The 115343-nt window shown below is 73.1% G+C and carries 95 protein-coding genes, 2 tRNA genes and 1 pseudogene (1 of these 98 cut by a window edge); 35 read left to right on the top strand and 63 right to left on the bottom strand.

Annotated elements, in window-relative coordinates; translation table 11 throughout:
• Positions 1–15 precede the first annotated feature (15 nt).
• Together AB0N63_RS02505 and AB0N63_RS02510 are read left to right on the top strand one after the other, a co-directional pair.
• Entirely contained in the window at positions 16–501 is a 486-nt protein-coding gene (locus AB0N63_RS02505) for a hypothetical protein (protein ID WP_365523786.1), read from the top strand.
• 92 nt (positions 502–593) lie between these two features.
• Entirely contained in the window at positions 594–1136 is a 543-nt protein-coding gene (locus AB0N63_RS02510) for a DUF4232 domain-containing protein (RefSeq protein WP_365523041.1), read from the top strand.
• 395 nt (positions 1137–1531) lie between these two features.
• On the opposite strand, the gene AB0N63_RS02515 is transcribed toward AB0N63_RS02510, so the two are convergent.
• Positions 1532–2644, bottom strand: coding sequence for a DUF2786 domain-containing protein (locus AB0N63_RS02515; RefSeq protein WP_365523044.1), 1113 nt, complete (start codon positions 2642–2644; stop codon positions 1532–1534).
• Positions 2645–2843: 199 nt separating this feature from the next.
• Between AB0N63_RS02515 and AB0N63_RS02520 the strand changes: the two genes are divergently transcribed.
• The 3 genes from AB0N63_RS02520 to AB0N63_RS02530 all read left to right on the top strand — a co-directional run bounded on the left by AB0N63_RS02520 (position 2844) and on the right by AB0N63_RS02530 (position 6699).
• Positions 2844–3695: a Clp protease N-terminal domain-containing protein gene (locus AB0N63_RS02520; protein WP_365523047.1), complete on the top strand. Its 852-nt coding sequence runs from the start codon at positions 2844–2846 to the stop codon at positions 3693–3695.
• Between the two features lie 72 nt (positions 3696–3767).
• Positions 3768–5486: a bifunctional 3'-5' exonuclease/DNA polymerase gene (locus AB0N63_RS02525; RefSeq protein WP_365523050.1), complete on the top strand. Its 1719-nt coding sequence runs from the start codon at positions 3768–3770 to the stop codon at positions 5484–5486.
• Between the two features lie 253 nt (positions 5487–5739).
• On the top strand, positions 5740–6699 hold the full coding sequence (locus AB0N63_RS02530) for a D-2-hydroxyacid dehydrogenase family protein (RefSeq protein ID WP_365523053.1): 960 nt from the start codon (positions 5740–5742) through the stop codon (positions 6697–6699).
• A gap of 85 nt (positions 6700–6784) precedes the next feature.
• On the opposite strand, the gene AB0N63_RS02535 is transcribed toward AB0N63_RS02530, so the two are convergent.
• The 11 genes from AB0N63_RS02535 to bldG all read right to left on the bottom strand — a co-directional run bounded on the left by AB0N63_RS02535 (position 6785) and on the right by bldG (position 23739).
• Positions 6785–6861, bottom strand: a tRNA-Thr gene (locus tag AB0N63_RS02535).
• A gap of 106 nt (positions 6862–6967) precedes the next feature.
• Positions 6968–8581 carry an alpha/beta hydrolase gene (locus AB0N63_RS02540; protein ID WP_365523055.1) on the bottom strand — a complete coding sequence of 538 codons (1614 nt, stop codon included), beginning with the start codon at positions 8579–8581 and terminating at the stop codon, positions 6968–6970.
• 138 nt (positions 8582–8719) lie between these two features.
• Positions 8720–9925 (bottom strand): DNA polymerase III subunit delta', encoded by a 1206-nt coding sequence (locus AB0N63_RS02545; protein ID WP_365523057.1) that lies wholly within the window; start codon positions 9923–9925, stop codon positions 8720–8722.
• Between the two features lie 164 nt (positions 9926–10089).
• The gene (tmk, locus tag AB0N63_RS02550; protein WP_365523060.1) at positions 10090–13437 is read right to left on the bottom strand and encodes a dTMP kinase; all 3348 of its coding nucleotides are present in this window, start codon (positions 13435–13437) and stop codon (positions 10090–10092) included.
• A 172-nt stretch (positions 13438–13609) separates the two neighbouring features.
• Complete coding sequence (gene topA / locus AB0N63_RS02555) at positions 13610–16447, bottom strand: type I DNA topoisomerase (RefSeq protein ID WP_365523062.1); 2838 nt, start codon at positions 16445–16447, stop codon at positions 13610–13612.
• Positions 16448–16705: 258 nt separating this feature from the next.
• The gene (locus tag AB0N63_RS02560) at positions 16706–16903 is read right to left on the bottom strand and encodes a hypothetical protein (protein WP_365523065.1); all 198 of its coding nucleotides are present in this window, start codon (positions 16901–16903) and stop codon (positions 16706–16708) included.
• 296 nt (positions 16904–17199) lie between these two features.
• Complete coding sequence (locus AB0N63_RS02565) at positions 17200–18720, bottom strand: class I SAM-dependent methyltransferase (RefSeq protein ID WP_365523067.1); 1521 nt, start codon at positions 18718–18720, stop codon at positions 17200–17202.
• Between the two features lie 147 nt (positions 18721–18867).
• Positions 18868–19491, bottom strand: coding sequence for a small secreted protein (locus tag AB0N63_RS02570; protein WP_365523070.1), 624 nt, complete (start codon positions 19489–19491; stop codon positions 18868–18870).
• Positions 19492–19692: 201 nt separating this feature from the next.
• Positions 19693–22104: a sodium-translocating pyrophosphatase gene (locus tag AB0N63_RS02575; protein WP_365523073.1), complete on the bottom strand. Its 2412-nt coding sequence runs from the start codon at positions 22102–22104 to the stop codon at positions 19693–19695.
• 756 nt (positions 22105–22860) lie between these two features.
• The gene (locus AB0N63_RS02580; protein WP_365523075.1) at positions 22861–23292 is read right to left on the bottom strand and encodes an ATP-binding protein; all 432 of its coding nucleotides are present in this window, start codon (positions 23290–23292) and stop codon (positions 22861–22863) included.
• Positions 23293–23397: 105 nt separating this feature from the next.
• Positions 23398–23739, bottom strand: a complete 342-nt coding sequence (gene bldG, locus AB0N63_RS02585) for an anti-sigma factor antagonist BldG (RefSeq protein WP_009189842.1) — start codon at positions 23737–23739, stop codon at positions 23398–23400.
• Between the two features lie 82 nt (positions 23740–23821).
• Between bldG and AB0N63_RS02590 the strand changes: the two genes are divergently transcribed.
• Complete coding sequence (locus tag AB0N63_RS02590) at positions 23822–26314, top strand: DEAD/DEAH box helicase (protein WP_365523077.1); 2493 nt, start codon at positions 23822–23824, stop codon at positions 26312–26314.
• On the opposite strand, the gene AB0N63_RS02595 is transcribed toward AB0N63_RS02590, so the two are convergent.
• From AB0N63_RS02595 to ssd, 7 genes are all read right to left on the bottom strand, one after another.
• Positions 26311–26676, bottom strand: a complete 366-nt coding sequence (locus AB0N63_RS02595) for an Rv3654c family TadE-like protein (RefSeq protein WP_365523079.1) — start codon at positions 26674–26676, stop codon at positions 26311–26313. The two genes, AB0N63_RS02590 and AB0N63_RS02595, sit on opposite strands and share 4 nt — an antisense overlap.
• Positions 26673–27065 carry a TadE family type IV pilus minor pilin gene (locus AB0N63_RS02600; protein WP_365523082.1) on the bottom strand — a complete coding sequence of 131 codons (393 nt, stop codon included), beginning with the start codon at positions 27063–27065 and terminating at the stop codon, positions 26673–26675. The genes AB0N63_RS02595 and AB0N63_RS02600 overlap by 4 nt, the downstream gene beginning before the upstream one ends.
• Positions 27052–27252, bottom strand: a complete 201-nt coding sequence (locus AB0N63_RS02605) for a DUF4244 domain-containing protein (protein WP_365523085.1) — start codon at positions 27250–27252, stop codon at positions 27052–27054. Before AB0N63_RS02605 ends, AB0N63_RS02600 begins: the two co-directional genes overlap by 14 nt.
• A 176-nt stretch (positions 27253–27428) precedes the next feature.
• The gene (locus AB0N63_RS02610; protein WP_365523088.1) at positions 27429–28223 is read right to left on the bottom strand and encodes a type II secretion system F family protein; all 795 of its coding nucleotides are present in this window, start codon (positions 28221–28223) and stop codon (positions 27429–27431) included.
• Complete coding sequence (locus AB0N63_RS02615; RefSeq protein WP_365523789.1) at positions 28220–29071, bottom strand: type II secretion system F family protein; 852 nt, start codon at positions 29069–29071, stop codon at positions 28220–28222. Before AB0N63_RS02615 ends, AB0N63_RS02610 begins: the two co-directional genes overlap by 4 nt.
• Before the next feature lie 31 nt (positions 29072–29102).
• The gene (locus tag AB0N63_RS02620) at positions 29103–30305 is read right to left on the bottom strand and encodes a TadA family conjugal transfer-associated ATPase (protein WP_365523791.1); all 1203 of its coding nucleotides are present in this window, start codon (positions 30303–30305) and stop codon (positions 29103–29105) included.
• Between the two features lie 65 nt (positions 30306–30370).
• Positions 30371–31474: a septum site-determining protein Ssd gene (gene ssd, locus AB0N63_RS02625; protein ID WP_365523091.1), complete on the bottom strand. Its 1104-nt coding sequence runs from the start codon at positions 31472–31474 to the stop codon at positions 30371–30373.
• Positions 31475–32056: 582 nt separating this feature from the next.
• On the opposite strand from ssd, the gene AB0N63_RS02630 reads away from it, so the two are divergent.
• Positions 32057–32890 (top strand): HAD-IB family hydrolase, encoded by an 834-nt coding sequence (locus tag AB0N63_RS02630; RefSeq protein ID WP_365523094.1) that lies wholly within the window; start codon positions 32057–32059, stop codon positions 32888–32890.
• 451 nt (positions 32891–33341) lie between these two features.
• Here the strand turns inward: AB0N63_RS02630 and AB0N63_RS02635 are convergent, their stop codons facing one another.
• The gene (locus AB0N63_RS02635) at positions 33342–34166 is read right to left on the bottom strand and encodes an oxidoreductase (protein ID WP_365523097.1); all 825 of its coding nucleotides are present in this window, start codon (positions 34164–34166) and stop codon (positions 33342–33344) included.
• A 99-nt stretch (positions 34167–34265) separates the two neighbouring features.
• Between AB0N63_RS02635 and AB0N63_RS02640 the strand changes: the two genes are divergently transcribed.
• The gene (locus AB0N63_RS02640; protein ID WP_365523099.1) at positions 34266–35246 is read left to right on the top strand and encodes an ATP-binding protein; all 981 of its coding nucleotides are present in this window, start codon (positions 34266–34268) and stop codon (positions 35244–35246) included.
• 6 nt (positions 35247–35252) lie between these two features.
• Here AB0N63_RS02640 and AB0N63_RS02645 read toward each other — a convergent pair whose 3' ends face one another.
• On the bottom strand, positions 35253–36515 hold the full coding sequence (locus tag AB0N63_RS02645; protein WP_365523101.1) for a hypothetical protein: 1263 nt from the start codon (positions 36513–36515) through the stop codon (positions 35253–35255).
• A 268-nt stretch (positions 36516–36783) separates the two neighbouring features.
• Here AB0N63_RS02645 and AB0N63_RS02650 point away from each other — a divergent pair, with 268 nt between their 5' ends.
• From AB0N63_RS02650 to AB0N63_RS02675, 6 genes are all read left to right on the top strand, one after another.
• Positions 36784–39363, top strand: a complete 2580-nt coding sequence (locus AB0N63_RS02650; protein ID WP_365523104.1) for a SulP family inorganic anion transporter — start codon at positions 36784–36786, stop codon at positions 39361–39363.
• A 340-nt stretch (positions 39364–39703) separates the two neighbouring features.
• Entirely contained in the window at positions 39704–41659 is a 1956-nt protein-coding gene (gene acs / locus AB0N63_RS02655; protein ID WP_365523107.1) for an acetate--CoA ligase, read from the top strand.
• Between the two features lie 242 nt (positions 41660–41901).
• A complete protein-coding gene (gene nhaA / locus AB0N63_RS02660; RefSeq protein WP_365523110.1) occupies positions 41902–43353 on the top strand; it encodes a Na+/H+ antiporter NhaA in 1452 nt (483 codons plus the stop codon).
• Between the two features lie 132 nt (positions 43354–43485).
• On the top strand, positions 43486–43980 hold the full coding sequence (locus AB0N63_RS02665; protein ID WP_365523112.1) for a phage holin family protein: 495 nt from the start codon (positions 43486–43488) through the stop codon (positions 43978–43980).
• Positions 43977–44927 carry an alpha/beta hydrolase gene (locus AB0N63_RS02670; protein WP_365523115.1) on the top strand — a complete coding sequence of 317 codons (951 nt, stop codon included), beginning with the start codon at positions 43977–43979 and terminating at the stop codon, positions 44925–44927. Before AB0N63_RS02665 ends, AB0N63_RS02670 begins: the two co-directional genes overlap by 4 nt.
• A gap of 216 nt (positions 44928–45143) precedes the next feature.
• Positions 45144–45323 carry a hypothetical protein gene (locus tag AB0N63_RS02675; RefSeq protein ID WP_365523117.1) on the top strand — a complete coding sequence of 60 codons (180 nt, stop codon included), beginning with the start codon at positions 45144–45146 and terminating at the stop codon, positions 45321–45323.
• Between the two features lie 79 nt (positions 45324–45402).
• Here the strand turns inward: AB0N63_RS02675 and AB0N63_RS02680 are convergent, their stop codons facing one another.
• The 3 genes from AB0N63_RS02680 to nth all read right to left on the bottom strand — a co-directional run bounded on the left by AB0N63_RS02680 (position 45403) and on the right by nth (position 48694).
• Positions 45403–46602, bottom strand: a complete 1200-nt coding sequence (locus AB0N63_RS02680) for a MarP family serine protease (RefSeq protein ID WP_365523120.1) — start codon at positions 46600–46602, stop codon at positions 45403–45405.
• Between the two features lie 108 nt (positions 46603–46710).
• Complete coding sequence (locus AB0N63_RS02685) at positions 46711–47547, bottom strand: CoA pyrophosphatase (protein ID WP_365523123.1); 837 nt, start codon at positions 47545–47547, stop codon at positions 46711–46713.
• 139 nt (positions 47548–47686) lie between these two features.
• Positions 47687–48694, bottom strand: a complete 1008-nt coding sequence (gene nth / locus AB0N63_RS02690; RefSeq protein ID WP_365523125.1) for an endonuclease III — start codon at positions 48692–48694, stop codon at positions 47687–47689.
• Between the two features lie 251 nt (positions 48695–48945).
• Here nth and AB0N63_RS02695 point away from each other — a divergent pair, with 251 nt between their 5' ends.
• Positions 48946–49620, top strand: a complete 675-nt coding sequence (locus AB0N63_RS02695; RefSeq protein WP_009189818.1) for a Crp/Fnr family transcriptional regulator — start codon at positions 48946–48948, stop codon at positions 49618–49620.
• 167 nt (positions 49621–49787) lie between these two features.
• Positions 49788–50543: a nucleotidyltransferase gene (locus AB0N63_RS02700; protein WP_365523128.1), complete on the top strand. Its 756-nt coding sequence runs from the start codon at positions 49788–49790 to the stop codon at positions 50541–50543.
• Between the two features lie 55 nt (positions 50544–50598).
• Here the strand turns inward: AB0N63_RS02700 and AB0N63_RS02705 are convergent, their stop codons facing one another.
• The 4 genes from AB0N63_RS02705 to AB0N63_RS02720 form a co-directional block, all read right to left on the bottom strand.
• The gene (locus AB0N63_RS02705) at positions 50599–51429 is read right to left on the bottom strand and encodes an MBL fold metallo-hydrolase (protein ID WP_365523130.1); all 831 of its coding nucleotides are present in this window, start codon (positions 51427–51429) and stop codon (positions 50599–50601) included.
• On the bottom strand, positions 51426–52304 hold the full coding sequence (locus tag AB0N63_RS02710; RefSeq protein WP_365523132.1) for an NUDIX hydrolase: 879 nt from the start codon (positions 52302–52304) through the stop codon (positions 51426–51428). The genes AB0N63_RS02705 and AB0N63_RS02710 overlap by 4 nt, the downstream gene beginning before the upstream one ends.
• A gap of 217 nt (positions 52305–52521) precedes the next feature.
• A complete protein-coding gene (locus AB0N63_RS02715; protein WP_365523134.1) occupies positions 52522–52986 on the bottom strand; it encodes a RidA family protein in 465 nt (154 codons plus the stop codon).
• The gene (locus tag AB0N63_RS02720; protein WP_009189813.1) at positions 52983–53141 is read right to left on the bottom strand and encodes a DUF4177 domain-containing protein; all 159 of its coding nucleotides are present in this window, start codon (positions 53139–53141) and stop codon (positions 52983–52985) included. The genes AB0N63_RS02715 and AB0N63_RS02720 overlap by 4 nt, the downstream gene beginning before the upstream one ends.
• 139 nt (positions 53142–53280) lie before the next feature.
• On the opposite strand from AB0N63_RS02720, the gene AB0N63_RS02725 reads away from it, so the two are divergent.
• Both AB0N63_RS02725 and AB0N63_RS02730 read left to right on the top strand, forming a co-directional pair.
• Positions 53281–54258 (top strand): ArsA-related P-loop ATPase, encoded by a 978-nt coding sequence (locus AB0N63_RS02725; RefSeq protein ID WP_365523137.1) that lies wholly within the window; start codon positions 53281–53283, stop codon positions 54256–54258.
• Complete coding sequence (locus AB0N63_RS02730; protein WP_365523139.1) at positions 54255–55661, top strand: ArsA family ATPase; 1407 nt, start codon at positions 54255–54257, stop codon at positions 55659–55661. Before AB0N63_RS02725 ends, AB0N63_RS02730 begins: the two co-directional genes overlap by 4 nt.
• Positions 55662–56118: 457 nt before the next feature.
• Here the strand turns inward: AB0N63_RS02730 and wblA are convergent, their stop codons facing one another.
• Positions 56119–56457, bottom strand: a complete 339-nt coding sequence (gene wblA, locus AB0N63_RS02735) for a transcriptional regulator WblA (RefSeq protein WP_019982590.1) — start codon at positions 56455–56457, stop codon at positions 56119–56121.
• A 474-nt stretch (positions 56458–56931) separates the two neighbouring features.
• Between wblA and AB0N63_RS02740 the strand changes: the two genes are divergently transcribed.
• The gene (locus AB0N63_RS02740; protein ID WP_365523142.1) at positions 56932–59217 is read left to right on the top strand and encodes a transglycosylase domain-containing protein; all 2286 of its coding nucleotides are present in this window, start codon (positions 56932–56934) and stop codon (positions 59215–59217) included.
• Between the two features lie 394 nt (positions 59218–59611).
• Here the strand turns inward: AB0N63_RS02740 and AB0N63_RS02745 are convergent, their stop codons facing one another.
• Positions 59612–60076, bottom strand: coding sequence for a GatB/YqeY domain-containing protein (locus AB0N63_RS02745; protein WP_365523145.1), 465 nt, complete (start codon positions 60074–60076; stop codon positions 59612–59614).
• Positions 60077–60211: 135 nt separating this feature from the next.
• On the opposite strand from AB0N63_RS02745, the gene AB0N63_RS02750 reads away from it, so the two are divergent.
• From AB0N63_RS02750 to AB0N63_RS02765, 4 genes are all read left to right on the top strand, one after another.
• Positions 60212–61138, top strand: a complete 927-nt coding sequence (locus AB0N63_RS02750) for a metallophosphoesterase (RefSeq protein WP_365523148.1) — start codon at positions 60212–60214, stop codon at positions 61136–61138.
• 357 nt (positions 61139–61495) lie between these two features.
• Positions 61496–62278 (top strand): Pr6Pr family membrane protein, encoded by a 783-nt coding sequence (locus AB0N63_RS02755; RefSeq protein ID WP_365523150.1) that lies wholly within the window; start codon positions 61496–61498, stop codon positions 62276–62278.
• 33 nt (positions 62279–62311) lie between these two features.
• Positions 62312–62385: transfer RNA gene (locus AB0N63_RS02760), tRNA-Pro, on the top strand.
• Positions 62386–62534: 149 nt separating this feature from the next.
• Positions 62535–62666 carry a hypothetical protein gene (locus AB0N63_RS02765; protein WP_365523152.1) on the top strand — a complete coding sequence of 44 codons (132 nt, stop codon included), beginning with the start codon at positions 62535–62537 and terminating at the stop codon, positions 62664–62666.
• Positions 62667–63028: 362 nt separating this feature from the next.
• Here the strand turns inward: AB0N63_RS02765 and AB0N63_RS02770 are convergent, their stop codons facing one another.
• The 4 genes from AB0N63_RS02770 to AB0N63_RS02785 form a co-directional block, all read right to left on the bottom strand.
• Positions 63029–63526 carry a hypothetical protein gene (locus tag AB0N63_RS02770; protein ID WP_365523794.1) on the bottom strand — a complete coding sequence of 166 codons (498 nt, stop codon included), beginning with the start codon at positions 63524–63526 and terminating at the stop codon, positions 63029–63031.
• Between the two features lie 116 nt (positions 63527–63642).
• Positions 63643–65481, bottom strand: a complete 1839-nt coding sequence (locus AB0N63_RS02775; protein WP_365523155.1) for an alpha/beta hydrolase — start codon at positions 65479–65481, stop codon at positions 63643–63645.
• A gap of 9 nt (positions 65482–65490) precedes the next feature.
• Positions 65491–65955, bottom strand: a complete 465-nt coding sequence (locus AB0N63_RS02780; RefSeq protein WP_365523157.1) for a hypothetical protein — start codon at positions 65953–65955, stop codon at positions 65491–65493.
• Positions 65956–66992: 1037 nt separating this feature from the next.
• Positions 66993–67595 carry a hypothetical protein gene (locus tag AB0N63_RS02785; RefSeq protein ID WP_365523160.1) on the bottom strand — a complete coding sequence of 201 codons (603 nt, stop codon included), beginning with the start codon at positions 67593–67595 and terminating at the stop codon, positions 66993–66995.
• A gap of 357 nt (positions 67596–67952) precedes the next feature.
• Here AB0N63_RS02785 and AB0N63_RS02790 point away from each other — a divergent pair, with 357 nt between their 5' ends.
• Together AB0N63_RS02790 and AB0N63_RS02795 are read left to right on the top strand one after the other, a co-directional pair.
• A complete protein-coding gene (locus AB0N63_RS02790) occupies positions 67953–68336 on the top strand; it encodes a hypothetical protein (RefSeq protein ID WP_365523163.1) in 384 nt (127 codons plus the stop codon).
• A 377-nt stretch (positions 68337–68713) separates the two neighbouring features.
• Positions 68714–68917 carry a cold-shock protein gene (locus tag AB0N63_RS02795; protein ID WP_164583839.1) on the top strand — a complete coding sequence of 68 codons (204 nt, stop codon included), beginning with the start codon at positions 68714–68716 and terminating at the stop codon, positions 68915–68917.
• A gap of 165 nt (positions 68918–69082) precedes the next feature.
• Here AB0N63_RS02795 and AB0N63_RS02800 read toward each other — a convergent pair whose 3' ends face one another.
• Positions 69083–69904 (bottom strand): TIGR03943 family protein, encoded by an 822-nt coding sequence (locus AB0N63_RS02800; RefSeq protein WP_365523166.1) that lies wholly within the window; start codon positions 69902–69904, stop codon positions 69083–69085.
• Complete coding sequence (locus AB0N63_RS02805) at positions 69901–70893, bottom strand: permease (RefSeq protein WP_365523169.1); 993 nt, start codon at positions 70891–70893, stop codon at positions 69901–69903. The genes AB0N63_RS02800 and AB0N63_RS02805 overlap by 4 nt, the downstream gene beginning before the upstream one ends.
• Before the next feature lie 194 nt (positions 70894–71087).
• Between AB0N63_RS02805 and AB0N63_RS02810 the strand changes: the two genes are divergently transcribed.
• The gene (locus AB0N63_RS02810; RefSeq protein ID WP_365523171.1) at positions 71088–73139 is read left to right on the top strand and encodes an NAD-binding protein; all 2052 of its coding nucleotides are present in this window, start codon (positions 71088–71090) and stop codon (positions 73137–73139) included.
• Between the two features lie 299 nt (positions 73140–73438).
• Here the strand turns inward: AB0N63_RS02810 and AB0N63_RS02815 are convergent, their stop codons facing one another.
• Positions 73439–75295, bottom strand: a complete 1857-nt coding sequence (locus tag AB0N63_RS02815) for a prolyl oligopeptidase family serine peptidase (protein WP_365523172.1) — start codon at positions 75293–75295, stop codon at positions 73439–73441.
• A 169-nt stretch (positions 75296–75464) separates the two neighbouring features.
• Between AB0N63_RS02815 and AB0N63_RS02820 the strand changes: the two genes are divergently transcribed.
• Positions 75465–76250 (top strand): SURF1 family protein, encoded by a 786-nt coding sequence (locus tag AB0N63_RS02820; protein ID WP_365523175.1) that lies wholly within the window; start codon positions 75465–75467, stop codon positions 76248–76250.
• 157 nt (positions 76251–76407) lie between these two features.
• Here the strand turns inward: AB0N63_RS02820 and AB0N63_RS02825 are convergent, their stop codons facing one another.
• The 7 genes from AB0N63_RS02825 to AB0N63_RS02855 all read right to left on the bottom strand — a co-directional run bounded on the left by AB0N63_RS02825 (position 76408) and on the right by AB0N63_RS02855 (position 83189).
• Entirely contained in the window at positions 76408–77631 is a 1224-nt protein-coding gene (locus AB0N63_RS02825) for a hypothetical protein (protein ID WP_365523178.1), read from the bottom strand.
• Positions 77628–78227, bottom strand: coding sequence for a SigE family RNA polymerase sigma factor (locus tag AB0N63_RS02830; protein ID WP_365523797.1), 600 nt, complete (start codon positions 78225–78227; stop codon positions 77628–77630). Before AB0N63_RS02830 ends, AB0N63_RS02825 begins: the two co-directional genes overlap by 4 nt.
• 653 nt (positions 78228–78880) lie before the next feature.
• On the bottom strand, positions 78881–79933 hold the full coding sequence (locus tag AB0N63_RS02835) for an aspartate-semialdehyde dehydrogenase (protein ID WP_365523180.1): 1053 nt from the start codon (positions 79931–79933) through the stop codon (positions 78881–78883).
• Positions 79934–79958: 25 nt separating this feature from the next.
• Complete coding sequence (locus AB0N63_RS02840) at positions 79959–81236, bottom strand: aspartate kinase (protein ID WP_009189795.1); 1278 nt, start codon at positions 81234–81236, stop codon at positions 79959–79961.
• A gap of 241 nt (positions 81237–81477) precedes the next feature.
• Positions 81478–82143, bottom strand: coding sequence for a DUF5063 domain-containing protein (locus tag AB0N63_RS02845; RefSeq protein WP_365523183.1), 666 nt, complete (start codon positions 82141–82143; stop codon positions 81478–81480).
• Positions 82136–82735, bottom strand: a complete 600-nt coding sequence (recR, locus tag AB0N63_RS02850; protein WP_365523186.1) for a recombination mediator RecR — start codon at positions 82733–82735, stop codon at positions 82136–82138. Before recR ends, AB0N63_RS02845 begins: the two co-directional genes overlap by 8 nt.
• A gap of 109 nt (positions 82736–82844) precedes the next feature.
• Positions 82845–83189: a YbaB/EbfC family nucleoid-associated protein gene (locus tag AB0N63_RS02855; RefSeq protein ID WP_365523189.1), complete on the bottom strand. Its 345-nt coding sequence runs from the start codon at positions 83187–83189 to the stop codon at positions 82845–82847.
• Between the two features lie 276 nt (positions 83190–83465).
• On the opposite strand from AB0N63_RS02855, the gene AB0N63_RS02860 reads away from it, so the two are divergent.
• Positions 83466–84212, top strand: a complete 747-nt coding sequence (locus AB0N63_RS02860; protein WP_365523192.1) for an SLATT domain-containing protein — start codon at positions 83466–83468, stop codon at positions 84210–84212.
• 108 nt (positions 84213–84320) lie between these two features.
• Here the strand turns inward: AB0N63_RS02860 and AB0N63_RS02865 are convergent, their stop codons facing one another.
• Positions 84321–86426: a serine/threonine-protein kinase gene (locus AB0N63_RS02865; RefSeq protein WP_365523195.1), complete on the bottom strand. Its 2106-nt coding sequence runs from the start codon at positions 86424–86426 to the stop codon at positions 84321–84323.
• Positions 86427–86680: 254 nt separating this feature from the next.
• On the opposite strand from AB0N63_RS02865, the gene AB0N63_RS02870 reads away from it, so the two are divergent.
• The 4 genes from AB0N63_RS02870 to AB0N63_RS02885 all read left to right on the top strand — a co-directional run bounded on the left by AB0N63_RS02870 (position 86681) and on the right by AB0N63_RS02885 (position 92238).
• Positions 86681–88054 carry an aspartate aminotransferase family protein gene (locus AB0N63_RS02870; RefSeq protein ID WP_365523198.1) on the top strand — a complete coding sequence of 458 codons (1374 nt, stop codon included), beginning with the start codon at positions 86681–86683 and terminating at the stop codon, positions 88052–88054.
• A gap of 99 nt (positions 88055–88153) precedes the next feature.
• Positions 88154–89011 carry a GntR family transcriptional regulator gene (locus AB0N63_RS02875; protein ID WP_365523201.1) on the top strand — a complete coding sequence of 286 codons (858 nt, stop codon included), beginning with the start codon at positions 88154–88156 and terminating at the stop codon, positions 89009–89011.
• Entirely contained in the window at positions 89008–91473 is a 2466-nt protein-coding gene (locus tag AB0N63_RS02880) for a dolichyl-phosphate beta-glucosyltransferase (protein WP_365523203.1), read from the top strand. Before AB0N63_RS02875 ends, AB0N63_RS02880 begins: the two co-directional genes overlap by 4 nt.
• Positions 91474–91587: 114 nt before the next feature.
• Complete coding sequence (locus tag AB0N63_RS02885; protein ID WP_019983360.1) at positions 91588–92238, top strand: hypothetical protein; 651 nt, start codon at positions 91588–91590, stop codon at positions 92236–92238.
• A gap of 146 nt (positions 92239–92384) precedes the next feature.
• Here AB0N63_RS02885 and AB0N63_RS02890 read toward each other — a convergent pair whose 3' ends face one another.
• Complete coding sequence (locus AB0N63_RS02890; protein WP_365523206.1) at positions 92385–93668, bottom strand: adenylosuccinate synthase; 1284 nt, start codon at positions 93666–93668, stop codon at positions 92385–92387.
• Between the two features lie 195 nt (positions 93669–93863).
• Here AB0N63_RS02890 and AB0N63_RS02895 point away from each other — a divergent pair, with 195 nt between their 5' ends.
• Entirely contained in the window at positions 93864–94775 is a 912-nt protein-coding gene (locus tag AB0N63_RS02895; protein ID WP_365523209.1) for a diacylglycerol kinase family protein, read from the top strand.
• Between the two features lie 164 nt (positions 94776–94939).
• Here the strand turns inward: AB0N63_RS02895 and AB0N63_RS02900 are convergent.
• The 7 genes and pseudogenes from AB0N63_RS02900 to AB0N63_RS02930 form a co-directional block, all read right to left on the bottom strand.
• Positions 94940–95131, bottom strand: a pseudogene (locus AB0N63_RS02900) (hypothetical protein); the annotation flags it as partial.
• An 87-nt stretch (positions 95132–95218) separates the two neighbouring features.
• On the bottom strand, positions 95219–96439 hold the full coding sequence (locus AB0N63_RS02905) for a cytochrome P450 (protein WP_365523212.1): 1221 nt from the start codon (positions 96437–96439) through the stop codon (positions 95219–95221).
• Between the two features lie 90 nt (positions 96440–96529).
• Positions 96530–97204 carry a response regulator transcription factor gene (locus AB0N63_RS02910; protein ID WP_365523215.1) on the bottom strand — a complete coding sequence of 225 codons (675 nt, stop codon included), beginning with the start codon at positions 97202–97204 and terminating at the stop codon, positions 96530–96532.
• A complete protein-coding gene (locus AB0N63_RS02915) occupies positions 97201–98604 on the bottom strand; it encodes a histidine kinase (protein ID WP_365523218.1) in 1404 nt (467 codons plus the stop codon). Before AB0N63_RS02915 ends, AB0N63_RS02910 begins: the two co-directional genes overlap by 4 nt.
• 419 nt (positions 98605–99023) lie before the next feature.
• Entirely contained in the window at positions 99024–99956 is a 933-nt protein-coding gene (locus AB0N63_RS02920) for an alpha/beta hydrolase (RefSeq protein ID WP_365523221.1), read from the bottom strand.
• A 257-nt stretch (positions 99957–100213) separates the two neighbouring features.
• Positions 100214–101485: a kynureninase gene (gene kynU / locus AB0N63_RS02925; protein ID WP_365523224.1), complete on the bottom strand. Its 1272-nt coding sequence runs from the start codon at positions 101483–101485 to the stop codon at positions 100214–100216.
• A complete protein-coding gene (locus AB0N63_RS02930) occupies positions 101478–102338 on the bottom strand; it encodes a tryptophan 2,3-dioxygenase family protein (protein WP_365523227.1) in 861 nt (286 codons plus the stop codon). Before AB0N63_RS02930 ends, kynU begins: the two co-directional genes overlap by 8 nt.
• Positions 102339–102503: 165 nt before the next feature.
• Between AB0N63_RS02930 and AB0N63_RS02935 the strand changes: the two genes are divergently transcribed.
• On the top strand, positions 102504–102923 hold the full coding sequence (locus tag AB0N63_RS02935; protein ID WP_365523230.1) for a DUF3151 domain-containing protein: 420 nt from the start codon (positions 102504–102506) through the stop codon (positions 102921–102923).
• Between the two features lie 225 nt (positions 102924–103148).
• Here AB0N63_RS02935 and AB0N63_RS02940 read toward each other — a convergent pair whose 3' ends face one another.
• The 10 genes from AB0N63_RS02940 to AB0N63_RS02985 all read right to left on the bottom strand — a co-directional run bounded on the left by AB0N63_RS02940 (position 103149) and on the right by AB0N63_RS02985 (position 114222).
• Entirely contained in the window at positions 103149–104636 is a 1488-nt protein-coding gene (locus AB0N63_RS02940) for an MFS transporter (protein ID WP_365523233.1), read from the bottom strand.
• A 165-nt stretch (positions 104637–104801) separates the two neighbouring features.
• Positions 104802–105833, bottom strand: a complete 1032-nt coding sequence (gene fbaA, locus AB0N63_RS02945; RefSeq protein WP_365523236.1) for a class II fructose-bisphosphate aldolase — start codon at positions 105831–105833, stop codon at positions 104802–104804.
• Positions 105834–106142: 309 nt separating this feature from the next.
• On the bottom strand, positions 106143–106691 hold the full coding sequence (gene pyrE, locus AB0N63_RS02950; RefSeq protein WP_009189763.1) for an orotate phosphoribosyltransferase: 549 nt from the start codon (positions 106689–106691) through the stop codon (positions 106143–106145).
• A gap of 10 nt (positions 106692–106701) precedes the next feature.
• Positions 106702–107490, bottom strand: coding sequence for an aldose 1-epimerase (locus AB0N63_RS02955; protein WP_365523239.1), 789 nt, complete (start codon positions 107488–107490; stop codon positions 106702–106704).
• Between the two features lie 93 nt (positions 107491–107583).
• Positions 107584–108708 carry an SRPBCC domain-containing protein gene (locus AB0N63_RS02960; RefSeq protein ID WP_365523242.1) on the bottom strand — a complete coding sequence of 375 codons (1125 nt, stop codon included), beginning with the start codon at positions 108706–108708 and terminating at the stop codon, positions 107584–107586.
• 182 nt (positions 108709–108890) lie between these two features.
• Positions 108891–109568: a response regulator transcription factor gene (locus AB0N63_RS02965; protein ID WP_365523244.1), complete on the bottom strand. Its 678-nt coding sequence runs from the start codon at positions 109566–109568 to the stop codon at positions 108891–108893.
• Positions 109565–110749 (bottom strand): sensor histidine kinase, encoded by a 1185-nt coding sequence (locus tag AB0N63_RS02970; protein ID WP_365523247.1) that lies wholly within the window; start codon positions 110747–110749, stop codon positions 109565–109567. The genes AB0N63_RS02965 and AB0N63_RS02970 overlap by 4 nt, the downstream gene beginning before the upstream one ends.
• A gap of 352 nt (positions 110750–111101) precedes the next feature.
• The gene (locus AB0N63_RS02975) at positions 111102–112751 is read right to left on the bottom strand and encodes a polyamine aminopropyltransferase (protein WP_365523250.1); all 1650 of its coding nucleotides are present in this window, start codon (positions 112749–112751) and stop codon (positions 111102–111104) included.
• A gap of 88 nt (positions 112752–112839) precedes the next feature.
• Complete coding sequence (locus tag AB0N63_RS02980; protein WP_365523253.1) at positions 112840–113367, bottom strand: DUF2617 family protein; 528 nt, start codon at positions 113365–113367, stop codon at positions 112840–112842.
• A 519-nt stretch (positions 113368–113886) separates the two neighbouring features.
• Positions 113887–114222, bottom strand: a complete 336-nt coding sequence (locus AB0N63_RS02985) for a hypothetical protein (protein WP_365523256.1) — start codon at positions 114220–114222, stop codon at positions 113887–113889.
• A gap of 142 nt (positions 114223–114364) precedes the next feature.
• On the opposite strand from AB0N63_RS02985, the gene AB0N63_RS02990 reads away from it, so the two are divergent.
• On the top strand, positions 114365–115343 hold the 5' portion of the coding sequence (locus AB0N63_RS02990) for a pyridoxal phosphate-dependent aminotransferase (RefSeq protein ID WP_365523259.1). It continues 212 nt past the right edge of the window; only the first 979 of its 1191 coding nucleotides appear in the window; it begins with the start codon at positions 114365–114367; the stop codon falls past the right edge of the window.

Below are 115343 nucleotides of genomic sequence, written 5' to 3' on the forward strand. Positions count from 1 at the left end.
GCGGGCCTGGTCGGGGTGCTCGCGCTGACCGCGTGCGGCAGCGGCGGAGGGTCGGACTCCCCCGCCGGCGCGCACTCCGGGTCCGGGGCGGGGCCCGGCTCCGGTTCCGGCGGGGGCGCCGGCTCCAGCGCGTCCGGCGCGACCGGGTCCGCGTCCGCGAGCGAGGGCGCCGGTTCCGGCGAGAACGCGAAGGGCGCGGCGCTGAGCGGCAGTTGGCTGGCCACCGCCGGGGGCAAGGAGGTGGTCCTGATCGTCGACGGCGGCAAGGCGGCGCTCTTCTCGACCGACCGGACCACCTGCGCGGGAAGCGCGGCCGAGGAGAGCGGTAGGCATGTGCTGCGCCTCTCCGCGTGCAAGGCGCGTACGACGGGCACGGTGGACTCCGTCAACAAGACCACCCTCCGCGTTACCTGGGAGGGTGGACTCGGCACGGAGACCTACACACGGGCGGAGGGCGGGGCGGTACCCTCGGGGCTCCCCACGGCGAGTCTCGGCTCCTGAGCGTCCCGGAGCCCGATGGCGGGGCGGGCAACCGCGCCGCACCCTCGTACGTGATGATCCTTGAGCATCGTCACGACCCAAGGAACCACCTCATGCGCGCCATTCCGATCACCGTCACCGCCCTCGCCGCGGCCCTCCTCCTGACCGCCTGCGACAGCGGCGGCAGCGACGGCAAGGCCACCGGCACCGACACCGGGAGCAAGAACACCGACAGCACGGCCTGCCGGATCGGCAAGGTCGGCCTCCAGGTCGGCCCCGCCAACGCCGCGCCGGCCGCCGGGGACACCGGCAACGTCCCGGTGACGCTGACCAACCAGGGCGCCCAGTGCACCCTGGACGGCTTCCCCGGCCTCACCCTGGCCGCCGGGAGCAGCACGGCGACCGTGCCGGCCGACGAGGCAGGGCAGGCGCAGAAGCTGACGCTCGCCAAGGGCGACACCGCGTCGTTCACCCTCACGTACGTCCGCGGCAAGGCAGGCGACGCGAAGAGCCTGGCGGCGACCTCGCTGAAGATCGCGCTGCCGGGCGCGTCGGACGCCCAGACCTTCGCGTGGTCCTACGGCCCGGTCCAGGGCAAGAGCGACGCGACCCACCCGGACGCCTCGGTGACGGCGTTCCAGCAGGCCGGGGACTGAGGGACGCGGAGCCTTACGGCGGCGTCGCAGCCCGCGGCCACGGGGGCGCGGCACCGGCCGGTACACGGCGCCACCCAACGCAGCGTCACCCGGCCACGGCGAAGCCCCGCGCCTACGGGACCGGCACCGGACGGACCCCCCGGCGCGGCCGAGCCGGTGCCCCGCAGCGTCGGCCGAGGCGCGCGACGGACTCTCCTCCGTGCGACGAAGCCGGCGCGCGCGGTGGCCCCTCGGCGCTGCGGAGCCGGGGTGACGGACCCCCGCCCCCGGCACCGCGCAGGCCGCCACACGCCGCACCCTCGCACCGGAGTCGTGCGGCATCCCCACGCCGGGGCTGTACGGAACCCCGTTGGCCGGGCCGCGCGGATCCCCGGCGGCCGGGTCTGCGGCGAAGTTCAGCCCAGCCGCGGCCGGTGTCGCATCTGCGCACGGTCCGCCGCCTCCGCACCCTCCGTCCAGCCCGCCGCGTCGCTCACCCCGCGCAGGCGGGTGGTGGTCGTGTCCGGGAACATCCGGTCCAGCCGGTCGGTGACCGCGACGTCCCGGCTCGCCAGGACGGGGAGCAGATCCTCGGTGACCTGATGCTCGGCGACGGCCGCGAGGCGCGTGCCGATGCGATGGGCGTAGGCGGCGAGGAAGGACTGCCGGAAGGTCTTGGTCCGCTTGCGTCCGCCCGCGCGCTGCGCGGCCTCGGCGCGGGTCATCGCGGTGGTGGCCTGGACAAGGAGTGAGGTGTACAGCAGTTCGACCACCTCCAGATCGGCCTCGAAGCCGACGACGGTGGAGAAGCCGAGGGGCTCGTTCCACACGGCCCGGCAGTGGTTGGCGGTGGCGACGGCGTCCATCAGCACAGCCTTGGCCTGCTCGTACGGCGGTTCGACACCGAACCGGCAGGCGCCGGGCGCGTCGTGCGCCGGTGCCCGCGCGGCGAGCAGCGCCTCGTCGATGCTGTGCCGGGCCATCAGCTCCTGCGCCTTGGCACTCAGCGCCTCCGCCTCCTCCGGGAACCCGGTCGCCTCGGCCTTGGCGAGCAGCGCCCGTATCCGCCCGAGCAGCCGCGAGTCGCCCTTGGCGGCAGAGGCGCCGGGCGCCGCGAAGTCGTCCAGCGTTTCGAGGGTGGGCAGCCGCAGCAGCAGGCGGTACAGCTCCAGCACGGCGGTGGCGTGCGAGAAGCGGTCGGCGGCGGGCGCCTCCCCGGTGGTCAGCTCGGCGAGCTGCGCGGCCCAGCGCCGGCCGCGCGGCCGGTCGTGCGGCGCCTGCGCGCGGACGAGGGCGGCCACGATCCGGACGTGGACCTCGTCGAGTTCCCGCCGGACGAACCGTACGAGATCGCCGGGCTGCCACCCCCGCTGCCAGGCCGCCGCGACGAACTCCTCGCCGCGGCGCGCGAGTTCGGCGTCCGCCGCGGGATCGGCGGCGAGCATCGAGGCACCCGCGTCGAGGGCGTCGTCGGTGGCGGCGTAGAGGGCGGCCGCGAAGGCCCGGTCGACAGTGCTGGACGTGGTCACGGTCCGATCGTGCCATGTCGTCCGGAATCACCGTCCACACCCTGTGGATAACTGTCGCGCAAGCGGGATACGCGCCGGGCGGACGCAGCGAGGCGGGCCGACACTCGACACCCCAGAGGGGGGCGGGCGGTCCGGCTGCCGCGGAACTCACTGTCAACCGTCGGTTGACACGCCTCCACTGTCAACCTACGGTTGCGCCATGACGAACCCGAACCCCGCCATCAGGTCGTCCGTCCGCCTCGACGACCTCATCTCGGCGATCAAGAAGGTCCACCAGGAACCGCTCGAGCAGCTGCAGGACGCCGTCCTCGCCGGGGAGTACCTCGGCGAGGTCGCGGACCACCTCATCGGGCACTTCGTGGACCAGGCACGACGCTCCGGCGCCTCCTGGACCGACATCGGCAGGAGCATGGGCGTCACCCGGCAGGCCGCGCAGAAGCGGTTCGTGCCCAAGGAGTCCACCGATCTCGACCCCAGCCAGGGCTTCAGCCGCTACACGCCCCGCGCGCGCAAGGCGCTGATGGCAGCCCACGACGCCGCCAAGGCCGCCCGCAACGCCGAAGGACTGCCCGCGCACCTGGTCCTCGGGCTGCTCACCGAGCCGGAGGCGCTGGCCGCGAAGGCCGTGCAGCACCAGGGCGTGCCTCTGGAGACGATCCGCGAGGCCGCGACCGCCGCGCTCCCGCCGGCCGTCGCCGACGCCCCCGAGCTGGTCCCGTACGGCCCCGCCGCCAAGAAGGCCCTGGAACTCACCTTCCGCGAGGCCCTGCGCCTCGGCCACAACTACATCGGCACCGAGCACATGTTGCTGGCCCTGCTGGAGCTGGAGAACGGCGAGGGCATCCTGAGCGGCCTCGGGATCGGCAAGGACCGCACCGAGGAGTTCGTGGTGACGACACTGGCCCAGTTCCTCGACACCACGCGGCAGGAGGACGCCCCCGCCGGGCAGGAAGACACACAGCCCGGACAGCCCCGCCCCGGACAGGCCGGGGACGAAACGGCGGAGAACGATGCCGCGGGGGACGGCGCGGCGGAGGACGGCGCCTCCTGACCCGGGTGGCTGCCGGGCGGACGAACCCGCAGCTCACCCACGCTGTCAGACCCCTCTGCGACACTCGACCGCATGACCGACCGGTGGGCGCTCGCGCCGACCGAGGGGGGCGGCGCGGAGGTCGCCCCCCTCGGTCCGGACGGGCTGCCCGCCGGGCCGGTGCGCCGCGAACCGGACCTGGCCGAGGCAGTCCGTAGCCGGCCCCAGGTCACGCGCTGGGTGTGGCGGTCCACCGCCGAGGTCTACCCCCGGCTCCTCACGGCCGGGGTGCGCGTGGAGCGGTGCTACGACATCGAGGACGCCGAGACCCTGCTGCTCGGCCACGAGGGACACCACGGCGAGCCCCGTTCGGCCGCCGCCGCGCTGGCCAGGCTGCGCGGCGGACCCGTACCGCCGGACCCGCCGCAGCGGCCCGCCGAGCCGGGCGCGCAGTCCCCCCTGTTCGAACCGGAGGGCGTCCATCTGCCCCTGGAGGACCTGATCGCGGTCCACGCCGAGCAGCAGCGGCGGCACGACCGGACCGCGCACCCCGACCGTATGCGGCTGCTGACTGCGGCCGAGTCGGCGGGCATGCTGGTGGCGGCCGAGTTGAACCGCGCGGGCCTGCCCTGGCGTGCGGACGTGCACCGCCAGGTGCTGCACGATCTGCTCGGCGAGCGCTACGCGGGCGGCGGCGAGCCCCGGCGCCTGGCCGAGCTGGCCGACGAGGTGTCCGCGGCCTTCGGCCACCGGGTGCGGCCCGATCTGCCCGCCGAGGTCGTCAGGGCGTTCGCCCGCGCCGGAATCCGGGTCCGCTCCACCCGCCGCTGGGAGCTCCGGTCCGTCGACCACCCGGCCGTCGCACCCCTGCTCGAATACAAGCGGCTGTACCGGATCTGGGTGGCGCACGGCTGGTCGTGGCTCCAGGACTGGGTGCGGGAGGGGCGGTTCCGGCCGGAGTTCCTGGCGGGCGGCACCGTCACCGGCCGCTGGGTGACCAACGGCGGCGGCGCGCTGCAGATCCCCAAGGTCATCCGCCGGGCCGTGGTCGCCGATCCCGGCTGGTGCCTGGTGGTCGCCGACGCCGACCAGATGGAACCGCGCGTGCTGGCGGCGATCTCCCGTGACCCCGGGCTGATGGAGGTGGCCGGCCGCACGTCCGACCTGTACCAGTCGGTCTCCGACCGCGCCTTCGCCGGGGACCGCGCCCAGGCCAAACTCGCCGTGCTCGGCGCGGTGTACGGCCAGACCTCGGGCGACGGCCTGAAGAACCTCGCCGCGCTCAGACGCCGCTTCCCGCGCGCGGTGGCCTACGTCGACGAGGCCGCCCGGGCCGGCGAGGAGGGCCGGCTCGTCCGGACCTGGCTCGGCCGGACCTGCCCGCCGGCCGCCGCGAACTCCGAGGACGCCACCCAGGAGGCGGGCCTCCCCCAGGACGACCCGGCCGAGCGGCCCGGCGGCGGGAGCGGCGACCGTGGGAACGGCGACCGGGGCTGGCTGCCGGGGTACGCCTCCTCCGACGCCCGCGCCCGCGGCCGTTTCGCCCGCAACTTCGTCGTCCAGGGCAGCGCCGCCGACTGGGCCCTGCTGCTGCTCGCCGCGCTGCGCCGCACCTGCCGGGACATGGCGGCCGAACTGGTCTTCTTCCAGCACGACGAGGTGATCGTGCACTGCCCGAAGGGGGAGGCCGACACGGTCGTGGAGGCGATCCGCGAGGCCGCGGAACTGGCCGGCCGCCTGACGTTCGGCGACACCCCGGTACGGTTCCCGTTCACGACGGCGGTGGTGGAGTGCTACGCGGACGCCGCCTGACGCCGAATCACCCGCGAACGGCCGCCTCCCCCCGCGTCGCCGCCGTATCCCCCGGGCGGCGAAGGAACACACCAGACGACGCGGTCACAGGAAGGCGCCCTCCGGCGAAGGAACCCCTGGAAGACCGCCCGACCTGAGCCGGGGAGAAGATCGAGCGGACAGGAGAGCCACAGCACCGACGACACCGACCGATCCCCCGGCCCCGCGCGATCCGGCCGGACCCGGGGGATCGCGACCGAGGGGGAGCCCCGACATGCGACTGCGCTGTGCGGTACTGGACGACTTCCAGAACGCCGCGACCACCTTCGCCGACTGGTCACCGCTGAGCGACCGGGTCGAAGTGGTCACGTACGCCGAGCACTTCACGACCGAGGACGCGCTGGCGGCGGCCGTCGCGGACGCCGACATCGTCGTCACCCTGCGCGAACGGGTGCCGTTCCCGGCCTCGCTCCTGGCCCGCCTCCCGCGGCTGAAGCTGCTGATCGCCTCCGGCATGCGCAACTCGGTGATCGACTACGCCGCCGCGCGGGCGAACGGCGTGACCGTGTGCGGCACGGAGAGCGCGGGCACCCCGCCGGTGGAACTGACCTGGGCCCTGCTGCTCGGCCTGGCCCGCGGGATCGTCCAGGAGAACAACGCGCTGCGCGCCGGCGGCCCCTGGCAGTCGACCGTGGGCGCCGATCTGCACGGCCGCCGCCTGGGTGTACTGGGACTCGGCAGGATCGGCAGCCGGGTGGCCCAGGTGGGCCTGGCCTTCGGCATGGAGGTCACGGCCTGGAGCCAGAACCTCACGGAGGAACGGGCGGACGAGGTCGGAGTCACCCTGGCCCGCTCGAAGGAGGACCTCCTCTCGACCTCGGACTTCGTCTCGATCCACCTGGCCCTCAGCGACCGCACCCGCGGCCTGGTCGGTGCCGCCGAACTGGCCCTCCTCCAGCCCACGGCCTACCTGATCAACACCTCCCGCGCCGCGATCGTGGACCAGGACGCCCTGCTCACCGCCCTGCACGAGGGCCGCATCGCCGGCGCGGGCATCGACGTCTTCGACACGGAACCCCTCCCCACCGACCACCCGATGCGCACGGCCCCCCGCCTCCTGGCCACCCCGCACCTCGGCTACGTCTCCCGAGCCAACTACGAGCGCTACTACGGCCAGGCGGTAGAAGCCATCACGTCCTACCTCTCCGGCACCCCGATCCGCGTCCTGCCCTGACCCCGCCAACCGGGCCCCTTCCGGGGCCCACGGGCTCACAGAACGACGAAAACCAGCCAGGAACGTTCCTGGCTGGTCTTCGCAGTGGAGCCGCTTTCGGGATTCGAACCCGAGACCTACGCATTACGAGTGCGTTGCTCTGGCCATCTGAGCTAAAGCGGCGCGCTGCCTGCACCATGGTGCGATCGGCAACGTCGGTAAGTCTACACAGTTTCCGGGAGTGCTTCGTACCCGCCCCCGAGGGGTGGCTCCGGGGCGGGTGACGGGGCTACGAGCAGCGCTTTCCGGTCGGCGGCGGGGTGCCGTTCAGGAGGTAGGCGTCGATGGTGGAGTCGATGCAGCGGCTGCCGCGGCCGTAGGCGGTGTGGCCGTCGCCGTCGTAGGTGAGCAGGCGGCCGGAGGAGAGCTGGTGGGCCAGGGCCTGCGCCCAGCGGTACGGGGTCGCCGGGTCGCGGGTGGTGCCGACGACCAGGACGGGGGCCGCGCCCTTGGCCTCGATACGGTGCGGCTCGCCGGTGGCCCGGACCGGCCAGTACCCGCAGTTCAGGGCCGACCAGGCCAGGCCCTCGCCGAAGACCGGGGACGCCTTGCGGAAGGCCGGCAGGGCCTTCTTCACCTCTCCGGGCGAGGAGAAGGCCGCGGGCAGGTCGAGGCAGTTCACGGCCGCGTTCGCGTACATCAGATTGCTGTAGCGGCCCTTGGAGTCGCGTTCGTAGTAGCTGTCGGACAGGGCCAGCAGGCCCGCCCCGTCGTTCTTCTTCATCGCCGCGTTCAGCGCGTCGCGCAGCTGCGGCCAGGCCGACTGGTCGTACATCGCCGCGATGACGCCCGTGGTGCCCAGCGCCTCGCCGAGGCGGCGGCCGCTCGGATCCCCGGTCTGGACGGGGTGGGCGTCGAGCTTGTGGAAGAAGGCCGCCAGGTTCTCCCCGGCGCGCTGCGGTGTGGTGTTCCGGTCGCCGATCGGGCAGTCGCTCTGCCGTACGCAGTCCTTCGTGAACGACTGGAACGCCGCCTCGAAGCCGGACGCCTGGTCGATGTTGATCCGTCGCGCGGACAGGGTCGGGTCCATCGCGCCGTCCAGGACGAGGCGGCCCACCCGGTCCGGGTAGAGCCCGGCGTACGTCGCGCCGAGCAACGTGCCGTACGACGCGCCGACGTAGTTCAGTCTGCGGTCGCCGAGGACGGCGCGCAGGACGTCCATGTCCCGCGCCGCCTCCACCGTGGACACGTGCCGCAGCAGCGCCGGCTCGTGGGCGCCGCAGCCCTCCGCGAACTTCCGGTACGCGCCGATGAGCGCGTCGGTCTCCTTGTGGTCGTCGGGCGTCACGTCCGTCTGCGTGTACGCGTCCATGGCCCGGTCGTCCAGGCATTCGACGGGCTCGCTGCGGGCGACCCCGCGCGGGTCCATCGCCACCATGTCGTAGCGGGCGCGGATCTCGGCCGGGTAGCCCAGGGCCGCGTACTGCTGGAGGTAGCCGATGGCCGAGCCGCCCGGTCCGCCCGGGTTCACCAGCAGCGAGCCCAGCCGCTTGCCCGGGCCGGCGGCCTTCTTGCGGGCCACCGCCAGGCGGACGTCGCCGGCGGCCGGCTTGGCGTAGTCGAGCGGGGCCTTCATCGTGGCGCACTGGAAGCCGGGAACCCCGCAGTCCCGCCAGGACAGCTTCTGGTCGTAGTACGGCACCAGGGCGGCCGGCGTCGACCGCGGCAGCGCGGCCAGCACCGCCTCCGCCGCGGGGGTGGTCCGGTGCTGGGTGCTTCCGGAGGAGCAGGCCGAGACCAGCAGGACCGCCGCCGCCAGGAAGGAACCGCCCGTGCGGGCGATCCGGAGGCGTCGGCTGCTGCGCGGAGGGCTGTCCGGACGTGGGGCGCGCCTGAAGTACATCCACAGATCGTAACTCTCTGCGATCAGTTCGCCGCGCTCCGCGCTCAGAGGGGCTCGTACGAGTGACGTCGTCAAAGAGGCATGACGCACGTCGCCGGGGTCGCCCCCGGAGCCGAAGGCCCGCCGTCGGCCCGCCCTTCAGCCCGCTCTCAGCGCCATCGTCATCGCCTCCACCGCCAGCAGCGGCGCCACATTGCGGTCCAGCGCGTCGCGGCAGGCGGCGATCGCCTCTATCCGGCGCAGGGTGGACTCCGGGGAGCTGCCCCGGGCGACGCGCTCCAGACTGTCCTCGACGTCCGCGTTGGCGATCGCCAGACGGGACCCGAGCTGGAGGGCGAGCACATCGCGGTAGAAGGCGGTGAGATCGGTCAGGGCGAGGTCGAGGCTGTCGCGCTGCGTGCGCGTGCGCCGGCGCTTCTGCTTGTCCTCCAGGTCCTTCATCACGCCCGCCGTGCCGCGCGGCAGCCGGCCGCCCTGCGCCGCGCCCAGCGCCGCCTTCAGCTCCTCGGTCTCCTTGGCGTCGGTCTCCTCGGCGAGCGCCTTCGCGTCGTCCGCCGCCGCGTCCACCAACTGCTGAGCGGCCTTGAGGCAGCCGCCGATGTCGTCGAGGCGCAGCGGGAGCTTCAGGACCGCCGCCCGGCGCTCGCGTGCGGCCGGGTCGGTGGCCAGGCGGCGGGCCCGGTCGACATGGCCCTGGGTGGCGCGGGCGGCGGCCACCGCGACCTCGGGCTCGACGCCCTCCCGGCGGACGAGCATGTCGGCCACGGCGTCCACGGACGGGGTGCTCAGGTTCAGGTGGCGGCAGCGCGAGCGGATCGTGGGCAGGACGTCCTCGATGGAGGGCGCGCACAGCAGCCAGACGGTGCGCGGGGCCGGCTCCTCGACCGCCTTGAGGACGGCGTTGGCGGACTTCTCGTTCAGCCGCTCGGCGTCCTCCACGAGGATCACCTGCCAGCGGCCGTTCGCCGGGGAGGTGAACGACTTGCGGACGGTGTCCCGCATGTCCTCGGCGAGGATCTGCGCACCCACGGCTGCGACCGTGCTGACGTCGGCGTGGGTGCCGATCAAAGCCGTGTGACAGCCGTCGCAGAACCCGCAGCCGGGGGCGCCGCCGAGGGCGCGGTCGGGGCTCACGCACTGCAGCGCGGCGGCGAAGGCCCGCGCCGTCTGCGTCACGCCGGCGCCGGGCGGGCCGGTGAACAGCCACGCGTGCGTCATCTTGGACGCCTCCGGCGGCGGGGCTGCGGAGGCGGCCGCCGTGACCAGGGCGTCGGCGTCCCGGGCAGCGGCGCTCAGCTGCTCGCTGACCTTCTCCTGCCCGACGAGGTCGTCCCACACGCTCATGGGTCACGCCGCCCTTCCGTCATGTTCCGTGGTGCGGCATCCATTGTGCGGGCGACCACTGACAACCGCAGACGCCTGAGGTCGTCAGGGTTCCTGGAGCTCCCGGGCCCGGAGCCCCGGACCCCACCCCCCGGAGGTCCAGAACCCCGGCGTCCCCGGTCGCCTCAGCGCCGCCGTCCACCCCTCCTGCGGCCGTCCCCGTCGTCCGTACCGCTCTCGGCGCCCCAGCCGTCGTCGTGCTCCTGGTCGTCCCCGCGCGGTCCCAGCAGCTCGTCCGCGAGCGTCGGGAGGTCGTCCAGCGGGGTCTCCTCGGCCCAGTCCGGACGGGGCCGGCGCCGTGCCGGGCCGCCCGGGCCGTCCGCGCCGACCTGGGGCAGCTCACGGGTGCGGTCGTCCGAGCCGTCGGGCCGGACCGCCGAAGGACGCTCGTCCCGGAAGTAGCCCGGCGGCACCCGGTCGGCGGGGTCGTCGCCGCGCCCCGGCACCGGTCCCTCGTCCCGCACCGGAGGCAGCACCGCCGTCTCGTCGGCCGCCCCGGTGACCGGAGGCAGCTCGTCCCGCACCGGAGGCAGTACGGCCGTCTCGTCCGCCGCTCCCGTGACCGGGGGCAGCACTGTCGTCTCGTCCGCCGCGCCCGGCACGACCGGCGGCTGCGGCAGCTCGGTCGTGCTCTCGGACTCCGACTCGGGCGCCGCCGCTGCCTCGGACGCGCCGGAGCCTTGCGCGGAGCCCTCCTCGGACCCGCCCTCGCCCCGGGTGTCGCGCACCGGCGGCGGGACCGCCGTCTCCTCGGCCGGGCCGCCCACGGCGTTCGTCGGCGTCACGACCGGCGTCGGCACCGTCACCGCGTCCGGCGGCGTGACGGCGGCGGGCGGAACCGGCCTGGCGGGACCCGCCTGCGCGGCGGCCGCGGCCTCCTCGGCGGCACGGCGGGCCTCCTCGGCGCGCAGCAGCGCCTCCTCGGCCTTGCGCTGCTTCTCCAGCCGCCGCGCCTCGGCCTCGGCGTGCAGGCGGGCCTCCTCCTCGGCCTGCCGGAGCCGCCGCTCCTCCTCCGCCTTGCGCCGGGCCTCGGCCTCCGCGCGGGCCTGCTCCTCGGCGAGCAGCCGGGCCCGCTCCTCCTCGGCGCGCCGGCGCGCGTCCTCGGCCCGCTGCCGGGCCTCCTCCGCCTGCCGTTCGGCCTCGCGGCGCTGCGCCTCCTCCAGCTCGCGCCGCTTGCGCTCCTCCTCCTCGGCGCGCAGCCGGGCGAGCTGCTCCTGGCGCTCCCGCTCCAGGCGCTCCTCCTCGGCCTTGCGCCGGGCCTCCTCCTCGGCCTTCCTGCGGGCCTCCTCCTCGGCCTTCCTCCGCGCCTCCTCCTGAGCCTCGATCTCGGCCTCGGACAGGGGCAGCACCTGGTCGAGCCGGTGCCGGACGACCGTGGTCACGGCCTCGGGCTCCTGGCCGGCGTCGACCACGAGGTAGCGGCCGGGGTCGGCGGCGGCCAGCGCGAGGAAACCGGCGCGCACGCGCGCGTGGAACTCGGCCGGCTCCGACTCCAGCCGGTCCGGCGCTTCGGTGAAGCGTTCGCGGGCGGTCTCCGGGGAGACGTCCAGCAGGACCGTCAGATGCGGCACCAGGCCGTTCGTCGCCCAGCGCGAGATCCGCGCGATCTCGGTCGGGGACAGGTCGCGGCCCGCGCCCTGGTAGGCGACGGAGGAGTCGATGTAGCGGTCGGTGATCACGACCGCGCCGCGCTCCAGGGCCGGCCGTACGACCGTGTCGACGTGCTCGGCGCGGTCGGCGGCGTACAGCAGCGCCTCGGCGCGGTGGGACAGGCCCTGCGCGGACACGTCCAGCAGGATGGACCGCAGCCGCTTGCCCACCGGGGTGGCGCCCGGCTCGCGGGTGAGGACGACCTCGTGGCCCTTGGCGCGGATCCAGTCCGCGAGCGCCTCGGCCTGGGTGGACTTGCCCGCGCCGTCGCCGCCCTCCAGGGCGATGAAGAAGCCCGAGGACGCGGGGACGGTCTCCGGGTCGTCGCCGCGCAGGGCGTCGACCAGGTCCTGCCGCAGCGGTACGCCGGAGCGGTCGTCGACCTTGGCGAGGACCAGCGCTGCCACCGGCAGCAGCAGCGCGCCGACCAGCATCAGGGTGAAGGCGGCGCCGCCGTGCGCGAACACGAACCGGCCGCTCTCCAGCCGGTGCGGGCCGATCCCGGCGGCGATCACGGGGGCGAGCACGGCGCCGAGGGCGACGAGGACCCGGACCACCGCGTGCAGGTGTTCGGTCATCCGGGGCCGGCGGTAGTCCTCGGCCTCCAGGTCGAGCAGGGTGTGCCCGGTGTTGGCGGCGACGCCCGCGCTCACGCCCGCCAGGGCGAGCAGCAGGAGCACGGTGGTGACGTCCGGGACGAGCCCGGCGGCGAGCAGGGCGACGCCGGTCAGCGCGACGGCCAGCGCCAGCAGCCGGCGCCGCGACAGTGTGACGAGCGCCTTGGGCGCCGTACGGATGCCGGCCACGACGCCGCCCGTCACGGCGAGCACCGCCAGTCCGTAGAGCACCGGGCCGCCGCCCAGGTCGGCGGTGTGCAGCGCGCACACGGAGACCGCGGCGGCGATCGCCCCGGCGACGGCCGCGGAGGCGAGCACGAGCAGCGGTACGGCTCCGGTGCGGCCCTTGTCGACGCCGGCGCCGGTCTTCGGGCGGCGCAGCCCCTCCAGCGGCGACCGCGCGCGGGGGGTCCGCGCCGCGGGCAGCTCCAGGTAGGTCAGCACGGCGAGGGAGGCGGCGAACAGTCCGGCCGCGACGTACGAGGCGAGGGCCGCCTGGTGCTGGTCGAACCAGGCGATGCCGGTGCCCAGCAGGTTGTTGAACAGGGAGGCGACGAGCAGGACGGCCGCGGCCAGCGGGATCGCCAGGAAGGTGGTGCGCAGCGACAGGCGGCGCAGCGCGTCGAGGTGGTCCGGCAGCGGGCGGACGGTGGCGCCCTCGGGCGGCGGGGCGGGCAGCAGCGCGGGGGCCGCGCTCTCCCGGCACACCGTCCACAGCCGCTCGGCGAGCCCGGTGGCGAAGACCGTGACCAGCAGGAGGATGAGCGCGTTGCCCGGGGTCCAGTCGATCCACAGGGGGGCGGCGATCAGCAGCAGGGCGCGCACGCCGTCCGCGCCGACCATGGTCCAGCGACGGTCGAGCGGTCCCTCGGGCGCGGTGAGGGCGGTGAGCGGGCCGAGGAGGACCGCTCCGAAGAGCACCGTCGCGACTGTGCGCGCACCGAAGACAGCTGCCACCGCGAACGCCGCGCCCCGGTAGCCGCCGCCGAAGGAGTCCTCGGCGACCGCCGTCTGGAGGGTGAGGAGGACCAGCACCAGGAGCGCGAGGGTGTCCCCGACTCCGCCCACCAGCTGTGCGCTCCAGAGCCGCTTCAGCTGCGGCCGGCGCAACAGCGCGCGGACGGCGCGTTCGCGGGAGTCCGCCACCAGCGCGTCGTCCGGGGCGGAGGTGGTGGTGTGGGCCGTTGGCTGCTCGGCTCGCGTCATGCGTTCAGCCTATCGGGACGCACCCACGACTCGTGGTGACCGTCCGAACGTGTGCACGCCCCGACACCAAAGTGATGCCGGGGCGCTCGTTCCGCGAACGGGTCGTGAAGAAACGGACCGGGCCGTCGCACTCGGCGTGTCCCCACGCGGCGGGTGCGCGGCCCGTCCCGGATCAGTCCTCCGCGGTCTTCGAGGACGTCGCCTTCTTGGCGGCGGTCGACTTCGCGGCCGTCTTCTTCGCGGTCGTCGTCTTCTTGGCGGCGGTCTTCTTGGCCGCCGTCTTCTTCGCGGCGGTGGCCGTGGTCTTCTTCGCCGCCGTCTTCTTGGCGGGCGCCTTCTTGGCGGTCTTCTTGGCCGGCCCCTTGGCGCGCTTCTCCGCCAGCAGCTCGAACCCGCGTTCGGGCGTGATCGTCTCGACGCTGTCGCCGGAGCGCAGGGTGGCGTTGGTCTCGCCGTCGGTGACGTACGGGCCGAAGCGGCCGTCCTTGACCACGACCGGCTTCCCGCTGACCGGGTCCTCGCCCAGCTCCTTCAGCGGCGGCTTGGCCGCGGCCCGGCCCCGCTGCTTGGGCTGCGCGTAGATCGCCAGCGCCTCTTCCAGCGTGATCGTGAAGAGCTGGTCCTCGGACTGGAGCGACCGGGAGTCCGTGCCCTTCTTGAGGTACGGGCCGTAGCGGCCGTTCTGCGCGGTGATCTCCTGGCCCTCGGCGTCGGTGCCGACCACGCGCGGCAGCGACATCAGCCTCAGCGCGTCGTCCAGGGTGACGGTGTCCAGGGACATCGTCTTGAACAGGGACGCCGTGCGCGGCTTGACCGCGTTCTTGCCCGTCTTCGGGGTGCCCTCGGGGAGCACCTCCGTGACGTACGGCCCGTAGCGGCCGGCCTTGGCGACGATCGTGTGCCCGGTGGCCGGGTCGGTGCCCAGTTCGAAGTCGCCGCTCGGCTTGGCGAGCAGTTCCTCGGCCAGCTCCACGCTCAGCTCGTCGGGCGCCAGGTCGTCCGGGATGTCGGCTCGCTGGTGCTCCTCGGTGTCCTTCTCGCCGCGCTCGATGTACGGCCCGTAGCGGCCGACGCGCAGCACGATGCCGTTGCCGACCGGGAACGAGGACACCTCGCGGGCGTCGATCGCGCCGAGGTCGGTGACCAGTTCCTTGAGGCCGCCGAGGTGGTCCCCGTCGCCGTTGCCGGCGTCGGCCGCGCCGCCCTCACCGGTGCCTTCGCCGAAGTAGAAGCGCTTCAGCCACGGCACGGCGCGGGCCTCGCCGCGCGCGATGCGGTCGAGGTCGTCCTCCATCCGGGCGGTGAAGTCGTAGTCGACGAGCCGGCCGAAGTGCTTCTCCAAGAGGTTCACCACGGCGAAGGACAGGAAGGACGGCACCAGGGCCGTGCCCTTCTTGAACACGTAGCCGCGGTCGAGGATCGTGCCGATGATCGACGCGTACGTCGACGGGCGGCCGATCTCCCGCTCCTCCAGCTCCTTGACCAGGCTGGCCTCGGTGTACCGGGCCGGGGGCTTGGTGGCGTGCCCGTCGACCGTGATCTCCTCGGCGCCGAGCGCGTCGCCCTCGGCGACCTGCGGCAGTCGGCGCTCGCGGTCGTCCAGCTCGGCGTTCGGGTCGTCGGCGCCCTCGACGTACGCCTTCAGGAAGCCGTGGAAGGTGATCGTCTTGCCGGACGCGCTGAACTCGACGTCCCGGCCGTCGGCGGCCCGGCCGCCGATCTTCACCGTGACGGAGTTGCCGGTCGCGTCCTTCATCTGGGAGGCGACGGTCCGCTTCCAGATCAGCTCGTACAGCTTGAACTGGTCGCCGGTCAGACCGGTCTCGGCGGGCGTGCGGAAGCGGTCGCCGGAAGGACGGATCGCCTCGTGCGCCTCCTGCGCGTTCTTCACCTTCCCGGCGTACGTCCGCGGCTGCGGCGGCAGGTAGTCGGCGCCGTACAGCTGCGTGACCTGGGCGCGGGCGGCGGAGATCGCCGTGTCGCTCAGGGTGGTGGAGTCCGTACGCATGTACGTGATGTAGCCGTTCTCGTACAGCTTCTGCGCGATCTGCATGGTGGCCTTCGCGCCGAAGCCGAGCTTGCGGCTGGCCTCCTGCTGCAGCGTCGTCGTACGGAACGGGGCGTACGGGGAGCGGCGGTACGGCTTGGACTCGACGGACCGGACGGAGAAGGCGGTGTTCTCCAGCGCGGCGGCGAGCGCACGGGCGTTCGCCTCGTCGAGGTGGAGGGTGTTCGCGGTCTTCAGCTGCCCCAGGGAGTCGAAGTCGCGGCCCTGCGCCACGCGCCTGCCGTCGACCGACTGGAGCCGGGCGACCAGCGACGACGGGTCCGACGGATCGCCGGCGCGGCCGGTCGAGAAGGTGCCCGTCAGGTCCCAGTACTCGGCGGAGCGGAAGGCGATGCGCTCGCGCTCCCGTTCGACCACGAGCCGGGTCGCGACGGACTGCACCCGGCCCGCCGACAGCCGTGGCATGACCTTCTTCCACAGGACCGGCGAGACCTCGTAGCCGTAGAGACGGTCGAGGATGCGGCGGGTCTCCTGGGCGTCGACCAGCTTCTGGTTGAGCTGGCGCGGGTTGGCCACGGCCGCCCGGATCGCGTCCTTGGTGATCTCGTGGAACACCATGCGCTTGACCGGGATCTTCGGCTTCAGCACTTCCTGGAGGTGCCAGGCGATGGCCTCGCCCTCGCGGTCCTCATCGGTGGCGAGGAAGAGCTCGTCGGAATCCTTCAGAAGGTCCTTGAGCTTCTTGACCTGGGCCTTCTTGTCGGCGTTGACCACGTAGATCGGCTGGAAGTCGTGTTCGACGTCCACACCGAGGCGGCGGACCTCGCCGGTGTACTTCTCGGGGACCTCCGCGGCGCCGTTCGGAAGGTCGCGGATGTGCCCGACGCTCGCTTCGACGACGTAGCCGGGGCCGAGATAGCCCTTGATCGTCTTCGCCTTGGCAGGCGACTCGACGATGACGAGTCGGCGGCCGCCCTGTGCGGTCTCGCTGGTCGGGGACAACTTCGCTCTTCTCTCCGGTCGACGCTGGGTCTCGCTGGGTCTCCCCAGGCCGTGGTGGCACCCGGGGTCGGGTCGTGCTGACGCTGCGGAGTGTGACGGTACATCCCGCCCCCGTGTCAAACGGGAAAAGCCCGCAACGGCCACTCGAACGGTAACCCGACTACCGCCCTTCCTGCCGCCCGGACCGCTGACCGGCCCGTTCGGGCCGATGCGGAACGTGTCACGCCGGTTACGGACACCGAAGGGCTGCGACCGTTCTCACAGCCGCGCGAAGCACCACGCGCCGGCGGTCAGGGAGGCCAGCGCGGCCAGCGTCGCGAGGGTCGCCGAGGCCGCCCGGCCGACGCCGGCGGCGACCGGTTCGCGACGCGGCACCCGGTTCGCCACCCATGCCAGCATCGCCGCTCCGAACAGGGCGAACACCGTCCCCGCGAAGATCGCCGGACCGCTCTCCATGTACGTCCCCTCCCCGTCCCAGGTCCCCTGGTCGGGGAGGCTGGCACCCACGGACGACGGCCCGGCCAACCCGCGGTGAACGCCGGGCGACCGGACCGGCGCGGACACACGGCCGGCTCTGCTCGTTCGCCGAGCGGAACCGGCCGCGCACGGAACGGCACATGACCGAAAAATGGTGGAAGCCGGGGACCGAGTGATCCCGGGGCGCCTGGGGCGTCCTCGGGGCGCCCGGTCCGCCATGCGCCGGGCTCCCTGGCCCCGGAGGCCCTGGCTCTCGGCTTCCCGGCCCCCTGACCTCAGTTGCCCGGTTCGAGGAAGCCCTGCTCGACCAGGAGGCGGATCTGCGCGGGGGTGCGGTCGCGCAGCAGCACCGGGTCCTCGCCCACCAGCTGGGCGATGGCGTCCAGAATGCGGCCGGCGCTCAGCGTGCCGTCGCAGACGCCGGCGAAGCCCGCACCGACCGTGTCCACCGTGGTGGCGCGCCGCATCCCGCGGTGCTGGCGCAGCACCACGTGCTCCGGGTCCTCCGCGCCGGGCAGCCCGACCTGCTCCTGCACGACCTCCTGGGCCAGCCGGAAGTACTCGTCGAGCAGCGCCGCGTCGTCGTTCTCGCGCAGATACGCGAGGCGCCCGAAGTGCGCGCGCACGGTGTCGCCGAGCGGCTGCTCCACCGGGTGCGGCCACTCCTCGACGGTGACCACGGGCTCGGCGGAATCCGTCCGGCGCAGGGTGATCCAGCCGAAGCCCACCGCCTTCACCTTGCGCGCCTCGAACTCGTCGAGCCAGGCGTCGTAGCGCGCCTGGTACTCCGCCGGATCGTCGCGGTGGTCGCCGGCGTCCCGGAGCCACAGCTCGGCGTACTGCGTGACGTCCTGCACCTCGCGCTGCACGATCCAGGCGTCGCACCCGCGGGGCACCCATGACCTGAGCCTGTCCTGCCAGTCCTCCCCTTCCACGTGCTGCCAGTTGGCGAGGAACTGCGCGAACCCGCCCTCGTTCAGCCGCTCCCCCGACTGCTGAACGATCGTGCGGCACAGATCGTCCCCGCCCATCCCGCCGTCCCGGTACGTCAGCCGGGCGCCTGGCGAGATCACGAACGGCGGGTTGGACACGATCAGGTCGAACGTCTCACCCTCGCGCAGCGGTTCGAACAGCGAGCCCTGGCGCAGATCGGCGGCGGGGGCACCGGACAGCGCGAGCGTGAGGGCGGTGATGTGCAGCGCGCGCGGGTTGACGTCCGTGGCGGTCACGCGCGTGGCGTGCCGGCCGGCGTGCAGGGCCTGGATCCCGGAGCCGGTGCCGAGGTCGAGCGCGGAGCCGACGGGCGTACGGACCGTGATGCCGGCCAGGGTCGTGGAGGCGCCGCCGACACCGAGGACGACGCCCTCCTCGCGGCTGCCGATCCCGCCCGCGCCGCCGACCGCGCACCCGAGGTCGGAGACGATGAACCAGTCCTCGCCGTCGAGCCCGCCGTACGGCCGCACGTCCACGGTCGCGGCGAGCTCGCCCTGGCCCGCGCGCACCAGCCAGCCGGCCTCCAGGCACTCCCCGACGGGCAGGACGTCCGCCACGCGCGCGTGCGACACGGGCTGTTGCAGCAGGAACAGCCGGACGAGCAGTTCCAGCGGGGTGTCGCCGCGGGTGGCCCGGAGCGCGGGCACGGTCTCGCTGCGGGCCAGCGCCGCGTACGCGGGCGCGCCGAGCAGGTCGAGCAGCCCGTCGGCGGTGAAGGAGGCGGCGAGCAGGGCGTCGCGGAGCCGGGCGGCGACGTCCGGGCGGTCGGCGACGGGCAGGGCGGTCAGGCTGGAGTCACTCACGCCCCCATTGTGTCGGCTCGCGACGACATCGCACGCGCGCGTACCGGACGGGCGTCGCACGCCCGGACGCCCGCGCGCGGGGCGGACGGGCGTCGGTCACGCGCGCGTGCGACGGGGTGCGGGGTGCTCCGGCGTCCGGCGCCCGGGTCAGCCGTTCGCCGGTGAGGCCGAGGCGGGGGCGGAGGCCGTGGCGGAGGCGGACTTGCAGCTCGGCTGCTTGGCCATCGCCTGGCCGACGTCGCCCTCCTCCAAATTCTTCAGCGCGTCGCTGCCGCTCTTGGAGAGCTTGTCCAGCTGGGTGGCGATGTCCTTGAGACCGTCGGCGAACCTGGCCTGGTCCTTGGTGGTGAGCTTGTCCACCTGCTGCTTGAGCGTTGCGTAGGAGGCGCCGAGGCCGTTCAGCTCCTTGACCGCGTCCTGCTGCTTCTTCTGGCCGTTGTCCACATCGGGCGCACCGGCCTTGCTCACGGCGGCGCCGATCGCCTTGTAGGCGTCGGACATGTCCTGGAAGGCCTGGGCGTCGGTCTTCTGGACGTCGGCCGGGCTGCTGTTGTCCGAGGTCTCCTTCTGGATCGCGGCGTTGGCGGCCTCGATCTTCTTCGCCTGCGGCTGCACCCCGTCGCACACCTGCTTGGCCCAGGTGTCGAGCGCGTCGTTCTTCTTGTCGTCGGCGCCGCTGCTGCCGGAGCACCCCGACAGTGCCAGTACCAGTACCGCACCGCCGGACAGTGCGGCCGCGAGCTTCTTGTTCACCGGTTTGGTCCCTTCCATGGCTCTCGGCCCCGGAACATACACGCCATCCGGGCGACGGTTGTGGCCCCTGCGCCCCGTACATACCGTCTTGCAGCCATTTGCACCAAGCGAGAGAAGGCTCACGGATCCGCGGTGACCCGGCGGGCCGGCGCACGCAGCGGGCGGGCGGCACGTCGAACGCGCCGCCCGCCCGCCGACCTGGCGGATCCCCGGCGACCGCTACGAAACCACCGCGGGGTCGGCCGGCTTGGCCACCCGCTCGGCGTTGTCGTCGTCCTCGTCGCCCACGGCGATCCCGCGCCGCTTGGAGATGTAGACCGAGCCGACGATCACGAGCAGCGCGAGGACCGCGATCAGGACCCGTACGCCGATGCTCTTGTGGTCGCCGTAGGAGAACTTGATGACCGCGGGCGCGATGAGCAGCGACACCAGGTTCATGACCTTCAGCAGCGGGTTGATCGCGGGACCGGCGGTGTCCTTGAAGGGGTCGCCGACCGTGTCCCCGATGACGGTGGCGGCGTGGGCCTCGCTGCCCTTGCCGCCGTGGTGGCCGTCCTCGACCAGCTTCTTGGCGTTGTCCCAGGCGCCGCCGGAGTTGGCGAGGAACACCGCCATCAGCGTGCCCGCGCCGATCGCGCCCGCGAGGTACGCGCCGAGCGCTCCGACGCCGAGCGTGAACCCGATGAAGATGGGCGCCATCACGGCGAGCAGTCCGGGCGTGGCGAGTTCGCGCAGGGCGTCCTTGGTGCAGATGTCGACGACCTTGCCGTACTCCGGCTTCTCGCTGTAGTCCATGATCCCGGGCTTCTCGCGGAACTGCCGCCGCACCTCGTAGACCACGGAACCCGCCGAGCGCGACACCGCGTTGATCGCCAGCCCGGAGAACAGGAAGACGACCGCCGCGCCGGCGATCAGGCCGACCAGGTTGTTGGGCTGCGAGATGTCCATGATCAGCGTCATCGGCGCACCTGCCCCGGTGAGCTTCGCCCCCACGTCCTGCGCGCCGGTGGTGATCGCGTCGCGGTACGACCCGAACAGCGCCGACGCGGCCAGGACCGCGGTGGCGATGGCGATGCCCTTGGTGATGGCCTTGGTGGTGTTGCCGACCGCGTCCAGGTTGGTGAGCACCTGCGCGCCCGCGCCCTCGACGTCGCCGGACATCTCGGCGATGCCCTGCGCGTTGTCGGAGACCGGTCCGAAGGTGTCCATGGCGACGATCACGCCGACCGTGGTGAGCAGGCCGGTACCGGCCAGCGCCACGGCGAACAGCGCCAGCATGATCGACGTGCCGCCGAGCAGGAACGCCCCGTAGACGCCGAGGCCGATCAGCAGGGCGGTGTAGACGGCCGACTCCAGGCCGACGGAGATACCGGCGAGGACGACGGTGGCCGGGCCGGTGAGCGAGGTCTTGCCGATGTCGCGGACCGGGCGCCGGCTGGTCTCCGTGAAGTAGCCGGTCAGCTGTTGGATCACGGCGGCGAGCAGGATGCCGATGGCCACCGCGACCAGGGCGAGGATGCGCGGATCGCCGTCCTTGCCGCGGATCGCCGCGTCGGTGACGCCGGTCAGCGCGGAGTACGACGACGGCAGATAGGTGTAGACGGCCGCCGCGACGAGGGCCAGCGAGATCACCGCGGAGACGAAGAAACCGCGGTTGATCGCGCTCATGCCGCTGCGGTCGGCGCGGCGCGGTGCCACCGCGAAGATGCCGATCATGGCGGTGATCACGCCGATCGCGGGGACGATCAGCGGGAAGGCGAGGCCGTCGTTGCCGAAGGCGGCCTTGCCGAGGATGAGCGCGGCCACCAGCGTGACGGCGTAGGACTCGAAGAGGTCGGCCGCCATGCCCGCGCAGTCGCCGACGTTGTCGCCCACGTTGTCGGCGATGGTCGCGGCATTGCGCGGATCGTCCTCCGGAATGCCCTGTTCGACCTTGCCGACCAGGTCGGCGCCGACGTCGGCGGCCTTCGTGAAGATGCCGCCGCCGACGCGCATGAACATCGCGATCAGCGCGGCGCCGAGGCCGAAGCCCTCCAGCACCTTCGGCGCGTCGGCCGCGTACACCAGCACCACGCAGGAGGCGCCCAGCAGGCCGAGCCCCACCGTGAACATGCCGACGACGCCGCCGGTGCGAAAAGCGATCTTCATCGCTTTGTGCGAGACGGTGGTGAGATCCTTTTTCGGCTCGCCTTCCGCGGGAGTCGCTTCCCTGGCCGCGGCGGCGACGCGCACATTGCTGCGCACGGCGAGCCACATGCCGATATAACCGGTGGCCGCCGAGAACACGGCGCCGATCAGGAAGAACACCGATCGTCCGGCGCGCTGATTCCAGTTGTCCGCGGGCAGCAGCAGGAGCAGGAAGAACACGACGACCGCGAAAACGCCGAGGGTGCGCAGTTGCCGGCCGAGGTACGCCTTGGCGCCCTCCTGGACCGCTTCCGCGATCTTCTTCATGCTGTCGGTGCCTTCGCCCGCCGCGAGCACCTGGCGCACCAGGATTCCGGCGACCACGAGCGCGGCCAGCGCGACGGCCGCGATGGCCACCACGATGATCCGATTGTCGTGGGTCAGCACGGCGGCCGCGAGGGTTGTGGGGTGGCCAAACTGATGAGGGGTAGAAAGCCCCGCCATTCGTCCTCCTTGACGCTTGGGCTGAGCTCAAGATGTGGACGGATTGTAGGTAGCGGAACCCGATCTAAACAGTGTGCGGTAAAGGGAATCGGCCTGCACCTGCTCCTCAGCAAATGATCGCCGGGCGTGCGGGTGACTCGAAAGCGGTAACGCCTCAAAACCATTGACCGCTGATCCATTATCGGGCTATCGATCGTGAATGTATTCACGAAATCGGGGCGGGACTACTGGAGGCCTGCGTTTTTTCACCGGTTCGGCGGAACGGACGCCGTCATGCGGCGGTGCGGACTCCGGGCGGCCGTCCGCGAGTTCGGCGACATGCCGGGCGGCGCCCGGCACGTCGGGGGGCTGGATTCGAGCGGCGGCTGCGTGTCGGAGCCAGCGCGGCGGGCGCTGGAGTCGGGCCGGGCGGCGGGTGCCGGAGCCAGGTCGAGCGCCGAGGGCGGGCCGAGTGCGGAGCCAGGTCGAGCGCCGAGCGACGGAATCAGGTCGAGTGCCGAACCGCCGACAGTTCATCCGAACGGCGGCTCGTCGGGCGCGGTCGACCACCGGATCGGACCGGACCGCCGCGCGGGTGCCCGCCGAATCCGTCAGGCACCGCTACGGCACACGGGTGGCCCGCCAGACCGTCAGGCACTGATCCGGGCAGCAGGGGCCCCGGCACCCCGTCATGCACCGATACGGCCCAGGGGGCCCCGGGCGGAAGACAACGGGCCCCGCTCGGAAGCGGGACCCGTCGAAAAAGCCTTTGCCGGCTCAGGACAGCACCACAGCCGGTGGAGTGGTCGGCCAGGTCATCTTGATCCGGCCGCCGCCCTCACCGCTGGTGACCTGTACGTCGTCGACGAGGCCGCTGATGACCGCGAGGCCCATCTCGTCCTCTTCGGCCTCCGCCTCGTCCGCGGCGTCCAGAGCGTCCCCGGAGTGATGCGGCACATGCGGGGCCTCGTCGCCGACCGCGATGGAGAACTGCTTCTCCTCCTCGGTCAGCGTCACCGTCACCGGCGCGGCGATTCCGCCGTTCCGGTGCAGCCCCACCGCACGGGAGCATGCCTCGCCGACGGCGAGGCGGACCTCGTCGAGGACGGCCTCGTCCACTCCGGCCCTGCGCGCCACCGCTGCCGCCACCAGCCGGGCGGTCCTGACGTGCTCGGGCTGCGCGCTGAAGCGGAGTTCGACGGTGGCCATGCATCCCCCTAGGAGCTACGGGCGTGCTGTCGAGGGGCCGGGCCGCCGAGAGCCCGGTCCCCCGCATGAACTTCTTCCGCCCCGGACACCGCCCGGGGCCGGCGGTCAGTCGGTGGCCGCCACCGCTTCGTCGACCGAGGTGTGGATCGGGAACACCTTGGTCAGACCGGTGATGCGGAAGATCTTGAGAATGCGCTCCTGGTTGCAGACCAGGCGCAGCGAGCCCTCATGGGCACGCACTCGCTTCAGACCGCCGACCAGTACGCCGAGACCGGTGGAGTCGAGGAAGTCCACGCCCTCCATGTCGACGACGAGGTGGAAATTCCCGTCGTTCACCAGCTCGACCAGCTGCTCGCGCAGCTTGGGCGCGGTATATACGTCGATTTCGCCACCGACCTCGACGACCGTACGATCGCCGACGGTACGGGTCGACAGGGACAGGTCCACGGATCCTCCAGCACCTTGCTATCGAGCGGTCGCCCCTCGGGCACCTCGGCTTGAAGCCCCCCGGGACGGTTCGCCAGCCGCGATGGCATTCAATCACTTACCGGCAGGCGTGCACGACGCCTTGGCTCCATTGTCCGTCACACCGGTGACACACTCGGTGCCAATGGCCAAGAATCACCGATCCGAAGGATCCCCGACGGACCCCGCGACCCGCCCCACGCCGGGCGCGGTTCTGGACCGGCTCGCCTCGGGGCGGAGCCGGGCTGCACGCATCACTCATACGGAGCACTTGCCCCCGCGGGCGGGTCGGCATGCCGTCTGGCCCGACCGGATTCGCCCGGAGGTCATCGCGGCCGTCCAGGCCTGCGGAATCGAACACCCGTGGGCCCACCAGGCACTGGCGGCTGAGTACGCCCTCGACGGCGACTCCGTGGTGATCGCCACGGGCACGGCGTCCGGCAAGTCCCTGGCGTATCTGACGCCGACGCTGTCCACGCTCCTGGACGGCTCCGAGGCCGCCAACGGCCGCGGTGCCACCGCCCTCTACCTGGCCCCCACCAAGGCCCTGGCAGCCGACCAGCGCCGCGCGGTGCGGGAACTCGCCCGCCCCCTGGGCACCGCCGTGCGCCCCGCCGTGTACGACGGCGACACCCCGGTCGAGGAACGCGAGTGGGTCCGCCAGTACGCCAACTACGTCCTCACCAACCCGGACATGCTGCACCGTGGGATCCTGCCCTCCCACCCGCGCTGGTCCTCCTTCCTGCGGGCGCTGAAGTACGTCATCGTCGACGAGTGCCACACCTACCGGGGCGTCTTCGGCTCCCATGTCGCCCAGGTCCTGCGCCGCCTGCGCCGGCTGTGCGCGCGCTACGGCGCCTCCCCCGTCTTCCTGCTGGCCTCGGCCACCGCGGCCGAGCCCTCGGTGGCCGCCGGGCGCCTCACCGGCCTGCCCGTGGTGGAGGTGGCCGACGACGCCTCGCCCCGCGGTGAACTGGTGTTCGCCCTCTGGGAGCCGCCCCTCACCGAGCTGCACGGCGAGCGGGGCGCCCCGGTGCGCCGTACCGCCACCGCCGAGACCGCCGACCTGCTGACCGACCTCACCCTGCAGGGCGTCCGCTCGGTCGCCTTCGTGCGCTCCCGGCGCGGCGCCGAACTGATCTCCGTGATCGCACAGGAACGGCTGGCGGAGACCGACCGCGCGCTGGCCCGGCGTGTCGCGGCGTACCGGGGCGGCTACCTCCCCGAGGAGCGCCGTGCCCTGGAGCGCGCCCTGCACTCCGGTGAGCTGCTGGGGCTGGCCGCCACCACCGCCCTGGAACTCGGCGTGGACGTCTCCGGCCTGGACGCCGTGCTGATCGCCGGATACCCCGGCACCCGCGCCTCCCTCTGGCAGCAGGCGGGCCGGGCCGGCCGTGCCGGACAGGGCGCCCTGGCGGTGCTGGTCGCGCGGGACGACCCGCTGGACACCTTCCTCGTCCACCATCCGGAGGCACTGTTCGACCAGCCGGTCGAATCCACGGTCCTCGACCCCGACAACCCCTACGTCCTCGCCCCGCACCTGTGCGCCGCCGCCGCCGAGCTGCCCCTCACCGACGACGACATACAGCTGTTCGGGCCGGCGTGCGCGGATCTGCTGCCCCAGCTGGAGGCCGCGAAGCTGCTGCGCCGCCGGACCAGGGCCTGGCACTGGACGCGCCGGGAGCGGGCGGCGGACCTGACGGACCTCCGCGGCGAGGGCGGCCGGCCGGTACAGGTCGTGGAGGCCGGCACCGGCCGGCTGCTCGGCACGGTGGACGAGGCCGCCTCGCACACCGCGGTGCACGAGGGCGCGGTCCATCTGCACCAGGGCCGTACGTACCTGGTGCGCTCCCTCGACCTGGACGACTCGGTCGCCCTGGTCGAGCAGGCGAACCCGCCCTACACCACGGTCGCCCGCGACACGACGGCGATCTCCGTCCTGGAGACGGACGTCACCGTCCCTTGGGGTGACGGCCGCCTCTGCTACGGCTCCGTCGAGGTCACCAACCAGGTGGTCTCCTTCCTGCGCCGACGGGTCATCACCGGTGAAGTGCTGGGTGAGACGAAGCTCGACCTCCCTCCTCGTACGCTCCGCACCCGCGCGGTGTGGTGGACGGTCACCGAGGACCAACTGGACGAGGCCCGGATCAACCCGGAGATCCTCGGCGGCGCCCTGCACGCCGCCGAGCACGCGTCGATCGGCATGCTGCCCCTGTTCGCGACCTGCGACCGCTGGGACATCGGCGGTGTCTCCATCCCGCTGCACCCGGACACGCTGCTGCCCACGGTCTTCGTCTACGACGGCCACCCGGGCGGCGCGGGCTTCGCGGAACGCGCCTTCCACACCGCCCGTGCCTGGCTGACCGCCACCCGTGAGGCCATCGCCTCCTGCGAGTGCGACGCCGGCTGCCCGTCCTGCATCCAGTCCCCCAAGTGCGGCAACGGCAACGACCCGCTCCACAAGAGAGGCGCCGTCCGCCTGCTGACGGTGCTGCTGAAGGGCGCCCCGGAGGAAGAGCCGGAAGTGCGGCCGGAGGAGAAAACGGAGGCGTCCTAGCCCGTCCGGGTGGGTGCGGGCTCCGCGGGCCCCGCTCTCGCCCGGACCCGTGCCGCGAACGGTCCCCGTCCCGCCGCCGCCGTCACATCAGAGGTGTCGCCCACGATCGCGCACCGGACGAGCCGAGCGTGCTGCGCCCGCGCCAGCCGCTGCGCTCTCCGGCACGCGGCCGCGCCGCCCTCGGGCCAGTGGTCCGCGACGGCCAGCGCCGCGAGGTCGGCCGCCCCGGCCGCGCGGTGCCGGGTGACCACGGCCTGTCCCAGGGCGAGGCCGGCGCCGAACACCACGCAGAGCAGGGCGATCGCCCCCACGCTCCACACGGTGGCGGAACCGCGGTCGCGCCCGGCGTAGCGGCCCCTCACGATCCCACCCCCTCCGGCCGCGCCCCCACCGTCTCCTCCGTGTCCGCCACGGCCTCCTCCCTCAACTCGAAGGGCAGCGCCCCGAGCCCCGGCGGGGCGGCCACCACGGCCACGTGAACCTGTCCTCCCTTCCTGGCCACCGTGACTCTGGCCCCGTGCGGCGCGGTCGCCCGGACGGCCGCGACGACCGCGCCGTCCGGGTCCTGCCGCGCCGCGGCCCGTGCGCCCGCCCGGGCCGCGTCCACGCACTGGATCTGCGCGATCATGACCAGCAGTCCCCACACCAGCGCCGTCACCACCAGCACCAGCACGGGCAGGACCGCGGCGGCCTCCGCCGTCACGAACCCCCGGTCGTCCGCCCGCAGGCGGCGGCGCTCACGTCCGGGCACTGAGCGCCCGCTTCACGATGTTCTGCAACTCCGTCTTGACCTGTCCGCTCGTCACCACCTCGTACAGCAGCACGGCGAACGCCACCGCCGCGATGATGCCCATCGCGTACTCCGAGGTGACCATTCCCGCGTCCCGGCGCATCCGGCCCGGCAGGGCGCCCAGTCGCGCCCGTACCTTCCCGTACATCCGAACCTCCGTGAGATCTCGTTCCGTCGTTCCCGTGGCGCCGCGCCTTCCGGCGGCGCGGTCGCCTTCCGCGCGGCGCACCCGCGCCCCGCGTCCCGTGCCGTACGCCTCTCGCGCACGGCGCGTCCTGCGTCCGGCGCGCTGTCGTCCGCGCCGTCCGGCCACGTCGCCGTCTCTCAGCCGCCACCCCCTCTCAGCGCTCCGCCCGCCAGACCGATCACCACGGGCAGTACGCCGACCGCGACGAAGGCGGGCAGGAAGCACAGCCCCACCGGCCCGGTGACCAGGACGGCCGCCCTGCGGGCCCGGGCCGTGGCCGTGCGCGACCGCTCGGCGCGGACGTCGGCCGCGAGGCGGGCGACCGGACCGGCGGCGGGCAGCCCCGACTCGCCGGCCCGCTCCAGCAACCGGGCCAGGGCGGCGGCTCCCGGTATCGAGGCGAGCCGACGCCAGGCGTCGGCCGGCGCGCCGCCGAGCCGCACCTCCGCCGCCCCGCGTGCCAGCGCTTCCCCGACAGGGCCGTCCAGCGCCTCCCCGACCGACTGAGCGGCGATCACCGGACCGGCCCCGGCCGCGATGCAGGCGGCCAGCAGATCCGCGGCCAGCGGAAGTTGGCGGGCCGCCTCGACCGCGTCGTACTCCGCTTCGGGCCGGCCGAGGACTCGCTGCCGCCACCGCCGCAGCGTGAGCGCGCAGGCCAGTCCGACGGCGGCCCCGGTCAACCCACCGACCACCACCCACCCGGCGCCGGCGACTCCCACCACCGGCAGCCACTGCCGCAACGCGGCCGGCCCCGGAAGCCGAGGCCCGGCGCGCTCCGCTCGTAAGACCGGCTCCCGGTCCAGCAGCGAGGCCAGCCGCCGCCGGGCTCCGCGCTCGCGGCGCACCGCCACCGCCCACCTCCCCGCCGCCCACACGAGCGCCAGGGCCCCCGCGGCCGTCCCCAGTCTGTGGACAACGTCCGCGCTCATGCCGCCTCCGCCCGACGCACGATGCCCGACACCCACCACAGGCCGACGCCCTCCAGCGCCCCGCCGACGACGAGGCAGCCCAGCCCCGCCCCGGTGTGCAGCAGCACGTGCAAGGGATCGGCGCCCATGGCCGTGCCCAGCAGCAGGCCGAGGACCGGCAGACCGGCGAGCATCACTGCGGTGGCCCGCGCTCCCGCCAACTGCGCGCGCAGATCGCGGCGCTGGTCCCGGTCGGCGCGCAGAGCCGCTTCGAGCCGGTCGAGTCCGGCCGCCAGGCCCGCGCCCTGGTCCACCGCCACCCGCCAGCAGGCGGCGAGCCCTCGCAGCCCTTCCGCGCCCGGCCGTCGGGCCGCCGCCGCGAGCGCGCCGGGCACGTCCCCGCCGAACCGTGCCGCCGCCAGCACCGCTGCCTCGGCGTCCCCGAAGCCGCCGGAGTCCCGCGCGGCGCACAGCAGCGCCTCACCCGGCTGCCGTCCGGCCCGCACCTCACCGGCGAGCGCCCCGCACAGGGCGACCACCGCGTCGGCCCGCCGCTCTCGTACCCGGCGTGCGGTCCGGGCGAGGCGGGTCCGGCGCAGCACCGGCACCGCGGCCGCTCCCGCGACCACCGGCAGCACGGACGCGCTCAGCCCCGCCAGCAGCAGCCCGGCGACCGGCGCCCACCACTCGGCCGACAACCGGTCGCGCAGCCGGTCGAGTTCACGGCGCGCCCGGTCCCAGCCCGGCGGTCCGGCGCCCACCACTCCTCCGCCGGCGAACAGCAACCGCGCCCGCCTCGCCCCGGCACGTCTCCCGCCGGCCAGCCACACGGTCACCCCGGCGCACAGCGCCACCGCCCCCGCGACCAGGGGCCCCACGGACCATGCGCCCACTGCCGGCTCATCCACTGCGCCCATCGCTTCCCTCCCGGTTCTCCGCCCGGAGCAGCCCGCGCAGCCGCTCCCAGCCCCGTTCCGCCACGAAGGCGTCCGCGCCCCAGCGCAGCGCCGGCACGGTCCGCACCAACCCCGAGGCGTCCCGTTCCAGCACGCGTAATTCGGCGATCCGCCGCCGTCCGGTGCGGTCCCGCACCAGATGCACCACCACGGCGAGCGCGGCGGCCAGCTGGCTGTGCAGTGCGGACCGGTCCAACCCGGCGGCGGTGCCGAGCGCCTCCAGCCGGGCGGGAACGTCCGCCGCCGCGTTGGCGTGCACCGTGCCGCACCCGCCCTCGTGGCCGGTGTTGAGCGCGGCCAGCAGATGGACCACCTCGCCGCCGCGCACCTCGCCCACCACCAGCCGGTCCGGCCGCATGCGCAGCGCCTGCCGCACCAGGTCCTCGAGGGTGACCAGACCGGCTCCCTCCTGGTTGGCGGGTCTGGTCTCCAGACGGACGACGTGCGGGTGGTCGGGCCGCAGCTCCGCCGAGTCCTCCGCGAGCACGATCCGCTCGCCCGGCCCGACGAGCCCCAGCAGGGCGCTGAGCAGCGTGGTCTTCCCGGTGCCGGTGCCGCCGCTGACGAGGAAGGACAGTCGCGCCTCGATCAGCGCCCGCAGCACCAGGTCCCCGCCCGGCGGCACCGTGCCCGCCGCCACCAGCTCGCCGAGCGTGAAGGCGCGGGGCCGGACCACCCGCAGTGACAGACAGGTGCAGCCGACGGCGACCGGAGGCAGCACCGCGTGCAGCCGGGTGCCGTCGGGCAACCGGGCGTCGACCCACGGCCGGGCGTCGTCCAGCCGCCGTCCGGCGACGGCGGCCAGGCGCTGCGCGAGGCGCCGTACGGCCGCCGCGTCGGGGAAGGCCACGGCGGTCCGTTCCAGTCCGCCGCCCCGGTCCACCCAGACCTGGTCCGGGCCCGACACGAGGACGTCGGTCACCATCGGGTCGCCGAGCAGCGGCTCCAGCGGTCCGCTGCCGATCAGCTCCGACCGCAGCCGCTCGGCCGCCCCGAGGACCTCCGCGTCCCCGAGCACCCGGCCCTGTTCCCGCAGTGCCTGAGCCACGCGCGCGGGGGTCGGATCGGCTCCGCTGCGCGCGAGCCACTGCCGTACGCCGTCCAGCAGATCGGCGGACAGGCCTCGGCCGGGGACCGCTTCGGGCATGTCGGTGGGCCCGGGTCCGCCGTGGGCGCCCGGCTCACCGGTGGTGTGCAACTCCTCCGCCGCCCTCATGCGGTGCCCGTCTCGGCCAGTGCCCGCTCCCAGAACGCGGTGCAGAAACGGGCCAGTGGTCCGCGCGCGGCGGCGCCGGGCGGTGTCCGGCCCTCGCCGACCCTGCAGAGCCCGGATTCCACGGGTACCTCGCCCATCAGCGGCAGGCCGAGCAGCCGGGCCACCTCGCGGTCGTCCAGACCGGGCGCGTACGGGCCGCGTACCGCCACGCGCAGGTCCCGCAGGACCATGCCGACGGCGGAGGCCACCCGGGAGGCGGCGGCCACGGCGCGCAGTTCGGCGGGGACGACGAGCAGCCCGACGTCGAGCTGTGCCAGAACCTCGGCGACCCCTTCGTCCACGCGGCGGGGCAGGTCCACCACCACGGCACCACCGCGCCGGCGGGCCGCGGCCAGTACCGCCCGGACCGCCTGCGGAGGCACGGTGACTCGATCGCCGCGGTCCCAGCTGAGCACCCGCAGGGAGTGCAGCTTCGGCAGCGACTCCTCCAGGGCGCCGCCGCCGACCCGGCCGCGGGAGGCGGCGAACGCCGGCCAGCGCAGTCCCTCGGCGCTCTCCCCGCCGAGCAGCACGTCGAGTCCGCCGCCCAGCGGATCGGCGTCCACCAGGAGCGTGCGCTGTCCCTCCCGCGCGGCCGTGACGGCCAGCGCGCAGGCCAGTGTGGACGCCCCGGCCCCGCCGCGCCCGCCGATGACGCCGACGGTGAGGGCCGGCCGCCCGGCGCCCTCGGCGACGTCGGCGATCCGGTCGACGAGCCACTGCTCGCCGTCGGGCAGCACCAGCACGTGGTCGGCGCCGATCTCCACGGCCCGCCGCCAGACGCCGGGGTCGTCCTGGTCGCGGCCGACGAGCACCACTCCACGCCTGCGCGCGGCTCCGCGCACCCTACGGGCGGCGTCGTCGCCGACCAGCACCAGCGGGGCGGCCTCCCAGCAGCCGCCTCGCTCGGGCACGGTGTGATGGACCTCCGGGGTGGCTCCCGCCGCCGCGCACAGGCGCAGCAGATCGTCGAGGAGGTCGGCGTCCTCGGTGAGGATCAGCGGTCCGCCCTGGCGCCCCGCGGCACCGGGCGGCGGATCGTGTGTGACGGTTCCGGTCATGGGTGGGTCCCCCTGTCGCTGCGTCTTGTGCGGGGCCCCCGGGGCCCCGCGAATCGGGAACATGCGAAGAACCGGCGAACGGTCTCCATTTGGCGGCCGACAGAAACCGGCCATACGCGCCCGACAAACAGAACCGGCCATGAACTTCACCGCCGGTGGAGCGCGTAGGAATCACGGTGCAGCGATCCGGGAAATCATGTGGATCTTGATCGAAATCTGTGGACAACCCGGCGGATGTGAAAATGGCCGTCACCCATACCGGTGACTCATCCACCGACTCGGCTGCGACTTCCGCAGAGCAGCGCTACAACTACAGACGGTCACTGATCAGGTCGACGGCGGCAGCGGCCGCACGACACGGCGACGGCGGCAAGCGGTTGCGCGGGGAAGGGGCGAAACGCACCCGGACATGCGACGACCCCCGCCGGGGGGGAGAGCGGGGGTCGTCTCCACGGCCGACTCGGGGGGGGAGGAGTCGGGCCGGGTTAGCACGGTCGCGAACGATCCGTGACTTCCATGGTGTACCCGAGAGCCCTCTCAAGCAAACCCACGCGCCAACCTTACGCCGAATGGGCTGCCCCTATGCTCAGGGTTGTGGAAAACCACCCCTTGCCCCGCACAGCGGCCTTCTTTGACCTGGACAAGACGGTCATTGCGAAGTCGAGCACGCTCACCTTCAGCAAGTCGTTCTACCAGGGGGGTCTGATCAACCGCCGGGCCGTCCTGCGCACCGCGTACGCCCAGTTCGTCTTCCTCGCCGGCGGCGCCGACCACGACCAGATGGAGCGCATGCGCGAGTACCTGTCCGCGCTGTGCCGCGGCTGGAACGTACGGCAGGTCAAAGAGATCGTCGCCGAGACGCTGCACGACCTGATCGACCCGATCATCTACGACGAGGCCGCCTCCCTCATCGAGGAGCACCACCGCGCCGGGCGCGATGTCGTCATCGTCTCCACGTCGGGCGCGGAGGTGGTCGAACCCATCGGCGAACTGCTGGGCGCCGACCGGGTGGTGGCCACCCGGATGGTGGTGGGCGAGGACGGCTGTTTCACCGGCGAGGTGGAGTACTACGCCTACGGTCCGACGAAGGCGGAGGCGGTCCGCGAACTGGCCGAGTCCGAGGGGTACGACCTCGACCGGTGCTACGCCTACAGCGACTCCGTCACCGATGTGCCGATGCTGGAGTCGGTGGGCAACCCCCACGCCGTGAACCCGGACCGCGCGCTGCGCCGGGAGGCCGTCGCGCGCGGGTGGCCGATCCTCGACTTCCACCGTCCCGTACGACTCAAGCAGCGGCTGCCCGGATTCTCGGTGCCGCCCCGCCCGGCTCTCGTCGCGGCGGCCGCCGTGGGAGCGGCGGCTGCGACCGCGGGGCTCGTCTGGTACGCGAGCCGGCGCCGGGGCGTGGTCGCCTGAGCGCGCCCGGACCGCCGCACTCAGCCGGGTGCGGAATTCCGCACGAGAACCGGGCGCCCGTTTAGTTCGCTTTTGAACCTGAAAGTAAAGAAGTGCAGCGAGGGGTTCCGCTTGTCCCTCGCTTGCAGTACAAAGGAGTCAACGGCCCGCGAGACCGAAGGACATCCGAGAGGATCACCTTTGAAACGCACTTGGCCCCACGGACCGAAGCATGAACACCGGGCACCCACGCGACGTCGACCCGTCGATTACGGGCCAGCCGCACCAGGTGACGGGCGAAGACCCCGGCCTGATGGGCGACATATCGAGGACGCTTGGTACCCCGGTGGTCATGCCAGCGGCGGTACGAGTCCTCGTACCGCCGCATCTTCGTACAGGGACGTTCCTTCGGCCGTGAGGCAGGTCGCCCCGCGCTCCGGACACGCCGCCGCCCGCCCCTGCCGCACAGCGTCTATGCCGCGCCGCGCTGCAGCGCCTCGCAGACCGCCGTCGACTCGCGCGCGCCCAGCTCGACCGCCTTGGCGCAGTGGTTGATCCAGGCCGCCATGCCGTCCGGGGCGCCGGAGACATAGCCGTCCAGGGCGGCCAGATACGCCGCGCGACCCAGCTCCGCGTGGCCCACCTCGGCCGGGCAGATCGACTTGGGGTCGAGACCGCTGCCGACCAGGACGATGCGCTCGGCAGCCCGCGCGACCAGGCCGTTGTGGGAGACGAAGGGACGCAGCGCCAGGAGTTCGCCGTGCACGACGGCGGCCGTCACCAGGGCCGGCGCGGAACTGCCCGCGATGATCAGCTCCGAGAGGCCCTCCAGCCGCCCGGACACCTCGGCGGCGCCCGGCAGCTCCAGCTCGATCAGCGGCTCGTCGACGGGCTCGCCCGCCTGCCGCGGCCGACCGACGGCGTCCTCGCGGCCCGCGGCGGCCACCAGGTGCAGCCGGGCCAGGACCCTGAGCGGCGACTGCCGCCAGATGGACAGCAGCTGACCGGCCTCGGCCGTCAGCCGCAACGCCGCACCGAGCACCCGCGCCTCGGCGTCCACGCTGAAGTCGGTCCGCCGGCGCACCTCCTCCAGGGCCCAGTCCGCGCCGGACAGCGCCGCGGAGCCGCGCGCGCCGCGCAGCGCCGCCTCCGAGGTGATCGCGTTGCTCCGGCGCCGCATGATCCGGTGGCCGTAGACCCGGTCCACGGCCTTGCGAACGGACTCCACGGACTCGGCCACACCGGGCAGTGAGCCCAGGGCCGCGAGCGGGTCGGCGGTCGCGCCTGTCGTACTCATGGGTACGACCCTACGCACCCGTACGGGTCGTTCCTCGAAGGAGTGGTCTTCTTCACGCGGGCAGCACGCAGCGCACAGGTCGCACTACTCTTGGTGAACATGAAAATTGCTTTCGTCGGGAAGGGCGGCAGCGGCAAGACCACTCTGTCCTCCCTGTTCATCCGGCATCTCGCGGCGGCCGGCGCGCCGGTCGTCGCCGTGGACGCGGACATCAACCAGCACCTGGGGTGCGCGCTGGGCCTGGAGGAGTCCCGGGCGGCGGCGCTGCCCGCGATGGGCGACCGGCTGCCGCTGATCAAGGACTACCTGCGCGGCGACAACCCCCGCATCGCCTCAGCCGAGACGATGATCAAGACCACTCCGCCCGGCGAGGGCTCACGCCTGCTGCGCGTGACGGAGGACAATCCGGTCTACGACGCCTGCGCCCGCGAGGTGGAACTCGACGGCGGCGCAGTCCGTCTGATGGTCACCGGCCCCTTCACGGACGCCGACCTGGGGGTCGCCTGCTATCACTCCAAGACCGGGGCGGTGGAGCTGTTCCTGAACCACCTGGTGGACGGCCGCGACGAGTACGTCGTGGTGGACATGACGGCCGGCTCGGACTCCTTCGCCTCCGGGATGTTCACCCGCTTCGACATCACGTTCCTCGTCGCCGAGCCGACCCGGAAGGGCGTCTCCGTCTACCGCCAGTACAAGCAGTACGCCCGGGACTACGGCGTCGTCCTGCGGGTCGTCGGCAACAAGGTCCAGGGCCGGGACGACGTCGACTTCCTGCGTGCCGAGGTCGGGGACGACCTGCTCGTGACCGTGGGGCACTCGGACTGGGTGCGCGCCATGGAGAAGGGCCGGCCGCGCCGGTTCGAGTTCCTGGAGGACGCCGATCGCCGGGCCCTGCGGCTGCTCCAGGTGGCCGCCGACGCCACCTACGAGCTGCGCGACTGGGAGCGCTACACCCAGCAGATGGCGCACTTCCACCTCAAGAACGCCGCCTCCTGGGGCAACGAGCGGACGGGGGCCGATCTGGCGGCGCAGATCGACCCCGGATTCGTCCTGGGCGAGGGCGTCACCGCCCCCGCCTGACGGCCCCTACGGCTTGGGCGCCCCGGGGACTCCCCTGGGCGCCGGAGCCGGCCGGGCCGACAGGAAGGACGCCCATCCCTGCTTGGGAGCCTCGCCGACCTCCAGTCCGCGCAGCTTGGCGAGGGTCTGCGGGTCCTGGGCGTCCAGCCAGTCGGCCAGCTGGTGGAAGGAGACGCAGCGCACGTCGGGCTTGTTGCACACCTCCTTCACCACGTCCTCGACGGCACGCATGTAGGTGCCGCCGTTCCAGGACTCGAAGTGGTTGCCGATGACCAGCGGTGCGCGATTGCCGTCGTAGGCGCGGTAGAAGCCCTTGAGCAGGCCGTCGCGCATCTGGTCGCCCCAGTAGGCGAACTTGTCGGGGTCGCCCTGGGTCTGGGTGCCCGACTGGTTGACCATGAAGTTGTAGTCCATGGTCAACTGCTCGAACGTGTGCCCGGGGAACGGCACCAGCTGCATGGACAGGTCCCACAGCCCGTCCTTCTTCTTGGGCCACACCTGGTTGTTGACGCCGCTGCTGTCGTAACGGAAGCCCATCTGGCTCGCCGCCTTCATGAAGGTCTTCTGACCCTCCAGGCAGGGGGTGCGGGCGCCGATCAGCTCCTTGTCGTAGTCGAAGGGCAGCGGCGCCAGGTTCTTGAGGCCGCTGTTGGTCTTCCAGGTCTTCACGAACTGCTTGGCCTGGTCGATCTCGCTCTTCCACTCGTCGACCGACCACTGGCCGACCCCGCCGTCGGGGCCGCAGAAGTGGCCGTTGAAGTGGGTGCCGATCTCGTTGCCCTCCAGCCAGGCCAGGCGCACCTGTTCGGCCGTGTCGGTGATGCCCTGGGTGTCGTTGAAGCCGATCTCCGAGCTGCCCGGCGCGTGCTGCGGAGGCCGGTACAGGTCGCGCTTGTCCTCGGGCAGCATGTAGACGCCGCTGAGGAAGAACGTCATCTTCGCATTGTTGTCCTTGGCGACCTTGCGGAAGTGCGAGAACAGCTTCTGGCTGTCCTCGCCCGCACCGTCCCAGGAGAACACGACGAACTGCGGGGGCTGCTCACCCGCCTTCAGCCGCACCGGCTTGGGCAGGTGCGGCTGGGCGCCGGTGTACGCGGTGGACCCGTCGCCGATCAGGCGGACGACGCTACCGGGCGGCTGAACGGGGGCCTTCTGCGGGCCGTGCAAGCCCTGCCGGGGAGCGTCGGTGCCGCTCGCACAAGCGGCGAGCGACGAGGCACAGGCCGCGGCGACGACGACGCCGACGGCGATCCTCTGGGTGGCGGCCATGTTCCGCCCACCTTCTTCCTTCTCTCGTCCAACGCCGAGACGGCGTGTGCTGGTGCTGTGCCGGACACCTGGTGCCGTGCCGACAGCGCCGCCAAGGTCGCACGGGAGCGAGAAGGAATTAGTACGACAAGCCGATAAAAGGCCTACTTCACTCATTGAGGTGACATATGACCTCATCTGCCTCGAAAATCTATGCAAGGACTTTACGTGGCATTACTTTTACTTTGCCAACCGTTGAATCGACCGCTCCCGAGGGGAGATCGAAGACATGTCGGCCTGCGCTCCCGCTCACGCCACCGATTCCGCCCGCGTCCAGCACTCCCACCCATCGCACAGCCCGCCCCCGGGGCGGCGCTTCCGTCTCGCCGGCGCCGACGTCTCAGCCGCCGTCGCGGTCTTCCTGATCGCCCTGCCGCTGTCCCTGGGCATCGCCCTGGCCACCGGCGCCCCGCTCCAGGCCGGTCTGGTGGCCGCCGCCGTGGGCGGGCTCGTCGCCGGACGGCTCGGCGGCTCACCGCTCCAGGTCAGCGGCCCCGCCGCCGGACTCACCGTGGTCACCGCCGACCTGATCGCCCGTTACGGCTGGCGCACGACCTGCGCGATCACCGTCCTCGCCGGCCTCGCCCAACTGGGGCTGGGTTGTCTGCGCGTGGCCCGGGCCGCGCTCGCCGTCAGCCCCGCGGTCGTGCACGGCATGCTCGCCGGCATCGGCGTGACCATCGCCGTCGCCCAACTGCACATCGTCCTCGGCGGCAGCCCGCAGAGTTCGGTGCTCGGCAACTTCCGCGCCCTGCCCGCCCAGTTGGCCGACCTGGACCCGGCCACCCTGGCCGTGAGCGCGCTCACCCTCGCCCTGCTGCTGCTCTGGCCCCGGCTTCCCGGCCGAACCGGACAGCTTCTGCGCAGAGCACCGGCCCCGCTGGTCGCCGTGGTCGGAGCCACCGCCGTCGCCTTCCTCACCGGCCTGACGCCGACCCGGGTCGATCTGCCGTCCTGGCGCAGCCACGCCCTGGCCGGACTGCCCGAAGGGCCGGTGCTCGGACTCGTCGCCGCGGTGCTCAGCACCACCCTGGTGTGCAGCGTGCAGTCCCTGCTCGGCGCGGTGGCCGTGGACAAACTGGTGACCGGACGCTCCGGCCCGCTCGCCCGCCCCGGCCGCTCGGACCTGGACCGGGAACTGCTCGGCCAGGGTGCCGCCAACGCCGTCTCCGGAGCCCTCGGCGGGCTGCCGGTCGCGGGCGTGGCAGTGCGCAGCTCGGCGAATGTGCGCGCCGGGGCCGTAAGCCGGAACTCCACGATGCTGCACGGCGTCCTCGTGGTGATCGCCGCGCTGCTGATGGTGCCGCTCCTGGAGCTGATCCCGCTCGCCTCGCTCGCCGCCCTGGTGATGGCCGTCGGCATCCAGATGGTGTCCCTGCACCACATCCGCGCGGTGACCCGCCACCGCGAGGTGCCAGTGTACGCGGTCACCACGCTCGGTGTGGTCGTCTTCGGCGTCCTGGGAGGCGTGGCCCTCGGGGTCGGCGTGGCCGTCGCCCTCGCCCTGCACCGCCTCACCCGCACCCGGATCACCCATGACGAGCAGAAGGGGACCCACTACGTCCGCGTACGGGGCCAGCTGACGTTCCTGGCGGTGCCACGGCTGAGCCGCGCACTGCACCTGGTGCCCCACGGGGCCGATGCGGTGGTGGAGTTGGGCGGCTCGTTCTTGGACCACGCGGCATACGAGTCGCTCCAGGACTGGCAGCGCGCGCACCTCGCGCAGGGCGGCACCGTCGAGTTCACGGGACGCCGGGCGGGAATCCGTACCGGCGCCTCGGCCCCTGCCGCCGCCACGACCGCTTCGGCACCCCCGACCACCGCCCCCGCCGTCCCCACCACCGCGGCCGAGACCGGATGCCACTGCCGGCCCTGGACGCCCTGGCGCAACCACCGGTGCGCGAACGTCACGGACGCGGCGCCGGCCCGCCCCGGCGACCAGCCCCGCGAGCCCGCTCCCGAAGGAGCGATGGTCACCGACCCCACTCCCCCGCACAGCCCCGCTCTCCTCGTCGGACCAGGGCCGAGCAGACGGCAACTCGCGCGCGGCCTGAGCACCTTCCAGCGCGCCACCGCACCCCATGTGCGCGACGAGCTGGCCCGGCTCGCACGGGAGGGGCAGCAGCCGTCACAGCTCTTCCTCGCCTGCGCCGACTCTCGCGTGGTGACATCGATGATCACGGCCAGTGGCCCCGGCGATCTGTTCGTCGTGCGGAACGTCGGCAATCTGGTGCCGCCGTGCGACGGAGGAGGCGACGACTCGGTGGCGGCCGGGATCGAGTACGCGGTCGACGTGCTGGGGGTGCACTCCATCACGGTGTGCGGCCACTCCGGCTGCGGGGCGATGCGGGCACTGCTGGACTCGGACGCCGCCGCCCGCTCCTCCGCCGGCCCTGACGCCCCCTCCGCCCCCGGCTCCCGCTCCCGCACCCGTACCCCCTCCGGCTCCGGCTCCGGCTCCGGCTCCGGCTCCGGCTCCGGTGACGGTCCAACGCCGCTCGGGCGGTGGCTGAAGAACGGGCTTCCCAGTCTCGGCCGGGTGGCCGACCCCGCTCGACCCGGTCCCCTGCTGGCCGGCAGGCCGCCCGCCGACGAGGTCGAGCGGCTGTGTCTCGCCAATGTCGTCCAGCAGCTGGAGCACCTGCGCGCCCACGACTCGGTCGCCCGGGCGCTGCGCGAGGGCGCGCTGGAGCTGCACGGCCTGTACTTCCACGTGGCGGAGGCTCAGGCGTATCTGCTCTCGGAGACGGAAGAGGAGGTGCTCTTCACCCGTGTGGAAGCGGCTGAGGGTATGCAGAGCCTCTCCTGACCCAGGCCCCGCCCCGCGCCTGCCGAGCCCCTCCCGATCCGCACCTCACCCCGCCCCGCGCCTGCGGAGTCCCGTCCGGGCCGCCCGGCGGACGACACGCACCCCGCAGGCGTGGCCCGGCCCGCTCCCCGGGGCCATGCTGAACCCTGGCGAGCCGTCATCCGTGGGAGGGATTGAATTGAACAACCCAGGCCACCGCACGGTCGCCGCCCACCGCCCGCGCTGTGCACACACCCCACACAGGTCTAAACCAATTTCCCGTCGACCCTTGTCATCGGACCCCCCGGTCTGATGAGCTGTGGCCTGGGACACAACGGACACCCTGGGAAAGGGAGATGTCGTGAGCAACGAAAGCCTGGCCAACCTCTTGAGGGAGGAGCGACGCTTCGCGCCGCCCGCTGACCTGGCCGCCAACGCCAACGTCACGGCAGAGGCGTACGAACAGGCCAAGGCTGACAGGCTCGGCTTCTGGGCCGAGCAGGCCCGCAGGCTGACCTGGGCCAAGGAGCCGACCGAGACCCTCGACTGGTCGAACCCGCCGTTCGCGAAGTGGTTCAAGGACGGCACGCTGAACGTGGCGTACAACTGCGTGGACCGACACGTGGAGGCCGGGCACGGCGACCGCGTCGCGATCCACTTCGAGGGCGAACCCGGCGACAGCCGCGCCATCACCTACGCCGAGCTCAAGGACGAGGTGTCCAGGGCCGCCAACGCCCTGCTCGAACTGGGCGTCCGGAAGGGCGACCGGGTCGCGATCTACATGCCGATGATCCCGGAGACCGCGGTCGCGATGCTGGCCTGTGCCCGGATCGGCGCCGCGCACTCCGTCGTCTTCGGCGGCTTCTCCGCGGACGCGCTCGCCACCCGTATCCAGGACGCCGACGCCAAGGTCGTGATCACGGCCGACGGCGGCTACCGGCGCGGCAAGCCGTCCGCGCTCAAGCCCGCCGTGGACGAGGCGGTCAGCCGCGTCGACGGCGTGCGCAACGTGATCGTGGTCCGCCGTACCGGCCAGGACGTGGCCTGGGACGACAGCCGCGACGTGTGGTGGCACGAGACGGTCGGCCGCCAGTCGGCCGAGCACACCCCGGAGGCGTTCGAGGCGGAGCACCCGCTGTTCATCCTCTACACCTCGGGCACCACGGGTAAGCCCAAGGGCATCCTGCACACCTCCGGCGGCTACCTCACACAGGTCGCGTACACGCACTGGGCGGTCTTCGACCTCAAGCCGGAGACGGACGTGTACTGGTGCACGGCCGACGTCGGCTGGGTCACCGGCCACTCGTACATCGTGTACGGGCCGCTGGCCAACGGCGGGACGCAGGTGATGTACGAGGGCACGCCCGACACCCCGCACCAGGGCCGCTTCTGGGAGATCGTGCAGAAGTACGGGGTGACGATCCTGTACACGGCGCCGACCGCGATCCGCACGTTCATGAAGTGGGGCGACGACATCCCCGCGAAGTTCGACCTGTCCTCCCTGCGCGTGCTCGGCTCGGTGGGCGAGCCGATCAACCCGGAGGCGTGGGTCTGGTACCGCAAGAACATCGGCGCGGACCGCACCCCGGTGGTCGACACCTGGTGGCAGACGGAGACCGGCGGCATCATGATCTCCCCGCTGCCGGGCGTGACCGACGCCAAGCCCGGCTCCGCGCAGCGCCCGCTGCCCGGCATCAGCGCGACCGTCGTGGACGACGAGGCGAACGAGGTGCCCAACGGCGGCGGCGGCTACCTGGTGCTCACCGAGCCGTGGCCGTCGATGCTGCGCACCATCTGGGGCGACGACCAGCGGTTCATCGACACCTACTGGTCGCGCTTCGAGGGCCGCTACTTCGCCGGTGACGGGGCCAAGAAGGACGACGACGGCGACATCTGGCTGCTCGGCCGCGTGGACGACGTGATGCTGGTCTCCGGCCACAACATCTCCACCACCGAGGTGGAGTCCGCCCTCGTCTCCCACCCCTCGGTCGCCGAGGCCGCCGTGGTCGGCGCGGCGGACGAGACGACCGGGCAGGCGATCGTCGCCTTCGTGATCCTGCGCGGCGCGGTGACCGAGACCGAGGACCTGGTCGCCGAACTGCGCAACCACGTGGGCAGCACGCTCGGCCCGATCGCCAAGCCGAAGCGGATCCTGCCGGTGGCCGAGCTGCCGAAGACCCGGTCCGGCAAGATCATGCGCCGTCTGCTGCGCGACGTGGCGGAGAACCGGCAGCTCGGGGACGTCACGACGCTGACGGACTCCACGGTCATGGACCTCATCCAGACCAAGCTGCCGGCGGCGCCCAGCGAGGACTGACCGCACCTGCCCACGGGTTCCGAGCCCCGGGACGGACGGGACTGAGGACGGCGCGGAAGGGGCACCCGGCGACACAGGCGTCACAGCGCCACAGGCGCCGGGGGCCCCTCCTCCGGCCTGTCCGGCATCCCCGGCGCGCTTTGGGTAGGGTGAGCTGAGCGACACAACACAAAAAGATCCTCTAGGTGCGCCGGGAAGTCTGGTCGGCATGTGATCCGTCCTGCCCCCGCCCGGAGGTTCCCGTGACCGCGCCCCGCTCCCGCTCTCACTCCACCGCCGCCCGCAAGGTCCTCGGACGCCTGTCCCTGCCCGAGCGGAACTTCGTCGCGGACGCGCTGCGCACCGAGACCGTCGGCGGCGTCATCCTGCTCGTCGCCGCGGTCGCCGCGCTCGTCTGGTCGAACATCCCCGCACTGCACGCGAGCTACGAGAGCGCCGGCCAGTTCCACTTCGGACCCGCCGCCCTCGGCCTCCACCTGTCCGTGGCGCACTGGGCGGCCGACGGGCTGCTGGCGGTCTTCTTCTTCGTGGCCGGGATCGAACTCAAACGCGAACTGGTCGCGGGTGATCTCAAGGACCCCAGAGCGGCCGCGCTGCCGGTGATCGCCGCGCTGTGCGGCATGGTGGCGCCCGCGATCGTCTACACCGTCACCAATCTCGCCGGGGGCGGCTCGCTCAGCGGGTGGGCTGTGCCGACCGCCACCGACATCGCCTTCGCCCTCGCGGTGCTCGCGGTCATCGGCACCTCGCTGCCCAGCGCCCTGCGCGCCTTCCTGCTCACCCTCGCCGTCGTCGACGATCTGTTCGCCATCCTGATCATCGCGGTCTTCTTCACCGACCGGCTGAACTTCGCCGCCCTCGGCGGGGCGCTCGCCGGGCTGCTCGTGTTCTGGCTGCTGCTCCGCAAGGGCGTGCGCGGCTGGTACGTGTACGTGCCGCTCGGCCTCGTGATCTGGGGGCTGATGTACAACAGCGGCGTGCACGCCACCATCGCAGGCGTCGCGATGGGCCTGATGCTGCGCTGCACCACCCGCGAGGGCGAGGAGCGCTCCCCGGGCGAGCGCATCGAGCACTTCGCGCGCCCCCTGTCGGCGGGCTTGGCGGTGCCGCTGTTCGCGCTGTTCAGCGCGGGCGTGTCGCTGTCCGGCGGGGCGCTCGCGGACGTGTTCGGCCGGCCCGAGACGCTCGGGGTCGTGCTCGGGCTCGTCCTCGGCAAGACGATCGGCGTCTTCGGCGGCACCTGGCTCACCGCCCGGTTCACCAGGGCCTCGCTCAGCGACGACCTGGCGTGGGCCGACGTGTTCGCCATGGCCGCGCTCGCCGGGATCGGCTTCACCGTCTCCCTGCTCATCGGCGAGCTGGCCTTCGACGGCGATCCCACGCTCACGGACGAGGTCAAGGCCGCCGTCCTCGTCGGCTCCCTGGTCGCGGCGGCGCTCGCCACGGTCCTGCTGAAGCTGCGCAACGCCCACTACCGCAGGCTCTACGAGGCCGAGGAGCGGGACGAGGACCGCGACGGCGTCCCGGACGTGTACGAGGAGGACGACCCCGCCTACCACCTCCGCATGGCCGACATCCTCGAACACAAGGCCGCCGAGCACCGCAGGATCGCCGAGGAGAAGGCGGCCGAACGGGCACGACGGCTTGCGGAAGTGCCGGGCGGGGCAGGCGAGGAGAACGACAGTCCGGCATGATCTGACGGGACGGTACAAAAAGGGGACCGTCACCGGCCCGGCGGAGGCCGGCGTCGGCACGCGAAGGCGGCCGGCGCCGGGCGGACGCCGGACGGACGTCTACACCCAGTCAGGCAGGAGAGGGAGACCGCGATGAGCGCACCCGACGGCAGCCCGGTCGGCGCCGAACGCAGCATCGGCCAGCTGTTCGCCTCGGCGACGACCGAATTGTCGGCGCTGGTGCACGACGAGATCGCGCTGGCCAAGGCCCAGCTGAAACGGGACGTCAAGCGGGGCGCGGTGAGCGGCGGCCTGTTCTCCGTGGCCGGCGCGGTGCTGCTGTTCTCGCTGCCGATGCTCAACTTCGCCCTGGCCTACGGCATCCGGACCTGGAGCGGCTGGAACCTCGCGCTCTGCTTCCTGCTGTCCTTCCTGGCCAACGTCCTCGTCGCCGGCTTCCTCGGCCTGATCGGCCTGGTGTTCGCGAAGAAGGCCAAGAAGGGCAAGGGCCCGCAGAAGGTCGCCGCGTCGATGAAGGAGACCGTGGGCGTGCTGCAACTGGCCAAGCCGCACCCGCGCCCGGAAACTCCCGCTCTGGAGGACCGCGCGCCCGCAGCCATCGAGGCTGTGGCACGCTCGTCCTCATGACGGACCCCGCCACCCCTTCGGCGCAACCGACCTCGGTCGTACGGATGAACCTGCCCGGCGACCGCAAGGTGACGCACCGGGACGTCGCGGCCAACGGCGCCCGTTTCCACATCGCCGAAGTGGGTGACGGACCGCTGGTGCTGCTGCTGCACGGCTTCCCGCAGTTCTGGTGGACCTGGCGGCACCAGCTCACCGCCCTCGCCGACGCCGGCTTCCGGGCCGTGGCCATGGACCTGCGCGGTGTGGGCGGCAGCGACCGCACGCCCCGGGGCTACGACCCGGCGGGCCTCGCCCTCGACATCACGGGGGTGATCCGCTCCCTCGGCGAGCCGGACGCCGCGCTGGTCGGCCACGACCTGGGCGGTTATCTGGCGTGGACGGCGGCCGCGATGCGCCCCAAGCTGGTCCGGCGGCTGGCGGTGGCTTCCATGCCGCACCCCCGGCGCTGGCGCGCGGCGATGCTCGCCGACGTGCGCCAGTCGGCGGCGAGTTCCTACATCTGGGGGTTCCAGCGGCCCTGGCTCCCCGAGCGCCGGCTCACCGCCGACGACGGCGCGCTGGTGGCCCGGCTCATCCGGGACTGGTCGGGGCCGCGGCTGCCGGACGACGAGGCGGTGGACGTCTACCGCCGGGCCATGTGCATCCCGTCGACCGCGCACTGCTCCATCGAGCCCTACCGGTGGCTGGTGCGCTCCCTGGCACGCCCCGACGGCATCCAGTTCTACCGCCGGATGAAGCGCCCGGTGCGGGTGCCGACGCTGCATCTGCACGGCTCCCTGGACCCGGTCCTGCGCACCCGCAGCGCGGCGGGCTCCGGCGAGTACGTCGAGGCCCCCTACCGCTGGCGCCTCTTCGACGGGCTCGGCCACTTTCCGCACGAGGAGGACCCGATGGTGTTCTCCGCTGAACTGGTCAACTGGCTGAAGGACCCCGAGCCGGACCGGTGACGTTCCGCGGCCGGTCCGACGCCCGTCCCGCGGCCCCGCCGGTGCCCGTCCGTAGCCCGCCGGTGACCGCTTCGCGGCCCGCCCCGTGACCGTTTCGTAGCGGTCGGTATCCGAACGTGAACACCTGTCCTTCGAAAGGCCACTTGCCCGGCGCATAAGCCAATTGGGTTGCCCGAAGGCGGTTATCGACCTTGGGGCGGGGGCAGACGTCCCGGTATGGGCTGGACGCACGACTACAGTGACGTAGCAGGCACCCGCCGTTCGACGAGCGGTCCGGGCTCCCCTCACCGGGATGCACCGCAACTGACGGCGACGGACCCGCGGGTGGGCATTCCGCGCATTCTGCGCCGCCGGGCCCGCTGGGTCTCCGTACGCCTGCGTCACCCCCGCGGCTGAACGGCGGCCTGTCCGCCGCACGGACCGCCGTCGCACGACCGGACACCGGCTGACACGGCCCGCCCTTTCCCCGGGCGGGCTACATCGCGCAGCTGTCGCTGTCCACCTGCTGGTTCGCGGTGCGTCCCCGGAGGATGTCCTGCTGGATCTCGTCGGCGGTCAGCGCGTACCCGGTGTCGGCGTCGTCCAGGGACTTGGCGAACACCACGCCGTACACCTTGCCGTCGGTGGTGAGCAGCGGGCCGCCGGAGTTGCCCTGGCGGACGGTCGCGTAGAGCGAGTAGACGTCACGGCGTACGGTGCCGCGGTGGTAGATGTCCGGGCCGCTGGCCGGGATGCGCCCGCGCACGCGCGCGGGACGGACGTCGTACGCCCCGTTCTGCGGGAAGCCGGCGACGATCGCGCTGTCGCCGCTGCGCGCGTCGGTGTCGGTGAACTTCAGGGCGGGCGCCTTCAGGTCGGGCACGTCGAGCACGGCGATGTCGCGCCGCCAGTCGTAGAGGACGACGGTGGCGTCGTACTTCCGGCCCACCCCGCCTATCTGGACGGTGGGTTCGTCGACACCGCCGACGACGTGCGCGTTGGTCATGACGCGGCGGTCGCCGAAGACGAAGCCGCTGCCCTCCAGCACCTTCCCGCAGCTGCGCGCGGTGCCCACGACCTTGACGACGGACCGTCTGGCGCGGTCGGCGACGACGCTGTGCCGCAGGGCCGGGTCCGGGGGCCGTACGTCGGTGATGGGCTCGTTGGCGAACGGGCTGAAGACCTGTGGGAAGCCGTTCTGCGCGAGCACCGAGGTGAAGTCGGAGAACCAGGTGTTGGCCTGCGCGGGCATCACCCCGGAGACCCCGATCAGCACCCTGGAGTTGCGCACCTGCTTGCCGACGGTCGGTATCGTCGTGCCGCCCAGGAGCGAGCCGATCACCCAGGCGACGAGCAGCAGCGCGGCGACGTTGACGACGGCGCCGCCGGTGGCGTCCAGGGCGCGCGCCGGGGACCAGGTGATGTAGACGCGCAGTTTGTTGCCGAGGTGGGTGGTCAGGGCCTGGCCGACCGAGGCGCAGACGATGACGACGACGACCGCGACGACGGCGGCGGTGGTGCTGACCGGTGTGTTGTCCGTCAGCGCGTCCCAGGCCAGCGGCAGCGCGTACAGGGCGACGACTCCGCCGCCCAGGAAGCCGATCACCGACAGGATGCCGACGACGAAGCCCTGGCGGTACCCGACGACCGCGAACCACACGGCGGCGACCAGCAGCAGGATGTCCAGCACGTTCACCGTGTCGAGCCTCGCCTCGTCGTCTTTCGGTCGCCGGTCACCGCGGGCCGGCCGGGACCGGCGGAGCGTTGTCGCGGCCGTCCGGTCCGGACGGCACGGAACACCCTGTCATGACCGCCAGTCGAGTGGGACCTGCTTGTCCCGGTCCCAGGGCAGTTCCCAGCCCGCGTAGTGCAGCAGACGGTCGATGATCCCGGCGGTGAAGCCCCAGACCAGGGCCGATTCGACCAGGAATGCCGGACCTCGGTGGCCGCTGGGGTGAACGGCCGTGGCGCGGTTGCCCGGGTCGGTGAGATCGGCCACGGGGACGGTGAAGACGCGGGCGGTCTCGGCCGGGTCGACGACGTCCACCGGGGTGGGCGTGTGCCACCAGCCGAGCACGGGCGTGACGACGAAGCCGCTGACCGGGATGTAGAGCCGGGGCAGCACGCCGAACAGCTGGACGCCCTTCGGGTCGAGCCCGGTCTCCTCCTCGGCCTCGCGCAGCGCGGCCCGCAGCGGTCCGTCACCCTGCGGGTCGCCGTCCTCCGGGTCGAGCGCGCCGCCGGGGAAGGACGGCTGGCCGGCGTGCGAGCGCAAGGAGCTGGCCCGCTCCATGAGCAGCAGCTCGGGTCCGCGCTCCCCCTCGCCGAAGAGGACGAGGACGGCGGACTGACGTCCCGTGCCGTTCTCCGGCGGCAGGAAGCGGCTCAGCTGGACAGGGCGCACCGTCTCGACGACGCGCACCACCGGCTCCAGCCATCCTGGCAGCCCCTCCGTACTGAGGGTCACCGGATCACCCGGCCCCGCGGGACCGCCCGCTCCCGTCGAGCCGTCCGGTCGTCCCGCCGGGCCACCCGCTCTCACCGATCCGCCCCGCGCCACCGTCCCGCCCCGCCCCGTCGCGCCGCTGCGCGCCGCAGGCCCGCTCGGCGTACCGCTCGCCGTCTCGCTCGTCCGCGTCATCGACACCCCCGTCCCTGCCCTCGTCCTCGTGCCCGTCCGCGCCGGAAGTCCCGTGCGCACCCGAAGTCCCGGCCGCGGCGCGGTCCCCGCCGCCCTGCCGTGTCCAACGCCCGGCGGCCCCGGGTTCGTTCCGGCGCGGTCACCCGTTCGCCCTGAGCGGCGGGGCCGGCCTGCCGCCCGCGTCCAGATAGGCCTGCGGGGGCTTGAGGCGCTGGCCCGGGAAGCCGCCCTTCTCGTACTTCAGCAGCTTCTTCGCCTTCTCCGGGTCGGTCTCGCCCTCGCCGTACGCCGGGCACAGCGGGGCGATCGGGCAGGCGCCGCAGGCGGGCTTGCGGGCGTGGCAGATGCGGCGGCCGTGGAAGATCACATGGTGCGACAGCATGGTCCAGTCACTCTTCGGGAAGAGCGCGCCGACGGCCGCCTCGATCTTCTCGGGGTCGGTCTCCTCGGTCCACTGCCAGCGCCGCACCAACCGCTGGAAGTGCGTGTCCACGGTGATCCCGGGACGGCCGAAGGCGTTGCCGAGGACGACGAAGGCGGTCTTGCGGCCGACGCCGGGCAGCTTGACCAGGTCCTCGAGCCGACCGGGCACCTCGCCGCCGAACTCCTCCGTCAGCGCCTTGGACAGGCCCATGACCGACTTGGTCTTGGCCCGGAAGAAGCCGCAGGGCCGCAGGATCTCCTCCACGTCCTCCGGATCGGCGGCGGCGAGGTCCTCAGGGGTGGGGTAGCGGGCGAACAGCGCGGGCGTCGTCTGGTTCACCCTCAGGTCGGTGGTCTGGGCGGACAGGACCGTGGCGACCAGCAGCTGGAAGGGGTTCTCGAAGTCCAGTTCGGGGTGGGCGTACGGGTATACCTCGGCCAGCTCGCGGTTGATCCGGCGGGCGCGGCGGACCAGGGCGGTGCGCGACTCGCCCTCGGGCGGCTTGGGAGCGACGGTCTTCGCGGGCGAGGCCTTCGGCACGGCGGCGGCGGCCTTCTCGGTCACGACCGTCGCCTTCTTCCCCGGGCGCGCGGCTTTCGCCGCCTTCGCTACTTTCGCCGGTTTCGCCGACGGTGCCGACTTCCTCGGCTTCCGCGTTTTCGCCGCTTCTCCGCCGCCCTCGGGCCCCTGTTCGCCCACGGCGGAATCCTGACGTACGACCACTCGCCCAGCCCCCTCGGCCTGTGCTCTCACCGGCGATTTGGACACTCGGCCAGCCTACGGCCCGGTGCCGACATCCGCCGTGGACCCCGAAGATCGGCGCCCGATTGGACCCCTGCCGCGTACCCCGGGACACCTGTACGGCATCCTTGTGACAGATCACACTGTTTGGACCGTCCGGCAAAATGGGGAACACGGACCCCTGGCACCAGGGGTCTCAAGATCCTCTGAGCAGGTCGACAAGGAGAGAACTCGTGGACGACGTTCTGCGGCGCAATCCGCTCTTCGCGGCGCTCGACGACGAGCAGGCCGCGGAGCTTCGCGCCTCCATGACGGAGGTGACCCTCGCACGCGGCGACTCGCTGTTCCACGAGGGCGACCCGGGCGACCGGCTCTACGTGGTCACCGAGGGCAAGGTCAAGCTGCACCGCACGTCCCCCGACGGCCGCGAGAACATGCTGGCCGTCGTAGGTCCCGGCGAGCTGATCGGCGAGCTGTCGCTGTTCGACCCGGGGCCGCGCACCGCCACGGCGACCGCGCTGACCGAGGTCAAGCTGCTGGCCCTCGGCCACGGCGACCTCCAGCCCTGGCTGAACGTGCGGCCCGAGGTGGCCGGCGCCCTGCTGCGCGCCGTGGCCCGCCGGCTGCGCAAGACCAACGACCAGATGTCCGACCTGGTCTTCTCCGACGTGCCGGGCCGCGTGGCCCGCGCCCTGCTGGACCTGTCCCGCCGATTCGGCGTGCAGTCCGAGGAGGGCATCCACGTCGTGCACGACCTGACCCAGGAGGAGCTGGCCCAGCTGGTCGGCGCGTCCCGCGAGACGGTCAACAAGGCCCTCGCCGACTTCGCCCAGCGCGGCTGGCTGCGCCTGGAGGCCCGCGCGGTCATCCTGCTGGACGTCGAGCGGCTGGCCAAGAGGTCCCGCTGACCTCCTCCCCGGACCGGGGCCAGGCCCCCGGGGGGCCCTTACCGTGCGGGGGCGGCCCGTCCTCCGCAGCGGGCGCCGCACACCCAGCTGCGCCCTCCGAGGGCGATGCTCCCCGCCCGGGTCTCACCCCTGAGGGATGCATCGCCCGCGAAGGATCCCTCACGCGTGTGCCGGAGGCGTTCCGCCCCGTCGTGGCGGCCGCGCGCACACGGCTGCCGGAGGTCTACGGGACGCGGCTGTACAGCGCGTACCTCTACGGGTCGATCCCGCGCGGCACCGCGCGCGTGGGCCGCAGCGGCCTCGATCTGCTGGTCGCGCTGCGGGAGGAGCCCACGGACGCCGACCGGCGGGCGGCCGGCGGACTCGGCGCGGCGCTCGACGCGCGGTTCCCGCAGATCGACGGCGTCGGCACGCTGCTCCACGGCCGGGACCGGCTGCTCAGCGACCTGGAACGGCACGACCTCGGCTGGTTCGTCGCCTGTCTGTGCACGCCCCTGCTCGGTGACGACCTCGCCGCGCACCTCCCCCGCTACCGCCCCGAGGACCCGCTGCTCGCCCGCGAGACCAACGGCGACCTCGCGCTGCGCCTGCCCCGCTGGCGGGAGCGGATCGCCGCCGCCGAGGACGGCGAGGAGGCGCGCAGGCCGCTGGTGCGGTTCATGTCCCGGCATCTCGTGCGGACCGGGTTCACCCTGGTCATTGGCCGCTGGCGGGGCTGGACCAGCGACCTGCGCGAGATGGCCGACGCGTTCGGCGTGTACTACCCCGCTCGGGCGGCGCAGCTGCGCACGGCGGCCGCGTACGGGTACGACCCGGTCGGTGACCCCGCCGTGCTGCGCCGCTACGTCGACGACCTCGGCCCCTGGCTCGCCGGTGAGTACACGCGCGTGCACGGCGTCAGGGCGCCGAGGCACAGGCCGTAGCGGCCCGGCCACCGGAAGGCGGGGTGCGCTCCGGCGGGCCGGCCACAGGGGTCCGTCAGATGATCCCGTGCTCCTCCAGGTACTCCAGCTGCGCCCGGACCGACAGTTCGGCGGCCGGCCACAGGGAGCGGTCCACGTCGGCGTACACATGGGCGACGACGTCGGCCGGGTCGCGGTGGCCGTCCTCGACGGCCGTCTCGACCTGCGCCAGCCGGTGGGCGCGGTGGGCCAGGTAGAACTCGACGGCGCCCTGCGCGTCCTCCAGGACGGGGCCGTGACCCGGCAGGACCGTGTGCACGCCGTCGTCCACGGTGAGGGACCGCAGCCGCCGCAGCGAGTCAAGGTAGTCGCCGAGGCGGCCGTCGGGGTGTGCCACGACCGTCGTGCCGCGGCCCAGGATCGTGTCGCCGGTGAGGACCGCCCGGTCGGCCGGGAGGTGGAAGCAGAGCGAGTCCGCAGTGTGGCCCGGGGTCGGCACGACCCTCAGCTCCAGGCCGCCCACCTCGATCACGTCTGCCGAGCCCAGGCCCTCGTCGCCCAGCCGCAGGGCAGGATCGAGGGCACGCACGCGCGTGCGGGTCAGTTCGGCGAAGCGGGCGGCGCCCTCGGCGTGGTCCGGGTGGCCGTGGGTGAGCAGGGTCAGCGCGATCCGCTTGCCGGCCTGCTCGGCGGTGGCGACGACATGGCCGAGATGGCCCTCGTCCAGCGGGCCGGGATCGATCACGACCGCCAGCTCGGAGCCGGGCTCGGAGACGATCCAGGTGTTGGTGCCGTCCAGGGTCATCGCGGAGGCGTTGGGCGCGAGCACGTTGACGGCCCGCGCGGTGGCGGGGCCGGAGAGGACGCCGCCCCGGGGCTGGCCGGGGAGCGCTGCTGCGTCCGTCATGCGAGGGGACCTTCCTGGACGTCGGCGGGAACGTGCTTGGTGAACTCCGCGTGCCCCGGCCAGGACAGGACGACCTCGCCGCCTTCCAGGCGGGCCCGCGCCAGGACGGGGGTCAGATCGCGGTCCGGCGCGGCCGCCAGGGCCTCGGCGGGGCTCGCGTAGGGGATCAGCTGGCGCAGGGTGGCGATGGTGGGCGGCATCATCACCAGCTCGCCCCGGTCGTAACCGGCGGCCGCGTCCTGGGGGCGGATCCACACGGTGCGGTCGGCCTCCGTGGAGGCGTTCCGGGTGCGCTGCCCCTCGGGCAGGGCGGCCACGAAGAACCAGGTGTCGTAGCGGCGCGGTTCGAACTCGGGGGTGATCCACCGCGTCCAGGCCCCCAGCAGGTCCGAGCGCAGGGTCAGGCCCCGGCGGTCGAGGAACTCGGCGAACGACAGCTCACGGGCGACCAGGGCGGCACGGTCGGCCTCCCAGTCCTCGCCCGTGGTGTCGCCGACGACCGAGTCCGCACCGGGGCCGGCGAGCAGGACGCCCGCCTCCTCGTAGGTCTCCCGGACGGCCGCGCAGACGATCGCCTGAGCCGTCGTCCCGTCCACCCCCAGCCGGTCCGCCCACCACGCGCGCGTGGGGCCCGCCCAGCGGATCGTGCGGTCGTCGTCGCGGGGATCCACGCCGCCGCCCGGATACGCGTACGCGCCCGCGGCGAAGGCCATCGAGGCACGGCGGCGCAGCATGTGCACGGCGGGGCCGGCGCCGGTGTCCCGCAGGAGCATGACGGTGGCCGCGCGCTTGGGCCGGACGGGGGTGAGGGTGCCGTCCGCGAGCGCGCGGATGCGGTCCGGCCAGTCCGGGGGGAACCACTGCCCATTCGCCATGGCCGGAGGCTATCCGGTGGCGCGCGAATGTTCGAGAGGCGCCTGGGGCGAGCGGGACCGCGAGGCGCCCGCAGGACGAGCCTCGGGCCCGCCGTACACCTCTCAGGGGCGCCGGTCCGGCCGCCGGAGCACCGGTACGCGGTCCTGGAACGGCTTCACGGCGCCGGTACGCGCCCCGCACGGCGCCCGTACACCCCGCAGGGCGTCGGGCTCGGCGCTACGGCGCCAGCTCGACCTGGATCTCGACCTCCACCGGGGCGTCCAGCGGCAGCACCGCCACGCCGACCGCGCTGCGCGCGTGCACGCCCTTGTCGCCCAGGACCTCGCCCAGCAGCTCGCTGGCGCCGTTGACGACGCCCGGCTGGCCGGTGAAGTCGGCGGCCGAGGCGACGAAGCCCACGACCTTCACCACACGCGCGATGCGGTCCAGGTCGCCGATGACGGACTTGACGGCCGCGAGCGCGTTCAGCGCGCAGGTACGGGCCAGCTCCTTGGCCTCCTCCGGGGTGACCTCCAGGCCCACCTTGCCGGTGACCGGGAGCTTGCCGTCCACCATCGGCAGCTGGCCGGCGGTGTAGACGTACGGCCCGGACTGGACGGCCGGCTGGTAGGCGGCCAGCGGCGGCACGACCTCGGGCAGGGTCAGACCGAGTCCGGCGAGCTTCGCCTCGACCGCGCTCACGCCTGCTTCTCCCGCTTCAGGTAGGCCACCAGCTGCTCGGGGTTCGGCCCGGGAACGACCTGGACGAGCTCCCAGCCGTCCTCGCCCCAGGTGTCCAGGATCTGCTTCGTGGCGTGGACGAGCAGCGGCACGGTTGCGTATTCCCACTTGGTCATGGGGCGACTGTAGCCGCTGATCGGCGGCCTGCGGACGGCGACCACGACCGCGGTTGTCCACAGCCTCCCGCATGACCCGGGCGGCCGTTGTCCACAGCCTCCCGCGTGACCTGAGCGCCGACTGGTTAGGCTCGAAGACGTGAGCAGGCTCCAGGTCGTCAGCGGCAAGGGCGGGACCGGAAAGACGACGGTCGCCGCCGCCCTCGCGCTGGCCCTGGCCACGGAGGGGAAGCGGACGCTCCTCATCGAGGTCGAGGGTCGGCAGGGCATCGCACAGCTCTTCGAAACGGAGGCGCTGCCGTACGAAGAACGGAAGATCGCCGTCGCGCCCGGGGGCGGGGAGGTGTACGCACTCGCCATAGACCCCGAACTCGCGCTGCTGGACTACCTCCAGATGTTCTACAAACTCGGCGGCGCCGGCCGGGCCCTGAAGAAGCTCGGCGCCATCGACTTCGCCACCACGATCGCGCCGGGCGTCAGAGACGTCCTGCTGACCGGCAAGGCGTGCGAGGCCGTGCGCCGCAAGGACAAGGCCGGGCGGTTCGTCTACGACCACGTCGTCATGGACGCGCCCCCGACCGGCCGCATCACCCGCTTCCTCAACGTCAACGACGAGGTGGCCGGGCTCGCCAAGATCGGCCCGATACACAATCAGGCGCAGGCGGTCATGCGGGTGCTCAAGTCGGCCGAGACGGCCGTGCACCTGGTGACGCTGCTGGAGGAGATGCCGGTCCAGGAGACCGTGGACGGCATCGCCGAACTGCGTGCCGCGCGCCTGCCGGTGGGCCGCGTCGTGGTGAACATGGTGCGGCCGCAGGTGTTGGACGCGGCCGATCTGGAACTCGTACGGACGGTTCCGCAGACCGCCCTGGCCCGGTCGCTGTCCTCGGCCGGACTCGGCGGCGCGCGGCGCGGCGGGAACGCGGAGCGGCTGGTGGACCCGCTGCTGGCACAGGCCGAGGAGTACGCCGAGCGGTACGCGCTGGAGCAGGAGCAGCGCTCGGTCCTCGGCGAACTCGACCTGCCGCTGCACGAACTGCCGTTGCTCGCCGAGGGCATGGACCTGGCGGGTCTGTACGAACTGGCGACCGAGCTGCGGAAGCAGGGGATGTCATGAGCCCGGACGCGACCCCCGCGCGGGAGACCGAACGCTCCTCCGGCCAGCCGCACGAGGGTGGCCGGCGGCTGGCGCCCGCACGCGTGCTCGACGTCGATCCGCTGCTGGACGACCCGAGGACGCGGATCGTGGTGTGCTGCGGCTCGGGCGGGGTCGGCAAGACGACGACGGCGGCGGCGCTCGGGCTGCGCGCCGCCGAACGCGGCCGCAAGGTGGTCGTCCTGACGATCGACCCGGCCCGCCGCCTGGCCCAGTCGATGGGCATCGACTCCCTCGACAACGTCCCCCGCCGGGTGAAGGGCACCGAGGAGGACGGCGAGCTGTACGCGATGATGCTCGACATGAAGCGCACCTTCGACGAGGTCGTGGAGGCGCACGCGGACCCGGAGCGGGCCGCCGCGATCCTGTCGAACCCCTTCTACCAGTCGCTCTCGGCGGGCTTCGCGGGCACGCAGGAGTACATGGCGATGGAGAAGCTGGGGCAGCTGCGCGCCCGGGACGAGTGGGACCTCATCGTGGTCGACACGCCGCCCTCGCGTTCGGCCCTGGACTTCCTGGACGCGCCCAAGCGGCTCGGCTCCTTCCTCGACGGCCGGCTGATCCGGCTGCTGACCGCGCCGGCGAAGCTCGGCGGGCGCGCGGGGATGAAGTTCCTGAACGTCGGGATGTCGATGATGACCGGCACGCTCGGCAAGCTGCTGGGCGGCCAGCTCCTGAAGGACGTCCAGACGTTCGTGGCCGCGATGGACACCACCTTCGGCGGTTTCCGCACCCGCGCGGACGCCACGTACAAGCTGCTCCAGGCGCCCGGGACGGCGTTCCTGGTGGTGGCGGCACCGGAGCGGGACGCGCTGCGCGAGGCGGCGTACTTCGTGGAGCGGCTGGCCGCGGAGCGGATGCCGCTGGCCGGTCTGGTGCTCAACCGCGTCCACGGCAGCGGCGCCGGCCAGCTGTCGGCCGAACGGGCGATCGCGGCCGCGGAAAATCTTGAGGACTCCCGCATTGTGGATCAGGGGGACGGGAAAGCTGAGTCTCGTAACTCTCCCGAAACACATGGCAGTTCGGACCCGGCCGATCCGACCGGCGTCTCCCCCGGCGCTTCGGACGGCACCTCAGCCGACTCCTCTGACGACTCTCCCGCCGGCTCCCCCTCCGGTTCCGTCGCCGAGTCGGCCGTCGCCGTCGACCGGGTGACCGCGGGTCTGCTGCGGCTGCACGCCGAGCGCATGCAGCTGCTCGCCCGTGAGCAGCGCACGCGGGACCGCTTCACCGCCCGCCACCCCGAGGTGGCGGTGGCCGAAGTGCCCGCGCTGCCCGGCGATGTGCACGACCTCGCGGGGCTGCGGGACATCGGCGACCGGCTCGCGGACAACCGGCGCGAGCTGCCGGAACCGGGCGCGTGAGGCACGCGCGCGGCGCGCGAAGCGCGTGGTCGGGTGCGCGTCCGCCCGGCGCGCGAGGTAGCTGCGGTGCCGGCGGCGCCCCGCGAGTAGGCGCGCGGTCGGCGTACGGCGTGCGTGCCGTACGAGCCCGCGTGCACGGCGCGGGCGTGACACGCACAGCGCGCCGAAGTGCGCCCGGCGCACGCGCGCATGGTGCGCGGGCCGACACGGCAGGCGCACACGCGGGGCGCACGCGACACGTGGCAGACGTGCCCGCCGACGTGCGGCGCATGGCCGGGGTGACTGCCCGGCACGCGGAAGCGTGACCGGAAGTGCGCACGGCGTGTAGCGACCGGCCCCGCAGGGCGGACGCGCCCGCGTCCAAGGTCACCCGGCCGAGGCCCGACGGCCCGGCCGCAGTCGGCCGAGGCATATGGACACCAGGCCCAGGCCCACAGCACACCGCAGAGCGCCGTCCTCAGCCCACCGCCGCGTAGTCCTCGTACACCTGGTCGTCGTCGAGGGACACCAGGCCCGTTCCGCGCTCGTACTCCATGCGCGCCGTCTCCAGCAGCCGGCGCCACGAGGTGACGGTCGGCCGCCGGCGCAGCAGCGCACGACGCTCACGCTCCGTCATGCCTCCCCACACGCCGAACTCGACGCGGTTGTCGAGCGCGTCAGCGAGGCACTCGGTGCGCACCGGGCAGCCGGTGCACACCGCCTTGGCCCTGTTCTGCGCTGCTCCCTGAACGAACAGTTCATCCGGATCGGTAGTGCGGCAGGCCGCCTGCGCACTCCAGTCGGTTACCCAGCCCATACCGGCGCCGTCCTCTCCCGAATCGAGGCTCCCCCACGGCGGCAGCGGCATATTCACCGCCGCCAGTTGAGGACGTTACGGAAGGTGGGCACAGCGCAACACCCCCAGCGGGCCCAATCTTGAATGGTCCGAACGGACTATGGGGCGCGCGCAGATCACCCGGGGGAGTGAGGTGACGACATCTGCGACATTCCCGGCACACGGGACAGTTCCGTTGCGCCACAACGGACGCCGGGCGACACACAAGGCGATTTCGGGCGCACATCTCCCGTGCCGCACCGCTCTCGCCCGCACCGCGCGACACGCACCAACCCGTCTGGAGCACCGGTCCGATGTTGAAGGAACCGGGCGCGCTCCGGAACGTTTCGAGGTCGCCGCACGTATAGATTCGTGGCCGTACCGCTGTGACAGTCGAGAGCAGCTTAGGCCAAGGCATATACGCGTGTCCGGCGAATGAGAACGTAGGCTGCCCTCATGCCAAAGAAGCGCTCGGGCGGTGGTCTGTCGCCAACGCAACAGGCCGCCAAGTTCCTCGGTGTCAGTGTGCTCGCGGGAGTGGTCCTGGCCGGCATCGCGCTGCCCGCCGCCGGCGCGCTGGGGCTGGCCGCCAAGGGATCGGTCCAGGGGTTCGACGACATCCCGGCCAACCTCAAGCGGCCGCCGCTCTCCCAGCGCACCACCATCCTGGACGCCCAGGGCAAGCAGCTCGCCCAGGTGTACTCGCGCGACCGCACGGTGGTGGAGCTGAAGGACATCTCGCCGTACATGCAGAAGGCGATCGTCGCGATCGAGGACTCGCGCTTCTACCAGCACGGCGCGATCGACCTGAAGGGCGTGCTGCGCGCCCTCAACAAGAACGCGCAGAGCGGCGGCGTCGCCCAGGGCGCGTCCACGCTCACCCAGCAGTACGTGAAGAACGTCTTCGTGGAGGAGGCCGGCGACGACCCGACGAAGGTCGCCGAGGCCACCCAGCAGACGCTCGGCCGCAAGATCAAGGAACTGAAGTACGCCATCCAGGTCGAGCAGGACCTGGGGAAGAAGAAGATCCTCGAGAACTATCTGAACATCACCTTCTTCGGTGAGCAGGCGTACGGCGTCGAGGCCGCCTCCCAGCGCTACTTCTCCCAGCACGCCAAGGACCTGACCCTGCCGCAGGCCGCGCTGCTGGCCGGCATCGTCCAGTCGCCGAGCCGCTACGACCCGGTCAACGACGAGGCGGAGGCCACCAAGCGGCGCAACACCGTGCTCCAGCGCATGGCCGAGGTCGGCGACATCTCCCAGGCGGAGGCCGACAAGGCCAAGCAGGCGCCGCTGGAGCTGAAGGTCACCCAGCCGCGTAACGGCTGCATCACCGCGGTCAAGGACTCCAGCTTCTTCTGCAAGTACGTCGAGCAGGTGTTCCTCACCGACCCGGTCTTCGGCAGGACGCGCGCGGAGCGGGCCAAGGTCTGGAACCAGGGCGGCCTCACCATCCGCACCACCCTCGACCCACAGGCCCAGGCCTCGGTGCAGGATTCGCTCAAGCAGCACATCAACCAGTCGGACTCGGTCGCGGCGGCGTCCGTCCTGGTCCAGCCCGGCACCGGCAAGGTCCTGGCGATGGGCCAGTCCAAGCCGTACGGCTACGGCAAGAACGAGACCGAGATCAACTACTCGGTCGGCAACGACCTCGGCGGCTCGAACTTCGGCTTCCCGACCGGTTCGACGTTCAAGCCGTTCGTGGCGGCGGCGGCGCTGGAGCAGGGCAGGCCGCCCACGCAGGAGTACCCGTCGCCGTACAAGATGCCGTACCCGAGCCCGGTCCAGGCGTGTGACGGCAAGCGGTGGACGAACAGCGAGCACGCGGACGTGGAGAACGAGAGCACGTCCGAGCACGGCCCGTACGCCCTGAAGGAGGCCATGGCGAAGTCGGTCAACACCTACTTCGTGCAGATGATCTCCGACATCGGCCTGTGCCCGGTGGTCAACATGACCGACAAGCTGCACGTGGTGCAGGGCAACGGCGAGAAGCTGCCGCAGCTGCCCGCGATCGCGCTCGGCTCCAAGGGCATCTCGCCGCTGACGATGGCGAGCGCGTACGCCGCCTTCGCCTCCCGCGGCACGTACTGCACGCCGGTCGCCATCGAGTCGATCACCCAGAAGGTCGGCGACCAGGAGAAGCCGCTCGCGGTGCCGAGGACGACCTGCACGCGGGCCATGTCCGAGAAGACCGCGGACACGGTCAACTCCCTGCTCAAGGGCGTGATCGACTCCGGTACGGGCCAGCAGGCCGGTCTCTCCGACCGCGACAACGCCGGTAAGACGGGTACGACGGACGAGCGCAAGAACGCCTGGTTCGTCGGCTACACCCCGAACCTGTCGGGCGCGGTGTGGGTGGGCAGCGCCACCCAGAAGGTCAAGATGACCGACATCCGCATCGGCGGCGTCTACCACGACCTCGTCTACGGCGCCGACGTCCCCGGCCCGATCTGGCGCGACGCGATGACCGGCGCGCTGGCGGGCAAGCCGGCCCCGTCCTTCAACCTCGTCGACATCCCGGACGCCGACAAGGGCAAGGACAAGGGAAAAGGGAACGGCCGGGGCAGGGGCGACAACGGCGGCGGCCACGGCGGCCACGGTGACGACGGCGGCCTGATCGGCGGCCTCTTCGGCGGCGCGGGCGGCGCCGGCCCCAACCCGACGTTCTCCGCCCCAGGCGGCTTCATCCAGGGCCAGACCGGCGGACCACGGGGGAACGCGAACGGGGGGCGACATGGCTGAGGCGGAGACGCCTCCGGCGGCGTAGGGCCGGGGGCTGCGAGACGGCACACGCGAAGGGGCGCCCGACGGATGGTCGGGCGCCCCTTCGCGTGTGCCGGATGGTGTGCTGGACGGCGTGCCGGGTCGGCACTGGACTGCGTGTGCCGGGTCGGCACTGGACGGCCGCGGCCGCCCCGCGTTCGCGCGCCCGAAGGCGCTGAACGGAGGCGGGGGCCGCTGCGCGCGGCGGGCCGCAGGCGGAGAACGCCCGGGACCGTCCGGCCGCCTTGTGCGATGGACGGAGGCGGACAGGCGCCCCGCGGTGAGCCGGGACGACAGGCGCACCTCCGACGGGCCGGAGACCACCGACGCCCCGCGGTGCGCCGGAGGCGACAGGCGTCGTACCGCTGTCGCGTCAGCCGGCCAGCAGCTTCTTCACCACGGCGGCCACGCGGCCGCCCTCCGCCTGCCCGGCCACCTTCGGGTTCACGATCTTCATGACCGCGCCCATGGCCCGCGGCCCCTCGGCGCCGGCCGCCCTGGCCTCCTCGACGGCCTGGGCGACGATGGCGTTCAGCTCGTCGTCGGACAGCTGCTTGGGCAGGTACGCGGCGAGCACCTCGCCCTCCGCCTTCTCCCGCTCGGCCGACTCCGCACGACCACCCTGCGCGAAGGCCTCGGCCGCCTCACGGCGCTTCTTGGCCTCCTTGGTGATCACCTTGAGGACCTCGTCGTCGGACAGCTCGCGCTTCTCCTTGCCCGCGACCTCCTCCTTGGTGATGGCGGCGAGCGTCAGCCGGAGGGTCGCGGAGCGCAGCTCGTCGCGCTCCTTGATCGCGGCGTTGAGGTCATCCTGCAGCTTCGACTTGAGCGTGGTCATGGCTCCGATTGTCGCAGGTGCGACGGCGCCGCCGCGCACCCATTTACGTGCCTCCGCCGAATGGTTCCCCGTGCCCATGTCCCCGCCCCCGCGGGCGGTTTCCGCCATGCGACACGCTCCTGAGACGATGGACGCATGCGCGCGCGATACGGAGTTCCCCTGGGCATCACGGCGGTCGCCACCGCCGGTCTTCTCTACTCGGCGGGCTTCGAGGTCCGCTCCTTCCGCCTGCGGCGGGTGACGGTCCCGGTCCTGCCCTCGGGTATGCGCCCCCTGCGCGTCCTGCAGGTCTCCGACATCCACATGGTCGGCGGCCAGCGCAAGAAACAGCGCTGGCTGCGCTCGCTGGCCGGGCTGCGTCCCGACTTCGTGATCAACACGGGCGACAACCTCTCGGACCCGGAGGGCGTGCCGGAGACGCTGGACGCGCTCGGCCCGCTGATGGAGTTCCCGGGCGCGTACGTCTTCGGGTCCAACGACTACTACGGCCCCAAGCTGCGCAACCCGGCCCGCTACCTGCTGGAGAAGGCGAGCGGCCGGCACGGCCTGAACGGCAACAAGCCCGCGGTCGGCGCGATCCACAACCCGTGGGAGGACCTGCGCGACGGTTTCGACGCCGCGGGCTGGCTCAACCTGACGAACACCCGCGGCACCCTGAAGATCGAGGGCGCCTCGGTGGAGCTGACCGGCCTGGACGACCCGCACATCAAGCGGGACCGGTACGGGAAGGTGGCCGGCGGCCCGTCCGGCTCGGCGGACCTCTCGCTGGGCGTGGTCCACGCCCCGTACCTGCGCGTCCTGGACTCCTTCGCGGCCGACGGCTACCCCCTGATCCTGGCCGGCCACACCCACGGCGGCCAGCTCTGCGTCCCGTTCTACGGCGCGCTGGTCACCAACTGCGACCTCGACACCGACCGGGTGAAGGGCCTGTCCACCCACACGTCGGAGGGCCGCACCTCCTACCTGCACGTCTCCGCGGGCTGCGGCACCAACCGCTACACGCCGGTCCGCTTCGCCTGCCCCCCGGAGGCGACGCTGCTGACGCTGGTGGGGCGGGAGTAACCCACCGGAGGGGCGGGAGCAACCCGGCGGGGGTCCCGCCCCTGGTGGGCGCAGTGAGACGTGCCCAGGCGCCGCACGTCACCCGGACAGCCCACCCGAATCGCCCGTTATGCCCACTCTTCCTACCGTGAGGGCATGACCGCCGCGCCGCACCCTGCCTCGTCCCCACCTGGGCCGATATCCCCGGCAGCAGCCCCCTCCCCCGCACGGAGTGCCCCGTCCTCCGAGTTCCCGGCGGAGACGGCGCCCACGGCCCCGGAGTACCCGGCCTCGAAGGGCCTGGCGCCGGAGAACCCGGCACCGGGGGCCGAGGAGGCCCCCGTCCGGGCAGCCACCGCCACCCCACCCTCGGCGCCGATGCCGTTCCTCCGGGACATACCGGGCCTGCCGGCGATCCCGGGGATCAGCGCCCTGATGCCGCCCTCCGTCGTCCCGGCGGCGGCCGTGGTCACGCCGTTCCGCCGCCCCTGGGCGGCGGCGTACCGCCTCCTGGTCGCCGGGGCGGCCACGGCCGCGGTGGTCGCGGAACTGCTGACCGGCCCCCCGCTTCACGTGCTCAGCCACTTCGCGATCCAGGCGAACATCCTCCTCGCCCTGGTCCTCACCGCCTCGGCCCGCAGGGCCTGGACCGCGCGCCGCCCGCTACCGGCGTCCGTGACGGGGGCGACCGTGCTGTACGTCACCCTCGCCGCCCTGGTCGACCACCTGCTGCTCGCGGGGAACACCCCACCGTTCTCGATCACGGGCAACCCGGGCACGCACCCCCTGTGGCAGTCGACGGCCGGTCGTCTCCTCCACACGGCGATCCCGGCGGGCGCCCTCCTGGACTGGCTCCTGCTGACCGCCCCGGCCCGCCTGCACCTGCGGCAGGCCGCTCCGTGGCTGCTCTACCCGCTGGCCTACCTGGCCTTCTCCCTGACCCGAGGGGCGCTCCTGTCCCCGACGGCGAGCGACCGCTACCTCTACCCGTTCCTGGACGTCGTCCGGCACGGCTACAAACACGTTCTGGGCAACGCCCTCCTCGTGGGCCTCTCCTGCTACGCCCTCGCCCTCCTCCTGATCGCCGCCGACCAGGCCCGCCCGAACCCGGTCCGCCACCGCTCCAAAACCGGATTTCGTCTCCGGCCCCCGGTGGGCTAAAGTAAACGTCGTCGCCGCAACGAGCAGCGACATCGGGGTGTAGCGCAGCTTGGCAGCGCGCTTCGTTCGGGACGAAGAGGTCGTGGGTTCAAATCCCGCCACCCCGACAGTGAAATACCAGGTCAGGGGCCTGATCCGCTTAGCGGGTCGGGCCCCTGAGTGGTTTCTGGGGGTTGTTCTGGGAGCCGACTCCGGAACGTGGCTCCCGGGTGGCTTCAGCCAGTGGAACTCTGTGGTCGAGATGGATGTGCGCTGTGTGCGCCCCTTCCAAGCCATCCCCACGGCTTGGATCGAGGGGGTGGACAGGCTGCTGGTCGCGGAGGGACTGCTCAACGACAACCCAGTACCGGAACGGCTCTACACACCCGATGGCCGTCTGCCCACCTGAACCGTCGGACCGGGTTGCTGCACAGGCTCGCCCACGCCCTCGGTGACGGCTCCTCCCGCTGCACCGCCGAGGACCACGCCGCGGACGTACGGGCCGGGGCCGCGGCGCTGGCGCGTGAGTGTGGCGACCCACCGCCCGCACCGCCCCAGTCGCAGTGATGTGAGCACCACAAAGGCGCTGAAAGTCCGTGACGCGGACCGGCTTGGGCGCGCCGGCGCCTGGCCCGTCAGTCAGACAGCGCGCAGTCGAGGCGGGCCAGGCTGCTCCGGCTCGACGTCCGCAACAACTCCGAAGCCGAACTGACCCGCCGCCCGACTTCTCATTACGGCTTCTGCCTCACACATAGCCGGGTTCGACAGCGATCATTTCGGCGAGGCTGAGGAGATCGGGGTATGCGCCGACCAGAAATCGGAGTGAACATAGGGGAGCCCCTTGGATTCCGGAGAGTTCGGGTCAAGGGGCTTCCTGGGCGCCTCGGTGACCTTTGACTCGTCGACACACGGAGAGGTCACGTGGAAACCGGCCTGCCCCTTGTACCCGAACTCCAGGCTGACCTCGAAGCCGTCCGGCGCGCTCGCGAAGATCGCCGGCATGTCGGTACTGCTTCGCACCGACGTGATTTTGTAACCCTGCTTCGTCCAGTAACGCTCGACGACTCCGAGAAAGCTGCCACGTCGCTCGTCCGAGATGATCGTCATCACATAACGTCGACGGCTCACCGAACCGGTACCGGTGCCGTCGTTCTTGGAGTCGGTGCATTTGGAGTCACTCGACGGCCCCCGCATGACCTCGACCGACGGATTGATCGCCTTGAGGGTCCCGTCGATGATCCCCTCTGCGTGATCGGCCGCTTCCTGCATGTTCACGTTCGTCTCCTTCGACGCGTCGGACTTCCCGCCCTCGATTCCGCTGCCCCCGACGAGGCCGCAACCGGAAAGGACGAGAGTTGACGCCGCGAGGGCCACAGCACGAGTCTTCATCGGTATGTGTCCCATGTAACGAGGTCAGGACGGTCCGCGACGATGGCCGCGATGTTGGCAGCGGATACAGGGTCCTTGTCCCTGGCCGGGTTGAAGTAGTTGGAATGCGCCGGAGTCATCCCCTGCCCGTCGAGCACCGGCACCGGGCCGTCCGACACCTTGAAGCGTCTGGCACCAAACGCCTCGCTGGCCGGGTCCTTACCGAACCAGAGGTCATCATCGCCCTGGTCCGCGAGGTCCCCGAGGAGGTACGCACCGGCCGGACCACCGCTGAAGAAGCCGACGGTGCCGGCCACGGCCTCCTTCTTCGACGGCAGGTGGCTGACGGGGTCGTTCTCGGCCGCGCCCACGAACACATGGTCCTTTCCGACCCCAAGATCAGCCGCGTGGTTGACGCCGGTGCCGGGGCTCCCGACAAGGATGATGTCATCGGCTCCGGGTATCCCCCCTGGCTCCTGCGTTGCCGCGCCCACGAGGCGGGAACCGTAGGAGTGCCCGATGGCGACCAGGTGCAGGCCCTTGTGATCGTTCGTCGCGGCGAGTCCGCCCATGAACGAGTTGTACGCGGGTGCGCCCTTCTCCGCGTCATGTGCGGACATGACATCCGTGTCGGACACCAAGGTGACAGGGTCAAGGGGAGCGTCGAGCTGCGGTGGGTCATAGCCCAGCCACACAATGGATGCGCTGGACGGATCGATATCCCGGGCGTCGACCGCAGTGTCATAGGCGCGCTTCACATCGCCCCCCGCGAAGCCGGCGTCCAGGGCGGTACCGAGACCGGGAACATACGCCGAAACGTTCTTGGACTTGTCGGGGTTCCCGAACGCGACGATGGCACGACCAAGTCCCTCGTCGCCGACCCCCAACAGATACATGGGCGGCTCTTTGGGGTCCACCAGTTGCTTCGCGGCATTGTCCTTCAGCTGCTGCTGGATGCTCTTGAGAGCGTCCAGCTGAATCCTTGCCCTTTCACCGTGCTCACCGGAGAGCTTGCCGATCAGAACATCAAGATTCTCGCGATTCACCTCGTCCCGGACATCGGACGGAATGCCGTCCAGGTTGCCGACGATCTCCGGAAAGGCCCGCTTGTACTCGTCGCGCTGCTCATCGCTGAGGCTGTCCCACCACTTCTTGCACTCGGCAGGCGACTTGTCCAGCGGAATGTGGTCCTTGATGTACTCGCTCGCGGCCGAACTCACCGCGTCGGCATCGGCGGCCACATCCGTCCACGTCTTGGTGTCAACGGTCAGCCCCGGTGCGGCCTTGAGTTTTTCCAGTGCCTTGCTGTAGCGGTCGTCGATCTCCGTGGCTTCCTGCACCGCGTGGGCGATGCGGTCGGCGATGTCCTGGGCCTTCGCGCGGTTCGGGTTGGCGCTGCGCAAGCCGGTCATGTCCGGGCCGGGTCCGCGGCTGTAGATGCCGTTGAACCCGGTGACCGTTCCGCCGGCGATCTTCTCTCCGGTCATTTCGTTCTCGCCACCGGCGGGGTATGTGACACTGCCGTTTGCGTTGATGGTGTACGCCAGCGCCTTCGCGTCGCCGAGTGCCTCGAGCAGGCGGCGACGCGGGGCGGCGATCTCGGACGAGAAACCGGTGAGTGCTCCGCTGATCAGGCCGCACTCGACCTGGGTGTAGTGGAAGTTCTGCGAAAGCTTGGCCAACTGCTTCTGCGCCGCGTTCGCCGCCTCGCCCTTGTTGGCCTGCTGCATGGCCTTGGTGATCTGCTTGTCGATGCGGTCCTTGGCTGCGTCGGCCATGTCACTGATCGCGCGGTATCCGTCCGCTGCGTCCGCGTACTCGGAGGGGGTGATGGCCTGAAGCTTTTCGAGGTCCATGCGTCCGGATCACCGGCCCTTGCCCGCGCCACCACCGGCGGACGTGTCTTCGGAGTGGACCTTCAGCCCAGCGATCTCGGCCTTGATGGACTCGTCGGTCTTCAGCTGGTCATTCCCCACTTTTTCCAGCACGCCGGCGAGACCGTTGCACAGCTCGCTGATGTCCTTCACGCGGCGTTCCCAGGAGTCGTACACGCTCTTCTGGGCTGCCGCGGTTGAACAGGCGAAGCCCTGGCCGAGCCCTGTCGTGTCGTGCTCCAGCTTCGTCAGCGCCATGCCGATGTTGTCCCGCAGATCCCCCACGCCCTGGCCGGCCGTAGACCACGCCTTCTTGTCGGACCGGAGTCTGCCGGAAGCGCCCGTACCGCTGGAAGTCGTGCCGTTCCGGTTGCCAGGCAGATGGTTGAGCTGCATCCGTGTGGAGTGTCGTTCGGCCGCTGCGGCCTTGAGCTGCTCCCACTCGTCCCACGCCATGCGTGGCCCCTCCCCGTGTCTCGCCGTACGTCGCCGAGATCCTTTGAACGCTCAATCGCAACACTGCGGTGATCAAGAGGCACCGTAGTAGTGCTGCGTTGAGTGACCCATCCGTATCGGCCGCCAGCTCGTCTGAGTACACGTACTCAGACGGCAGCCAGGGGCGTTGGGAGTGATGCTGTGGTCTCCGACGCCTGCGGGCGACGACGGCAATCGTGATCGCGGCTTCGAGGAGTACGACAGCTCCATCGGTCCCGGAGCGGTTCGTTGCGCCGTGTGTCGCGCGGTTCGTGCCTCCTGCGGAACGCTGGGCCACTTAGGTATGGCGCAGCGGGGCGCCTCCACACGCGGCGATCGGCCTCCGTGGACACGAATCGAAGGGCGGACTCAGCAGTCGCTGGCTGAGGTCCCGCTGGGAGCCAATCTGGGAGCCAAGTCACTCCCCAAGCCCCTTCGAGACCGTCCGAGACCGCCGCACCCCAACGCCCTGAACAGGAAAAACAGCAGACATTCTGTGTCGATCCCGCCCGGACCTCCTTCGGGACGAAGAGGTCGTGGGTTCAAATCCCGCCACCCCGACAGCCGTAACAGCAGGTGAGGACCTAGGTACGTTCCTGGGTCCTCACCTGTTTCTGCTTGCGCGTCTCACCGCATGATGCGCCGCCGGGCATGAGCGCGGACGACCCACCGGGGGGCGGCGTCCCGGCTCCTGGCCGACCCCGGCATCGGAGGTGGGTCAGTACGAGGTCGGCCAGTCTGACGGATCGCGTCGGTCGTGCGGGCGTCTCCGGCTGCCGCGGCAGCCGGAGCGCCGGGTGAGGCTTCCAGGACCGCTGCGGGCGGGTGCCGGTTCCGTGCCGCTGCGGCACCGCACAAGCATGGACATGCCCACCACCGAGCCGGTGAGCGGGACTTGATGCAGGCCACGGTGTCGGTGCCGGGGGGGCGGATGCTTCGACCGCTGACCCGATACGACGACACAGTCGGCATGGGTCGTCGTGATGGGCGGCCGAGACCTGCGGCCGAGGCGGCCTCTGTCAGTCCCAGCCGCCCAGGAGACCCGAGCTGAGTTGGGCGTCGCAGATGTTGTAGTCGCCCGAAGCATGCCCCTTCTTGGTCTTGCCGCCGACCGTCACCGAGCAGTTGACGTCGCCGGAGCCCTGGAGCTGCGCCATCGCGTTGTAGTACATGGCCTCCTCCTCCAGCGGGAGGGTGGCCTCGAACTTGCCGTTGGCGAACTTGCCCTTGCGGTTGTCGCTGTCGGAGCCGTAGGTGATGTCCAGCGGGCCGAGGGCGCCAGGGGGCGCGGTGCCCCACACCTTGAAGACCACCGTCTTCTTGTCGCTGCCCTTCTCAGTGTCGTCCTTGGCGTCGCCGGCCTTGCTCTTGGTGTCGGTCTTGGTGCCGGCGGCGGGCTTCTCCCGTTGCGAGGCGGAGGCGTCCGCCTTGGAGCCGTCGGACTTGCCGGAGTCCCCGCCACCACCCGAGACGGCGGCGGCGATGCCGATCAGGACGACGACGCCGAGGCAGCCGAGTCCCGCCACCTTGCCCTTGCCCTTCTTCTTCGCCTGCTGCGGCGACTGCGCGCCCCAGCCCTGCTGCGGGTCGGGCTGCTGCGGGTACTGCTGCCGGTGGCTCATGAAGTCCCCTCACTCTGTGTCTGACAAGTGCCGGACTCGTGAAGGTTCTGTGCGGTTGCGCGCCTGAGCTGTCGTCGCTCAATCGTGACCAGCAGCCGGTCAACGGCGGCGGCTCTGACGTCCCGTGCGTGGAGTGTCGGCCCCGGTGGCGGGCTGCACCCGCCCGCGGGCACCAGAGGCCGGAGGTGCGCCCGCCCGTGGGCGCCAGAGGCCGGAGGTGCGCCCGCCCGTGGGCGCCAGAGGCCGGAAGCGAGACCGTCACCGTACGCGCTCGGTTGGTCACCGTGACGTGTTCGGTGCGTCTTTCGCGCCACACCTCCCTGCGCGGCGCGGCGCGCCCTACTACGCTCATCAGGCATGTCGTACCCTGACGAACTCCTCGTCGACATCGCCGCGATGGTGGAGTCGCAGCACAGCAGTCGAATGTCCCTGACCGTGGTGATCCCCGGAGCCGTGATCACCGGGCGGCTGGCCCCCGAGGCCATGTGGAAGCAGCGCGTGGCGGAGGTCCTGCGGGACTCCGAGGACCTGCGCCCCTTCTCGGCCGCGTTCGCCGGATCCGGTCCCGGCGACGAGGGGGAGTCATCACCTCCCCGGGGCCGGCCCACCCATCTGCACTTCCACGTCGCCCGCATCCTCCAGGGCAGCTTCGGCATCCCCGACACGGGCGGCATGTACCGCGTGGCGCTGAAGGACGTCAGCGCCTGGACGATCGGGGACATCGGCTACTCGGACCAGTGACGAGACATCGACTACTCGGACCAGTGACTCGGTGACTCGGTGAGCAGGGGTGCGGCCAGGGGCTTTCCGCCGTCGGATCGGGCTCGTCAGTCCGTTGCGGGCCCGGGGGCGGGAAGGTCCTGGCCGCCGCCCAGGGTGGTGGGCGGCCATGATCGGCCTTGGTGGCCGGTTTCCGACGGTTTCGGCCGAAACGACACTTCGCCGGGATCCGTGCTAGCTTTGACGTAGTTGCAGTTTGGTACCCACAAAGCTTCAGTGTGCGCCTGGTGTACGTGACCGGTGCACCTTTTTGTTTTCCGGCCTGTTCCGGATGGGTCGTTCAGCAACGGGCGCTCCACACGGAGTGGCGCGCCAAGTGACCCGTAGAGGAGAAAAACATGGCCACCGGTACCGTGAAGTGGTTCAACTCGGAAAAGGGCTTCGGCTTCATCCAGCAGGACGGCGGCGGCCCCGACGTCTTCGCCCACTACTCCAACATCGCCGCGCAGGGCTTCCGTGAGCTTCAGGAAGGCCAGCGGGTGAACTTCGACGTCACGCAGGGCCAGAAGGGCCCGCAGGCGGAGAACATCACCCCCGCGTGATCTGATCCTCCGGACGCCTGCGACGGCGGCGTTCCCATCGGCCCGGGCGGGCCTCCTGGTGAGGCCCGACCCGGGTCTTTGCGTTCTCCCGGGCGTTCTCCGGGTGCTCTGCGGGCGTTCTCCGGGCGTCCGCGGGGTGAGTTGCGGGCCCTCTTCGCCGGGTTCTCACTGGTTCCAGCTCTCGTCGTACGGGTCCGCAGGTGCCGGCACCGGCTGCGCCGCCGTCACCTCCAGGTACGGGATCGGGCCGTCGTTCACCGGGTCCCTGCTGCGGCGGGCCGTGTAGACGCCGGTCACCCGCAGCCAGGTGTCCGGTTCCAGCACCGGGGGGACCCGGCCGGTCAGGGCGATCTTGACCGGCTGGGCGTCGGCCGCGCAGCAGTTCAGCGCCATGCGGACGAGGTACGGCGTGCCGTCGCCGTCCAGCGCGACGAAACCCGTGACCTGGACGCGCCGCCCGGCGAGAGTGCGGCCGTGGTCGTAGATCGCGCGGGTCGCGTAGTCGACGACGCTCAGGCTGAGCGGGTCGCCGGGCGGGAGGGACGCGTAGCCGTACGGCGGCTGGAGCGCGGTGCCGGAGCGTACGGCGGTGTACGAGCCGAGGGCGGGCGGGGCGATGAGGATCAGGGCGAAGAGGGGGAGGAGCAGGAGCCAGGCGACGCGGGGTTCGCGGTGGGTGTGGGCCTCTCCAGGGGGTGAGGCCGCGTCCCCGTGGGTGGCGTGTGCCCGCTCCGGGGCCGCGTCTCCGGGGCTCACGGGGGGCTTTTCCGGGGGCGTGGCCTCGTCGTCGTGAGCCGCGTTCCCGCCGGCTCGTCTGTGGTCCGGCCACACCGTCATCAGCGCCGTCACGACCAGTACCGCGCCCGACACCAGCAGCAGCGGGCGCAGGCCCGCCTTGACGTAGCGCAGGTACAGGTCGGTGGCGCCCGCGTGCAGCAGGGCGCCGCCGACCAGGAACAGCACGGCCGCCTGCGCCTGCCGGTTCACAGCAGCACCGCCCCGGTCAGCACCGATCCCAGTACGGCCAGGACGAGCGTGGTGGGGGCGAAGCGCAGGGCGAAGCCCCGGCCGAAGGCGCCCGCCTGGAGGGCGAACAGCTTCAGGTCGATCATCGGGCCGACCACCAGGAACACCAGCCGGGCCGTGAGCGAGAACTGCGACAGCGACGCCGCGACGAACGCGTCCGCCTCCGAGCAGATCGACAGCAGCACCGCCAGCGCGGCGAGCGCGAGCACCGCGACCAGCGGATTCCCGGCCGCCGTGCGCAGCCAGCTCGCCGGGGCGAGCGCCTTCAGCGTCGCGGCGGCCATCGCTCCCACCACCAGGAAGCCGCCGGCGTGCATGACGTCGTGCCGTACCGAACCCCAGAACGCCGCTCCCCTGCTCAGGCCGTCGTCATGGGCGCGGGCGGACGGGCGCAGCCGGTCGGCGCGGCCCGGGCGCTGCCACAGCCAGCCCATCGCGCACGCCACCAGCAGGCTCGCGGCGAACCGGGCGAGGACCATCTCCGGGTCGCGGGGGAAGGCGACGGCGGTGGCCGTCAGCACGATCGGGTTGATCGCGGGCGCGGAGAGCAGGAACGCCAGCGCCGCGGCCGGGGTGACGCCGCGCCGCACCAGCGCGCCGGCCACCGGTACGGAGGCGCACTCGCAGCCCGGGAGCACCGCGCCCGCCAGCCCGGCGACGGGGACGGCCAGGGCCGGGCGGGACGGGAGCGCGCGGGCGAAGAAGGACGGCGGGACGAACACCGCGAGCGCCGCCGACAGCAGCACACCGAGCACCAGGAACGGCAGCGCCTGCACCACCACCGCCACGAACACCGTCGTCCAGCTCTGCATCACCGGCGCGGACAGCGCCCCGCGCAGCGGGCCCTGCGCCACCACCATGACGAGCAGCAGCAGGGTCAGGGCGACGGGCGAGGTGAGGTGCCAGCCGTCGCTGCGGGGCGGGGCGGCGGCTGGTCGGCTGTCGGCCACGGGTGCGGTCCCTCCGGAGTTCGGGGCGGGGGCGGTCCTCCCCTCGGATACGGCCGGGTGGGAGCGGGCGTTCAGCGGCGCCGGCCGGGAGGCGGGGCGGTGGATCTGGAACCACCCGTCACGGTGGGGCAGTCCTCTTTCTCGTGGGGAGCGTTCCGAATCAGAGTGGTGCGCCGGGCGGGCCGGGCGCGCACATGGTGGTGTGCGGGGACGACGGGCTCGCGCACCGGCTGGCCGCCGAGCTGCGCGGTGTGTACGGCGAGCAGGTCACGCTGGTCGTCCCGCCCGCCGAGCGCGGGGTACGGCCGCCGGTCGTCGGCCGGGCCCGTACGGCGACCGCGCTGCTGGACCGGGTGGTCAGCGCGGCCGTGGGACGCGCCGGCGGCACCGGGAACGGGAGCGGCAACGGGGGAGGTGGTGGCGGTGACGGGGATGCAGGCGGTGGCGGTGGTCCCTCTCGTGGCGACGGTCGGGTGCTGGAGGCCGGTGAGCTGACCGAGGCCGTGCTCGCCGAGGCGGGGGTGGAGCGGGCGACCGCGCTGGCGCTCGTGTACGAGGACGACGAGACCAACATCCGTGCCGCGCTCACCGCCCGCCGGCTCAACCCGCGGCTGCGGCTCGTCCTGCGGTTGTACAACCGGCGGTTGGGGCTTCATATCGAGGAACTCCTCGATCAGGCAGCCGCCCTGGCCACCGGGGGCGGTGGCGCGTCGCCGGCCGGTGACGCGTCCACGACCGTGCTGTCCGACGCCGACACGGCCGCACCCGCGCTGGTCGCGAGCGCGGTCGCCGGCACCAGCAAGGTCGTGCAGACCGACGGACTGCTGCTGCGCGCCGTCGAACGGCCGCCGCCCGCGCCCGGACAGGTCGCCGACCCCGGGCTGTGCACGCTGGCGCTGCTGTCCGCGACGAGCAGCGATCCCGCCGGGGCGGACGGCTCCGAGGACAGCGGCGAGCAGCGGCCGCGGCTGCTGCCGGACGAGGCGGCGGTGCGGGCGGCCACCGGGCGCGGGACGGTGGTGCTGGAGCAGGTTTCCTACGCCGGGCCGCCGATGGCGTCCGGGCGCGGGGCGGGGGTCGTGTCCTCGCTCAACTCCTTGTTCTCGCGTCGGTTGCGGTGGTCGCTGGCGGGGCTGGTGGGGTGTGTGTTCGCGCTGGCGGTGGCCTTGTGGGTGGTGACGGGGGTGCGGCCGCTGGGGGCGCTGTACCTGACGCTGCTGGATCTGTTCGCGATCGACGATCCCGCGCTGGGTGAGTCGTTGGGGCGGCAGATTCTTCAGTTGTTGTCGGGGTTGGTGGGGTTGTTGCTGCTGCCGGTGCTGTTGGCGGCGGTGCTGGAGGCGCTGGGTACGTTCCGGTCGGCGTCCGCGTTGCGGCGGCCGCCGCGGGGGCTCGGCGGGCATGTGGTGCTGCTGGGGCTGGGGAAGATCGGGACGCGGGTGCTGACGCGGTTGCGGGAGCTGGGGATTCCGGTGGTGTGCGTGGAGTCGGGACCCGAGGCGCGGGGGCTGGCCACGGCGCGGCGGTTGCGGGTGCCGGTGGTGCTGGGAGATGTGACGCAGGAGGGGGTGCTGGAGGCGGCGAAGATTCAGCGGGCGGACGCGTTGCTGGCGGTGACGAGTTCGGACACGACGAATCTGGAGGCCGTGCTGTATGCGCGGTCCGTGCGGCCGGATCTGCGGGTGGTGCTGCGGTTGTACGACGACGACTTCGCCACGGCGGTGTACCGGACGTTGCGGGCGGCGCATCCTCGGGCGTTGACACGGAGTCGGAGCGTGTCGCATCTGGCCGCGCCGGCGTTCGCGGGAGCGATGTTCGGACGGCAGATCCTGGGGGCGATTCCGGTGGAGCGGCGGGTGTTGCTGTTCGCTTCGGTGGAGGTGGAGGGGCATCCTCAGTTGGAGGGGCGGACGGTGGCGGAGGCGTTTCGGGCGGGGTACTGGAGGGTGTTGGCGCTGGATACGGGGGTTGTGGGGCGGGGGGCCGGGAACGGCGGGGCGGGGGTGGACTCCGGTGTCGGAGCTGGCTCTGGGGGTGGGAGTGGCTCTGGGGGTGGGAGTGGCTCTGGGGGTGGGAGTGGGTCTGGGGGTGGGAGTGGGTCTGGGGGTGGGAGTGGGTCTGGGGCCGGGCCGGTGTGGAATCCGCCTGAGACGTATGTGCTGCGCAAGGAGGACCGGGTGGTGCTGGCCGCGACCCGGCGGGGGTTGGCGGAGTTGCTGGGGCGGCGGGGGCGGGTGGAGGGGTAGGGCGTAGCCGGTGGTGGGGGTGGCTGTGGGGGCGGGTGGGGTGCGGGTCCTGGGTTCTTGGACTCTCGCCCCCGCCGCCCTCACCCGTCCCCGTCCTCGGAAGGGGCTCCGCCCCTTCGACCCGGTCAGGGGCTCCGCCCCCTGGAACCCCTGTGGGGCTCCGCCCCGGAGGAAGCCGTCTGTCGTTCAGCTCTGGTGGTGCCCCGCTTCTCGACCCCCGTCAGGGCTCCGCCCTTGGAACCCCTGACGGGGGCTTCGCCCTCTGCGCCCCCACCAGAGGCTGCGGCAGGCGAGGGGGCTTACCGCGTTGTGCTCACGTGGTGCTGGGCGAAGGCCAGTTCCTGGCGGACCTGTTTGATGCGTTCGTCGATCACCAGGGAGCCGTGGCCCGCTTCGTAGCGGTAGACCTCGTGGGTGGCTCCTCGGGATTCGAGGCGTTTGACGTAGTTGTCGATCTGGCGGATGGGGCAGCGGGGGTCGTTGACGCCGGCCGAGATGTAGACCGGGGCCTTGACCTGGTCGACGTAGGTGAGCGGGGAGGACGCCTCGAAGCGTTCCGGGACCTCCTCCGGGGTGCCGCCGAGGAGGGTGCGGTCCAGGGCCTTCAGGGCCTCCATCTCGTCGTGGTACGCCGTGACGTAGTCAGCGACCGGGACCGCGGCGATGCCGACCGTCCACGCGTCCGGCTGGGTGCCGAGGCCGAGCAGGGTGAGGTAGCCGCCCCAGGAGCCGCCGGTGAGGATCAGCCGGTCGGGGTCCGCGAGGCCCGAGGTGATCGCCCAGTCGCGGACCGCCGCGATGTCCTCCAGCTCGATCAGGCCGACCCGGTGCTTGAGCGCGTCCGTCCATTCCCGGCCGTAGCCCGTGGAGCCGCGGTAGTTGACGCGGACCACCGCGTAGCCGTGGTCGACCCAGGCGGCCGGGCCCGCGGCGAAGGAGTCGCTGTCGTGCCAGGTCGGGCCGCCGTGGATGTCGAAGACCGTCGGCAGCGGGCCCGTGGCGCCCTCGGGCTTCTGGACCAGGGCGTGGATGCGGCCGCCGGGGCCGTCCACCCACACGTCGTGCACCGCCACCGAGCGGGGGCACTTCATGCCGGGCGGGTCCAGGACCACGCCGCCGTTCGTCGAGCGGACCGCCGGCGGTTCGGCCGCCGAGGACCACAGGTACTCCACGCTGCCGTCCGGGCGGGCCGTCGCCCCGGACACCGTGCCCGGCGGGGTGTCGATCCGGGTGAGGGCACGGGTCGCCGGGTCGTAGCGGAACAGCTCGCTGCGGGCCTCGAAGCTGTGCACGACGAGCAGTCCGGAGCCGTCCGGGTACCACTCCGCGCTCACGTCGCCGGGCAGGTCCAGCGCGAGGTCGGTCTCCTCGCCCGTCGCCACGTCCCACACCAGCGGTTCCCAGCGGCCGCGCCGCTGGTGGCCGACGAGCAGCCGGGTGTCCCCGGCGACCGGGGCGAAGCCGAGCACCTCGAGGCCCAGCTCGACCGTGCCGCCCTTGGTGTCGTCCAGCTCGGCCACCGTGACGCCGTCGGGGCGCAGCACGCGCAGTGCGGAGTGCATCGCGTCGCCGTGCTCGGTGTGCTCCACGGCGATCAGCGTGCCGTCGTGGGAGAGGTCGCCGACGCCTGCCGACTCGCGGTGGCGGTAGATCTCCACCGTCTCCGCCGGCTCCTCGCCCGCGCCCAGGCGCGCGAGGTGGATCGTGGTGCCGTCCTCGTCCGTGGAGCGGCCCACCACCGCCGTGCGCCCGTCGCGGCCGAGGGCCAGTCCCGCCGGGTAGGACGGGGCGAGGCCCGGTACGGCCGGGTCGTCGGGGCCGCCGGCGAACGGCTGGCGGCGCCAGATGCCGAACTCGTCGCCGTCCTTGTCGTCGAACCACCAGATCCATTCGCCGTCCGGGGAGAGCACGCCGTCCGTCGTGCCGTTCGGCCGGTTCGTGACCTGGCGTTGCCCGCCCGTGGCCCGGTCCCAGGCGTACAGCTCGTACGTCCCGGTCGCGTTGGACACGAACAGGGAGCGGTCCGGGGCGTCCTCGGCCCAGTCGGGCAGCGACACCCTTGGCGCCCTGAAGCGCTTCTCCCAGTCCGGCATGTCCTCGATCGGTCCCCGCGGACTCGGCCGGTCCACGGAACCGGCCCCGTTGCTCTCAGTCATGGCCCCATAGTGCCTGGCCGGACCGGCGACGCGCCGCCCCGCTCCCCAACCTGTGGACAACCCCCGGCCGGGGGAAGCCGCCTGTGGACAACCCGGCCGCGCCCGGTCGCCTGTGGAAAACTCGCACCCCGCGGCCGGAGGGCCTGCGGCGGGGCCGTACCGTGGGGGTGTGTACCGGTTTCTGCTGACGCCTCGCTGGTGGGGCATCAACGTCTTCGCGCTGCTGGCCATCCCCTTCTGCGTGTTCATGGGGTCGTGGCAGCTGAGCCGGTTCGACGCGCGGGTGGACGAGCACCGGACCGCGACGAAGCAGGCCGCCTCGTACCGGACGGAGGCGCCGCGTCCGCTGGACGGGCTGCTGCCCGTCGACAAGCGGACCTCCGGCATGCAGACCACCGCGACCGGCCGCTACGGCAAGCAGCTGCTGGTGCCCGGCCGGGAGCTGGACGGCAAGCGCGGTTATTACGTGCTGACGCTGCTGCGGACCGGTTCCGGCAAGGCGCTGCCGGTCGTACGCGGCTGGCTGCCGGGGACGGCGGACGCGGCGAAGGCCCCGGCGCCCCCCGCCGGCGAGGTGACGGTGACCGGTGCGCTCCAGGCCTCCGAGACGCCCGGCGACAACGGCGTCAGCGCTCAGGGCGGGCTGCCGGCCGGACAGACCGGCGCCATCAGCGCGGCCTCGCTCGTCAACCTGGTGCCGTATCAGGTGTACGACGCGTGGGTGACGCTCAACACGGCGGACTCCGGGATGAAGCCGGTCCCGGCGAAGGCCCCGGAGGGTTCCGGGCTGGACCTGAAGGCGTTCCAGAACCTCGGGTACACCGGTGAGTGGTTCGTCTTCGCCGGGTTCGTGGTCTTCATGTGGTTCCGGCTGGTGCGGCGTGAGGTGGAGGCCGTGCGGGACGCCGAGCTGGGGCTCGCCCCGCAGGAGGAGCAGTCGCCGGCCGCCGTCTGAGGCGACGGCGGACCACCCCGCTCCAGGACCACCGCATCCCCGCGTCGGCGGGGTCGGCCTCCGTGCCGCCTGTCCGGCTCCCGTGCTGCCTCCCCGCCCCCGTGCCGGCTGTCCGGCCCCCGGTGCCGCCGAGGTCCCGGTGAGGCCGCCGTGGGGTCTACGGCGCCGGCAGGACCTCCGTGCGGTAGACCGTGCCCGCGCAGGCGTGCGGGACCGTGGCCGTCGCCGTGGGCGCGCCGCCGTCCGGGGTGTGGGAGACCACGACGCTGCCGGCGTCCGTGCCGCCGTCCCTGGTGACGAGCTGGGTGGTGGCGCCGGGGTCCGTGCCCGTGGTGGTGCCGTCGGTCGCGCTCGCGCCCTGGCTGGGCGACGGGTCCGGCGAGGGGCCGCCGGTCTCGGTGCCGCCGGAGCCGGTGCCGCCGCCGCTGCCGCCGGTGGGACAGGTCTCGGAGGGCACCCAGGCGAACTTCACCTCGTACGCCGCTCCCGGTGCGAGCACCAGGGCGGAGGCCTCGGGGGCGGGGGCGGGCAGCCCGGTCGCCGGATCGCCGGCGGTGTGCTGGACGACATGGATCTTCGAGGCGTCGGCCGTGCCCTGGGCGAGCGCGGTCACCGCGCCCGGGCCTCCGACGGTGCAGCTGCCGGCGGAGACGTTGGTGACGTGGAAGGTGCCGTAGACGACGCCGGCCGAGTCGGGGGCGCCGGCCGAGCCGGTGGCCGAGCCGAGCTGGGTGGGCGTGCAGACGGGGGCGCCGGCGTCGGCTGAGGCCGACGGGCCGGTCGTACCGGCGGTGGAGCCTGCGCCGGGGGCGGTGCTGCCGCCGTGGGTGGGGTCGTCCTTGCGGCCGCTCGCGCCCGGGCCCGGGGTCCGGCCGTAGGCGCCGCCGGCGGTGCTCGGCGCGTCGGTGCGGCTCTTGCCCTGGCCGGTGCCGCCCTGGGCCTGCGAGGCCTGGCCGGCGATGGCCGGGTCGGCGTCGGAGCCGGTGGCGCCCGAGACGTGCACCAGGGCGGGGACGGCGGTGCCGAGGAACAGGGCGGCGGCGGCCATGCCGACCGCGGCCTGCCGTTTGCGGGCCCGCCGCGCCGGGACCGCGCGCCGCAGGTGGTCCAGCGCGCCGTCGCGCGGTTCGACGTCCTCGACCGCCCGGTGCAGCATCCTGCGCAGGTCCAGCTCGTCCGAGTCGAGCCCGGCGGGGCCCTGTTCGTCGGGGCTGTGCTTCACGGTTCCGTTCCCAGCGTGCGGTGGCGTGTTCGGTCGTTCCGGCGGACGTGTCGGCTCGTGCGGCGTGAACGGCTCGCGGCGCCCGGACGAGTCGCGGCGCTCCCGCGCGTCGTGTCCGTGGCGTTCGTGCGCGTCGCGGTCCTCGGCGTGCTCGTTCATGTCCGCGCCCCCATGGCGATCCGGAGCGCCGCGATGCCGCGCGAGCCGTACGCCTTGACGGAGCCGAGCGATATGCCGAGGGTCTCGGCGACCTGGGCCTCGGTCATGTCCGCGAAATAGCGCAGCACCAGCACCTCGCGCTGGCGGCGCTGGAGGCCCTTCATCGCCTGGATCAGGGAGTCGCGCTCCAGCTGGTCGTAGGCGCCCTCCTCGGCGCTGGCCATGTCCGGCATCGGCTTGGACAGCAGCTTGAGGCCGAGGATGCGGCGGCGCAGGGCCGAGCGGGAGAGGTTGACGACCGTCTGGCGGAGGTAGGCGAGGGTCTTCTCGGGATCGCGGACGCGCCGACGGGCGGAATGGACGCGGATGAACGCCTCCTGCACGACGTCCTCGCAGGAGGCGGTGTCGTCCAGGAGCAGCGCCGCCAGGCCGAGCAGGCTGCGGTAGTGGGCGCGGTAGGTCTCGGTGAGGTGGTCGACGGTGGTGCCGGCCGCGGCGGTCTCCTCCGCGGCGCCGTCACGCTGGCTGGGTATGCGGGCGGGCCGCGCGGCGGGCATGGGGGCGATCACCGGCATGCCGCCGGCCGGGCCGGGCATGCGGGGCACGCGCGGCCCGAGCGGCGTGCGGGGCGGCCGCAGAACGGCGCCGCCGGTCGCCGCCGGGGGCACCCCCGGCTCGAAGAGCCTGGGGGACAAGTCGAGTACCTCTGCCACGCCAGTTGGACACGCGCACCCCCTCGGGGGTTGTACGTGCCGGGCGTCACTTTCGCGCCGGGCGGCGCGGCCGGCCACGTCCCCGCGCCGGGCGGCACCTCGGACGGTGCCCCACATGCCCTCATGCGTCCCGCTCTTCCCCTGTGTCGTCGACTGACAGGGCGCCCCCGCGCCCCTCGGCGTCCCCACGCCCCCCGGAGGGCGTCCCCAAAGACGCTCCCCGCCGTCCGCGTGGTTGCGGAGGGCGGGGAAGGAAATCTTCGGACGCCGAGGCAGCACGGTTCAAGTGGTGGCGAACCATTGGCCAGACCACATGCACTTACGAAGATCCTACAAAGGAACGGCCCGTTGGCCAGGGGCTTTCGGCCCCGGGACGCGGGGCGGCGGAGGCGGCGGGCCGTACGCGCCAACGCGCCGGACCTCGCGGTGGTGCACGATCGGCACCCTGCGCCCCGGCCGCATCCGGAGGGGCGGCGTGCGCGCGGGCCGCGCCCGGAGAAGCGGGGCGGCCCGCCGGGCGCACCGGGGCGCCCCGCTCAGTCCCGTTCCGTCGCCACCAGTTCCGCGATCTGGGTGGCGTTCAGGGCCGCGCCCTTGCGGAGGTTGTCGGCGCAGAGGAAGAGGTCCAGGGCCGTGGGGTCGTCCAGGGCGCGGCGGACCCGGCCCACCCAGGTGGGGTCGGTGCCGACCACGTCCGCGGGCGTGGGGAACTCGCCCGCCGCCGGGTCGTCGCACAGGACCACGCCGGGGGCCGTGGCGAGGATCTCGTGGGTGCGGTCCACCGTCACCTCGTCCTCGAAGCGGGCGTGCACGGTGAGCGAGTGGGCGGTGATCACGGGGACGCGGACGCAGGTCACCGCGACCGGCAGCCGGGGCAGGCCGAGGACCTTGCGGGTCTCCTCGCGCACGTCCAGCTCCTGCGAGGACCAGCCCTCCTCGCGCGGCGAACCGGCCCACGGCACGACGTTCAGCGCCACCGGGTCCGCGAAGGGGCCGGTGTCGTCGCCCACCGCGCGCCGTACGTCGCCGGGGGCGGTGCCCAGCTCGGTGCCGGCGACCAGGGACAGCTGCCGGCGCAGCGCCGCCACGCCCGCCTGGCCCGCGCCGCTCACCGCCTGGTACGAGGAGACGACCAGCTCGCGCAGGCCGAACTCGGCGTGCAGCGCGCCCAAGGCCACGATCATGGTGAGCGTGGTGCAGCCGGGGCTGGAGACGATGCCGCGCGGCCGGCGCCGCGCCGCGTGGGCGTTGACCTCGGGCACCACGAGCGGCACCTCGGGGTCGGCGCGGAAGGCGCCGGAGCTGTCCACGACGACCGCGCCCTTGGCGACCGCGATGGGCGCCCAGCGGGCGGCGACCTCGTCGGGGACGTCGAACAGGGCGATGTCCACCCCGTCCAGCGCCTCCTCGCTGAGCGCCACGACCTCGACCTGCTCCCCGCGCACGGCCAGCTTGCGGCCGGCCGAGCGCGGGGAGGCGAGCAGGCGGATCTCGCCCCAGACGTCCGCGCGCTGGGACAGGATCCGGAGCAGTACCGTGCCGACGGTCCCGGTCGCGCCCACGACCGCGAGCGTCGGTCGGCCGGTCATCGCGCCCCGCACCCGCGCCGCGGCGTCATCGCCCGGTGCCGCCGTAGACGACGGCCTCGTCGCTCTCGGAGTCGAGACCGAAGGCGGTGTGCACGGCGCGGACGGCCTCGGCGACGTCGTCCTTGCGGGTGACCACCGAGATACGGATCTCGGAGGTGGAGATCAGCTCGATGTTCACGCCCGCGTCGGAAAGCGCGGTGAAGAAGTCGGCCGTGACGCCCGGGTTGGTCTTCATGCCGGCGCCGACCAGCGAGATCTTGCCGATCTGGTCGTCGTAGCGCAGGGAGTCGAAGCCGATACCGGAACGGTTCTTCTCCAGCGCGTCGATGGCCTTGCGGCCCTCGGCCTTGGGCAGCGTGAAGGAGATGTCCGTCAGGCCGGTGGAGGCGGCGGAGACGTTCTGCACGACCATGTCGATGTTGATCTCGGCATCGGCGATCGTGCGGAAGATGGAGGCGGCCTCACCCGGCTTGTCGGGGACGCCGACGACCGTGATCTTGGCCTCGGAGGTGTCGTGCGCGACACCGGAGATGATGGCCTGCTCCACCTGCTTGTCCCCTTGCTCGATCGGCTCGCTGCTGACCCAGGTGCCCTGAAGCCCGCTGAAGGACGAGCGCACGTGGATCGGGATGTTGTACCGCCGGGCGTACTCCACGCAGCGGTGGAGCAGCACCTTGGAGCCCGAGGCGGCGAGCTCCAGCATGTCCTCGAAGGAGATCCAGTCGATCTTCTTCGCCTTCTTCACCACCCGCGGGTCGGCGGTGAACACGCCGTCCACGTCGGTGTAGATCTCGCACACCTCGGCGTCGAGGGCGGCGGCGAGCGCCACGGCGGTGGTGTCGGAGCCGCCGCGCCCCAGCGTGGTGATGTCCTTCTTGTCCTGGCTGACGCCCTGGAAACCGGCCACGATGGCGATGTTGCCCTCGTCCAGCGCGGTCCGGATGCGGCCCGGCGTGACATCGATGATCCGGGCTTTGTTGTGGACCGAGTCGGTGATGACACCTGCCTGGCTGCCGGTGAACGACTGGGCCTTGTGCCCCAGGTTCTTGATCGCCATGGCCAGCAGGGCCATGGAGATCCGCTCTCCGGCGGTCAGCAGCATGTCGAGCTCGCGCCCGGCAGGCATCGGGGATACCTGCTCGGCGAGATCGATCAGCTCGTCCGTCGTGTCGCCCATCGCGGAAACGACGACGACAACATCGTTGCCGTTCTTCTTCGCTTCCACGATCCGCTTGGCGACGCGCTTGATGCCCTCGGCATCGGCTACGGAGGAGCCTCCGTACTTCTGCACGACAAGGCCCACGTGCGCTCCTCGCTCAGTCCGTGTGTATCGCACTTACGCATGTGCGGGTGCGGTCGGCTCAGTCTATCGAGCGTCCGAAATCGCCCCTTCGCGATGTCGCATCGTGAGATGCCGGACGTCCGATCACCAGGACGGCTCATGCCCACGGGGCGGTACACCACTCGGAACGTGGGCGGGGTCACAGCGCTTGCGCACGCGGCGCGGGGCGCCGGGCAGGCCGCACGGCGGCGCCGCGCGCCGGTCAGGACGCGGACGTCCCGTGCAGTCCCAGCGGTCCCGCGATCTCCTGCGCCATCACCTGGCCGGCCTCGAACTCCAGGGTCTCGTCGCCCATGCCCTGGTCGGTGTCCAGGCCGTCCAGCTCCGCCAGCGGCTGATTGAGGCGGACGTGGGCGACCAGGGACTGGAGGGCGCGCAGGGCCGCCGACGCGGTCCCGCCCCAGTTGGAGAAGTAGGAGAACTGCCACCACCACAGGGCCTCCGTGGTGCGGCCGGCGCGGTAGTGGACCATGCCGTGGCGCAGGTCGGCGACGACGTCGGCGAGGTCGTCGGAGATCCGGGCGGGCACCGGGGCGCGGCGCGGCTCGTAGGGGTCGAAGACCTCGGAGTAGACGTCGATCGGCTCCAGCAGCCGGGCGAGGTTCTCGCGGAGGACGTCCACGTCCTGCTCCGGGCCGGGGTCGGGCTCGTAGCGCTCGTCGGGGACGATGTCCTCGTGCGCGCCCAGCCGCCCGCCGGCCAGCAGCAGCTGGGAGACCTCCAGCAGCAGGAAGGGCACCGCCGAGTCGGGCTCGTCGCCCTTGGCGACCTCCGTCACCGCGACCAGGAAGCTCTCGATCTGGTCGGCGATCTGGACCGCGAAGTCGTCCGGATTCTGGCTCGTCGCGTGCAGCGTGGCGTCAGACATCTAGGAGTCGTCTCCCCTCGAAGGCGCGGCCGAGGGTCACCTCGTCCGCGTACTCCAGGTCGCCACCCACCGGGAGGCCGCTGGCCAGGCGGGTGACCTTCAGGCCCATGGGTTTGATCATGCGGGCGAGGTACGTCGCCGTGGCCTCGCCCTCCAGGTTCGGGTCGGTGGCCAGGATCAGCTCGGTGACCGTGCCGTCCGCGAGCCGCGCCAGCAGCTCGCGGATGCGCAGGTCGTCCGGGCCGACGCCCTCGATGGGGCTGATCGCGCCGCCGAGCACGTGGTAGCGGCCGCGGAACTCACGGGTGCGCTCGACGGCGACGACGTCCTTGGGCTCCTCCACCACGCAGATGACGGACGGGTCGCGGCGGCTGTCGCGGCAGATGCCGCACAGCTCCTCCTGCGCGACGTTGCCGCAGACCGCGCAGAAGCGGACCTTCGCCTTGACCTCCATCAGGGCCTGGGCGAGACGCCGCACGTCCGTCGGTTCCGCCTGGAGGATGTGGAAGGCGATCCGCTGCGCGCTCTTGGGACCGACGCCGGGCAGCCGCCCCAGCTCGTCGATGAGGTCCTGGACCACGCCTTCGTACACCGGGTCGCCGTCCTTCCTGCGTGTCGTCGTTTCGGTAGTCGGTCCGTACGGTGCCTTCGGGCCCCGTGCCGGTGCTTCGTGCTCCGTACGGTAGTGGTCCGCGGGCGCCCTAGAAAGGCAGCCCGGGGATGCCGCTGCCGCCGCCGAGGCCCTGGGCGAGCGGGCCGAGCTTCTGCTGCTGGAGGGTCTGGGCGTTCTCGTTGGCCGCCTGGACCGCTGCGACGATCAGGTCGGCGAGGGTCTCGGTGTCCTCGGGGTCGACCGCCTTCGGGTCGATCTTCAGGGCGCGCAGCTCGCCGGCGCCGGTGACGGTGGCCTTCACCAGGCCGCCGCCCGCCTGTCCGTCGACCTCCGTCCGCGCCAGTTCCTCCTGGGCCCGCGCCAGGTCCTGCTGCATCTTCTGGGCCTGCTGGAGCAGCTGCTGCATGTTGGGCTGGCCACCACCGGGAATCACGATCGGCTCCTGCTTTCGTACGGCGTCTGCGCGGGGGCCGTCCGGAGGATTCCCCGCTGGCACGAGCCTACGTGGTCCGGACAGGCCCTGCCCCACCACTCTTTCGAGTGAGTTGTCCGTGCGTCCTTCCCCGCGCTGCGGCGCTCTTTGGGGCGGAAAAGGCGTCCTTCCCGGCCGATCGCCGTCCGGTGGACGGTAGGAAGGGGTCCGGCACGGCGGTGCACGTCGTATCGGCGCGTGCCGGCGACACGATCCGTGATCAGTAGGGAGTGCCGGGTGGGTCAGCCGGAGATGCAGCCCGAGCGTCCGCCTCGGGACGGGCGGGGGGACGGGGCGACCGGGCCGCGGCCGGGCGACCTGACCGGCCGGCCGTTCCCGCCGGGCGACTGGGGCGAGCCCGCGCAGCGTCTGGACGACCTGTACCGGTGGGTGGAGCGGGGCGCGCTCCAGACCGCGTCCTGGTACCTGTCCGAGCGGATGTGGAAGCGGCGGGGGGCGCGGGCGCTGCGGGGCGGGGCGGCGGCGGGCGCGGTGGCCGGGGCGGCGCTGCCGCTGCTGGAGTTGGCCGGGGTGCTGGACGGCGCGGCGCGCTGGGGGTACCTGGCGCTGCTGGTGTCGGCGGCCTGTGCCGGCGTGGACCGGTACTTCGGGGTGACCTCGGGGTGGATGCGGGACGTGGCGACGGCGCAGGCGGTGCAGCGGCGGCTGCAACTGCTCCAGTTCGACTGGGCATCGGAGAACGTCCGGGAGGTCCTCGGCCCCACCGAGGGCACGGCCGGGGAGGCCGCCGAGCGGTGCCTCGGGGTGCTGCGCCGGTTCTCGGAGGACGTCACCGAACTGGTGCGCACGGAGACGGCGGACTGGATGGTGGAGTTCCGGGTCGGCTCGGCGCCGATGGGCCTGCAGTCCTCGGTCGCCGGCGGCGGCCGTCCGGACCTGGGCGGCCCGCAGGGACGGCTCGCCCTGCCCCCGGCGGGCACTCGCCCGAACATGCCCCGGCAGCGGCCGCCGGAGCCGCGGTGAGCCCCTCAGACGCAGAGCTTCAGGCCCTCCGGGGCCCGGCACGGGACGTGGTCGTGGGTGCGCATCACGTCCTGGCCGGTGCCGCGGGTCAGCTGGGTGAAGGTGGTGTCAGCCCTTCGTGTAAGTCAGCTTGTCGCCGGTGGAGAGGTTGTCGCGGCGCAGGCTGCCGTCCGGGAGGAGGGTGACCTCGGTGGCCGCGCCCGGGTTGCACGACGTGCTGTCCCGGCCGACCGTGACGGTGGACGGACCGATCTGCAACGGGCCGCTGCCGTCGGGGCCCCGGGTGAGCTGCGCCTCGAAGACGCAGTGGTAGGGGTTCCCGTCCTGGTCGGTGCCGCCGGCGACGAGTGTGAGCACGGTGTCGCCGACCCCGCCCTGGGTGATGGTGAGCCGGCGGGGGTTGGGGCCGTACTGGTTCTCGACGTTCCCGATCCAGGTGCCGAGGTATCCGGACGGGATCACGCCGTCCGTCGGGGAGGGCGATCCGGGCGACGAGGTCGCCGGATCCTGACCGGAGCCGTTCGCGCCGTCGGAGTCGCCGGGGCCGTCGGCGTCGTCCGTCGCGTGCGCGGTGACGGCCGGCGAGGGCTGGGGGCCGGCCTTGTCGTCGCCGCCGCGCATCAGGGCGTACACCGAACCGCCCGCGGCGAGCGCGACCACCACGGCCACGGCGATCAGCGCCGCCGTGGCCCGGCCGCCGCCCCGGCGTGGCGGCGAGTACGGCGGCGGGCCGTACGGCGGGGTCGAGCCGAGGCCGGCGTACGGGTGCTGCTGCGCCGCCGCGCCGGGCGGTCCGGCCCAGCCGCCGTACTGCTGCGGGTAGCCGTGCTCGCGGGGGTGGCCGTACGCGGGCGGCGTCCCCGGCGGAGGCGTGTGCCCCGGCGGAGCCTGCCCCGGCGGGGGCGTCTGTCCGGCCACCATGGTCGGCAGGTGGTTCACCGGCCGCGCACCTCCGGTGCCGACCGACTGCCCCGGGGGCGGCGGGGTGACTTCCACGGGGACGCGCAAGGGCTCGGGCGGTGCGGCCGGGAGCGCGGGGGTCACGGGCGTACCGGACGGACCGGTCGCCGGCGTTCCGGCCGGGGCGGCGGCCGCCCCCGGGTCGACGGCGGCGGACGGCCTCTCGACCAGGTCGGGGGCGTTCCCCGACGCCCCGGCGGCAGGCGCCGCGGCAGCACCGGCGCCCGCGGTGGCGGCAGGCGCCGCGGGCCCCTCCGGCGCGACCTCGTCCGCGCCCCCACCCGCGCCCGCACCCGCCGGAGCCGTCCCCCCGGACGCCGCCGCCTCCCCGTCCTCCGGGCTCTCCGTGTCCAGCAGCCGTACCGCGTGGCGGCCGAGCTGGGCGACCAGCGCGCTCGGCAGCCACGGGTCGCGGAAGCGGCCGTCGGCGACCGTGTCCTCCGCGCCGGTGCGCTGGATGACCGCCGCCGGCGAGGGCCGGGCCGCCGGGTCCTTGCGCAGGCAGTCGCGGACCAGGTCGGCGATGCCCTCGGGCAACGCGGAGAGGTCGGGCTCGTCCTCGGCGATGCGGTACATCAGCGCGTGCACCCCGCTGTCCGCGCCGCCGAAGGGCAGGGCGCCGGTCGCGGCGTAGGCGAGCACCGAGCCGAGGCAGAAGACGTCGCAGGCGGGCGTGACCCGGTCGCCGCGCACCTGCTCGGGGGCCATGAAGCCGGGCGAGCCGACCAGCGCGCCGGTGCGGGTGAGGCCGCCGTCCGTGACGGTCTCCAGCGCCCGCGCGATGCCGAAGTCGATGACGCGCGGGCCGTCGATGGTGACCAGCACGTTGGAGGGCTTGAGGTCGCGGTGGACCAGCCCGGCCGCGTGGATGTCCTGGAGCGCGCCCGCGAGCCCGGCCGCGAGGATGCGCACCGAGCGCTCGGGCAGCGCGCCGTGGTCGTGGCCGACGACGCGCTGGAGGCTGGGGCCCGCGACGTAACCGGTGGCCACCCAGGGCACCTCGGCCTCGGTGTCCGCGTCCAGGACGGGCGCCGTCCAGTGGCCGCCGACGCGGCGGGCGGCCCGTACCTCCTGGCGGAACCGGGCCCGGAACTCCTCCTGCTGCGCCAGCTCCCGCCGCACCAGCTTCACGGCGACGGTCCGGCCCCGGTCCGAGCGGGCCAGGTACACCTGCCCCATCCCGCCGGCCCCGAGCCGCGCCAGCAGCCGGTACGACCCGATCCGCTGCGGATCACCCGCCCCCAGTGTCTCCATGGCCGAAACGCCTCCCCCGATATCCCCCGATACGCCCCCGTGCGACAGACCGAGAATAGTGCCGGGGCCCAGGGCGGCGGAGAAGCCCGGTGTCTACGGTTCCGTAACAGCGCGCACCGCAGGGCCGCCACGCGCCGGCCGGGCACCGCACCCGGCGGACGCCTCCCCACCCCCGACAAGATGTCGTTAAAACCCCGCGTCCGCAGACAGGACGCCCATGCCGGGCGCGCCGCACCGCCGCCTACGCTCGCCGTATGACCCCTCAGCCCTCTCAGCCGCCCCAGCCGAACCCCTCAGCCGGTGCCGCCGTCAAGGCCGCCGACCGCGCGCACGTGTTCCACTCCTGGTCCGCGCAGGACCTGATCGACCCGCCGGCGGTGGCCGGCGCCGAAGGGTCGTACTTCTGGGACTACGACGGCCGGCGCTATCTGGACTTCGCCAGCGGGCTCGTCTTCACGAACATCGGCTACCAGCACCCCAAGGTGGTCGCGGCGATCCAGGAGCAGGCCGCCACCATGGCCACGTTCGCGCCCGCGTTCGCGCTCGAGGCGCGGTCGGAGGCGGCGCGGCTGATCGCCGAGCGCACGCCGGGCGACCTGGACAAGATCTTCTTCACCAACGGCGGCGCCGACGCCGTCGAGCACGCGGTGCGGATGGCCCGGCTGCACACCGGGCGGCCCAAGGTGCTCTCCGCGTACCGCTCGTACCACGGCGGCACGCAGCAGGCCGTGAACATCACCGGCGACCCGCGCCGCTGGGCCTCCGACAGCGGCTCGGCCGGGGTCGTGCACTTCTGGGCGCCGTACCTCTACCGCTCGCGCTTCTACGCGGAGACCGAGGAGCAGGAGTGCGCGCGGGCGCTGGAGCACCTGGAGACGACGATCGCCTTCGAGGGACCGTCGACCGTCGCCGCGATCATCCTGGAGACGATCCCGGGCACGGCGGGGATCATGGTGCCGCCGCCGGGCTATCTCGCCGGGGTGCGCGAACTGTGCGACAAGTACGGGATCGTGTTCGTGCTGGACGAGGTGATGGCCGGGTTCGGCCGGACCGGCGAGTGGTTCGCCGCAGACCTGTCCGGCGTGGTGCCGGACCTGATGACGTTCGCCAAGGGCGTGAACTCCGGGTACGTGCCGCTCGGCGGTGTGGCGATCTCGGGCGCGATCGCCGAGACCTTCGGCAAGCGCGCCTACCCGGGCGGGCTGACCTACTCCGGGCACCCGCTGGCGTGCGCCGCCGCGGTGGCGACGATCAACGTGATGGCGGAGGAGGGCGTCGTGGAGAACGCCGCCCGGCTCGGCGCCGAGGTGGTGGAGCCGGGGCTGCGGGCACTGGCCGAGCGGCACCCGAGCGTCGGCGAGGTGCGCGGCGTCGGCATGTTCTGGGCGCTGGAGCTGGTGAGGAACCGCGAGACCCGCGAGCCGCTGGTCCCCTACAACGCGGCCGGCGAGGCGAACGCGCCGATGGCGGCCTTCGCCGCCGCCGCGAAGGCGCACGGCCTGTGGCCCTTCGTGAACATGAACCGCACCCATGTCGTCCCGCCGTGCAACGCCACCGAGGCCGAGCTGAAGGAGGGCCTGGCGGCGCTGGACGCGGCACTGTCGGTGGCCGACGAGCACACGGTGTGACACGGCGGTCGCACAGAAAGCCGAACGCGTAAGGTGGCGTGCTCGTAGAGACAGATGTACGAGCACGCCATCCGCACGCGTAAGGGAGACGCTCCGACCATGCCCGGCATCAGCGGCCCAGGCGCCGTGACGCGCAGCACCCTACGCCAGCAGATCGCGGACGCGCTGCGGGACGAGGTGCTGGCCGGGCGGCTCCAGCCGGGGCAGGAGTTCACGGTCAAGGAGATAGCCGAGCAGTACGGGGTCTCCGCGACGCCGGTGCGCGAGGCGCTGGTCGACCTGTCCGCGCAGGGGCTGCTGGAGGCCGACCAGCACCGCGGCTTCCGGGTGCACGAGTACTCGCCGGCCGACTTCGTGGAGATGATCGAGGCGCGCGGGCTGGTCGTGGACGGCATGTTCCGCAGCCTGGTCGAGCGGTTCGAGGACACCGCGGCGGAAGGCCCCTACACGGCCGAGGCCCCGACGGCCGCCGCCCCCGGGACCACCGCCGGCCCCGGGACCTCCGAGGCCCCGACCCCGGCCGCGCCGGGGGTCGCCCCGGCCCCCTCCACCCCCGCGCTCCCCCGCACCGTCCCGCCCCGCCTGCGGCCCCCGCTGGACCCTCGGACGGCGGCGAAGCTCGTGGGGGTGCGGCGGCGCGGCGAGGAGGCGCAGCGCGCGGCCGGCGCGGGCGACCTGACCGTGCTGATCGGCTACGACCTGAGGTTCTGGCGGGAGTTGAGCGCCCTGTTCGGCAACGCGTACCTCGCCGACTTCCTGCACCGGCTGCGGGTGCGGTGCTGGGTGTGCGCGGTGCAGCAGCTGCGCCGCCTGGACGATCTGCGCGGACTCCTGTGGTCCGGGCACACCGAACTGGTGGACGCCCTGGCGCGGGGCGACATACCGGCGGCGCGCGCGCTCGTCGCCGCCCACCACGCGCACTCGCTGTCCCTGGTCGGCCGATCGGCCGGCGCGTGAGCGGCACCGCCGCCGGAGCGGCCACCGCCGACGGGACCGCGCCCGGTGACGGGACCGTCGGCCTGTCGGTCGTCATCCCCGCCTACAACGAGGAGGACCGCCTGGGTCCCTCCCTCGACGCCGTCACCGCCTATCTGCGCGCACACGAGGACCGCTTCGGCGCCTGGGAGGTCGTCGTCGCCGACGACGGCTCCACCGACGGCACCGCCGCCCTCGTCACCGCCCGCCGGGACCCGCGCATCCGGCTGGTCACCGCGGACCGCAACCGCGGCAAGGGCCACGCGCTGCGGCAGGGCGTGACCGCCAGCCGGGGCCGGCGCGTGCTGCTGACCGACGCCGATCTCGCCGCCCCCATCGAGGAACTGGAGCGGCTGGAGGAGGCGATCGGCGAGCGGGGCGCCGCCGCGATCGGCTCCCGCTCGGTGCCCGGCGCGGCGATAGGGCACCACCAGCACCGGGCGCGCGAACTGCTCGGCCAGGCCGGGAACCTGCTGATCCGCCGGATCGCGGTGCCCGGGATACGCGACACCCAGTGCGGTTTCAAGCTGTTCGACGGCGAGCGCGCCCGCGCGGCCTTCGCCGCCGCCCGGCTCAACGGCTGGGGCATCGACGTGGAGGTGCTGCGCCACTTCCACCGGGCCGGCTGGCCGGTCGCCGAGGTGCCGGTGCGCTGGTCGCACCAGCCCGGCTCCAAGGTCGGCCCCCTCGCCTACGGCCGGGTCCTGGCCGAACTCGTCCTGCTGCGCGCGCGTTCCGTCCGGGGCGCCGACGTGCTCGCCACGGCCCTGTTCCTGCTGCTGTCGGTGCTCCTGTACTCGGGCCGCCTGTTCGACCCGGCGCACCGCTATCTGCCCGACTCGATGCAGGACCAGAACCAGTGGGAGTGGTTCTTCGCCGTCACCGCCGACAACGTCACCCATCTGCGCAACCCCTTCTTCACCGACCTCCAGAACTTCCCCGACGGTGTGAACCTGATGGCCAACACGGCCATGCTGGGCCTGTCCGTGCCGTTCGTCCCGCTCACACTGGCGTTCGGGCCCGCCGTCTCGCTGAGCGTGTGCATGGCGGTGGGGCTGGCCGCGACGGCCGCCGCCTGGTACTGGCTGATCGTCCGGCGGGTGACGGCGCACCGGGGCGCGGCCGTCGTCGGCGCGGCGCTGGCCGCGTTCGCCCCGCCGATGGTCAGCCACGCCAACGCGCACCCGAACTTCGTCGTCCTGTTCATGATCCCGCTGATCGTCGACCGGGCGCTCCGGCTGTGCACGGGCGCCCGGGTGCGGCGGGACGGGGTCGTGCTCGGGCTGATGACGGCGTACCAGGTCTTCCTGGGCGAGGAGCCGCTGCTGCTGGCCGCGCTCGGGATGACGCTGTTCGCCGCCGCGTACGGGGCGGCGCGCCCGGACGTGGCGCGGACGGCCTGGCGGCCGCTGCTGACGGGGCTGCTGTACGCCGTCGCGGTCTGCCTGCCGTTCGTCGCCTACCCGCTGGCCTGGCAGTTCACGGGCCCGCAGAGCTACGGCAGCGTCCTGCACGGCGACAACGCCGGCAACAGCCCGCTGGCGCTGGTCTCCTTCGCCGAGCGCTCCCTGATGTGGGGCGACGAGCGGCGCGCGAACGCGCTCGCCGCGAACCCCACCGAGCAGAACGCCTTCTACGGCTGGCCGCTGGTCCTCGTCGCCTTCGCGATCACCGTACGGCTGTGGCGGCGGCCCCTGGTCAAGGCGCTGGCGGTGACGGCGGTCGGAGCGGCGCTGCTGTCGCTGGGGCCGAAGGTCCGGCTCCCCATGACGGACACGGTCTACCCGGGGCCGTGGGCGCTGTTCGCCCACCTGCCGCTGTTCGAGTCGGTCATCGAGAGCCGGGTGGCGATGATCTGTGCGCCCGCGCTCGGCATGCTCCTCGCGCTCGCCCTCACCCGGCTGTCGGCCAGGACCCGGATCGGCCCGCTGTACGGCGGGCTGCTCGCGGTGAGCCTCGCCCTGCTGCCGCTGGTCCCGGCCCCGCTGAAGGCGGTCGACCGGGCGCCGGTTCCGGCGTTCCTCACCGAGGGCCTGTGGAAGCCGTACGTCCACGACGGCGAGTCGCTGGTGCCCGTGCCGCTGCCCGACCCGGGCGCGGCGGAGGCGCTGCACTGGCAGACGGCGGCCCACCTCGGCTTCAAGCTGCCCGGCGGCTACTTCAACGGCCCCTACGGGCCCGACCGTGTCGGCATCTACGGCGCCGTCCCCCGGTGGACCTCCACCATGCTGCGGGACGTGCGCTACTCCGGGGTCGTCCCGCCGATCGACGCGGACCGGCGGCGCCAGGCGCGGGAGGACTTCGCGTACTGGCACGCGGGCGCCCTGGTGCTGGCCCCGCAGCCCCATGACGACCGGCTGCGCCAGGTCGTCACCCAGCTGGTGGGGCACGAGGGGAAGTGGACCGGCGGGGTGTGGGTATGGGACCTGCACGAGGGGCGCTGAGGGAACCGGCACCGACTACGCTCTACACTCCCCCGGCGACCGCTCCGGACCGCTGCCGAACCCGCGCGAACCCGCGACCCGACTGCACCCACTCCGCTATGCGAGGAGCCCTCCTTGGCCTGTGACCTGTGGCTGGTACCGCTCGTCGACGTGTTGTGCCACACGCCTGACAACCCGTTCGCCGAGGAACTGGCGCAGTACAACAAGGTGCTGGCGGAGAACGGGCTGCCGCCGGTGCCGGTGTACCAGTACATGCCGGGCCTGTCCGGGGACGTCGCGCCGGTGGCCGGCTTCGACTACGACGCGCTGCACTTCCTGCGCCGCGCCCACCTCCTCCAGCTGTGCGGTCTCCCCCTCGCCCCGGTGGACGAACTGGGCGGCGACTACGAGCAGTTGCTGGAGATGTTCGAGTCGACGGCGCAGCAGTCGCATCTGGTGTGGCACTACGACCACGCGGGCGCCTACGTCCCGCTGGACTTCCCGCACCCCCTGTCCAACGAGGAACTCCTCGCGGGCGGAGGCCCGTTGGGCTCCTCGCAGGGGCTGCTGCGGGAGCTGGAGCAGGTCGCCCCGGCGCTCGGCATCGACCCGGCCAACCCGCCCGCTCCCCCGGCCCCGCCGACGGCCCCCACGGAACTGGAGCAGCCGGCCGCCCCGGCCCCCTACGACCCGAGCCCCTTCGCCCGCGAACGCCACGTCTGGCTCGGCCTGCACGCGGCGGCGACGCGGAGCCTGGCGCAGGGCTCGATGATCGTCTTCAGCTGACGGCGCTCCGGCCGTCCCGCGCCGGGGCGCGCACGCGCGCGTGCGGCAGGCGCCCGGCCCGGGCACGGGCGTACAGCAGGGCGCCCGCCACGGGGGTCCGTGCCGGGCGCCCTGTCGGCGCGCGCCCTACGGGTGCGCGGGCCGGGTCAGATGAACGAGTTGATCTCGATCGTCTCGTCGCGGCCCGGGCCGACGCCGATCGCGGAGATCGGGGCGCCGGACATCTCCTCCAGGGCCTTGACGTAGCCCTGGGCGTTCTTCGGGAGGTCGGCGAAGGTCTTGGCCTTCGTGATGTCCTCCTGCCAGCCCGGGAGGTACTCGTAGACCGGCTTGGCGTGGTGGAAGTCGGTCTGCGAGTAGGGCAGCTCCTCCACCCGGCGGCCGTCGATCTCGTAGGCGACGCAGACCGGGATCTGCTCCCAGCCGGTGAGGACGTCCAGCTTGGTGAGGAAGAAGTCCGTCAGGCCGTTCACGCGGGTGGCGTAGCGGGCGATCACCGCGTCGAACCAGCCGCAGCGGCGGTCGCGGCCGGTGGTCACGCCCCGCTCCCCGCCGATCCGGCGCAGCGCCTCGCCGTCCTCGTCCAGCAGCTCGGTCGGGAACGGGCCCGAGCCGACGCGGGTCGTGTACGCCTTGAGGATGCCGATGACCCGGCTGATCTTCGTCGGCCCCACGCCCGCGCCGGTGCAGGCGCCGCCCGCGGTCGGGTTGGACGAGGTCACGAACGGATACGTGCCGTGGTCGATGTCCAGCAGCGTGCCCTGGCCGCCCTCGAAGAGGACCACCTTGTCCTCGTCCAGCGCCTGGTTGAGGATCAGCACGGTGTCGGCGACGTACGGCTTGATCTGCTCGGCGTAGCCCAGCAGCTCCTCGACCACCTGGCCGGCGGCGATCGCGCGGCGGTTGTAGAGCTTGGTGAGGATCTGGTTCTTGGCGTCGAGCGCCGCCTCGACCTTCTGGGTCAGGATCGACTCGTCGTACAGGTCCTGGACCCGGATGCCGACGCGGTTGATCTTGTCCGCGTAGGTCGGGCCGATGCCGCGACCGGTGGTGCCGATCTTCCGCTTGCCGAGGAAGCGTTCCGTCACCTTGTCGACCGTGACGTTGTACGGCGTGATGATGTGAGCGTTTCCGCTGATCAGGAGCTTCGACGTGTCGACGCCGCGCTCGTTCAGACCGCTCAGCTCGGAGAGCAGGACCGACGGGTCCACGACGACGCCGTTGCCGATGACGGGCGTACATCCGGGAGACAGGATTCCGGAAGGGAGGAGGTGCAGTGCATACTTCTGGTCGCCGACGACGACCGTGTGGCCGGCGTTGTTGCCGCCCTGATAACGCACTACATAGTCCACTGAGCCGCCGAGCAGGTCGGTGGCCTTTCCCTTGCCTTCGTCACCCCACTGAGCACCGAGCAGCACAAGTGCGGGCACGCGCGTACACCCCTTCCGGGCGGGGCATGTCCAAGGTCAGGGGCGTACGCGGGTTCACCGCCGCGTGCACCGCGCGACCGTCGTCGGCCGCACAACCGTCGGACCGGATGCCCCGGAATAGACGAAGCCCCTGGCGCAATAGCGCAAGGGGCTCTTGCACAAAGATGCTACCCGAGGAAGCGAGGCAGGACCGAGGTGGCGACATATCCGACGTCCGGACAGCTGCTGGTGGTCATCGACCCGGTCGCCCGGCGGACGGACGGGGAGTCCGTGCGGATCGCGAAAGACGTGCTCGGCGCGGGCGCGGCGGTGAAGGTGTGCCTGCCCGAGGACCCGGAGGAGTTCGCCCGCGCGCTGGCCCGGCGCGGGTCGCGGCGGCCGGTGGTGATCGGGGACGACCGGGCGCTGCTGCGGGCGGTGACCGTGCTGCACCGGCGCCGTGAACTGGCCGGCTGCGCGCTGTCCGCGGTGCCGGTCGGCGGCGCGGTCTCCCTGGCCCGTTCGCTGGGCGTGCCCGACAGTCCGGTGGCGGCCGCCCGGGCGGTCCTGGACGGCGCGGAGCGCCGCCTCGACCTGCTCGTGGACGACAGCGACGGGGTGGTGCTGGGGGCGCTGCGGATTCCGCCGCTGGTCGCGCGGGACGTGGCGGCGGGGGCGACGGCGGTCGGCCAGGGTCCTGGACCGGGTACGGGTCCGGGACGCGACTGGCTGCGGACCTGCCAGTCGCTCGTCCGGACCCTGGTGGCCCGCCCGGCCCGGCCGGCCGCCGACGCCGGGCCGGCCGCGCCCGCGCGGCTGCGGGTGGAGGTGGACGGGGTGACGGTGGTGGACCTGGACCAGCCGGTGGAGGCGGTCTCGGTCGCGCCGGGCGACTCGGGCCGGGCCGAGGTGGAGGTACGGCCCCTGTCGGGCCCCGGCGCGGAGGCCTCCCCGCTGCTGGCCCGGGGCCGCACGGTCACCGTCTCCGGCGCGGACTTCCACTACCGCGCCGACGCGACGGTCTCCGGCCCGGTCCGCACCCGCACCTGGCGTGTCCGCGAGGCGGCCTGGGGGCTGGTGGTACCGGTGGACGGGGCGGGAGGCGCGGCGGGGAAGGCGGCGGGCTGACGACGCCGCCCCGGGGCACGCGACGGGGCGGCGCGACGGTCGGCGCGGGCCCTGTACGGCGACGGGGCGGGGCACCCGGCAGCTCGGTCGGCGTAGCGCTTCAGTTCGGTGGTGTCGAGTCCGACGTCCAACGGTTCCGGCAGTGACAGCCTGCCGCCGAAGGTCTTCCTGACGACGCTCGCGTAGACGACGGTGTTGTGGTCGCCGTCCGGCACCTGCTTGACCCCGATCCGCCCGTCGATGAACTCGAACCTGACGGCGTCGTCGGTGTCCTTGGCCGCGAACGCGGCGATCCTCTCGAACTCCTCGACCGACATCTGGGCCGCGTGCGACGTGCGCTCCGCCATGACCGTCATGGTGCCTCCTCCCGTAGGCGCGCACCAGCTTGCCGGGTGAGGTGGCGGACAGGGGGCCGATCGCGTACTGCTCAGCCGATCAGGTGATCATCGGACCGTCACCGCCAGCCCCTCCAGCCCCCGGATCACGAAGTTCGGCTTCCGTTCCGGCTCGGCGGCCAGGGCGAGGGCCGGTGCGCGGTCGAGCAGGGCCGTCATCGAGGCGGCGAGTTCGATGCGGGCCAGCGGGGCGCCGATGCAGTAGTGGATGCCCGCGCTGAAGGAGATGTGCGGGTTGTCGCGGCGCGCGAGGTCCAGCCGGTCGGGGGCGGCGAAGACCTCCGGGTCGTGGTTGGCGGAGCCGAACAGCATGGCGATCTCCGCGCCCCTCGGGATCGTGGTGCCGTCGATCTCGACGTCGTCCAGCACCCAGCGCTCGAAGAGCTGGAGCGGGGTGTCGTAGCGCATCAGCTCCTCGACGGCCGTCGGGACAAGCGCGAGGTCGGCGCGCAGGGCGGCCAGCTGGTCCGGGTTGCGGAACAGCGCCCACCAGCCGTTGACGGTGGCGTTCACGGTGGCCTCGTGGCCGGCGTTCAGCAGCAGCACCGCCGTGGAGATCATCTCCTGTTCGGTGAGCCGGTCGCCCTCGTCGTGCGCCGCGATCAAACCGGAGATCAGGTCCTCGCCGGGCTTCTCGCGGCGGGCCGCGATCAGTTCGCGCAGATACTCGGAGAACTCCACCGAGGCCCGTACCGCCCGCGCCGCCGTCTCCCCGGACGGGTTCAGCTCGTACATCCCGCAGATCGCCGCCGACCAGGGGCGCAGCAGCGGCCGGTCCGCCTCGGGGATGCCCAGCATCTCGGCGATCACCGCCACCGGCAGCGGTTCGGCGACGTCCGCGAGCAGATCGCCGCCGCCCGCCTCGACGAGGGCGCCCACCAATCGGCCGGCCAGCTCGTGCACGTACGGCTTCAGCCGCTCCACCGTGCGCGGGGTGAACGCCTTGGACACCAGGCGCCGGATACGGGTGTGGTCCGGCGGCTCCAGGTCGAGCATCCCGTGGTCGTTGAGGACGTGGAACGGCTCGTGCGCGGGCGGCGGCGGGGTGCGGCCGAACTCCTCGTGCGTGAACCGGTGCCGATAGGTCCGCCCCAGCCGCCGGTCGCGCAGCAGCGCGGCCACGTCCGCGTGGCGCGGGACCAGCCACTGGTCGGTGGGCTCGTAGCGGAGCACCCGGCCACGGGCGCGCAGCTCGGCGTAGGCGGGGTAGGGATCGGCGACGAACGCCGGGTCCCAAGGGTCGAACGCGAGGGCGGGAGCAGCGGCCATGACCGGACGCTAGCCCGCCTTCCCGCCCCCTGGCCAGGGGGCGCCCTCCCGACCGGGAGGGCGCCCGCCCCCGGGTGGCCGCGACACCGCTCAGCCCGGGGTGACCAGTCGTGCCTCGTAGGCGAAGACCGCCGCCTGGGTGCGGTCGCGCAGGCCCAGCTTGACCAGGATGCGGCTCACATGGGTCTTGATGGTGGACTCGGCGACCACCAGCCGTTCCGCGATCTCCCCGTTCGACAGGCCCTGCGCGATCAGCACCAGCACCTCCGTCTCCCGTTCCGTGAGGTCCCCGTACGCGGCCTGCGCGGCGGCCGGCGGCCGGGCGGGGCCGGACAGCCTGGCGAACTCGGTGATCAGCCGGCGGGTGACCGAGGGGGCGAGCAGTGCCTCACCGGAGGCCACCACCCGCACCCCGTCGGCGAGCTGGCGCGCCGAGGCGTCCTTCAGCAGGAAGCCCGACGCGCCCGCCCGCAGCGCCTGGTACACGTACTCGTCCAGGTCGAACGTGGTCAGCACCAGCACCTTCGCCGTACCGTCCGCGGCGACGATCTCCCGGGTCGCCTCGATGCCGTTCAGCTCGGGCATGCGGATGTCCATCAGCACCACGTCCGGACCGAGTTCGCGTACCCGCCGCACCGCCTCGCGGCCGTTGACGGCCTCGCCGACGACCTCGATGCCGGGCATCGCGTTCAGCAGCACCGAGAAGCCCTCGCGGACCATCATCTGGTCGTCCGCGATCAGGACGCGGATCGGGCCGGCCGTCACGCGGCGCCCCCGTCGCCGTCCGCGGTCCCGGTCTCCCCCCCGCCGACCGGGGCGGCGGGCAGGAACACCGTCACCTCGTAGCCGCCCTCGTCCGTCGGCCCCGCGGTCATCTCGCCGTCCAGCATCGTCACCCGCTCCCGCATCCCGGTGATGCCGTGCCCCGCGCCCGGCGAGGGCTTGACCAGGGACGGCGCGGGCGGCGGCCCGTTGACGACGCGCAGCCCGAGGCCGCCGAGGACGTAGCCGATCTCCACCCGGGCCTCGGCGCCGGGCGCGTGCCGCAGCACGTTGCTCAGCGCCTCCTGGACGATCCGGTACGCCGACAGCTCGACGCCCTGCGGGAGTTCGCGCACCGCGCCGGTCACCGCCTTGGCCACCTGAAGGCCCGCCTCCCGCACGTTCGCCAGCAGCGTGTCCAGGTCGGCGAGGGTGGGCTGCGGGGCGTCGGGCGCCGCGTCGTCCTCCGCGCGGACCACGCCGAGGACGCGGCGCAGCTCGGTGAGGGCGGCCACCGCGTTCTCGCGGATCGTGGCGAACGCCTTCTCCAGCTCCGGCGGCGGGTCCTGGACCCGGTACGGGGCCGCCTCGGCCTGGATCGCGACCACGGACATGTGGTGGGCCACCACGTCGTGCAGCTCGCGGGCGATCGTGGTGCGCTCCTCCAGCAGCGTGCGGCGGGAGCGCTCGTGCTCGGTCGCCGTCTGCTGCGCGGTCACCGTCTGCTCGGCCTCCCGGCGGATGTGCCAGACGCTGACGGCCAGCAGCACCAGCGCGGACACCGTCAGCATGGCGCCGGAGTCGTTGACGTAGGACGTGCCGACGGACTCGGTGGTGAAGGCGTAGAGCGCGGTGACGACCCACATCCAGGCCGCGGTGCGCGGCCGGGTGCGGACGGCCACCACGGTGAGCACCGTCAGATACGCCACGAAGCCCTCGGGCTGCCAGGGCCAATCGTCGTACTCGTACGTGTCGGTGAACAGCGCGGTCCCCGCCGCCGCGAGCAGGGCCAGCCAGAACGCCGCGACCGGGCGGACCAGCGTGAGCAGCACCGGCACCAGCAGCACCAGGCCGTACACCGGGGCCGTGGCCCCGCTCTCGGCGGCGGACCAGGCGGCGAGCAGGGTCAGCAGGCCGATGCCCGCCACCAGGGCGTGCGGCGTCCAGGTCGCGTACTCCCGCAGCCGGCCGGGCAGCCGCCCGATCAGCGGGCCGCCCGGGTCGCGGCGCGGCAGCGGCCGGTAGGCGAAGGCGTCCCGGAACAGGTCCTGGCGCAGCCCGCGCAGGGCCTGCGCCGCCGCCCGGAACTCGGGGCTGCGCGGCTTGTAGGGGGCGAACGCGTCGTCCGGCAGCGGCGGTGTCTGCGTCTGGGTCCGGGCACGGACCCGGGTCGTCTCGGTCACGGTGAAACGGTAGGCGGCGGCCGGGCCCGCGGTCGTCCCCAGTGAGGCGGGTTCCGCGGGGTCCGTCTCAGGTACTACGGGGCGCGCGGTACGCGGCGGTCCCGGTACCCGGTGGGCCGGACGCCGGTCGCGACCGGGCACACCGCGCCGTGCGGGAGCCGGCGCAGCCGGCCGGACGGGGGCAGCGGTTCGGCCCGTGCCGTCCACAGGTCCTCGCGCAGCGCGCGGCCCCCGCCGGCCGGCGTCGCCCTTCCCGTCCCCCGCCCGCCGTCGGCTCCCTCGCCCGACAGGCCCGTACGGCCCGCACGTCACGGCCCCGGCGGCCCGCGCGCGTCCGCCGGGGAGTTCGCGGGCCCCGTAGTCCTCGGATATCACGGGTGGTGCGGGTAACCACGGGGATTCACGGGCCCGGCCGCCGCTCACCAGGCGAGCTGGGCGATCTCCTCGGCGACCACCGCGCAGGCGTCGGCCGCCGGGTCGATCAGCGGGAAGTGGCCGACGTCCTCCAGCAGGGTCAGCCCCACCGGTTCGCCCGCGCGGGCCGCCGCGTCCGCGTACGCCTCGGCCACCGCCTGCGGTACGACCACGTCCGCCCGGCCCTGCACCACGGTCGTCGCGATGCCGGTGGGCAGCAGCAGGGCCGGGTCGGCGTGCGGCCGCCGTTCGGCGACGTACTGGTCACCGCCGAGCAGTTGGAGCGCCGCCCCGCCGCACACGCCCAGTTTCCCCGCGACCTCGAAGTCGGCGATGGGGGCGAGCGCGACCACACCGCGCAGCGGGGCCGGGCCGCCGGTGCGCCAGGGGGAGCCGGCGGGCAGGACGTGCCGGGCCGCCGCCCACAGGGCGAGGTGGCCGCCCGCGGAGTGACCGGTGAGGACGGTGCGCCGGGTGTCGGCCTGCGGGAGCGTGCGTGCGGCGAGCGCGGGCAGCGCGTCCAGCGCGGCGGCGACGTCGTCGAAGGTGTCCGGCCAGCGGCCCGCGACGGGCGGCTCCCCGGCCGGCCCCTCGGCGCCGCGCCGGTACTCGACGTTGGCCACGGCGAAGCCGCGCCGCGCGAGGAAGTCCGCGAACGGCGTGACGTGCCGCCGGTCGTACGGGGCCCGCCAGGCGCCGCCGTGCAGCACGACGACGAGCGGCGCGGAACCGGCGGGCCCGGCGTCGCCGGTTCCGCCGGGGCCGCGCGGGGCGTAGAAGTCGACGACCTGGTCGGGGTGGTCACCGTAGGCGGCGGTGCCGTCGGGCCCGACGGGCGCGTGCGAGAAGGCGGACGCCTCCTCCGCGGCGTCCCGCGCCACCGGGTCCCGTCCGGCCAGGTCACCTGCGGCGTCGCGGGGTGCGGCGGCGTCCGGCATTGCTCCAACCTCTCAGCGGTGAAACGGCGTTACGGCGAAACGGCGACGCAACGGATCCGGCGGGCGCGGGATCGCGCTCGGCGCCGGTTCGGCCGTTGGCGGGACGGTACCAGGCGCATGACGTGCACCAGCACGCACGTACGACGCCCGGGACGGGGCGTCCTGGCGCACCCGCCCGGACGCCCCGGGCCGGGACCGGGCCCGGGACCGGCCCCGGGGGGGTGGCCCCGCCGGGACCGGGGCGGCGGACCCGCCCGCTACGACCCCGTCAGCACCTCCCCCAGCACCCGCGCCGCCCGCTCCGCGTCGGCGAAGCCGACGTACAGCGGGGTGAAGCCGAAGCGGAGGATGTCCGGGTCCCGGAAGTCGCCGACCACGCCACGGGCGATCAGGCGCTCCATCACCTCACCGGCGTCCGCGCAGCGCAGCGCGACCTGGCTGCCGCGTTCCTGCGCGGCCGGGGTCACCGACTCCACGCGCCCGGCGGGGACATGGGCGGCGACGCACTCCAGGAAGAAGTCCGTCAGCGCCAGGGACTTGGCCCGCACCGCCTCGACCGACACCCCCTCCCACACGTCCAGCGCCGCCTCCAGGGCGAGCAGGGACAGGATGTCCGGGGTGCCGACCCGGCCGCGCACCGCGCCCTTCGCCGGCTCGTAGTCGGGCCGCATGCCGAACGGCTCGGCGTGCGAGTTCCAGCCCGGCAGCGGGGAGTCGAACCGCTCCTGGAGGTCGGCGCGGACGTACAGGAAGGCCGGTGAACCCGGCCCGCCGTTCAGGAACTTGTACGTGCAGCCGACCGCCAGCGCGACCCCGTGCTCGTCCAGCCCGACCGGCAGGGCCCCCGCACTGTGGCACAGGTCCCAGACGGCGTACGCCCCCGCCGCGTGCACGGCCGCCGTGAGGGACGGCAGGTCGTGCAGGCGGCCGGTGCGGTAGTCGACGTGGTTGAGCAGGACCGCGGCGGTGCGCGGGGAGAGCGCCGCGGGCACCTCGTGCGGCGCGACCGGCCGGACGGCGCAGCCCGTCATCCGGGCGGCGGAGGCGGCGATGTAGCCGTCGGTGGGGAAGGTGGAGGCGTCGACGAGGATCTCGTCCCGGCCCTCGCCACCGCCGGTCCCGCCGCTCCCTCCGGCTGTCTCCGCGCCCGCCTCGCGGGCCATCCGCACCGCCGCCACCAGCGCCTTGAAGACGTTCACGCTGGTCGAGTCGCCGACCACGATCTGCCCCGGCGCCGCCCCGACCAGCGGGGCGATCCGGTCGCCGATCCGCTCGGGCGCGGTCCACCAGCCGCTCTCGCCCCAGGAGCGGATGCGCAGTTCGCCCCACTGGCGGCGGACCACGTCCGCGACCCGGTCCGGGACGCCGGCCGGGAGCGCGCCCAGCGAGTTGCCGTCGAGGTAGACGCCGTCGTCCAGGAGGAACCGGTCGCGCAGGGGCGCGAGCGGATCGGCGGCGTCCAGCTCCGCCGCCCGGTCGGCCAAGGACGTCGGTTCCGTCGGCTCCGTCAGTTCCGTCGGCTCAGACATGGGACCTCGCCGTCCACAGCTCGGGGAACACGTACTTCTGCGCCCGCTTCTCCAGCCAGGCCACCCCGGCGGAGCCGCCGGTGCCCGCCTTGGCGCCCATCGCGCGGCGGGTGGCGACCAGGTGGTCGTTGCGCCAGCGCCACACCAGTTCGGCGACGTCCGTCAACGCCTCGCCGAGCCGGGCGAGTTCGTCGTGCTCGTCGCCGGAGTAGAGCGCCGTCCAGACGGCCTCCACCTCCGGGGAGGGCTCGTAGCGCCGCGACACGTCACGCCGCAGCACGGACTCGGGGACGGCGTGGCCGCGCCGGGCGAGCAGCCGCAGCACCTCGTCGTAGAGGCTCGGCTCGTGCAGGGCCTTCTCCAGCTCGGCGTGGACGCGGGGCGCGCCGCGGTGCGGGACGAGCATCGAGGCGGACTTGTCGCCGAGCAGGAACTCCAGGCGCCGGTACATCGCCGACTGGAAGCCCGAGCCCTCGCCGAGCGCGCCGCGGTAGCTGTTGAACTGCGCCGGGGTGAGCTGGCCGAGCGGCCGCCAGGAGGCGTTCAGCGCCTCCAGCTCCCGTACCGAACGCTTCAGCGCGGCGACGGCCGTCGGCACGTCGTCCGCGCGCAGGGCGTGGGCGGCGGTCTCCCACTCGTGCACGATGACGGTGAACCACAGTTCCATGACCTGGGTCGTCACCAGGAAGACCATCTCCCCTGGGTCGTCGGAGAGGGTCTGCTGGAGGTGGGTGAGCACGTCCGCCTTGACGTAGTCCTCGTACGGCGTCGTGCCCTCGAAGTCGAGATGCGGGGTCTCGGGCTCAGCGGCGGCCTCGTCGGGCCGGGCGGTCGGTTGAGCCTGTTGGGACATCGCTGTCTCCTGCATGTACTCCGGGTAGCGGTCCGCCCCTGCCGATGCCGGCACGGGGGCCCCGGTCCCCACCCGCATCCTGCGCAGCCCCGGCGCGGATCGCAAGGCAGTCCGCCCGTGCCGGGCTGTGATCCGTGGCCCGGGACCCGGTGGCAGACTTCTGCCATGACGACGCACAAGAACCTGCTCGGCGGCCCGGAGCCGACGTACCTCCCGGAGAACGAGGACGCCTACCGCCTGCTGGCCGAGGAGTCCCGGCCGCCGGCCGAGGTCGCGGCTCAGTACCCGACGTTCTCGCTGGCCTGGGCGATGCTCGCCGACGACGCCTTCGAGGGCGGCCGGGTCGTCGAGTCCTACGCCTACGCGCGCACCGGCTACCACCGCGGCCTCGACCAGCTCCGCCGGGCCGGCTGGAAGGGCCACGGCCCCGTCCCCTGGGACCACCGCGCCAACCGCGGCTTCCTGCGCTGCCTGTCCGCCCTCGCCCGCGCCGCCGCCGCGATCGAGGAGAAGGAGGAAGCTACCCGCTGCCGCGAGTTCCTGAAGGACAGCAGCGCGGAGGCGTACGCCGAACTGAACCCGTAGCCCTGGGCCACTCCCCGTCCAGCCCGTCCGGCACCTGAAGACCAAGGCCGTCCCCAGCCCGTCCGGTGTTCGAGGAGGGGCCGTCCAGGCCGATGCGAGGGTGCGGGGGCGGCAGCCGCCAGGAGACGGTGGGGCGGATGGGGCGCTCGCCTGCTTGAGCGAAGCCGGGAGCTTGGGGCCGGTGAGGGGGGCGGTGGGGGCGAAAACCACCCGCCCCCGCCCCTCTCACCGCCCCCGCCCCACCTCCAGCGGAGGACACGCCACCGACCCGTGCGTACGGCACTCCGGATGACGGCACCCCGCCGCCGGCCGCCGCACCGTCGCCCAGGCCACCACCGCCCCCACCACCAACACCCCCGCACACACCGGCATCGCCCGCCGGAACGCCGCATCGAACGCGGACGCCGACCGGTACGCCTCCGCCCCCATCCCCGCCAGCAACGGCAACGCGGCCACCGCGATCAACCCGGCCGCACGAGCGGCGGCATTGTTGATCCCACTGGCCAGCCCCGCCCTCGAGGCGGACACGGACGCCAGCACCGTCGCCGTCAGCGGAGCCACCAGCGTCACCATCCCCGCCCCCATCACCAACAGCGCCGGCAGCACGTCCACGACGTACCCCGCGTCCTTCCCCACCCGCAGCATCAACAGCATCGCCACCGCGCACAGCAGCGGCCCCACGGTCAGCGGCACCCGCGGCCCGATCCGGTCGGCGAGCGCACCCGAACGCGCCGAGAACAGGAGCATCAGCACCGTCGTGGGCAGCAGCGCGGTCCCCGCCCGCAGCGGCGAGTACCCCGCCACCACCTGGAGCTGGAGCGCGGTCAGGAAGAAGAAGCCGCCGAACGCCGCGTACACGCACAGGGTGACCAGGTTGACCGCGGTGAACTGGCGGGAGGCGAAAATGTCCGGCGGCAGCATCGGGTCGGGCCGCCGTTTCTCCACCCGCCAGAAGACGAAGCCCGCCACCACCCCGGCCGAACCCGCGACCACCACGGCCGGCGAACCCCCGCGCGCCTCGATGAGCGCGTACGTCACCAGCGCCAGCGCCACCGCGCCCAGCACCGCCCCCGCGACGTCGAAGCGGCCGTGCGCGCGCCCGGCCGAGGACTCGGGAACGTGGCGCAGGGCCACCGGCACGCACAGCAGCGCGAGCGGGACGTTGATCAGGAACACCCAGCGCCAGCCGGGGCCGTCCACGAGCCAGCCGCCGAGGAACGGGCCGACGGCCGCCCCGATGCCGCCGAACCCCGACCACAGGCCGACCGCCCGCGCCCGGTCGTCGGGGTGGAAGGAGGCCTGGATCAGCGCCAGCGAGCCGGGGGTGAGCAGCGCCCCGCCGACGCCCTGGAGCGCGCGGGCGAAGATCAGCACGCCGGTGCCGGGGGCGAGGCCGCACAGCAGGGAGGCCGCCGCGAACCACACCACGCCGATCACGAAGACCTTGCGGCGGCCGTAGGTGTCGCCCAGGGAACCGCCGAGCAGGATCAGCGCGGCCAGCGTCAGCATGTAGGCGTTGACGGTCCACTGGAGGGCCGCCAGATCGGTGTCCAGGTCGCGGCCGATGCGCGGCAGGGCGACGTTCACGACGGTCGAGTCCAGCAGGACCATGCTGGAGCCGAGCACGGTGGTGAACAGCAGCCACCTGCCGGCCGGGCTCGCGATCCTCACGTCGGGCGTCCGCTGTGCGGGAACGGGGGCGGGGACGGCCATGCGGCGATCCTCCCCCGCCGGTCGCCGCCGGGCATCCCGAAGCGCCCCGGCCGGCCCTCGAGGCACCCGCAGAAGCGCGACGCGACGCACCCAGCGACCGAACCCGGCGTCCCGGAAACACGACGGACCCGGCGCCCGAAGGCACCGGGTCCGCCGAACGCACGCCTACTTGATGCGGTTGCCCGCCGAGCGCAGGTGCCCGCAGGCCTCCACCACACGCGCCGCCATGCCGGCCTCGGCCAGCTTGCCCCAGGTGCGCGGGTCGTACGTCTTCTTCGAGCCGACCTCGCCGTCGACCTTCAGGACGCCGTCGTAGTTCTTGAACATGTGGTCGACCACCGGACGCGTGAACGCGTACTGCGTGTCGGTGTCGATGTTCATCTTGACCACGCCGTTCTCCAGGGCAGTGCGGATCTCCTCCTCCGAGGAGCCGGAGCCGCCGTGGAAGACGAAGTCGAACGGCTGCGCACCGGCCGGCTTGCCGTACTTCGCGGCCACGCCCTCGTTCAGCTCCTTCAGCAGCTCGGGGCGGAGCACGACGTTGCCCGGCTTGTACACGCCGTGCACGTTGCCGAAGGAGGCGGCCAGCAGGTAGCGGCCCTTCTCACCCAGGCCCAGCGCCTCGGCGGTGCGGACCGCGTCGTCGACCGTGGTGTAGAGGGAGTCGTTGATCTCGTGGGAGACGCCGTCCTCCTCGCCGCCGGTCGGGGTGATCTCGACCTCGAGGATGATCTTCGCGGCGCGGGCCTGCTCCAGCAGCTCCTGCGCGATCGCCAGGTTGTCGGCGAGGGTCTCCGCGGAGCCGTCCCACATGTGGGACTGGAACAGCGGGTTCAGCCCGGCGTCGACGCGCTTCTTGGACAGCGCGAGCAGCGGGCGTACGTACCCGTCGAGCTTGTCCTTCGGGCAGTGGTCCGTGTGCAGCGCGATGTTGACCGGGTACTTCTCGGCGACGATGTGCGCGAACTCGGCCAGGGCCACCGCGCCGGTGACCATGTCCTTGTCGTACTGGCCGCCCAGGAACTCGGCGCCACCCGTGGAGATCTGGACGATGCCGTCGCTCTCCGCCTCCGCGAAACCGCGCAGGGCCGCGTGCAGGGTCTGGGAGGACGTCACGTTGATGGCCGGGTAGGCGAACTTGCCTGCCTTCGCCCGGTCGAGCATCTCGTTGTAGACCTCGGGGGTTGCGATGGGCATCTGTCCGCTCCTTGTATGTGCGGGGTGCGTTCTGCGTGCTTACGGCCCTGACCTAGGGAGTGACGTCATCGTCGGCCCCATCTTCGCAGACAACGCCCCTGCCCACGGACACCCCGTCCAGCCTGTGGATAACGGGTCGCCTGTGGACGACGGGACGCGCGCCGCCCGGGGACGACAGAGCGCGGACGGCGCGGCGCACGCGCCCCGCGCACTCCCACTGCACCGCGCCCCGCGCGCGACGCCACCCACCCCGCGTTCCGGCCCGCGCCCCCCCGGCGGCCCGCCCGGACCACCGGGGACGCCGGCGGCTCAGTCCAGGCCCAGCTCGTCCTTCGAGAACGCGAACACGTACGGCACCCCGGCGCCCTCGCGGATCTTCTCGGCCGCGCCCGTGGCCCGGTCCACGATCGTGGCGACCGCGACCACCTCCGCGCCCGCCTCCCGCACCGCCTCGACCGCGGTGAGCGGCGAACCCCCGGTGGTGGACGTGTCCTCCACGACCAGCACCCGGCGGCCCCTGATCTCCGGGCCCTCCACGCGCCGCTGCATGCCGTGCGCCTTGGCGGCCTTGCGCACCACGAAGGCGTCCAGCCGCCGCCCGCGCGCGGCGGCGGCGTGCAGCATCGACGCCGCGACCGGGTCGGCGCCCATGGTCAGCCCGCCGACCGCGTCGAACTCGAACTCGGCGGTCAGGTCGAGCAGCACCTGGCCGACCAGCGGGGCCGCCTCGCCGTCCAGCGTGACCCGGCGCAGGTCCACGTAGTAGTCGGCTTCCAGACCCGACGAGAGGGTCACCTTGCCGTGCACCACGGCCTTGTCCTTGATCTGCTGCAGCAGCTCGCCGCGAACGTCGCTCATGGCAGCCAGCTTAAGCGCGGCGCCAGGACCAGGTGGTCGTGGCCTCCAGCGGCTCCAGCGGCGTGACCAGGCGCGGAAGGGTGTTCAGCCCGTTGGGCGGACCGGTCTGCGGCTCGACGCACACGGCGGCCTCCTGCTCGTCGTAGACGACGACCCACTTCTCCGGGCTGCTCACCGTCAGCTCCAGCAGCCCCGGCCAGTCGAGGGTGACCTCGACGCCGTCGGGCATCCCGAAGCAGTCGTCCCAGGGCCCGGGCTTCGGGTCGGTCCGGCGGCCGGTGGGCAGGTGGTCGTCGCCGCGCTCCTCCTGCCAGCCGGGCCGGAAGTCGAGCCGTACGTCCGTACCGGCCAGGTTCCGGTGGAACCACGGGTGCCAGCCGATCTGCGCCGGGAAGGAGGACGCGTACGTCTCCACCGACATGGTCAGCGTCAGCGAGTCCTCGGTCAGCGCGACGACCTGGGTGATGCGGCCGGGGTAGGGCCAGGGCTCGACGAGGTCGTACGTGATCACCGCCTCGTCCGCCGAGACGCGCGCCGTGCTCCAGGCGCCGTCGCGCGCGGTGCCGTGGATGGCGTGCGGCGGGGAGTTGAGCGGCATCCGGTGGACGGTGGCGCCGTCGCGGAACTCACCGTTCCGGATCCGGCCGCACCAGGGGACCATCGGGAAGCAGCCGAACTTGTCGCCCTGGCGCAGCAGCTCCAGACCGCCCACCCTCAGTCCGCCGACGCGGCCGCCGTTGCCGGGCTGAACGGTCGCTTCCGCGTCGCCCGCGGTCAGCGTGATGTCTTCGTTACTCACGGCACGAGGCTACTTGGCCGATCGCGGGGCCGTTCCCCGCGCCGGTCACGACCGGTGGACGGCGGTGGCTCCGCCGGGGCCCTGCGCCGTCCTTCAGCGGCGGCGGCGCAGCGCCCGGCCCACCACGATCGCCCCGGCCACCGCGAGCGCCGCCGCGGGGGCCGCCCAGCGCAGGGCGGAGCCGGCCGAGACGGTGAGCGGGGCGGGCACGGGGGCGTACCGGCCGCGCGGCGGCGCGTGGTCCACCTCCTCCGCGCTGCGTCCGATCATCGTGCGGCGCGCGTGCGCGGCCTCGGCCGGCGGTCCGGTCGTCTCGCCGAAACCGCCGGGGCCGGTGACCCCGGCCGCGCCGTCCGCCCCGGCGCCCGGGTCGCCCGCCCGCTCGTCGCCGTCGTACGTCCCGTACTCGTCGTACTCGTCCGACTCCTCCGTCTCGTCGTCGGCCGACGGGTCGAGGGAGGACGGCGGGATCTCGGCGTCGAAGACGGAGGCCCGCCCGGCGGGATCGGCGGGGTGCTGCTCGGCGGGAGCGGCCGGTTCGGCGGGGCGCTCGGTGTGAGCGGCCGAGTCGGTGGCAGCGGGTCCGGCCGGGGGCTCGCCGGAACCGGGCTCGGCCGGGGAGCCGTCCGGAGCCCCGTCGGCCGGCGCGGCCGGGGACGGTACGGGGGCGTCGTCCGCGTCCGGCGCGGCCTCGAAGTCGCCGGTCGCGAGGGGCGCGAAGTCCTCGGTGGCGAGTTCCTCCGCGGTCTCCGCTTCCGGCGCCGCTCCGGCTCCCGGCCCCGGTTCCGCCGTCTCCCCCGGCTCAGCGGCGAGGTTCTCCGCGAACCGTTCCAGCAGCCGTACGGCCGCGGTCCGCACGGCCTCCGGGTCCAGCTCGGCGACCCGGCCGTCGCCCGACGCGGCGCCCTCGACGGTGAGCGCCGCACCGCCGTCGGCCTCGCTCAGGCGCAGGGTGAGCGCGAGTTTCACCGAGCCGGTGCCGCGCGACTCGGCCGCCTCGCCCCCGAGGGCGTACGAGCCGTCGTCGCGGGCCTGCACGCGCAACGCGCCCCGGTAGGTGATGGAGGTGCCGCCGATGCGCAGCTTCAGGCGGCCGGCGACGGGTTCGGCGCCCGCGTCCCGCTGGAACCCGGGCACCGCCCGGGCGACCCGGTCGGGGTCGGCGAGGACCGCCCGCAGCCGTGGGACGGGAACCGGAACGAACACCTCGTGCTCCATGTCAGCCGACACTACCCAGTGACGGCCCGGAATACCCTTCCCCGTCGCCCGATCGTTCCCGGCCGTCCCCGACCGCCACGCGGCCCCGGCCGCCCCGGCCGCACCGTCGGCCGTTCGACCCCCGTCGCCCTCCCGCCCCCCGGCCCTCCCCGCCGTCGCCGCGTCCGTCCCGCTCCGGCTCCTCAGCCGTCGACGCCCGGCCGCACCAGTCCCGACTCGTACGCCACCACCACCGCCTGTGCGCGGCTGGCCAGGTTGAGTTTGGTCATCGTGCGGTTGAGGTGGGTCTTGACGGTGGCCTCGCTGATGAAGAGGCGGTCGGCGGCCTCGGCGTTGGTCAGGCCCCGGGCGACCAGCCGCAGCACCTCGACCTCGCGGCCGGTCAGGGCGCGCAGGTCGGCCGGCGGCTCCGCGGACGCCGGCGGGGTGTCCGCGCGTTCCGTGAACGCCTCCACCAGCCGCCGGGTGACCACCGGGGCGAACAGCGAGTCGCCGCCGTGCACGGCGGTCACCGCGGCCAGCAGGCGTTCCGGACCCGCGTCCTTGAGGAGGAACCCGGCGGCCCCGGCGCGCAGCGCGCCGTAGACGTACTCGTCCAGGTCGAAGGTGGTGAGGATGAGGATGCGGGGCGCGGGGTCCGCCGCGTCGGCGAGGATGCGCCGGGTCGCCTCGATGCCGGTCATCCCGGGCATGCGGATGTCCATGAGGATGACGTCCGGCCGGGTCTTCGCGGCCAGCGCCACCGCCTCCGCCCCGTCCGCGGCCTCGCCGACGACCTCCATTCCGGGGGCGGCGCGCAGCAGCGCGACCAGTCCGCTGCGGACGAGGAACTGGTCGTCGACCACCAGCACTCTGATCATTCCGTGACGGCGTCTCCCCGGCGTGCGCCCTGTTCCGACGTCGGAAGGGTCAGACGCACGCCGAATCCCCCCTCGCGCCGCGGGCCGACGACGATCGTCCCGCCGTAGAGCTTGGCGCGCTCGCGCATGCCGATCAACCCGTGGCCGCCGTGCCGCCGCATTCTGTCCGGATCCACCCCCTTCCCGCGCTCCCGGCCGCTGCCGTCGTCGGTGACCGACACCCGTATCTCGCCGGGGCCGTAGACGAGTTCGACGGCGGCGCTGCTGCCGGGGGCGTGCTTGAGCACGTTGGTCAGCGCCTCCTGGACGACCCGGTAGGCGCACAGCTGCACCCCGGACGGCAGCGGGCGCGGCTCGCCGCGCAGGCGCAGGTCCACCCGGACGCCCCCGGCCCGGACCCGCTCGACCATCTCCTCCAGCCGGTCGAGGCCGGGCGTCGGCTCGGTGGCGGCGCCGTCCTCCGGCGTGCCGTCCACGCCGTCCGCGCGCAGCAGACCGAGCATGCGGCGCAGCTCGGCCAGCGCCTCGCCGCTCGCGGTGCCGATGGTGGTGAGTGCGGCGCGCGCGGTGGGCGCGTCGGAGTCGAAGACGAACCGGGCGAGGCCGACCTGGACGTTGATGACGGCCATGTGGTGGGCGACCACGTCGTGCAGTTCGCGCGCGATCCGCACGCGTTCCTCGGCGACCGCGCGCCGCGCCCGTTCGGCCTGTTCGGCGCGGAGTCGTACGGTCAGCTCGGCGCTGCGGCGGGCGAGGTGGCCGAACCACCACAGGGCCAGCGGGTAGCCGATCGCCTGGCCGACGACCGACGCCAGCATGTCGGAGCGGCTGTACACCCCGGCGTAGATCCACACCCCGCCCATCACGGCCGCGCACCACGCGGTGGTCCGCGCGGGCCTCGTCGTGGCCACCATGTACAGGGCGACCATGGCGGCCGGGGTGTTGACCACGGGCCAGTTGCCGAGGGCGACGTAGAGGCTCCAGCTGAGGTGGACGCAGAGGAAGACGGCGACCGGGGCGCGGGTGCTGAGGGCGAGCGACAGATTGGTCAGGACGACGAGCACCCAGGCGTACGCGTCGAGCGGGTGCCACTCCCGGCCGGCCTCCGCGCCGATCAGGCACGCGACGGCCAGCGGCACCAGGGCCGTCAGGCCGTCGACCGCGAGGGGGTGGATCCGCACCGCCGCAGCGTAAGCCCGGTGCGCGGGCATTGGCGTCATCTTTCCGCGGTACCGCGGAAGGTGCAGGAACCGCGCGGCTACCGCGCCGGTCGGAGCCGGTTTCCACCAGGTGCGGGATGTGCGGGTGCGCGGTGCGGCCGTAGGTTCGTGGCGCGCCGGCCGCGCTGCGGAGGGGGTCCGCGTCGTCCGGCCGCGGTCCGGGGGTCCGCGGCGGAGGGAGGCCCGGCGGCCCGTTCCACCCGGGGGAGGAACGGGCCGCCGGCACGCGCACGGCGTCTGGGCGGTACGGCTGCGGTGGCGGCGACGGCGGCCGGGGCGTCACGCGGGCGGACGGAGGCGTAGCCCGGACGGCTCAGGCGTAGCGCGGGTGGACCAGGGTGGAAGGAGGCAGGCCGGGGACGCGGGTGCGCGCGGCGGCGCGGGCGTCCGCGGCGAGCGCGGCCGGGGTGATCGTGCGCGGGCGTACGGCCGTCGGGTCCAGGGCGAGGTGGGGCGGAGTGCGGGCGGCGAGGACGAAGCCCCAGTCGCGCGGGGCGCGACGGGCGCCGGTCGCCCGGTCGGGTCCGGCGGCGAAGCGGGAGGCGCGGCCGCCCACCTGGTAGGGGGCGGTACGCAGACCGGCGGCGCGGATCGTCGTCTCCGCCGTCCAGAACACGTCGGGCCGGGAGGCGACCGGCCCCGCGTGCACCGCGAGCCGCCCGCCGGGGGCCAGGACCCGGCGGACCAGGTCGTAGAACTCGCGCGAGTACAGCTTGGTGCTGGCCGTGATGCCCGGGTCGGGCAGGTCCTCGACCACCACGTCGTACGCCGCCGCGGGCAGCGTGCGCAGCCGGGTGAAGGCGTCGGCGGCGTGCACATGGACGCGCCGGTCGTCGTACACGTGTCCGTTCAGCCGGGTGAGAGCCGGGTCGGTGCGGGCCAGACGGACGACGGCCGGGTCGATCTCCACGATGTCCACCCGGTCCACGCCGGGGTGGAGCAGGACCTCGCGGGCGGCCAGGCCGTCGCCGCCGCCGAGGATCAGCACGCGCCCGTGCGCGCCGGTCATCGCGGGCCGGACGAGCGCCTCGTGGTAGCGGCGCTCGTCCTGGCTGCTGACCCGCAGCCGCCCGTCGAGGAACAGGTCCAGCGGGCGGCCGCGGGTGCCGCCGGTGACGACGATCTCCTGGACGCCGGTGCGCACCGCCACGCGCACGTCGTCGCCGTACACCGCGCGGCGGGCCGCCTCTTCGAAGGCGCCGGAGCCGGCGGCGGCCGTGGCGAGCAGGCCGAGCACGACGAGGTTGGCGGCGAGCAGCAGCCGGCGTCCGCGCGGGGTGAGGTCGCGGCGGAACAGGCCGAGGACGAGGGCGCCGCCGGCCAGGACGTTGACCGCGCCGGTGAGCAGGGCGCCGGTGAGCTGGCCGCACAGCGGCAGCAGCAGGAAGGGGAAGGCGAGGCCGCCGACGAGCGCGCCCACGTAGTCGGCGGCGAACAGGTCGGCGACGGCGCCGCCCGCGTCCTGGCGGCGGATGCGCTGGATCAGCTCCATCAGCAGCGGCACCTCGGCCCCGATCAGGAGGCCGATGGCGAGCGAGAAGGCGACCAGCAGACAGCGCGGCGCGGCCACCCACAGGCCGCCCCAGCCGCCGGTCCAGGCGAAGACGGCGTAGAGCGCCATGGCGCTGCACCCGCCGACCAGGGCGAGCGTCGCCTCGATCGCGCCGAAGCCGATGGCGGCGTGCCGGCGCAGCCGCTTGGCGCCGAGCGAGCCGATGCCCATGGCGAACACCATCACGGACAGCACGACGGAGGCCTGGGTGACCGAGTCGCCCATCAGGTACGAGGCGAGGGCGACCAGTTCGAGTTCGTACACCAGTCCGCAGGCCGCACAGACGAAGACACCGGCGAGGACGAGGAACCGGCCGGTTCCCGGCCGGACGGGCAGCCGGACGAGCAGCGGCTCGGGAAGGCCGCGCGGGGGCGCCGGGCGGGGCGGGGCCGGGGCGTGCGGTTCGATCACGACTGCGACGTTACGTCACGGGCGCACCACGCATCGTCACCCACACGTGTGGAAACGGAAGGGTCGGCGCATCCGTGTCCGGACCGGCTCAGTTGACGGGCAGCGGCGCGGGACGGCGCGCCCCCACCCGGGTGCGGGTGGCCACCAACTGGCTGTCCTGCGGGTAGGCGTGCCAGGTGCGCCAGTGCACCTGGCCCTCCCGGCGCTGCGCCAGCATGGCGGTGAACGCGTGCGGGCTGCCCGGGAAGACGCCGGCCAGGCCGTGCGGGTGGTCGCAGACGAGGGCCAGCAGTTCCTGCGCGCGCCCGGCGAAGGAGCCCGGCGACAACTCCTCGACGCGCGCGGCGAACTGGTACTCCCAGTCGCCGGCCCGCTTGGCGACGCCGAGCGGCAGGGGCGTGCTGGACCCGGGGATGCACGCCACCGTCTCCGAGCAGATGCCCCGCTCCTCCTCCAGGAGGACCTGATGGGACGCGCCGAGGAGTCTCAACTGCAGTTTGGAGCCACCCAGTTCGAGGTCGAGCGTGGCCAGCGCGGGCAGCGGCTCGCGGCCCAGCGCCCAGGCGAGGTCGGCCGCGCGTGTGTCGGTGTAGGAGGTGTTCAGGGTCGTGAGCATGGATCGGCTCCGCTAGCACGCTTAAGAAAAGGGGTCTCAGGAGGCCGGCGCACCCCGGACGGCACGGGGGGACGGCCCGGTCAGCCCAGTTCAGAAAGGGTGTGAGCAGGATGTCCTGGGGGCTGCGTCGGCGAATTAGAGGGAACCACGAACGGCGGGGCCGCCACAGCGTTTTTACCCAACTTCGTGGGGTTTCCATCCCTCAGAGGGCCTGTCAGCTCAACTGTTCAACTACTGCGTACGCCAGGGCGCACGCAACGGCGCACTCCTCGGCTCACACCGGAACGGATCTGGGGGACGACCTTCCGGTTGCCGGCCGAACGCCGTTGCGCGGAGAGGCCGTTGACATCGGATGGCGGAACGTCCCCCACGGTCGCCGTCCTGGCCGTGTCCGCATCCCCCTACGCCGACCACATCGCCGCCCGACGACCGAGCCCGACTCCAGGCGACCGACGGCCGACACCGGCTTCGGGCGACCGAGATCGCCTCCGGGCGACCGACGGCCGAGTCCGGCCTCCGTCAGCTGCCGCCGCCGCAACCGCCCCCGCACGACGAACCGCCGCCGCAGGACGAACCGCCGCCGCACGAGGAGTGGCCGCCGCAGGAGGAGTGCCCCCCACAGGAGTGACCGCCGTGGTGATGACCGCCGTGGTGGCCGCCGGACGACGAACCGCTGTCGCCCGACGCCCACCATCCGGCGCCCCCGCCGCCGCCCGCTCCCCCGCTGTAGGCCCGCGTCCGCCGCCCCTTGGTCATCCGGACCGGACGGCCGCCGCGCGCCTTCCGCCGCGCCCCGCGCACCACGCCGGTCAGGAACAGCACCGCGACCACGGCCAGGACTATGAGGAAGCTCATGGCGTCACGCTCCTTCCGCTCCCCCGGGGCAGACCCCCCGGGAACGCCCCCCGTGGGCGCTACGCACGCTGCGTGCCCCGGATATCCCCGGCCACCGAGCGGGCCAAAGCACACTTGAGGAACTCCAGAGCTTCGGCGCAGGATGGCCCGCATGACCTCCAGCGCACGTCCGCTCCTCAACCGCCGGCTCGCCGAGTTCGGGACGACGATCTTCGCCGAGATGTCCGCCCTGGCCGCGGCCACCGGTGCGATCAACCTCGGCCAGGGCTTCCCCGACACCGATGGCCCCGAGGCGATCCGGGAGGCGGCGGTGCGGGCGCTGCGCGACGGGCGCGGCAACCAGTACCCGCCGGGCCCCGGCGTCCCCGAGCTGCGCACGGCCGTCGCCGCCCACCAGCTGCGGCGCTACGGCCTGTCCTACGACCCGGACACGGAGGTGCTGGTCACGGCGGGCGCCACCGAGGCGATCGCGGCCGCGCTGCTGGCCCTGGTGGAGCCGGGCGACGAGGTGGTCGCCCTGGAGCCGTACTACGACTCCTACGCGGCCTGCATCGCCATGGCCGGTGGCCGGCGGGTGCCGGTGACGCTGCGGCCGCACGAGGGCGCGTTCCGGCTGGACCTGGACGAGCTGCGCGCGGCGGTGACCGACCGGACCCGGCTGCTGCTGCTCAACACCCCGCACAACCCGACCGGCGCGGTCCTCACCCGCGAGGAGCTGACGGCGGTCGCCGAGCTGGCCGTCGAGCGCGATCTGCTGGTGGTCACCGACGAGGTGTACGAGCACCTGGTCTTCGACGACGCGGAGCACGTCCCGCTCGCCACGTTGCCCGGCATGCGCGACCGCACGGTCACGGTGGGGTCGGCGGGGAAGACCTTCTCGTTCACCGGCTGGAAGGTCGGCTGGATCACCGCGACGCCCGGCCTGGTCACGGCGGTGCGCTCGGCCAAGCAGTTCCTGACGTACGTGGCCTCGGGCCCGTTCCAGTACGCGGTGGCCGAGGCGCTCGCGCTGCCCGAGTCGTACTTCGCCGCTTTCCGCGAGGACATGCGGGCCCGGCGGGAGGTGCTGGCGGCGGGCCTGGCGGAGGCGGGCTTCGGCGTCTTCAAGCCGGCCGGCACGT

Origin of the sequence: Streptomyces sp. NPDC093260, assembly GCF_040683715.1 — a bacterium.
GTDB lineage: Bacteria > Actinomycetota > Actinomycetes > Streptomycetales > Streptomycetaceae > Streptomyces > Streptomyces sennicomposti.

Coding starts and splice junctions, on each gene's coding strand:
- AB0N63_RS02675 (WP_365523117.1), top strand. CDS start 45,144: ATGGGCTGGACGCACGACTACAGTGACGTAGCAGGCACCCGCCGTTCG.
- kynU (WP_365523224.1), bottom strand. CDS start 101,485: ATGTCTGAGCCGACGGAACTGACGGAGCCGACGGAACCGACGTCCTTG.
- AB0N63_RS02575 (WP_365523073.1), bottom strand. CDS start 22,104: ATGGCGGGGCTTTCTACCCCTCATCAGTTTGGCCACCCCACAACCCTC.
- AB0N63_RS02865 (WP_365523195.1), bottom strand. CDS start 86,426: ATGGAGACACTGGGGGCGGGTGATCCGCAGCGGATCGGGTCGTACCGG.
- AB0N63_RS02830 (WP_365523797.1), bottom strand. CDS start 78,227: ATGCCCGGCCCGGCCGGCGGCATGCCGGTGATCGCCCCCATGCCCGCC.
- AB0N63_RS02845 (WP_365523183.1), bottom strand. CDS start 82,143: ATGTCTGACGCCACGCTGCACGCGACGAGCCAGAATCCGGACGACTTC.
- AB0N63_RS02525 (WP_365523050.1), top strand. CDS start 3,768: ATGACCGACCGGTGGGCGCTCGCGCCGACCGAGGGGGGCGGCGCGGAG.
- AB0N63_RS02545 (WP_365523057.1), bottom strand. CDS start 9,925: ATGAGCGTGTGGGACGACCTCGTCGGGCAGGAGAAGGTCAGCGAGCAG.
- AB0N63_RS02685 (WP_365523123.1), bottom strand. CDS start 47,547: ATGACGCGGACGAGCGAGACGGCGAGCGGTACGCCGAGCGGGCCTGCG.
- AB0N63_RS02665 (WP_365523112.1), top strand. CDS start 43,486: ATGAGCGCACCCGACGGCAGCCCGGTCGGCGCCGAACGCAGCATCGGC.
- AB0N63_RS02755 (WP_365523150.1), top strand. CDS start 61,496: ATGCCGTTCCTCCGGGACATACCGGGCCTGCCGGCGATCCCGGGGATC.
- AB0N63_RS02795 (WP_164583839.1), top strand. CDS start 68,714: ATGGCCACCGGTACCGTGAAGTGGTTCAACTCGGAAAAGGGCTTCGGC.
- AB0N63_RS02810 (WP_365523171.1), top strand. CDS start 71,088: ATGGTGGTGTGCGGGGACGACGGGCTCGCGCACCGGCTGGCCGCCGAG.
- AB0N63_RS02590 (WP_365523077.1), top strand. CDS start 23,822: ATGGCATTCAATCACTTACCGGCAGGCGTGCACGACGCCTTGGCTCCA.
- AB0N63_RS02620 (WP_365523791.1), bottom strand. CDS start 30,305: ATGCCCGAAGCGGTCCCCGGCCGAGGCCTGTCCGCCGATCTGCTGGAC.
- AB0N63_RS02650 (WP_365523104.1), top strand. CDS start 36,784: ATGTCGGCCTGCGCTCCCGCTCACGCCACCGATTCCGCCCGCGTCCAG.
- AB0N63_RS02780 (WP_365523157.1), bottom strand. CDS start 65,955: ATGGCGTGGGACGAGTGGGAGCAGCTCAAGGCCGCAGCGGCCGAACGA.
- AB0N63_RS02645 (WP_365523101.1), bottom strand. CDS start 36,515: ATGGCCGCCACCCAGAGGATCGCCGTCGGCGTCGTCGTCGCCGCGGCC.
- AB0N63_RS02935 (WP_365523230.1), top strand. CDS start 102,504: ATGACGACGCACAAGAACCTGCTCGGCGGCCCGGAGCCGACGTACCTC.
- wblA (WP_019982590.1), bottom strand. CDS start 56,457: ATGGGCTGGGTAACCGACTGGAGTGCGCAGGCGGCCTGCCGCACTACC.
- AB0N63_RS02980 (WP_365523253.1), bottom strand. CDS start 113,367: ATGCTCACGACCCTGAACACCTCCTACACCGACACACGCGCGGCCGAC.
- AB0N63_RS02640 (WP_365523099.1), top strand. CDS start 34,266: ATGAAAATTGCTTTCGTCGGGAAGGGCGGCAGCGGCAAGACCACTCTG.
- AB0N63_RS02580 (WP_365523075.1), bottom strand. CDS start 23,292: ATGGCCACCGTCGAACTCCGCTTCAGCGCGCAGCCCGAGCACGTCAGG.
- AB0N63_RS02775 (WP_365523155.1), bottom strand. CDS start 65,481: ATGGACCTCGAAAAGCTTCAGGCCATCACCCCCTCCGAGTACGCGGAC.
- AB0N63_RS02875 (WP_365523201.1), top strand. CDS start 88,154: ATGCCCGGCATCAGCGGCCCAGGCGCCGTGACGCGCAGCACCCTACGC.
- AB0N63_RS02870 (WP_365523198.1), top strand. CDS start 86,681: ATGACCCCTCAGCCCTCTCAGCCGCCCCAGCCGAACCCCTCAGCCGGT.
- AB0N63_RS02510 (WP_365523041.1), top strand. CDS start 594: ATGCGCGCCATTCCGATCACCGTCACCGCCCTCGCCGCGGCCCTCCTC.
- AB0N63_RS02930 (WP_365523227.1), bottom strand. CDS start 102,338: ATGTCCCAACAGGCTCAACCGACCGCCCGGCCCGACGAGGCCGCCGCT.
- AB0N63_RS02630 (WP_365523094.1), top strand. CDS start 32,057: ATGCTCAGGGTTGTGGAAAACCACCCCTTGCCCCGCACAGCGGCCTTC.
- AB0N63_RS02705 (WP_365523130.1), bottom strand. CDS start 51,429: ATGACGGACGCAGCAGCGCTCCCCGGCCAGCCCCGGGGCGGCGTCCTC.
- AB0N63_RS02835 (WP_365523180.1), bottom strand. CDS start 79,933: ATGACCGGCCGACCGACGCTCGCGGTCGTGGGCGCGACCGGGACCGTC.
- AB0N63_RS02635 (WP_365523097.1), bottom strand. CDS start 34,166: ATGAGTACGACAGGCGCGACCGCCGACCCGCTCGCGGCCCTGGGCTCA.
- AB0N63_RS02750 (WP_365523148.1), top strand. CDS start 60,212: ATGCGCGCGCGATACGGAGTTCCCCTGGGCATCACGGCGGTCGCCACC.
- AB0N63_RS02940 (WP_365523233.1), bottom strand. CDS start 104,636: ATGGCCGTCCCCGCCCCCGTTCCCGCACAGCGGACGCCCGACGTGAGG.
- AB0N63_RS02540 (WP_365523055.1), bottom strand. CDS start 8,581: ATGTACTTCAGGCGCGCCCCACGTCCGGACAGCCCTCCGCGCAGCAGC.
- AB0N63_RS02985 (WP_365523256.1), bottom strand. CDS start 114,222: ATGAGCTTCCTCATAGTCCTGGCCGTGGTCGCGGTGCTGTTCCTGACC.
- AB0N63_RS02520 (WP_365523047.1), top strand. CDS start 2,844: ATGACGAACCCGAACCCCGCCATCAGGTCGTCCGTCCGCCTCGACGAC.
- AB0N63_RS02605 (WP_365523085.1), bottom strand. CDS start 27,252: ATGTACGGGAAGGTACGGGCGCGACTGGGCGCCCTGCCGGGCCGGATG.
- AB0N63_RS02560 (WP_365523065.1), bottom strand. CDS start 16,903: ATGGAGAGCGGTCCGGCGATCTTCGCGGGGACGGTGTTCGCCCTGTTC.
- AB0N63_RS02670 (WP_365523115.1), top strand. CDS start 43,977: ATGACGGACCCCGCCACCCCTTCGGCGCAACCGACCTCGGTCGTACGG.
- pyrE (WP_009189763.1), bottom strand. CDS start 106,691: ATGAGCGACGTTCGCGGCGAGCTGCTGCAGCAGATCAAGGACAAGGCC.
- AB0N63_RS02825 (WP_365523178.1), bottom strand. CDS start 77,631: ATGAACGAGCACGCCGAGGACCGCGACGCGCACGAACGCCACGGACAC.
- AB0N63_RS02745 (WP_365523145.1), bottom strand. CDS start 60,076: ATGACCACGCTCAAGTCGAAGCTGCAGGATGACCTCAACGCCGCGATC.
- AB0N63_RS02770 (WP_365523794.1), bottom strand. CDS start 63,526: ATGCAGGAAGCGGCCGATCACGCAGAGGGGATCATCGACGGGACCCTC.
- AB0N63_RS02530 (WP_365523053.1), top strand. CDS start 5,740: ATGCGACTGCGCTGTGCGGTACTGGACGACTTCCAGAACGCCGCGACC.
- AB0N63_RS02720 (WP_009189813.1), bottom strand. CDS start 53,141: ATGACCAAGTGGGAATACGCAACCGTGCCGCTGCTCGTCCACGCCACG.
- ssd (WP_365523091.1), bottom strand. CDS start 31,474: ATGACCGGAACCGTCACACACGATCCGCCGCCCGGTGCCGCGGGGCGC.
- AB0N63_RS02610 (WP_365523088.1), bottom strand. CDS start 28,223: ATGAGCGCGGACGTTGTCCACAGACTGGGGACGGCCGCGGGGGCCCTG.
- AB0N63_RS02740 (WP_365523142.1), top strand. CDS start 56,932: ATGCCAAAGAAGCGCTCGGGCGGTGGTCTGTCGCCAACGCAACAGGCC.
- AB0N63_RS02730 (WP_365523139.1), top strand. CDS start 54,255: ATGAGCCCGGACGCGACCCCCGCGCGGGAGACCGAACGCTCCTCCGGC.
- AB0N63_RS02815 (WP_365523172.1), bottom strand. CDS start 75,295: ATGACTGAGAGCAACGGGGCCGGTTCCGTGGACCGGCCGAGTCCGCGG.
- AB0N63_RS02785 (WP_365523160.1), bottom strand. CDS start 67,595: ATGAGCCACCGGCAGCAGTACCCGCAGCAGCCCGACCCGCAGCAGGGC.
- AB0N63_RS02710 (WP_365523132.1), bottom strand. CDS start 52,304: ATGGCGAATGGGCAGTGGTTCCCCCCGGACTGGCCGGACCGCATCCGC.
- tmk (WP_365523060.1), bottom strand. CDS start 13,437: ATGACGCGAGCCGAGCAGCCAACGGCCCACACCACCACCTCCGCCCCG.
- AB0N63_RS02570 (WP_365523070.1), bottom strand. CDS start 19,491: ATGGAAGGGACCAAACCGGTGAACAAGAAGCTCGCGGCCGCACTGTCC.
- AB0N63_RS02905 (WP_365523212.1), bottom strand. CDS start 96,439: ATGGCCGCTGCTCCCGCCCTCGCGTTCGACCCTTGGGACCCGGCGTTC.
- AB0N63_RS02790 (WP_365523163.1), top strand. CDS start 67,953: ATGTCGTACCCTGACGAACTCCTCGTCGACATCGCCGCGATGGTGGAG.
- AB0N63_RS02920 (WP_365523221.1), bottom strand. CDS start 99,956: ATGCCGGACGCCGCCGCACCCCGCGACGCCGCAGGTGACCTGGCCGGA.
- fbaA (WP_365523236.1), bottom strand. CDS start 105,833: ATGCCCATCGCAACCCCCGAGGTCTACAACGAGATGCTCGACCGGGCG.
- AB0N63_RS02965 (WP_365523244.1), bottom strand. CDS start 109,568: ATGATCAGAGTGCTGGTGGTCGACGACCAGTTCCTCGTCCGCAGCGGA.
- AB0N63_RS02960 (WP_365523242.1), bottom strand. CDS start 108,708: ATGGAGCACGAGGTGTTCGTTCCGGTTCCCGTCCCACGGCTGCGGGCG.